We start from the raw sequence: 115,343 nt of genomic DNA, 5'->3' as shown, positions 1-115,343 counted from the left end.
TGTTAAGTTCTTCCATACGGCGTATGAGTGCTTTTCCCTGGTCGTGGAGACGTCCGGTGGCATCGGTGCCGTTGGCATATCTCCCCGGGCCGTAATGCGCAGGTCCTATGGCACGCAGCCCATTTTCGTAGGCGCGGTCCAGGTAGTCTATGCTGACAATAGAATCCGCACCTTCCAGGCTGAGGATATAACCGATTGGCTTTTTATCATTAGGTGTGCCATCGTTCCAAAGCTTAACATGTGCATCCAGGCCGGCGAGGTCTTTTATCATGATCATCTCCCCGGCAGCTTCCATGGCTTTGTACCAGGTCAGCTGTCCCTGCGTCTGTGCCCAGGCCTGCTCTGGCGAATGCCAGCCAGGCAATGGATTGTCTGGCGCTACATAACGCGCGATCTGAGTGGCCACTACGAGGCCAATGTTACCTTTCCTCAGTTCAGGAAAAGCTACTACTCCTTTTGCACGGTCAGGTTTATCGTTCAGACCTTCTTCTCTTTTACGTATAGCCGTTACCGGTTGACGCAGGTCCCTGTTCCATTCCATCGCATTCATGCTCAGGTCCAGGTGAGCATCTATTGTAAACATATCGCTGTATTTTTCTTCTTGACTAATCTACCGTTTACCCCGACACCCGCCTCCGTTAGGAAATACAATTGATGCGGATTTCCAGGCGAATAACCAGGGTAAACGGTAGTCTTATTACTAATACAATTCAAATAATGCTTCAATTTCCACCGGGATATTATCAGGCAGCGAACCAAAGCCCACTGCGGACCTTACCCCGATACCATTTTCTTCACCCCATACGGCAGCAAACAGTTCACTGCAACCATTGATGATATATGGATGACGTTCAAATTCTGGCGTACAGTTTACCATACCCAATACTTTGATTACACGTTTCACTTTATTGAGGCTTCCGATATGCGTTTTGATGGTAGACAGCATGGTGAGGCCTACCTGACGGGCAGCCAGCTTACCTTGCTCCATATCCAGTGCAGCACCGATACGGCCGATAATCAGAGATTTATCGTCTTGTACAGGGCCATGGCCGCTGAGATAAAGGTATTTACCATCTACCAGATAAGGCTTATACACGCCCAGTGGCGCTGGCGCCGGAGGCAATGATAATCCTAATGCTGCAAACCGCTCTTCTGCTTGATTGTGTTCCATAATTGCTTCTTTTACTATTTAGTTGTTTTAGTTTATTTTTTTAGAAAAAACAGTTCAGTATCAACACTCCCGCCAGGCCTGTTATCCCCACGATCGTTTCCATCACAGACCACGACAGCAAGGTGTTTTTAATACTGAGGTTAAAATATTCTTTAAACATCCAGAAGCCGGCATCGTTCACATGAGAGAACATCAGGCTGCCGGCGCCTATGGATAATACCATCAAATTAGGATTGGCTCCGGATTGTATCATCAATGGGCCTATCATGCCAGCAGCGGTGAGGCCGGCGATGGTAGCTGATCCTACACATGCCCTGATCAATGCCGCTGCCAGCCAGCCTAATACCAGTACTGGAATATGCCAGGACTGCATCGCTGTGGCTATGCTGTTGCTTACCCCACTATCTGCCAACACCTGCTTCAAAGCCCCCGAGCCGGCGATGATCAGTACGATCATGGCTATATCTTTTACTGCTTCCGCATAAGTGTTCATCACCTGTTTCATGGGCGTACCTTGCATCGTACCCAAGCTGAAGGCCGCTACTACTGCTGCAAGGAGCATCACTACGGGAGCATCTCCCAAAAACAATACCCAACGATTTCCCTGAAAGGCAGGCATATGGGTAGCCGCCGTAGTAGCCACCAGCAATATTACCGGGAGCAATGCGGTCAGGAAGCTGTTAAACTTACCTGGTAAGGGTTTTTCTTCATTACTGCTTTGCGCAAACAGTTTATTGGAATCCGAGGGCATATTGACTAGCAGCCGTGAAAATAGGGGTCCTGCCAATAATAAGGCAGGAATGGCCACTATCAGGCCGTAAAACAGCGTCAAACCCATATCCGCATGGAACTGTGTCACCAGGGCCGCCGGCGATGGATGCGGCGGCAGAAAACCATGTGTAATGGATAATGCCGCCAGCGTTGGTAAGCCGATATATACCGCCGGAAGTTTATATTGGTAGACGACTGAGAAGATCAATGGTACCATCAGAACGAAGCCAACACCATAATAAAGTGGTACTCCGATGATAAAACCAGCGATCATCAACGCCCATTGTACGTTCTTTGCACCCAGCAGTTGCATCAGCGTATTCGCAATTTGTCTCGCTGCACCGCTTTCCGCCACCAGTTTACCCAGCATAGCACCTAAAACAATGATGCCCAGCAGACCGCCAATGGTATCGCCTATTCCTTTTTGTAAAGAAGCAGGTATCTTCTCGGGGGAAATCCCCAGCGATAATCCAGCCAATATCGACACCAGCATGAAGGCAACAAAGGCATTCATCTTCCCCCAGGTCAACAGTAAAATGAGCACCGCCATACAGGCCGCAACAATTAAAAACGACATAGGTTATATGTAATCAGTTTACAATGATTTCATCCAACAGCATCATGCTATTACCGCCAGCACCGTATTCACCAACAGGGATAATTCCCTTGTTTACCGCCAGCACACGTATATAGCGCGCCTTCACCGGTTTCACTTGCAAACGCACGTTGTTGATACCATTTACCAAAAAAGTTTTTGTTTTTACCAGCGGCAGATAATGTACGCCGTCAATAGAATACTGGAACTCCAGTGAAGAAGGCGCCCACATCTTCTGCCAATGGTAATTCAACACATTGGTAGCCACCACCCTGATTGGTTGTGCACTGCCCAGATCGACGACCGCCTCCAGGTTCCTTTTGCTGAATCCAAGCCACTGTCCATCGTTGAAGCGATGCGTACCTGCAATACCATTCACCAGCGTAGATGCGTCAGCGTTATATTTGGTATTTGCCGGCTCTTTTAAGGTAATGGCTGCACCGGTAGATTTATTCAGCATCAGTGGCTTGCTGAACGCGCGGTATACCTGCTTACTACCTTCATACAAAGCAGCTCTTACGGTAGTAGTTTGAGTAACTGTGAAAGGCCCGTCGTATAGCTTACTGGCAGCAGTTGGTGCAGTGCCATCCATCGTATAGCGGATTTGCGCCTGCGCGGCATCAGCATGCAGGGATATATGCAAAGCGCCTTTGCTGACGCTATCTAATTTGTAATTGATTTCGTTATAGACATCCGAAGGATGGATATCATTAGCAGCCAGTAAGGACTGCTGCCCACGCAGGCGGGTAAGGAAACCATTATAGTCACGTACTGTCTGTGGCGACCATGCTCTTTCTGCCATCGCCAGCATACGTGGATAAATCATGTATTGTGCCTTTGCCGTGGTAGGCAGGTATTCGCTCCACATCTGCCCCTGTATGCCTGAGATATAAGGCAGCAAAGCTGTATCTCCTGCTGCATGCAGCGGATCATAGTGGTAAACTTCTTCCAAAGGGGTGTAACCGCCTGCGGCTACTGGTTCCTGTGGATATAAAGATTGATAATGATCGAAGTAGAGTTCATCTTCAGGCGTCATGATCACATGGTGCTGCTGTTTGGCGGCGGCCACCGCACCGTCTACACCACGCCAGCTCATCACCGTAGCACCCGGCGCCAGCCCGCCTTCCAGGATTTCGTCCCAGCCAATCACCTTGCGTCCTTTAGACTGAATATAATTGCTGATACGTTTTACGAAATAGCTCTGCAAAGCATGTTCGTCTTTCAGGTGTTCATCCTTCATTCTTTGCTGACAGGCCGGACATTTCTCCCAACGTACCTTTGGACACTCATCACCACCCAAATGAATATACGTAGATGGGAATAATGCCATTACCTCATCGAAAACATCCTGCAGGAAAGTGTAAGTGCTGTCGTTGCCAGCGCAGAATACATCATCGAAGACCCCCCAGAACTCAGCGGTTTTATATGGTCCTTTTGTACAGCCCAGTTCAGGATAAGCATTTAAGGCAGCGAGAGCGTGACCAGGCATTTCTATTTCAGGAATCACATTGATATGACGTGCAGCGGCATAGGCCACTACTTCTTTCACTTGTTCCTGCGTATAGTAACCGCCGTAGCGCTGGCCATCGAACTGATGCGGTAGTTCTTTTTTGTGGCCAATCATCGTCTGGTCGCGCCATGCTGCGATACTTTGTAGTTTAGGATATTTTTTTATTTCTATTCTCCAGCCCTGGTCATCGGTAAGATGCCAGTGAAAATTATTTATCTTATATAGTGCCAGCTGATCTATGAGCTGTTTAATAAAATCTATGGTAAAGAAATGTCGGCTCACGTCGAGGTGCATACCTCTGTAATGAAAGCGTGGATAGTCTGTGATATCGGCGCCTGGCACCAGCAACTTACCATTATCCTGTTGCCATAGCTGACGTAAGGTGGCAATACCATGTACGATACCATCCGTATCGTACGCGGTGATGCGCACTTCATTGCCATCGGTATGCAGGCGATAACCTTCTGCCGGCAGTTGTTGGGTGTTGTCTACGGTCAGGACTATACGTTTTTCTCCTTTTGATGTCAGAGAGAAGCCTGTCTTTTGCTGGATATAGGTATTCAGGAGTGCCGCAGCATCGGTAGTTTGCGCATCCGCCACCAGGGCGGTGTTACGGTCTACTACAAAGGAACTGCTGTTCCATTGCACCTGTACAGGCAAAGGAATCAGCGCTGCCGGAGCAGCCTGATTCCTTTGAGCGGTGGCGTAAAAGCCAATACCTGTCAGTAAAACTATTAAAACTGATTTTTTCATTATTGTTTATCCCACCACATTCTTGTTGTTAAAAGATCTGGTCCTTGGCGGGTAATAGCAGCTTTGTAGCTAACTGCATTATTACCCTGTTCTGCTGCTGAGTAAGGCAGGCGCCGTGGAATAGTACCGTTGGTAGCATTACTGCGGTAATTTACCGGAACAAGGTTAGGATATCCTGTACGACGCCAGTTAGCATAAGCTTCCTGTTCATCGAGGAGCAATGCCACCCAGAACTGGGAATGGATCTGATCCATCTGCTGGGCAAAAGAACCACCAGCATTAAAGGCATGTGCAGTCAGGTAAGCATCTATCTTGTCCTGGGTAATTAAGCCACCAGTGCCAAACAGTGCCATGTTACGCATAGCGGCAGTAACACCGTTTTTATAGTACTGAGCAGGGTCTCCGCTTACCCATCCACGTGCAGCAGCCTCGCTTAACAGCAGGTTTGTTTCTGCGTTTGTTAATAATAACAAAGGAGCGGCGTATTTCAAAATGGTATTCGGATTCGGCTCAGAATAAGTAACAAAATCCGCTGGTTTGTTGTCCAGGCCATTAGGCATACCTTTCTGAATAGTGGAGGTAGTATCAGGCGCGCCATTGTTCCAAACTACTGCCAGTACCGGGAGTCGTGGGTCGTTATTGCTTTTCAGGTAATCGATGAAAGTTCTGCTGAACTTAGACCATTCAATATTGTTGGCGCCTTTAGAACTGGTAGAATAATCTTGTCCGATCAGCTCCAGTGCCACTGGGTTCTGGTTGTAGGTCTGTGGGCCTGAAACATAGTTGATCACTGCATTATCCGCACCATCGAGGATAACCCCGCCTGTTGCTGCTTTCTGTACCCAGTCTTTCACCTGAATCTTGCCATCTGTTACTTTGGTCAGTCGCATGGCTACACGGAGCATCACAGAGTAACCGAATTTTTTCCATTTGGCGATATCACCGTTGAAGAGAAAATCGGCGCTGCCAAATGTAGGCTGAGCAGGATCGAAGGCTTTGATCGCTTCATCCAGTTCTTTTAAGAAATCTGCATAAATATCTGCCTGTGCATCATATTTAGGCATAAAGGAACCTTCGCGGCCTTTCATCGCATCGCTGTAAGGAACGTCGCCATAGAGGTCCGTAATACGCTGCATCAGTAATACTTTCCATATACGAGCTGCTGCGAGTTTGTTTACAGAGGTGGCTGCGATCTTCGGATCTTTGCAGGCATTGATAATTTCCTGAACGGTCAGGATGGAGTTGGGATAAACATAGCGGAAATAAAAACCCTGGTAGAAATCACTCACGCCATATTTATCCCCACTACCGGAAACGCCTATATCTTTTGCAACAGCATAGTGTTGGATATAGGTACCACAGTGCAGATAAGAGGTATAATAGTAAGCCCTGTCATAAACCAGGTTTCCTTTTAACAGACTTTGTGAGAAGAGATAATTAACGTTAGGATCAGTAGATGCATTCGGATTTTTGTTGAGATTCTCAAAGCCTTTATCGCAGGAAGCGAGTCCCAGCGCGGCTCCCAGCAATGCGATGTACTTATATCTGGCAAAAAGTTGCATGAGTATTTTTTTTAGAGATGATTAGAATTTAACATTCAGGTTAAGGCCATAGCTTCTTGTTGGCGGAACGCCAAACATTTCAAATCCTTGCGCACTGCTATTGGTGAATGTAGATTCAGGATCGATATTCGGTGCATTCTTGTAGAGGATGAACAGGTTTCTTGCAACAAATGATACGCTGGCATTTTGCACTTTAGCGAAAGACAGCAGCTGAGCAGGGATATTGTATGTCAGCACTACTTGTCTCAGCTTAATGAAGCTGGCATCATATACGAATTTCTCAGAGAGATTTTTATAGTTATCATAGTACTGTTGCAGACCGGTAGCATAGGTAAACGTTTTGGTAAATGGTTTACCATCCTGATCAACACCTGTAACTGTCAAACCGTTATCACGGCCAGGCAGGGTGAGTTTGGTCAGGCCAAAGCGTGTACCATAGAGGTTAGTAGCAGAATATACGTGGCCGCCAAATTTACCATCTACCAGGAAGCTCATGTCGAAGCGTTTGTAGTGGAAGGTGTTGGTGATACCACCGGTATATGGAGAGATACCTGTACCGAGGTCGGTGAGGGCCGACTGCATTTCATAACCGGTAGCGCTGTTATAGATGGTATTGCCTTGTGCGTCTTTCTTCGCTTTGTAGCCCATGATGGAGCTATATGGCTTACCTACTTCAGCGTAGAGGTATGCGTAGTTGTTTACGCTGGCATCCAGTACGAGGTTGTTGAGGCCGTTGAGGGCTTCTACACGGTTACGGTTATACGCAGCGTTGAAGCTTACATCCCAGGAGAAATTTTTATTGGCATAAGGCGTAGCGGTGATGAGGATTTCCAGGCCTTTGTTGCTCATGGCACCTACGTTGAGATAAGCGTAGTTATAGCCACTGGCAGGAGAAACAGCTACCTGCATGATATCGTTGGAAGTCTTGCGTTGGTAGAGCGTCAGGTCAAAACCCAGTCTGCTATTGAGGAAGCGGCCTTCCAGACCAATTTCCGCGGTAGTAGAGGTATAAGGTTTCAGGCCTGGGTTAGGAGCTTGCAGCATGCCGGAAGTAGTGCTATTACCTGTTTGCGTAGGTGTTTGCAGTGGCTGGTTCAGGTGACCGCCACCAGGCACCATGCTATATGTTTGGTTCAGCGCATAAGGTTGTGGTGCACCACCACCTACCTGTGCCCAGGAACTTCTGATTTTTGCATAGTTCACCCAGGTAGGCAGCTGTACTGCTTGTGACAACAGGAAGCTGGCACCTACAGAAGGATAGAAGATATTGTTGCTGTTCATCGCCAGTGTGGAAAACCAGTCGTTACGGCCGGTAGCACTGATATAGAGCAGGTCTTTGAAGTTAAGGTCCAACGAAGCAAATACGGAGTTGGTAGCCAGGTGTGCGTTGGTTACGGAGGTAGTCAGGCTCACCACATTACTTGGATCATAGAAGCCAGGCTGGAAGAATTTAGGGCCTTGCATAGCCGTGACATCGCTGGTGGACTTACGTCTGTTACCCCCTGCTAATGCGGTGAATGACAGGTCGCGGGCAATTTTGCCCTGGTAGTTGAAGGTCAGTTCAGCGTTGGTTTCTTTGATCACGCTGTTATGACCGATATAATAACCGTCAGGCATATACGCAGTTCCTGAAGGAACGATACCTACATAGTTGGTGTTGAGGTAATCATGCGTAACGCGGCCACGAACGAAGAAGTTGTCGAGGATATTATATTTCAGTCCGATGTTGCCGATAAAGCGGTTACGATCATCGTGGTTCTGGAATTTATTTACTGCGAAATACGGGTTGGTAGCGAATTCCGAAGGATTCCATTTCACCTCGTTTCCGTTGGCATCATAGCCAGGTTTGAGATTACGAATATCCACGCTGTTAGCGAGCATGTAGGTACCCCAGTTAGGGTTACCGGTAGCATCGCCGAGGCCGGCGCGGTTTTCAGATTTCTCAACGTTGTATTGTGCGTAACCTTCAGCGCTGAGGCGTTTGCTCAGGTTACTGTTTACGCCGAGTGTAAATATTTTTTTATTGAGATGCTGGTTAGGTACCAGGCCGTGGTTGTTCATATCGGAGAGCGAGGCACGGAAGCTGGTGTTTTCGTTGCCACCGGAGAAAGCTACGTTGTTGGTAAAGGTGTTACCTACTTTGTAGAAGTTCTTGATATTATTCTTTTGTGGAGAATAAGGGCGGGCAACGCCGTCGAATTGCATCACGTTGGAGCCATCCATTTTAGGACCCCAGGAAAGGCGGCCTGCGTTGATAGCATCTTGTGCGGTCTGTGGTTTGTTGCCGTTGGTACCAGCGCCGTATTCATACTGCCAGTCAGGTGTTACGGACGGTGTTTCCATGGTAAAGGTGCCATTGTAATCTACGCCGATACCTTTCTGTTTAACTCCTTTTTTAGTGGTGATGAGGATGACGCCATTGGATGCACGGGAGCCGTATAAAGCGGCTGCGGGGCCACCTTTAAGTACGGTAATGGTTTCGATATCGTCAGGGTTGATACCACCGATACCATCGCCACGGTCCTGATTGAGACCAATAGATCCATTGCCGCTGGAAGGGCTGCTGTTTGCGGTGTTATCAATGGGCATACCGTTGATAACGTACAGTGGTTGTGTTTCGCCTGAGAGGGAGCCAGTACCACGGATGCTTACGCGGCTGGAGCCACCGGGGCCAGATGCCAGAGAGGAAGCGTTGAGGCCTGCTACTTTACCAGTGAGAGCATCGCCGATGTTGTTGGCGCGTGCTTTGGTGAATTCGCTACCTTTTACTTCAGTGATGGCGAAGGCGGTTGCTTTCTTTTCTTTTTTGATACCGAGTGCCGTTACTACCAGTTCATTAAGTGCTTTGGAATTTTGTTCCAATTGAATCGCGATCTCTGATTGGTTGTTGGCGAGTGTCACTTCTTTTTTATCGTAGCCGATAAAGGTGACGAGGAGGCTGATGTTGGCAGCTGAGTAGTTGGTAGGGATGTTGATGGCAAATTTTCCATCAGCATCAGATACTGCGCCGATGCCTTTGGCATTGAGCAGGATGACGTTGGCGCCGATAATTTTCTGTCCGTCTGTGCCACTTACAGTGCCGGTGATGCGTGCCGGTTTTGTTTGAGCGAAGGCTGCGTTAAAGCCGATCAGGCAGAGGAAAAACAGGAATAGTTTCGGGAAAGTTGCCAGGTTTATGACATTTTTCATCTTGTGGTTTGGTTGATGTTCTTCAAATATTGCGGAAATACAGGTCTAAAAATAGGGATTCTTGCGAAATCTGCAAATATTTTGCAAAAAATATTGCAACATCTGCGCAAATATTTTTTCTAACCAAACCAATATCCTTATTAAATAATTGATAATTAATCATTAACTTAATTTCAATTATTGCAGCAAATCAATTTAGCATTAATAAAAATGCGAAAAATAACAGAGTAAGAATTATTTTTGTGGTAAGTATTATATTAGATGCAAATCTCATATTCCACGGAAATGGACTATAATACTTTCATCTAACATTTTGAACTGTCGAACCAAACTATGGATAGTGCAAATACCCACGAACAGCTACCTCCTGTTACCCTCACTAAAAAAGCGAGGAAGCAATTAATTATTCAACAGGTGAATATCCACACCCGTATTACGTATACCGAACTGGTAAACCTTATCAACGTATCTGAAGACACCATCCGCCGCGATGTAAATGAGCTGGCCGACGACGGTGAAGTGGTAAAGATCAAAGGCGGAGCAATGTCTATCGCCTATCATTATGGCCATGAATCCGAGACGTATGCACAGCAAAATAAACTGGTGATTGCGGAGAAAACTTTGCAATTACTGCGGGACGACATGATCGTCTTAATAGGAGGTGGTACCACCATCAGAGAGTTCATCAAAAAAATACCCAATAACCTCAAGGCTACCTTTATTACGGTCAATGTACTCAGTGCAGTGGAGCTACTAGATAAACCGATGATTAAAACCATCGTAATAGGTGGTCAGATTTCGGCATATAGCCAGATGACGGTGAGTGGGGAAGTATTCGAATATCTCTCTAATATAAAAGCAGATCTCTGTATAATAGGCACCAACGCCATAGACCCTGTCAACGGCCTCACAGATGCTGACTGGGAAACGATACAGGTGAAAAAAGCCATGATCAAAGCCGCTGATAAAGTTGCAATTCTTGCAATTTCTGAAAAGCTGAATAGCTCTATGAAGATGAAGATTGCCGACCTCTCTGATATTCATTATCTCATTACGGAGTTGCCAGCGGATAGTAAGGAGCTGCAAGCTTATAAAGCGAAAGAACTTACCATACTTTAAAGGGGGTTGGTGATGCACGCCACCCTGAGTGGTGCGCATCACCGATAACAAAAAAGGGATGCCGCAGCATCCCTTTTTTGTTATCGGACAATTATAAACGATTATGATTGACCGAAGCGAATATTTTCAGGATTCCAGTCGAGCCGCCTTCGGCAGCCCGATTGGAATCCTGGGGAATAGTAGTGCGCTAATAGCGCACTACTATTCCCCAGACCCTAGTTTTTTGTAGTATATGACGGTAGCCGTCAGGCCACCATGAGGTTTCAACGCAAAATCGGGAATCACCCCTACCTTCTGAAAACCAAACTTCTCATAGAGTTCCGCCCCCCCATCTTCTTCTGCCGTATCCAGGGTGAGCAACCACTTATCACGCTGCAAAGCCTGTTGCTCAGCAGCTTTCAACAGGGCACGCCCTATCCCCTGCCCACGATGGGTTACCCGCACCATCATCTTGGCGATCTCGGCACGGTGAGGCTGGTTAGGCGGACAATTCAACATTAACGTTACCGTACCTACGAGATAAGCGCCTTCAAATGCTCCCAGCACAAGACGCTCACCCGCAATAGCACTGTTAATAGCGGATTTCCAAAAAGAAGTGGCCACCTGCTCCTGCAACGGATGCATAAAACTTACTGAACCTCCATGTTCAACAGTTTCAATCAACAGGTCCGACAACGCAGTAATGATCTCTGGCTCGTATACCAACGGCGCTATATGGAATGAAGTAGTCATTGTCACGATAATTTTATCCAGTTCAAAAATCCCTGACAAGATAATAGATTCCACCGGCGTTTTCTATACAGTGCCGATTTTCTCAGGCTGCTGTTTTAATGCAGCTATTATTGTAATTTGGTAATCAAATTGTTTGACCAATTTCCTCACCATTAATTTTCTGCACATGAAAATTCCAGAAGGATACAACCAGGTAATGCCCTATCTTATACTCCCCGATGGAGAAAAATTCTTTGACTTCACCGCCAAAGTATTTGGAGCCACAGAAAAGCAACGCAGCTTCGTTGATGACGAGTTTAAACACGGCGAAATCATGATCGGCTCCTGCTGTATTATGTTTAGTGCCAACAATAGTAACTGGCCCCCACAACCTGCCGGCCTGTTTATTTATGTGGAAGATGCAGATGATACCTTTAAGAAAGCATTAGCAGCCGGCTGCGAAGCAGTAATGGAGGTGATGGACCAGCCCTACGGCCGCTCTGGTGGCGTCAAAGATCCATTTGGTAATACATGGTGGCTTTGCACCGACACCAGCAAATAGCAGGGTCCGCGCAGAACTTAGTATCTTTGCAGGGATTTTAAATTTCTGACCGGATACAAAAGGAGCATATCATGGATTTTAATGCATATGAGGCAGTGTTTCAGGAGATATTACATAACCCTTCCCCTGCTGCACCGTATAACAACCCCGATTATCTGAACTATACAAAACTGAACTGGTCCAGACAATCACGCTGGCTGAAAACCGGCAAACTCAACGAAGATCTCGCCACCGCTATAAAAAACATCAAAGAAGAACAACACTGGATCATTATCACCGAACCATGGTGCGGCGATGCATCACATAGTGTACCCTTCATTCAGATGCTAGCAACACTCAACCCGCTGATCAAAACTGATTACCAGCTGCGTGATTCGCCACCACATCTGATCCAGCAATACCTGACCAATGGCACCAGCAAATCTATTCCTAAACTCATCATGCGTGATAAACAAGGACACGATATTGCTGTATGGGGCCCAAGACCTGCAGAATGCCAAATCTTGTATGATCAGTTACATAAAGAGAAAGCAGATTTTGAAAGAACAAAGATTGCGTTGCAACAATGGTATAATGATGATAAAGGCGTGAGCTTGCAAAGAGAGTTGTTGTTGCTGATACAGCAATAAAGCGGAATAGATGCTGCCTCTACATGGTAGAGCGGCATCTATTACATTCAGGTTGTCTCAATATTTAGGCCACGACCATTTACATATTTTCTTATGAATTCAACAATTTGACAGGAAAATTCATGATCATTTTTCATAAGCTTATCGAACAATTCCTTATCATGCATTCCACCGTAACATGCGGGCAATTTTCTTCAATTTCAGCATGTAACACTCCTATATCAATACCCTAATAGGCTGCCAGCGCCTTCAGATAGTAAATAGCAACATAAAATAATACCGTTATTTTCCAATCAAAAAACTGATCTGGATAATCTTTACATAATATGGAATGCAGCTGCAAATTATGTGCAGCTTGGTTAAGATGAGTTCCATCCTCGATTAAAATGAAAGAAATATTCCTTTTTTGACTTTTAATTTTGTTCTTTAACGCTAAAGGTATGAACTGAAAAAAGACAGGACATAGGTGGCCCCTATTTTCCCAGAAATGTTCTACCTAACGGCTCCCCAACCGTTCCTTCAGCTGCTGCTCATACAAACTCCCCGGCAACACCGGCTTACCATGAGAAACGTATATCCCTTCGGGTAAGAGTGGCGACTTATCAAATGGTCGTGCATCCTGCCGGCGATCTCCTACACAGCCTATCACCCAATTCATACTACCCGGCGGCTGCTGATTTAAAAATGATTTTGCACTGGAATTCCAGGCTACCGCCCAGCCTATAGACCATCCATGACCAGAACCCATCTCTCCCCTGTTCATAAAATCAATGCCACCACCCGGCACCCGACAGTTATCCACCAGCAAGCCAGTGGCCCAACGTTGATGCGGCTGTATCCATCCGCCGCCCTCAAACAAACAATCCTTTATTACAATAGGGCCGGTTACCTTAGCGCCCGTAGCTATATAAAACACGTTCCTGCCACTCACATAACATCTGTTTACCAATATCTGCGAGCCATTGGTACTGAAATCCGCAGGCTTGGCAGCGCCAATAGTAGCGCTGTCGTGGTAGATACTGATACTATCCAGCGTTACACGGCGCCCCGCAATGGTGACACTATTAATGGTATTATACACCGTGATGTTTGTTGCCCATACATCACAAGCGCCGGCTACATAAAATGCCTGATGATGCCGCTCATTAATTGTACCTGTTTGCGTGGGCGACACGATGCTAAAGTTGCTGATACCACAGTTACGCAGCTCTCCCTGAATACTTATTTTTTGCACCGTGGTGCCTTGCGCTCCCGTGAAAGCTGCATCATAGCTGTCTGTCAGCGGAACATCCAAAAAGAGCGTATTGCCTTTTACAGCGCTGATTACTCTGTCGGTAGTAATATCTCCGCTGATCCATGTCTGTGGTTTCCCATCTCTCACCAGATCGTCCATGCCCATGAAATGCACCCATTCCGGGGTAACGGGCTTGGTTATACGAATAGTATCCCCCTTGCTGAAAGTCGCCGCATTATCCACATATACCTGCATGCTACCTGAAGGAACATATTTATCAGTAATCCTTACGGAAGTACCGGTCACGACTGTACGAATATTTCCACGGATAACCACCGCATTATGTGCTTCGCCGCTCAGCTGCAATGTTGTACCGTTTTCGCGGTTGCCACCTCCCGTGAGTACTACTCCGCTGGCTGCAATGCTAATCGTTTTACTACAAGTGTAATTTCCTGGACGCAACAGCACCGCTCCCCGGAAGCCCGCTACCAGCGGCATCGCGGATACCTGGTCTATGGCCGCCTGTATAGCAGCCGCATTATCGCCAGGTATAGGCTGTAACGTGATTTTTACCGGCACCTGCGGAATCGGTTGCCCACCACCACCATAACCTGCATAAGAAAAATCCATAATCTTATCCCCACGATCGGTGGTATTGTAGACCAGTTTCCCGTTTTTCCCAGGAGATACCCACTGTTGCGCATATACGTTGATAAAACCGGCCACCATAAAGGCCGACAAGATAATTTTTTTCATAACGCTGATTTATTGCAATCGAATGAAATAAATCTAATAACAGAAAATCATAATACCCGAATTCTTTTATCAAATCAGAATTTAGTATCAGCAACAGGTAAAAAAGAATAATCTGCCGGCAGGAAATCTCTACTATTTACAACCCTTTCGCCTATACGCTGTTATAACTGGTATAAACTATGCTATCCATTTTATGCCAGTAACCTTCCCATTATCGAAAACAAATCTTCCGCAATATGAATGAACAACAGATCACTAACTACGGTACATTAGTATTTACAAAGCTTCATCATTGGGTAACTGCCATGGTGGAGATGTTGCCAAATATGGTAGTAGCCATTATTGTATTCACGTTATTTTATTTACTGGCGCGGTTTGTAAGAGGCATTACCTATAAATTCTCTCATAGATTGTCCAGCGCGGTGGCTGTCAGCAACCTCATTGCCAGCATCATGTTCATCATCTTCCTGATGATGGGTTTATTTATCTCACTGAATATTCTTAATCTCGATAAAGCAGTTACTTCTTTACTGGCAGGCGCCGGTATTATAGGACTAGCACTGGGCTTCGCGTTCCAGGATCTTACAGCGAATTTTATTTCAGGTTTGTTTATCACGTTTAAGAAACCATTTGAAGTAGGACAGGTGATTGAAACCAATGGCTTCACCGGCACAGTGGAAGAGATAGAATTACGTTCTACCACAATGGTTACAGACGATGGGCTCCGTGTGATTATTCCTAATAAAGATGTTTTCCAGAAACCTATCATCAACCATTCACTTACGCCACTACGCAGGATAGTACTAACTTTCGGGATACCTGCCACCCAACAAACTGATCAAGTGGAAAGCATTATAGACAATATTGTAAGGGCATTACCTGGCGTTCATCCTGACAAGCCTAAAACAGTATGGTTTACTGGAATGGACGTGGCCACAGGAAAAATGTTGGTAGCAGTTACTTGTTGGGTAGATAGTCAGATACCTGAAGCGTATCCTAAAACGGTGCATGCTATTACGCAACAGGTCATCAGTTCACTGAAAGGGGCCAACCTGATGTAGTCAATAATTAAATCCATAGTATAATTTCGCCTGCTCTTTATAGAGCTGCCCGGCTTTGAGGAGCAAAGCCCGCTCCCACCAAAACTCGCCAGGACGGCCATCCTGCACCAGCAGTCGAAAGCGCTGGTCGGTGATACTGATGTGACTACAGAAATTATCGAACTCAGGATATGCGCTGAGTGAAATCTCACCAAGAATTTCGTGTATGGTTGTACGTAAGAGTACGCCAGTATCAAAATCAAAAATGGAGCCTTTGTACTCCCCCATACAGGAAGTCACAAAGTCGTTCCAGGTATGCATAAAGTAGGCAGGCGTATGAATGGCAGCAGCTTCGTGTCCTGCCGTCTTTAAAACTTCCTGGAAATAATTAATATAACTCTTACTCATACAGCTTCAAGGTAGAAATAAATCGGGTTATAACTAAACAGCAAAATCTAAGACTGGGCTGAAGCCTGCAATTTATAACAGTTGGCTGCATCAAAAAAATGAAATCGCAACCTTTTTTTGTCAGATTTAGCAAAGAAGAAAAATATTTTTTCTTTGCTGCTACAGTATCCCTATCGTTATGGGCAGGGCTGATGATAAGTTTACATCTGCCCTGCCAGGTATTTATTTTTATGTAGATGATGACCTGGTAAGGATTTCAGCAGATCAGATCAAACCTGCTTTTTTCAGCATTTCATAAACGATGGTGCCTTTACTTTTATCGATCACTTTTTTCTCGATATATTTTACCACCCATGGTAATTTCAAATCACGCAATTTTTTTCCATCCATCATCTTTGCAGAGGAGCTCAACAGTACCCTTATATCAAAGCAGGAGGCAAATACTTCAGGCACGCCACGATCTACATTAAGTAATCTATAAACGGCTTCCATAGCGGTTCTTACAGAATACTCCGTGGTAAAAACGGTATCTCTTTCTGTTTCCGCGAAGTTACCAATAAATGCCAGGTTCACACATCCTGCGGGCACTACGGCTGGTCTGTCGCCGGCGGCGCGTGGCATAAAGTACGACATCACATATGGCATCATACAAGGAATCGTATTGGCGGAATTAACAGCCATATTATGGATTTCTGTTTCCGGCACCCCCATGTGGTAGAGCCATTCTTCGCAGATTTCTATGCCTGAACAATCTTTCATGGTTTTCTTCACATAATTCCCTGGTCTGTCTGAAAAAAGGCCATAGATCCAGCCTACCAGCTGTTTATCTGTTTGCGCCTTGAAATGCGGCTGCCGGTTGAAGGTCCAGCTGAGCAACCAGTTTGAATCCTTCACAGACACGATTCCACCTGTTACTACTTTACCGGCAAAAGGATCACGCTTACAGATTTTTTCGATGTAGGGCGGGATCCTGTCGTCCAACGTGGTAACGGTAGCACTCACAAAATTTGTTTCAGCGATGTTGCCACAGAACTTCTCTGGCTTTCCGAAAGATTTATCTTGTGCGGCAAGATTTTTCCAGAGTGTCCAGCTACCACCAGGAGAAGGGTCCATCACAGCAGGGTTGTCCTGATCGCCATAAGTGGAGCTTTCCGTAATACTGCCGTTGGTAACAAACACCAGGTCTGTTTCAGCGAGGTTGGCTTCTTTCTTCTCTCCTGCCTGTTCATACAAAATTTTCTTCGCTACCTTTCTGCTACCTACTGTTTCTACGATCACGTTTTGGACCTGTGTTTCGTAGAGAAACTTCACACCTTTGCTTTTCAGGAATTCTATCAGCGGCAATACCAGGGACTCGTATTGGTTATACTTGGTAAATTTAAGCGCAGAAAGGTCTGGTAATCCTCCGATATGGTGGATGAAGCGATTGATATAACGACGCATTTCCATGGCGCTGTGCCACTCTTCAAAAGCGAACATAGTCCGCCAATACAGCCAGAAATTAGACTTAAAGAATTCTTCTGAAAATACTTCATTGATACGTTTATCGTTGAGCTGATCTTCAGCGATGAGGAATAGCTTGACAATTTCTTCAATGGCTTTGTTGCTGAGGGTAAACTTACCATCCGTATGGGCGCTTTCACCACGTTTCATGGTGGCGCGCATATGGGAGAAGTTAGGATCTTTTTTATTGAGCCAGTAGAACTCATCGAGTACGGAGGCGCCTTCTATTTCCAGGGAAGGTACGGAGCGGAAGCAATCCCAGAGGCATTCGAAGTGATTTTCCATTTCACGGCCGCCACGGATGATGAAGCCGTTAGTAGGCTGGAGTATCCCGTCCAGGCTACCTCCTGGCAGTTTCAGTTCTTCGAAGATGGTGATACGATCACCTTTCATTTGTCCGTCGCGGATAAGGAAAACGGCTGCTGCCATGGATGCCAGCCCACAGCCTATCAGCCAGGCAGATTTATTATCTACGTTGTCGGGTTTAACAGGTTTTGCAAAAGCCTCATAGTTTCCATTACTGTAATACATATCGTTTGTGTTTTTGATAGATTTATTATGCAGTAGGTTTCCGTATTGTTTCAAAAAAGGAAACAACGGGCATCATGGAAAGGTTCAGGCAATAAAAACAGTAAGAAAGCGTATGGGCTTATATTAGGAAGCGATCATATTTAATCTTCCGGCTCTGTATTGAAGTAAAATATAGGTAAAATACAGACAGATGGGGATACTCAGATGATTACCATCAATAATAAAAAATACCAGGCAAGCTAGGTTCAGCAAGAGAATAACAGCATATTTTATTTCCTGGAAAACTTGTCTGAACGAATACGATTTTGGGAGATAGAATAAAGCAGCAGGGAAGCGCAAACGATGCTGCTCTGTCAACAGAAAAATATTAATGGGCAATAACAGTAATACTACAGCGATCATGATAATAAATGCATCAGCGCTAGTACCGATATCCTCATAAGGAGAATAATCGCCTCGTTCACTTCTGATAACACCATAACAAATCATGGCAGGTATCAATGCTAACCATGCTAGGTTGGCATACAGCAATAATTTATTATGCTGCTTTGCCTGTAGATACTTAAGATCTGCAAAAGCACGAATTTGTTTTTTATAACAGAAGAAAAAAAGAGTTAGTGCAAAAACTATTAATCCACTACCCAAATCTTCCAACATGGCTTTACGCGTGCGCATAGCATCGGCTTGCAGCCAATAATCATGCGGCTCCAGGACTTCTACATCCATGCTTTGCATAGCCTCAAATTTCCTCATATCTGTGTAATAGTTCATAGGCGCAGCGATAGCGCAAAGAACAACACCTGCTAACAGGATGAAAGCAAACAGGATCACAGGAGGCCTGGAGAAAAATCGGATAATGCGGTTCATAGGATAGTTAGTGAGATATATCTTTTTCTGTTGCAGCATATCTAGTCAAATACCTAATACAGCAAATGAATATTATGGATGATGCAAACAGTAATATCAGCCCCAGTTGCAACATGGCATCACTAAATACACCGTTGGGAAGCGTTGCACAAAGTGCCAGCATTCCTATGCCTTTGATGGCACCAGCTCCGGATAAAAGCAAAAGGATAAAAATAATGTACCAGACGAAAGAGCGGGATTTAGTAGATGTAGACATAGCTGCTTTTCATTATTCTACCCTCCAGCAGGAAGCGCACTAAAAGCCGAGGATAAAGAAACATATACATACAATAAAAAGCCAATATACGCTACCAGCGCTGTGCTGCCTATTATCAGCGTCCACTTCATTATCTTTTTCATCTCTTTCGTTTAGCATAGATTCAAATAAAAACCAGCAAGTATAGCCAATTTCCGATCTTCTCAAATGTATAAAAAACAAGGAGAAAACTTTACATAAAAAGTTATCCTGTTAATCATCTTCTCAAGAAAAAATAAAAAAACAACTGCGCAATAACACTGCGCACTTGTAGTATCATCTTTGTACTGTCATCAAATAATAACCCAAAATAAAATATCATGACAACTATTAACGGTAAAGATTTATTAGCACTTGGATACATCGCTAACCCTGCAATAGGCGTAGCTTTACATATAGATACCACTTCACTGGATTATACCCGCGATGAACTGTTACGTCAGTACGCAGCCATATTAAAAGATCCATCCTCGTTTGGTGCGCATCCGGTGTTTGCTCCACTGGCAGCAGCATTGCAGCAGGAAGCTGAAAGAGCAGCTTCGAATGCTGTCATCCCATTGAAAGACCACCCTGCCGCCTATACGGTGTTTGGCCGTGATAACATTGCTGATGGCGCCCTTAAACAAATGAACATCGCAATGAAATTACCTGTAGCTGTAGCAGGAGCATTAATGCCTGATGCGCACCAGGGCTATGCCCTTCCTATTGGTGGCGTATTAGCCACCCGTGGTGTGGTGATCCCATATGGCGTAGGTAATGATATTGGATGCCGAATGGCCTTATCTGTACTGGATATTCCCGTAACACATTTCGAGAACAATCGTGACCTGTACCAGGCTATACTGATCAGCAACACACTTTTTGGCGCAGGTCCTGGCTTTAAAACCAACCAGCGTTCCGATCATGCGGTGCTGGAGGATAAACTGTTTACCGAAAACCAGATCATCAAAAATCTGAAAGATAAAGCCTGGGCGCAACTGGGAAGCTCTGGTGGCGGTAACCACTTTGTGGAATATGGCTTTATAGAATTCGTAGAAGATGACCTGCCATTAGGTATCCATAAAGGGAAATACCTGGCACTGTTGACACATTCCGGTTCCCGCGGTTTTGGAGGTATTTTGGCGGCACATTATACGCACCTGGCTAAAAGTATCTGTAAGCTGCCAGAAGAGGCTAAAAACCTCGCTTACCTTGATCTGAACAGCACCGAAGGAAACGATTACTGGCAAGCCATGCAGCTGGCTGGTGATTACGCAGCTGCCTGTCATGAAGTGATACATCAAAAAATAGCGGCGGCACTTGGCGCACAGGTACTGGCCAAAATTGAGAACCACCATAACTTCGCCTGGAAAGAACAGCTGAATGGTGAAGAAGTGATCGTACACCGTAAAGGCGCGACACCGGCAGGTGAAGGTGTAATGGGAATCATCCCTGGCTCTATGGCCACACCAGGATTCCTGGTACGCGGTAAAGGCGCTGCAGCATCCGTCAATTCTGCTTCTCATGGCGCCGGCCGACAAATGAGCCGTACCCAGGCCAACAAAACCATCTCCCACGAAGAGATGAAAGCCAAGCTGGCACTAGAAGGCGTAACATTAATCGGCGGCGGTACCGATGAAGCACCGTTTGCTTATAAAGATATCTTCACCGTCATGGAAGCGCAGCAAGCACTCGTAGATACCGTGGCGCAGTTTACTCCGAAAATGGTGCGTATGGCGGATGACGGTAGTGCGGAAGATTGATTTTTTGTGCGATTTCTTTCATGTAATTATTCACCCGGAACCGGTCGATGCCTTTGCATTGATCGGTTCCGGGTATAAACTGTGAAGACCATATGAACCATTTTCTTTTGTAGCTGTTAGGTGTGCAAACCAGATTTAAATCATTATGAAAATTATTCGCACGTTACTACCCCTCATTTGTAGCCTGTTATTATTGTATGCCTGTAAAAATGCAGGCGCTGGCGCTGGCCCTGACTACGTCCTTTATAATGCAGTGGTAGTGCCCATGACCGATTCCGGTACTACCTATCAGGCCATCGCTATTAAAGATGGAAAAATCCTGCAATTAGGCAGCAATGACAGTATCAGAAAGCTAACCCAAACCGGCACCAAAGAAATCGACTGTCAGGGCAAAACTATCATGCCCGGATTCATTGACGCTCATGCGCATATCGGTTTGAATGCGAGCCTTAGCTTTGCCGCCAAGCTGGAAGGCTCTCCCTATGGCGATGTTAATACCATCAAAGCCATACAGGACACCATGCGCGCCTATATCAGCCGCAACTATCATGACGACACCTCTTACATACTAGGAAATGGCTATGATGATGCCACGCTGGAAGGACATAAACAGCCTACCAAAGAAGACCTCGATGCTATTTCCACCACGCATCCTATCTATTTATTCCACTCCAGCGGCCATATGGGTGTTGCCAACAGCGCACTGCTGAAAGCCATGGGCATCACAGATACTACCAGCAATCCTCCCGGTGGTATCATCGTAAAGGAAAACGGTAAAGTAACCGGCCTGCTCATGGAAAATGCTAACATCAACGCATTGATGTTTATGATGCCTCATTTCGGCATCACCGCGGAAGAAATGATGAAAAGCCTCATCGCCTCAGAAAAACTTTGGTTCTCTTATGGCATTACCACCATCTGCGAAGGCCGCGCATCTCCTGAAACTATTGAACTTATCAAATCAGCCTGTGATAAAGACCTCGTGAAAGGCGATTATATCGTACTCCCCGACTTTGATCAAAATGAAAAATTGCTGGATTCACTGAAACAGTATTATGGAAATTATCAGCATCATTTCAAAATCGGCGCTGTCAAATTCACGTTCGATGGCTCCCCGCAAGGCCGCTCTGCAGCGCTGACCAAACCTTATCTGCATCATCCTATAGGCCAGGATGCGACTTACAAAGGAGAGCTAATCTACCCAAGAGATAAAGCAGGTCAATACCTCGCGGAAGTATTTTCAAAAGGTATGCAGGTACATATTCACTGCAATGGCGATGCAGCCATCGATGAAGGTCTGGAACTGCTAGACAGCTTATATAAACTGGGCAAGATTCCTAAAGGAGCTATTAACGTGATGGTACATACGCAGGTATGTCGTCCGGACCAGGTAGATAAACTCGCCGCGGCCAAATCTTATCTCATGCCTAGCTGGTTTCCTACGCATACTTATATCTGGGGCGATTGGCACCGCGACACTACCCTCGGCCTGGAGAGAGCCAGTCATATCAGCCCGCTGAAAGCAGGCTTAGATAAAAATATTCTTTTCACTATTCATACCGATGCACCGGTAACACCGCCAGATTTGCTCACTGCCGTATATGCAGCCGTGAACAGAAGAACGCTCTTCAGCAAAACAGTGCTGGGCCCTGAGCAGTGCATCTCTCCATGGGAAGCCATGAAAGCAATCACCGTCAATGGCGCTATCCAATGGGGAGAAGAGAAATCAGGCAAAGGAAAACTGGTGGCAGACGGCATCGCAGATATCGTGATTCTCTCCGACAACCCACTCACTGTCGCCAAAGAAACACTGAACAAAATCAAGGTATTATCTACTTATAAAAATGGTAAACCTGTGTATGGGGCAGATGCTTTTGTTAAAAAATAAGCAAGTTTTATAAATCATTGTTAGACTTTTGCGTTAGCATCTTCTAATGTAGATGCTAACGCAAAATATTTACCAGCCTACTTCTTCATATGAATATGCTGAATCAATGCCATCGTTCTATCTATAAAATGTTGGTGCAGTGTATCCGTCATTTTAGTTGTTAACTCAAAATTCAACTCCACTTCATAATGCCTGACCATTGTATAGGCCACGATTTTATTAAAGGTACATGCATTATATATCCAGGGCTTATATACAAATATGGAAATCTCCCGGTCCTGTATGCGTTGAATGGTATCCAGCAGCAGCGTCTTGCCCGACGCTATGATACCTTCTTTATGATTGCGATGATATCCCACAATATCCCCAGCGCCATCAAATGGTGGATCTACCACCCTACCATGCGAAATCGTTAATCTATCCACTGAATCTTCACGATGATGGCTCCAAATCCAGCCACTCTCCTGATCTATAGGCAAGCCTTTAGGCTGAAACCTATATTCCTGGTGATCACAGGGCTTACAGTCCGAATACCAGATCCATTCAAAGGCAGTATCATACCTTTCCGGAATGGCTAATTCCAAAGTACCCAAACTATCTTTTAACTGTAGTTCAACTTTTCTTGTATGAGGAGGAAGGGCAACCACTTTCCTTTGTGGCAGCGTATTACAGGCATATAGGGATAGCATGACCAGTGCCAGCAAAATATATTTCATAGACAGATAAAACGTGTTACAAATATTACTTATTGTTTTAAAAAGGAAAACGCCCATCCTTATTGAAAGAGACAGACGCTTCCTAACTTCCTACGATAAGAATATTTATTTACACTTATATTTCAGCCATATAACTTCTTCTTCCAGTTGCTCACAAGATATTAATTTCAGATGCCGCCCCGGCGCAGCAGTGAGCACTCCTGGTATATCAAAAATAGTGTTACCACCTGTAGTGCCATCCGCCACCGGCGCAATGAGTAAACTCAACTCATCGATAAGGCCCGCCTGTAGCATGGTCCCGTTTGTAGTACCGCCACCTTCTACCATTAATGTATCTATAGGAAAATGGTCTTGTAATTTCTTTAGACCCAAAGACAGGTCCAGCTTGTCTTTGCCAGCAAAAACATACGATATCCTTCGTTTCTGGAGATATAAGAGATACCCATCACTGACAGACTCACTCAGCAACTGGATAATATGATCTCCGCCAATATCATTGGTTTTCCATCCTAGCTTACCATGCGAATCCGCCGCTATAGCGAAGGAGCTGGCGCCAGGGTCGGCAATAAAGGTGATACGCTCTACCTTTTGCGTGGTTGCCTGCGGTACCGGCGTTTCAGCATTGGCAAACTCACTCATGGTGACACGGCCGCAAAGCCAGGCCTCTGGCTTGTAAGCGGCATGGCACTTTTCGTATAGCGAAGAAAAAGATTTGTTATATAAGGCCTCGCCCCAGTCGCTCACTTTAATCTTGCCATCTACGGAAGAGATCATATGACATATCACTTTCATAAAGTTGTAATGTTTTAATAGTATTACAAGTGAGGCGGGCATTTGTTTTCGCTGGTGATTTGTTCTGCTTAGGTCGCAATGCCGAAGGCATTGCGACCTAAGGATGGGGGCTCTCTCCCTGCCGTAGGCGGGGAGAGAACCCCCAAACCCCAGTGCTATAAAAACAAAAGGGTCTCCAAAAAATGGAAACCCCGATTCTAACCCTATGTCCACCGGACATGCTTACTTGTTGTATTTCTTTTCAAATGCTGTTGATGCATGATTGATTTGTCCTGCTATAGAATCAAACCCATTGTTGATCTTCGTCAGCGATGCCTGGATCTGCAACTGCACCGTAGCATCACCACTTTTTTCTTTGTTGCGCAGATCTATCAGGGTTTTATAATCATTATCTGCAATCTTTTTATAGGCCTTCAAACCATTTACCACCGCAGTTTTCAGTCCTTCGTCTTCTTTCAGGGCATCCATTTTATCTACCTCACCGATGGCTTTATCCAGCTTTTCTGTCCATGACTTACGCACCGTTTCCGCTTTCGTATAGTCTTGCCCAGCCATTGCTGTATTCATCTCATTCATGCTTTTTTCATTATCATTCACTACCGTCATCAGCTTGTTGTTGTACTCTACCGGGTTTTGGACAGCGCCGCAGCTGGCAAGACATACCGCCACTATCGCAGCAAATAAAAAGGCGGGAATAACTTTTACTCTTTTCATTTCTTTAGTTTTTCGTTTTGACATAGCAAAAGTACAGGCAGGGGCTCCCTGACGATATCCCTGAAATCAGCCATTTTTAATTCCTATTCTATAGTAATTTTGCAGTATTATATGATGAGCCGATTTTACCTAACCATATGCTTATGCTGCTTCCTGCTGCCATTAACGGCAGAACGGGCCGCAGCCCAGTACATAGCCGATTCCCTGCGGAATATTGCCTATAACCACCAGCTACCCCTGGAAAAACGTATAGACGCCATGGATAGACTGGGCCAGGTGGTGTTCTTTAACTCCAACCAGGACGATGGACTGGATATCCTCTATAAATCCATTGCCCTGGCCGCCCCCATGAAAGACGGCATGTACAGAGCCCATACCTACGGCATGCTGGCCGCCTCTTACTATATCATGGGCGACGAAGAAGCCACCAAACGTTGCATGGACAGCGCCAACTATTATATCAGGCGTTCTAACAGTATCATCACCAAAGGATACGTAATGTACATGAAAGGATGGCTGGAAACACGCGCCCGTAAAGAAACTGAAGCCATCAACACCCTCCAGAAAGCCCTGGACATCATGGAGTCGCAGCCCAACGGCCTCAAATATTGCCAGACCATCTACTCCGAACTGGCCGGCATCTACTTCAAATGGTACGACCTCGGCAACGTAGATAAATACACCCGCCTCTCCCTCAACGCTGCCATGAAGCTAGGCATGCTCGAAAAGCTGATCAGCGCCAGCCAGGAAAGAGGCGCCTACTTCCTGAACCTATACCGCACCGATAACAAGGAATACAGCAGCGCCCTCGACTCCGCATTGTATTACATGCGATATTCTCTCAACATCGCCCGCAGCAACAGACAAAGACTCATCACCCCCAGCGATATTCCCTTCTCGGCCATCGGCATTGCCAACATCTTCCAGGAAAATATGCCCAAAACACCGGCCAACCAGGATAGTATAGACTATTACAACAAAATAGCCCTGGAGGAAGGACGCCTGACCAAACAATACGCCGTTGAAGCAGGTGTATACAACACCCTCGCCAATGTGGCCTTCAGCAATGGCGATATCAGCAACGCCATAGACCTCTATACCAATGCGGTTGTAACCAGCCTGGCAGACCCGCTATACGATAAGTTCAACCTCTCACAGTCGTACCTCGGACTGGCAGAAGCCTACGAGAAAAGGAAAGATACCACCAGGGCTTTATCTAACTACAAACTATATATGAACACCTATAAAGAGCTGTTTGATATAGAAAAGATGAATAAAGCCAAGGACCTGGAAGCGCGCTATGAGATGGCAAAAAAAGAAAAGAACCTACTGGAAATAAAGCTGCTGGCCGAACAGCGCAACCGGGAACTGATACATGCCCGATTCCTCTCCGGCCAGAAAGACCAGGCCTTACTCGCCGCTCGTTATGCTGCCATAGTAAAAGACAATGCCCTGCTAGATGCCAAATATGCTGCAGAGATACAGCAGAAAGCCTTGTCTGCCGCCAATTTCAAGACCTCCAAGCGCGAACAGGAACTGAACGCCATGAGTGAGCGCTTCACCTATAACCGCAAGCTGAATAAGATTTATTCTGTACTTACCATTGCCTTGTTCCTCCTCGCGCTGATGCTCTACTACGCCTTCAAACAGCGCTCCAATGCCCTGAAGCAGAAGCAAAAGCTCCACGACCTGGAGCTGGACAAAATCAACCAGGAACACCGCATGACCGTACTCTCCGCCATGCTGGAAGGCCAGGAACAAGAGCGTACCCGCCTTGCCCGCGACCTGCACGATGGACTAGGCGGATTACTCTCCGGCGTCAAAATAGAGCTCTCGGCTATCAACGCGCCGGAATCGATATCTCCACAACAAACGGTGGTACATAAAACATTACTGCACCTGGACAGCGCCGTAGATGAACTGCGCCGCATTGCGCGCAGTATGATGCCGGAAGTATTGCTGAAATACGGTCTGGGTGAGGCTATCCGCGAATACTGCAATGGCCTGAAAAAATCAGGAGTACCTGTTTCTTGTCAGGTATACAACTATAAAAATGATATGAGCCATAGCCGTCAGGTAACGTTATATCGCATCATGCAGGAGCTGGTAAACAATGCAGTGAAGCATGCCGGCGCATCGGAAATACTGGTGCAGTTGCAACAACGGGATGATCGTATCTTCCTGATCGTTGAAGATGATGGCAAGGGATTTGATAAATCGCAGTTCCAGGCGCTGAAAGGTGCAGGACTGGCTAATATACAGTCGCGCGTAGAAATGCTGCATGGCATACTCGAAGTAGATTCTTCCGGCACAGGATCTACCTTTACCATTGAATGTGCTGTAAACTGATAAATGATTATGATAAAAGTAGTATTGATAGATGATCATCCGATAGTAATGGAAGGCTTAAAGAACCTCCTCTCCCGCCATGAGGACCTGGAAGTAGCGGGTTGTTTCAGCAATGGTAAGGCAGGACTGGAAGGCATTGCAGCATTACAGCCCGACGTGGTATTGCTGGACATTAATCTGCCGGATATCAGCGGTATTGATTTATGTCAGCAGGTAAGAAAGCAGGATAAAGACGTACGCATTATTGCGCTGAGTGTACATAATGAAAGACCTGTTATCAAGAATGTGCTCAACAGCGGCGCCAATGGTTATGTGTTGAAGAACTCTGTGGGCGACGAAATCATTACGGCTATTAATACCGCTTTAAGTGGCACCACCTATCTCTGTAATGCCGCCAGGGATATCGTGAGCCAGGTGCAGGAAGGAGAACTAACAGAGATACCAAAGATTACGCGACGCGAAAAAGAGATCATGGGTTTGGTGAGCAAAGGTCTTACTACCACGCAGATTGCGGAGCAGTTGTTTATTAGTCCGCATACGGTGGAAAGCCATCGTAAGAACCTGATTGAAAAGTTTGATGTAAGCACGATGACGGCGGTGATCAAGCTCGCAACGCAATATGGATTGATATAGCCAGGGATAAAATTAGCTGTTTCCAGGGATAAAAATCCCTTGTTGGCGGTTGTAGCTTTGTGATAACAAAACAAGATTATAACACGCTAAAAACAAACAGCAATGGATAAGAAAACACTCGCTATTATTTCCTATATCACAATCATTGGATGGGTAATTGCCTATTTTCAGTATAAAGATAAAGAACGTGACCCGTTTGTGATTTATCACCTGAAGCAATCACTGGGACTGGCTATCATAGGCCTGTTGCTGGGAGCGGCTACCAGTGTGGTGATCAGCATTATCCCTGCATTATCTGTAGTAGCCTATGCCAACTTTGCTGTAATGGTATTGTGGATACTGGGCATTATCAATGCCGCCAAAGAAGAGAAAAAACCTGTACCTGTGATTGGCGGAATGTTTGAAGATAAGTTTGCTTTCCTGAACGTTAATGCTTAACCCGTAGTCGACTTTCCAAATATGCAAAAGATAGGATCATTCTTCGTTATCATTGGCCTTTTGTCCATTGTAGCCGGTTTTTTTAACTACGTACCCAAAATACTGATCTGGATCTATAATTGGGGAGATGCGGTAGCCTGGGGCATCAAGATAGGACTGTTAGTATTCGGTTCTGCCTTGTACCTGCTAAGTGCAAAGACCAGGAACAGTTAAGTGATGTTACTAGCATATGTGATGATACGAGTAATTACCAGCTATATAATATAAAACGACATATCAGCACTATATCTCCGTTGGAAACCATGTTAGGGGCCTGCTTCGCAAGAGCTGGCCCTTATTAGTTGCCGAAGTACCAGGTGAAGCTACCCATCACAAAGCGCTGTATGGAGTTGGTACGGGAATCTTCGATATAGCCGATACCGGTAGTGCGGGTATTGGTATTGTATTTATTCAGGAGATCAAATACATGCAGGTTGACTTCTGCTTTGCCTTTGATGATCTTCTTACCCACAGACATATTGAGTATTTCCGGAGAAGCGTTTAATCCTGGCGGCAGGCCGAAGTTGATAATCTGTGTGTAGGTGGCATTGGCAGTAAAGCCTGATTTGGATTCGAACTGCACCAGGCCCTGGAAGTTCATAGACTTCATATTGGTGGTATTGTCTGTGCCGCCGTAGATGCTCTTGTTGATATTACCGCCAACGTTGGCGCCTATCTTCAGTGACTTAGCCGGCAGATAATTCAGCCGCAAGCTTCCATTGATAGTGGTGGCTTTGACGTTAGTTTCCACACCATTCAGTCGGATGGGCGTCTGGCTCCAGAGCATGTTGCTGCTGATACCTATGTTCAGCTTTTTGTTGAAGAGAAAGCGGGAGTAATCCAGATTGAAGTTGTATGTATTATATCCATCCATATTTATAGGATGAGAGTACTGGCGGCCGAGAGAGTCATAACTCATATCTGTCGTAATCTTGTTTTTGCCATTATACATCTCGAACCTGGCGAAGAGATTAGCCAGGCTTTTACGGAATAGATAATTATAGGAAAGCGTGTATTTGACGCCGGTTTCGTTTCGTAGATTTTTATTACTGGCAGTTACTTGTAGCGGGTTACTGTAATCAGTAACGGCTAGAAGCTGGCTAGCACTAAGCGGAGCGAAGGATGTCTGAATATCCAGTTTAAAGGCACTCTCTTTATTGGGCCTGAGATTGAAGCTAATAAACGGCAGGAAGTTAGCCATGTTATTGGTAGCAGTATCTTGTAAAGTATGGCCAGTGAGATGCCTGTAAATAAAGCCAGAACCGGCCGAGATGTCTGCATTTTTCAGCTTGAGTGCCGCAGATAAGTAGCTAATACTAGACACATCACGAGATACGATATCAGCACTTAATGAATCATTCAATTTCCAGGAATCACCGCCTGGTTCCAGGTTATCGAATGTATTAAAAGTCTGTGTTTCTTTGCCAATAGCACCTGTCTGGGAGTAACTCAGCGCGATTTTGGACGAAAGGTTTACGTTATATATGATTGCCCAATTGAAGGACCGTTCTTGTTGAGAAACTGGATTTCTCCTCCGGACGATGTCTTCCTTGGGAGGTAAGCTATCGCTTATGTTGGAGATAATATCGGAAAAATACTCGTTGTTATGATTTGCGTTTTTGCCTTCATAATTTAAGGCAAATATTAAAGATCCGCCCTTGCCAGGCAGATCTATGAAGAGATTATTTGTGATGGAGGCAGACCTTTCTTTTGGTCTATCATATTGGCTCGTGCGGCCTGAAGAAGTTATAGCACCCGCATTTAAATATTGGAACTGGTTAAGTTGGGAGGATGTACCATCAGCAGTGCTGAACCCTCCAAAAGTTCTGGATAAAATTGCTTTACTGATCCTATTGTCTGATTGTAAGTTTAAGGAGAATTTCTTATTATCAATCTTAGTACTATCACTAGATTGGCTGGTTAGCAACCCTGTTGGTAGCACCTGGTTTCGTAAGACGTCGCGTTGTTGTTGCTGGCTAGTCTGATTATATTTGATATTGATACCTAATTTATTGTTCTTATCCAAATTTCGGGAATAGTTGCCGTTAAACTCACCTTGCTTATTCTCCCCTGCTCCAGGCGTATTCCCATCAACAACCCCATTTGTATTATCATACTTTCCGGCCAGCATAAACTGTTCTTTTTCCTGAAATTTATTCGCTGAAAACTTCCCTGTTAATCGGCTATCTGTGCCAACACCGACCATGGCATCTCCTAAAATTTTCGATTTGGCCTCTGTTTTCAATGTAATATTCAGGATATTTTCTCTGGTACCATTGCCAGGCTTGACTGGCCCTACAGTTAACTGTTGCCGGGCCCTATCAATGATTTGAATTTTCTCTATATTTTTTGCCTGGATAGATTTGAGGAAAGGAATGATAGTAGTAGCATTATATTCATTTCCCTCCACCTGTATGTACTCAATCGGTTCTCCATTATAAACCATGGTTCCATTGGCAAAGCTGAGTCCAGGAATTAAGGAGAGCAACTCCAGTACATCCGCACTATAACGTTGTGGTATAGAATCCGCAGTAAACTCGGTGGTATCTTTGCGAAATCTTATGCCATTAAAATTAGCGGAAACCGTTACCTCTCTCAGGTTGACCAATTTCTTGGGGATTAATATGATAGTATTCGTATCTGAATAAGGGTTAATTCTATAATTAAAAAAGCCATAACCGGATGCAGAAATTACAACCATCAATGCGGAATCTCTGGTAATGGTCTCAAACCTCCCTGACGCATCTGTAGAAAGAATTGTATTTATTGTTTTTCCTCTTACACTGATATCTGCATAGGCAATAGGCGCATGTGTAGCAGAATCAACAACTTGTCTGGAAACTTTCACCTGGCCTAAAAGGTTGCCAGATATAGCTATTACTAATAGAATGGATAATAACGTCTTTAATTTCCAGTTAATCATTACACTAGCTTATTCCTCTCAATGTAAAGACTATCCATGCAATATAACTTCAGCATGTAGCAAGGGAAAAATCTAGCGCCATTTATGCTATCATCTAAGGCTATGATGATTATTACAGTTAAAAATAAAAAGAGCCCCCTGAAGGAGGCTCTCTAGACTTGTTGAGTACCCTGATCAAGAATAATTAGAGCAAAAGTCATTTTACTGAATAGAGCGTGTCATGATAGAACGGACACCCATATGCTGAAACGGAGTATAAACTAATAGCCTGTATTTTGTGTTAGTTTAACATTCCTGCTCAAATCCTGCGCTGGCAGCGGAAACAATGCCTTTTCAGGCTTCCAAACCCCACCTTTGGCAGGCGCTACTACAGTCATTACCTCATTTAGTTTGTTAAACCGTTTCAGATCAATGAACCTTGATCCAAATTCGGTAAAAAATTCTACCTGTCTTTCATGGAGTATCGCATCCAGGCATTGCTGCTGATTCAGACCAACTAAACTATCCAAACCGGCTCTGGTTCTAATGACATTTATGTCACTGATAGCATCAGTCAATTTACTCAACTGCGCCCGAGCTTCGGCTCTGCACAAATAGGCATCAGCTAAGCGAAAAATAGTTAACGCTTCCGAAGGAGATCCTTCAGGCTGAAAAACTTTATATTTAAATGGTATATAAAAAGTGTCATTTCCATTCGATATTGTATTAACCCAATTGGATCTACGCAAATCTTTTGGCTCAAATGCGGATAACAGATATTTTGAAATAGTGCAAGGATGGGCCGATGAATAAGTAGAATCTGGCCAACTATAAAACAATCCTTCTGCCGTTGTCACCGTAGAACTTACACTTTGCAGTTGCCAAATTGCCTCTTGATTATTTACAGAGAATGTATTATTAACATTACTCATTTGAAATAATGAGTTATTATTTATTATTGTTGTTGCCTGGGTTTCTGCCAAATCCCATTTACCAATCTGCAAATAAATTTTAGTCAATAACATACTCGCTGCATACTTATTAGGCCTATATCTATTTTGAGTTGTGGTTGCGAGTGATCCATCGAGAAATGTATCGGACAAATTATTTTGGGCATTTAGAAGATCATTCACTAAGCCTTGCAACAAAGTCGTTGCATCTATTCTGGGAATAGTATTATTAATTGTATAGTCGGTGGATGTTACAAAACAAGTATTTCCATAGAAGTTAACTAGATAATAATAAAAGAGTGCTCGCATGAAAGTTGCTTCTCCTAATAGTTCCTTTTTAACATTAGCACTTAATGACTTAGCAGTATTTATTTCAGAAATAATATCATTACAACGATAGATCCAGTAATAATAATTACTCCAGTACTCTCCACCATAAACTGTCGCGGAAAGGTTATTGATGAAATAGGAATTCATTGAGCTTGTGGCATCAAGCCGTAAATTCAGTTCATCCACATACAAGGATGGGTTTAAATTAAGCGATCGAAATCCGTTTGTTATATCACCATCACTTATTTGTGCATAAATACCTGTTGTTGCCATAATTGCCGTACCATCCGTACTAAATACATTCTCATTAGTAATCATTGTTACGGGAGGGTTTACGTTGACGAGGCCCTCACATGAAGCAAAAAAACAGGAGATGGCGATTAAGTATATTTTTCTGAATAAGCTCATAAGATCTGTTTTACTATAAGGTAAGCTGGGCACCAAAAACAATTGATAACAGATTAGGTGCATTCACTGAGTTGGGAATTTCAGGATCCAATCCTGTATATTTTGTTATTGTCCAAAGGTTCTGTCCCAATATATAAGCTCTCAAAGATTTTGGGTCTGATCCCTTATTTTCAGCAAAATGGAAAGTATAGGATAAGCTTGCATTTTTAAACCTCAAGAAATTAGCTGATCTATATACATAATTTGATGCTTGTACCCAATTGTAAGGATCACTAGTATTTACCCCATTATAGGTAACCATTTGCACTGGCGCAATATCCCCTTTCTCTCTCCAGCGACTTAATGCAGCAACTGTATTATTGATTTGGGTTCCTGGCAAAGTATATCCCACTACTGCATTATTCAACGAGGTTTGCTCTGTATATTGGAAGAAGAAATCGAGTTGAAAGTTTTTAAAGGTAAAAGTATTTTGTATTCCACCAAACAAAGTAGGGGCTGTATTAATCAGTTGGGTTTGATCCTGAACTTGTGGATTGGTTGTTATATTTCCATTCTTGTCATATACTTGGTATAGTCCCGTTTGTGGATTAACACCTGCAAACCTGTATACTTTTACTGATGTAATTGGCTGTCCTACTATAAATTGGTTTGCATATGATGAGTTTTCTATATTATCGAACTTCACTAATTTATTCCTTGCAACTGTAAAATTCAAACTAGTATTCCATCTGAAATTCCGTTGCCTGATGTTTACGCTTGTAATAGAGCCTTCAAAAGATGAATTCTGTACAAGTCCCGGAAAATTCCTCACGATACCTGAAAATCCAGCTGTGCTAGGCAAATTATAATTCGTCAATTGATTAGTTGTCCTATTTCTATTATAACTTAAATTAAAAAGCAATTGATTATTCAACAATCCCCATTCTAAACCAATAGACAATTTCTTTGTTTCTTCCCATTGCAAATAAGGGTTAGAAAGCTGACCTGTAAAATAAGATATTATACCTTGATAAAGGCTTCCAACCCCATATGGGGCGTATGAAGCCAGGTAAGTATAATCTCCAATTTGATCATTACCAGTAGTGCCATAACTTGCCCTTATTTTAGCATAATTAATAACGCCTATATTCTCCTTAAACCAATTTTCATCAGACAATAGCCAAGCGAATGCTGCAGATCCGAAACTATGATATCTATTATTTCTTCCAAATCTGGAACTACCATCTCTTCTTCCAGTTAAATTAAAAATATATCGATCTCTGAAAATATAATTCAAACGAGCGAATACAGCGGCATACTTGTACTGAGATACAGTATGGGATTGAATGTTTACGGTAGATGCTTGTGCAATATCATCCATAGCCATGTCACTTCCGAATCCATTTCCGACTTGCTTTAATCCATCTTTATTCATTTGCTGAATACTGGCTCCTAATAATGCTTCAAGTGCTCCGCCAAATATATTTTTGCTAAACTTAAGTTGCGGCTCAATGCTCCAATTATTTATCTGATTACTTGAAAAGGTAGCGGATCGAGGATTATACTGTGCAATAAATGGAGGAAAAGGAAGATTGGGAAGATAAGCTTTATCATTAGCTTGCATTACGTTGTATCCCATGGTAACTTTAAATGTGAAAAAACGAGCAAAATCATAATCCATATTTAAGCTGGATAAGAAATTGGATGTTTTCACTTTGTACACACTATAACTACCTAAAAGCGGATTATAGCCAAGTAAAGTTAAATTCCCATTAATATCTCCCCAACTAAGTGTTCCATCAGGATTTTTAAAGTTGGGGGCATTGGGTGGAGTAAGAATTGCCTGAGGAGTAAAATCAAATTGAGGAAGCTTATTATTGTCAAACAAATAAGAGATAGCAATAGTCGATCGAAATTTTGAATCTTTGGATGAATTACTAACTGTTAGGTGTCCGCTTGCCGTCCGATCAACATTTTCTCCTCCATAAGAAGATGGGAAAATACTATTTCGTGTGTTATAGTTTAAAGAAGCCAAAAAACTAGTATTTCCAGCACCTCCACTTAATGAAACCTCTGCTTTTGTGTAATTTTGAGATTTTCCGAGTAATTCTTTTTGCCAGTTGACAGATCTTGTGGTATCCCAAAGCATAAGATCAGGGGCATATTGAGGGCTACCAGGGTCGGCGCTAGGTTTTACTCCTTGATTAGCAAATGCTTCATTCCTAATAGTAAGATACTCCTCTGTATTCATTACCTTCATTCTTCTCGCCATTTTAGACCAGCCAGTCTGAAGGTTAACATTTGTTTTAAGTGCTCCAGGCTTCCCCTTTTTTGTTGTTATTAAAATTGCACCGTTAGCCGCTCTTGATCCATAAATAGCAGTGGCATCCGCGTCTTTAAGGATATCAATCCTTTCAATATCAGAAGGATTGATAAAGGAAAGCGGACTACCACTTTCACCAGGAGTAAACTGACCACCTGATCTCCCTAAAATTTCACCATTATTAGGCAACAATTGCGAGGTATAAGGAATGCCATCAATTACATAAAGTGGATCATTCATAGAAAGATTACTGAATAAACTGGTTGTTCCCTGTATATTTACACGAATACCAGAACCAGCGCTTCCTGTAGTAGGAGTAATCATTAATCCAGGCACCCTACCTTGCAATGCTAATAGGGGATTATTTACTGGTTGCTTTGCTATGTCAACTGCATTCACAGAAACAATATTTCCAGTATTATATTTCCTCGTGGTTCTTCCGTATGCGATAACAACAGTTTCATCCAACCTATTTTCACTTTTAACTAATCTGGCATTGATATACTTATTTGAAACGATTGAAATTTCTTTTTTGTCAAAGCCCAAATAGCTTAATACCAATATTCCATTTTGCTTTATATTACTCAGATGAAAAACGCCCAAACTATCCGTGGCCGTTCCTCTATTACTGCCTTTGAGAATAACACCGACACCAGCCAATCCTTGGCCATCCTCTCCGACAATCCGACCAGATATTTTGGGATATATAACTGAATCTGCCTTTTCTTTGACTGATATAGATTTGCAATTATCAGTTGCATTGCTCTTAAAATAGATAAAGGTCAGAAGGACAAATGCTGGTAACAATCGTTGCATATGGATTAATTTGATGCTTTGCAATTTTCATATAATTACTCCGAAATAACACTCAACACTAGACATCAGGATTTTAGCTATTACTTTCAATACTTGACTTGCTTTTTTTTTAACCGTGAATTAACATTTGCATAACGCAAATATATAATCACATTGCATCCAACTAAAACAATGACAATTGTAATTTTTACCAAATCACAAAGGATTTTCACTAAACTTTTTTTCGTAAAAGTGTAAAGCTGCAGTGTAATTGCAGAACCTATCAATAATTTGGTACAACAAACAGGAAAACAATAAAAACAGCAATAAATTATCAAGCATGAATGGAGAAGTAAGTTTCCCATCTTCAATACAGAATGACCAGTATACAGTTATTATTGAGCAATCAGGCAGGACATATAATACATCAGGGCACCTAATATCTGTAGGTAAAAAAAAACAATTCAGTGGCTGGGTAATATTATTAAGTTCAGTACAACATGAGGTCAGTGGATTTCTACCTTCTATATTGCCATTTTTACTTGAAAAAGAATGGGCATTTGAAATACCATTGTCGCCATTAACTTCCAAAAAATTTATCAATGGAGATTATGGGCTGGAAAGAATGGGTACAGTGGTAACTATATTTCCAGAAAATGACGAACAAGCTATAGAAATCATAAATTCAATACAAGGTCGAACTACATCATGTAACTACACAACAATTCCAAAAAGCATCCATATCATAAATAATATCTTTGTTAGGAAAGCAGAATTTAATGCAATCGAGGCTCAATCTCAAGATGGCACTCCCTTATGGCTTGTCATTAATATAGACAATTCAATCAGCCCGCAAAATCTCGAACATTATGATGGTGACACCAAAGATTGGCCATTCACAGGTTTTCTGAAAGAAAAGCCAGTTAGAATCAGTAATCCAAAAATCATAAAGGATAAAGTAATTGTGACCAAAAAAATCCGTGAGGCATTCAAAGGAAATGTATACAAAGGTCTATACTTTAAGAATCTATTTAAACCTATATGGTGCCTTATTAAAGAAGGAAAGTCGAATTACTTTGTTAATGCTCATAATAAAGATGCCAGAGACAACATAGAATGGCATTATAAAATCATTTCCAAACTAAAAACAGAAAAAATAACAAACATTCCATTTGATCTTATCCATGACAATGATGTTTCGTATATCATTACAAGTTACTTAAGAGGTGAGGAAATTAATTACACAATTACAAAGATCTATTCAATCAAATCCTGGGAAGAATTAACATCGGAAAATAAGAATAAGTTATTTAAGCTGTTGTTACAGTGCATTGATATTATTGCAACACTGCATCATCACAATATAATTCATAGAGATATTTCTTCTAACAATTTCTTAGTAAAGAAAGAAAATGTAAAAATAATCGATTTTAGTTTAAGTTATGATCAAACCGATCCAGATGGGTCTAAATCATCTTTCTGGGGCCGAACCATGGGCTTTAGTGAGAGAAATAAAACAGAGGCCCAACTGGAAACCCCAGATAAAGCAGAAGATATATATTCTTTGGGATGTCTGATGATCTATATCTTGACAGGAATTTATCCTTCTTTACTAACCGGAAATAACGACAGGCTACTTTCCGACCTCAGTCAACATATCAATAACCCCACCATCTTAAATATAATCAATAGATGTATTGGAGATAGTCATAATCGACCAACTATATTAGAAATAGCAGAAGAAATGAAAAAAATTTCTGTGAGCCTGCATGGTGATAGCAGAGGAAAACAGGAATTTTATGAAAAGGATAAAACTTTGGAAAACCTGGAGAAACTTATTCGCTTCTCTACATCACCTGACTACCTAGATGAAAAAGGTCGATGGACTTCAGTGTTCAACTCTACAGCATCAGGAGTAATAACCTCTAAAACAGATAGGCAAGTCTCACCTTGGTTACAAACTGGCATATCAGGCATTATGCTTTGTTTATCAGACAGCATAGTACAAGATACATTGCGAAGCAAATTGCAAAATGTAATGCAGGTAAACGCCGATGTCCTTTTTAATACGGTCGCATCCCATGAAAAAGTCCTTAAGGGTTTATTTACAGGTGTTTATGGAATCCCTACAGCTCTTTCATATGCGGTGAGCAACCATCTTTTAGATATTACACCGGAGAAAATAAATAGCATCTTTGATTCAATGATTGATTTAGAAAGGAAAAATTTAACACTGGCGGATGGACTTTCTGGACTAGGATTATCTATGTTGTTAAGTAACTCTTTTCTTCCTGGTTGTGTTCCTGACAAGTCGGCACAAAAAATAAATGCCGAAATATTATCTAACTGTGAAAAAATAAATAAATCACACAGAGACTTTTTTCTACATTTTAATGCTAATGATTTGGGCCAAGGAGGAATAGGAGTAATATTTTACTTATTGAAATATTCCAATACCTATAAAGATTCTTTTGTTCAATTATTCTGCCAAGAAAAGTTAGAATGGTTAAATAGCCATCCTATGCATTTTCCGGGAAACAGGTCGCTCACAAATGGGAATCTTGGCTTATCAATTCTATTTCTAAATGGATATAATATATTAAATGATAATCGGCACTTAAAAGCAGGAATAAAGATACTCAATGAAACGATAAATAATTTTTCAAAAAATGATTTAGGATACGCAAATGGAATAGCTGGTCTGGGCCATTGTTTACTGGATACATTTCATGCCACATCGGATGAAAAATGGTTTCAAATTGCAAAATCAATAAAATCATATTTTGACAAATTACTTATTCACCATCCTGACTCTTCAGCTTATTGGTATAGCGATATAGCTCAAAACGTTAGCTTTGATTTTTTCTATGGTATTGGAGGCATTATATCCTTCTATAACCGATTTAATAATATTCAACATTCAAAAGGATTTCATTTACTCCAATAAAACATAATTAAAAATATCCGGATATATTTCTTTGGGAATCGTCTCCCTCCCAGGAAATATAATAATAAGTGGAGATTATAACCATAAAGTTAGCTTTTGAATTAAAAAGCAAAAACAATTATGAAAAAAGCAAAAATCTTAGTAGCAGTAGCTGCATTAGTAGCAGTAGGCGCAGCAGCATTAGCTTCTACAGCTAAAATCAGACTGACTTTCTACAAAGCAGCTGCTTCTAATCAGCCTTGTAGCATTCCTACTACAGTAACTGGTACATTCGTGAACCAAGGTGCTGGTACTATTTCTGCAAGCACTCACGTGTCTTCTCTGCAGTTAACTACTACTTGCCCTACAGTTACTCTGTACAAAGGTCTCTAATATGAGAGATTGATAAGGCTTTATGCATTATCATAGTGGCTGTCCTATATAGGACAGCCATTCTATTTATATGTTTCTAATATTAGCTTTACAAAGCAACACAGAGTCGTATTAATTACAACGAGAAAAACATTATAATAAACAACCATACAGAAGTGTACAAGCATTGAGAAATAATATAAAGTTAAGTTCAATATTTGATTAACTAATGAATAACACGGAAAAAGTTAATATAACAACTGGGTATTTGTACTTTTATATCAGCTAATCCATGTTACTATAGATCATAAAACTAAATACAATATTGCGCAAAGAACCGCGGTGTCAATATTCAATTATTCCTCATTCCAAATTAAGAATATGCTTAATAAAAGGTCAATTATAGGTATTTCCTGTTTAGTAAGGTTTTTGTTATTTACATTAATAATCACTCTTCAATACAATTCGGCTACATCCCAAAAATTAATCATCGACACTTCTGCATATCACACCTGGTCTTTTATTGATGCACCACAATTTCCCCTTTCTTCAACAGGAAATTATATTACATACCGTTTAACAAAGGATGATGGTCGTTCTAGAACTAATTATATAGCATCTACCAACGATCAGTGGATGTATCAAATTAATGATGGATCAATACAATTTATCACTCATAACTCTACAGAATATGCCCTAATAAGAAGCAATGATTCTACCTACTTGTTAAATCTTAGCACTAAGGAAAAAAAAAATATCCCCTTATGTCAAAAAATTGATTTCAACGGATCCATCCTCCAATATAGAAAAACCGAAAATGCAACGTGCATCGCCTATACAGATACAGCATTCATTTTGCATATACTGTACTTGAGCAGTTTAAAATCAATCACAGTTGGAAAAGTAATCGACTTCAGGTTTTCAGAGGATGGAAAGATGCTATTAGTTATTTCACCTGAAAAAGAAAATGAACTGACGACCAATCAAATTGATGTATATAATGTAAATAGATACGAGAAGCTTTCCCAGCTAAAACTCGATGAAAAGGTCAGTCAATTAAATCCCATATCTAAAATTGCAAACAACTATTATTTAATGGCAAACAGCCAAAATGGAATTCAAACAAACAATATATTATATAAAATCCATCCCGGATCAAATTTAATTGCAAATATCTTCTCCTCTAAATTATTAGATTCACTGATGCCAGGCAGTAAAATGGAAGATTATTTTTTCAATGTCACATCAGATGACAGAAAAATCCTCTTTTACCTATCTCCTAACCAAACCACAAACACTTATGAAAGAGAAACTAACATATCTTTATCAATCCTAAGCTACCGGGACTCTCACATCTACGCAGACAAGCAAAAAGTTATTAATTATACAAGACTGTCTACATATGATTTACAAACTCATAGAATAGAAATTCTTGAAGATGACACTACCAGTGTTTTGGCAAATAAAAATGGGGATTGGATTGTGCTTGGCAGTCATCATAATATTAGAGACGTGAATCATACCCGATACTACGACGAACGGGATATTAAACGGTTTGGGTATAATTTAATAACAGGAAAAAAAATCCCCATTCAAATTTCTAACAATAAAGACTATGATCTATATGGACTCAGAGATGAATTATCTCCAAATTCAACGAAATACATAGTCTTTAGTTATGACGACAACACCTATTATATCCATGACCTACCTAGTGGAAAAGTTATAGATTTAAAATGCCCTAGTGACCTAAACAAGGCTGAAATGGAAAGTAATCATTCCTTTATACATAGAGTAGCAGGATGGTCAAAAGACAATGACACAGTATACTTATATGCAAGGAGAGATATTTGGATGGCAAGTACACAGGGGAAATTCCCTGGAAAGAATATTACGAATGGATTAGGCAATAAAAGTAATGTAAAATTCGATTTTCTTACCGAATCAAATATAATAGATCCCAGAAAGGATACAATATTACTAGCACTTAATATCAATACAAAGGAAAACGGATTTTATAAGTTACAATCCAACACTGACCCGTTGCTCCTTACAATGCAGCCTAAATTATTCTTTGCAGATCGAGCTAGTGCCCCATTGGCGGTTCGTGGCTCTCGCAGTCAAGTCAGGCCACAAAAAGCCTCTGAATCAAATTTGTATGCTGTTAGCTCAGAGTCTGCAAGCGAATCACTCAACTATTATATAACTCGCGATTTCGTACATTTCAAGCAAATCACATTTAACTATCCAGAAAGAAAATATAATTGGCTTACATCTCATCTTTACGAGTGGAATTTCGATAGTCAGAAAAAAATGCAAGGTGTACTGTATCTTCCTGAAAACTTTGATTCTGCAAAAAAATACCCAGTGATTGTTTATTGCTACGAGCAAATGTCTGATGGATTAAATGGATACATTCCCCCCACCGATCTTTTATCTGGATGTGCAATGAATATTCCATCATATGTAAGTAATGGATATATAGTCCTATGCCCAGATCTTTACCTTCCCAAAGGCAACACCTTTGTTGGTGCGGCATCCTCTATCAAATCATCAGTGGAAAAGCTTCGAACAATGACATACATAGATAGTATGAAGATCGGTATCCAAGGGTGCAGTTTTGGAGGTCTTATAACAGACTTTGTAATCACTCAAACAAATCTATTTAGAGCTGCTTGTGCCGCCTCAGGGGTTGCAAACCTAATCAGTGTAAGTAATGATTTTGATGGCAGAAATGTAAGCAACATCTCAATGTACGAAAATGGGCAAGTAAGGATGGGAATTTTATGGCAAAATCAACAAGGATATCTTAATAATACTGCTATATTACATGCAGACAAAGTGACTACTCCGTTATTGATAATGCATACCACTGGAGATAAGTCCTGTCCATTATATGATGCGATGCAATATTATAATGCATTAAAATACAATGAAAAAAAAGTATGGCTTTTGCAATACCACGGAAGCCACGGGGTTGATGGCGCGGATGCCACAGACTTTTCGAATAGGATGAAAGACTACTTTGATTATTTTTTAAAAGACAAAGGAAATCCTAAGTGGATAACTACTCAAGATTAAAAATAAATATTCGACACTAGATAATTCCTCCAATACGTCTAAACTTAATCTTTACTAATCTACTGCAGTTAATTTCACTGATAATATCCGCTTATTCCCATCATTTATGCGTACAACGTTTTTAATATTTGAATTTACTTATTCTTCCCATTCTTGATATTTTTTATAACCTCTGTAGTACTAGTTCGAACTACATTCTTTAAACAATTTCACCTACGTGCCCATTGCAGGGAATAATCTTAACTTGCTATCAGAAATCCAAATAAAAGCATTCCTCTGCGTTGAAAATTTTTATACTTATTTATAGCCTAAGTGATCAGATATTTTCTACATTATTCTCTGACACAGATACACAGCTTGTGGTGCGAATATTAATAAACAGATTCTATAAAATAATTCAATATGAGAAAAGCGAAAATTTTACTGCCTATAGCTTTCCTTTTAGCCGTAGCTGCAAGTGCTGCTGCTTCCAAAGCAAGATTAAGGTTTGTATTTTATAAAGCCACCTCCTCAACCGCAGTTTGCACTATTCCAACAACCTTAACAGGAACATTTGTAAATCAAGGTATTGGCACAATTACAGCTTCTAGCTATATAACAACAATTAATCAATTCACAACTTGTCCTCCTACAACAATGTTTAGAGGTCTATAAATTGCCAAATGAGATTAAGAAAACGTTTAATTTTTAGTGCAGCCTTAAATAGTATCGATACAGTTGACTTTGATAAACAATATATGCTTTACCAACAACTATAAGTATGGTAGAATAGACAAAGATATAATAAACAAATTCCCCCTAGTGAATTTTTCTTTCATATACTTTTTAATCAAATTTCATGCATAGGAAAAAAGCTAAAATATTATTCCTTTTTTTTGTCCTTTTACTAATAGGTGCCATATCATTGGCCAGGAAAGCTAAAATTCGTTTTGTATTCTACAAAGCTTTGAGTCCTTCAGGTTTTTGCAATATCCCAACCACAATGACAGGAGCATTTTTTAATGCCGGTTATGGTGTAATAGTTGCAGACACTCATATTACCAATCGCAGTTTAACTGCAAGCTGTGCAACTGTAACAATTTATAAATACCTTTGATAGAGACAATGTCATCAAATACTCAAAAAATATCTAAAAATTTTCCCACTAGATCAACTATCCTACCTCAATAAAAAATAAGTGCCTGCAGTTTGTCAACTTAAATTACCATTAGCATTGTTCACGCAGGTAAAATGAAAAAAAATTCACAAAAATCCTCAAAACACCCAACAAATCCTAGTGTCCTATTGCTCTTTAAAAAAATTGCTATTATCCTATCTAAAATTTACTAGTACCAAATCTAACGTAATGCAAAAAATAATTATTAGTTCACCCTTTCATAAAATATTCATCTGCTTTACTATTTTACAATCATTTACTTTTTCAACCAATGCTCAAAAAAAAATCGTTGATATCCATTCATACAACAATTGGCCCTCCATTGAACCTTCACAATATCCTTTATCTTCAAGTGGAAATTTTGTTCTTTACAATCTAACTAAAGGTTTATCAAGCACTAGTATAATAGCCTCCACTCATAATGATTGGACCTACTTAGTAGATAAAGGATCCATTCAATTTGTAACTTATCGCTCGAATGAATATGCAATAATTCAAAATAACGACTCCTCGTATCTCTTAAATCTAAATAATCACGAGAAAATTAACTTCTCCATTACAAAAAAAATAGAGTCTAACGGCGCTTTTTTAAATTACAGAAAAAATGACAATGCTAGTTGTTTAGCTTATACCGATAAATTTTCCAATCTTAAAATACTTGACCTTTCCAATATGAAATCATTTTCGATTGGAAAAGTGCTGGATTTCAGATTTACAGAAGATGGAAACTTTCTATTTGCACTCTTGCAAAATGATACGGTAGCGTCAAAATCGGCGCATTTGCAAGTAATTAACATAAATCAACTTGGTTCATCAATAAATATCTCACTTGATGAAAAAATACAGCAATTAAATTTAATTACTAAAACGGGGCAATTTTACTATTTATTTAACCCTTCCTCCAGTCAAGATAACAATGAGTTTTATCTATATAGAATAAATCCAAAATCAAAGTCAATAAAAAAAATATTTTCATCAGCACTACTTCGTGCACGTTACCCCGGAAACAACCTGGCAGATGACTATTACCAGATTACACCCGATAATAAAAAGATCTTGTTTCATTTAGCATCTTCCAAAAAAAGAATATTAATGACCAATAATAGCCCAGCTACAATCTGGAGTTATTTAGACAAGGATGCACCCTCCAATTTAAATAAAGACCAAACCTATTCTTACTTATCTATTTATGATCTTGAAAGCAATGCATTACAAATATTGGAAAATGACTCCACGATGCTGCTTGCTAATAGTACCGGTAATTGGATAATGTTTGGCACACATCCTGAAATTAGATCCAGTACTTATAATCAAGGTTATGATGGTCGGGATATTCGGAGATATGGTTATTCATTGATAGACGGGAAGCGCATTGATATCCCCATCTCCAGGAAGGGAAACTATGATTTATTTGGAATCAGAAATGAATTATCACCTAACTCAACTAAATCCATTTACTATAGCTATGATGCAAACACCTATTATGTCGTTGATTTTCCTACAGGAAGAGTCATTGATCTAAAATGTCCAAGTGATCTTGATTTGGCAGAAATGGAGCGAGAACATTCATTTATAAGTAGAGTAGCTGGTTGGTCCCCAGATAATGATACCGTTTACCTATACTCCAGGAGAGATATTTGGATGGCAAGCACAAAAGGAGAATTTCCTGGGGTCAATATTACCAATGGTTACGGGCAATTACATAATATAAAATTCAATTTCCTGAGCGAGTCGAAAATAATTGATCTGAAAAGGGATACGTTTTTAATTGCTTTTGATATAAATACCAAAGAGAACGGGTTCTACAAATTGCAGGCAAATAGTGCCCCTAGCTTACTTAGCATGCACTCCAAATTGTTCTATTCGGAAAGAACAATTCCTCAATTAGCAGTTCGAGGAGAGGCGCCCCAAATAAGACCCTCCAAAGCAATGAACTCAGATATGTATGTGGTTAGCGCGGAATCCGCCACCGAATCCAGGAATTATTTTGTCACACAGGATTTTATCAATTTTAAAAGGGTAACCGACAATCATCCTGAAAAGGATTACAATTGGCTGACCACCCAATTATTCGAGTGGAATATGACACCCGATAAAAAAATGCAGGGTGTACTATACCTGCCTGAGAATTTTGATGCTATTAAAAAATACCCTGTATTAGTTTATTGCTATGAACTGATGTCGGATGGATTAAATGGATATATTCCTCCTCAAGACCTGGTATCTGGATGTGTTATTAATATCCCCACCTATGTAAGTAATGGATACATTGTGTTCTGTCCTGACCTCTACATGCCCAAAGGAAACACATTAGCAGGGGCCGCACTATCCATTAAAACCGGTGTAGAAAAACTGCGATTCTTGAGCTATATTGATAGTACCAGGATTGGTATCCAAGGATGTAGTTTTGGAGGCCTGGTTACCGATTTTGTAGTAACACAAACTGAACTGTTTAAGGCTGCCTGCGCGGCTTCTGGTATAGCTAACCCAATCAGTGTCAGCAATGCAATGGATGGACGAGATGTTCCAAATATCGATTTCTTTATTGGCGGCCAGGTGAGAATGGGAAATCTATGGGAGAATAAACAAGGATACATAAATAATACTGCTATCCTCTATGCTGACAAGGTAACAACCCCTTTACTCCTGATGCATACAACTGGGGATCGGTCTTGTCCATTATACGATGCTGTGCAATATTTTAATGCCTTAAAATACAATAATAAAAAAGTCTGGATGTTGCAATATAATGGTAGCCATGGAATTTATGGCAGTGATGGGGAAGACTTTGCTACAAGAATGAGGGACTTCTTTGATTATTTCTTGAAAGATAAAGGTGAGCCTCGATGGATAACTGAGCCAATTTACAAATGATTCTTGCTAAGCGTCTATGCTACTCTATGTCGCCATGTGTGATCGAAAGTTGAAAAGCTAACCTCTAAATAAAAAGAATCAATAAAGGTCTCTCGTTTCAAATGGAAATAGTATCGCAGGAAATATTTCTACTTTGCATTAAGGTAAGATTACCCTTATTGGACAACTATTCGTTCCTGATATAATAAGGGTTTTAATACTTAAGGAGCATTATTGTCTCGATTGATCATTCATACCTCAATAGCAATATTAAAATCATGAAAATGGAAAAACCATATTTACATTCGATTTAATAATGACAGTCGGTCCTGAATTTTTGGACCAAAATCAAAAGTTCAAAGACTCTCCTATGCACCTGGAGTATTTTCAGATTGTACTGCCCACACATATTTGTCAGCCACATTTGTAACCTTGGGACTTGGATTATCGACAATCACAAATTCACAGATGCATCTGGAGTTATTCGATAATCAATCTTGACTGTTTTTAAGATAGTAATAAAGCTAACATACCATCCTAAGCTGTCCATCTAAAACTATTATACCATGAAAACAGGAAAAATTTTATTCTCTATAAGCATATTAGTTACTATTGCAGCAACTGTTTTAGCCTCTAAATCAAAAATCAAGCATACTTTCTATTTAATGACCACGAACAATGGCCCTTGTAGTTATCCTATTATAGTTACGGGAACACTTGAAAACCAAGGATTAGGTATACTTGCGACAAACTTTCCTATAACCAATGTTAAACTAACGACCTCTTGTCCTGGAGTAACTCTATATAGTGGTCTTTAGTCAAATTAAATAAATACTAGAACCTTTCGATTTTTTAACTTCCGATACTAAATTCAGTACCTAAACCACTAATAAATTTGCTATAATTCAGTTAAATGACAGGTGACTGGTTTATATGTCCTGGCACAACGAAGCAAATATTTTTTCTGCTGTTCAAATGGTAGAATTCAATGGCTCATTTCATGACTCCAGGATAAATGAGCATACTTCTTGTGTCGCCAAAACCTATAACAGATCAATTCTTCATTTGATGCATTTAAATAGCTTTCAACACTTGTTTATCGGGGAATCCTTGGATTTCAGGTTTTCAGATATAGAAAATTGCTATCTGTTTTATGAGTGTACGAAATGTTCCAAATATCGATATTTATGTTGGCGGTGAGGCGAGAATGGGAAATCTATGGGAGAATAAACAAGGGTATATAAATAACGCAGCTATCCTCTATACTGACAAGGTAACGCCCCTTCGCTTCGGATGCATACAACTGGGCATCGGTCTTGTCTTTTTACTATGCCGTGAACTATTTTTTAATGCTTAAAAATGCAATTGTAAAAAATTATGGATGCTACAGTATAATGAGAGTCACGGCATTTATGGCAATGATGGAAGGGACTTTTAGAAGAGAATGAAGGAGTATTTCGATTATTTATTAATATGGGCGAGAAAATCTGACTTGGCTTATGTGGCAATTTATACAATGAAAAATAATTTATTAGACATGCTTTCAATAAATATTATCAGTGTAAAACTAATTGCAGGATAACTTACTAAATTAGATAAAAAATCGGCCAATATTTCACACCACAGTCCAAATATATTTTGATGTAATTCCGTGGCGTATTCAAATCACGTACCTTCTCACATCTTTTGGGAGTACCTGTTTTTTTATTGTAAAATGAAGTAATTACATTCCCATTCTTGACTTTTCCTTAAAGTTATACACATATCTATGTTAAAATCAGCTATTCCTTGACCACAAATATCATATGAAAATCGAAATGATAATTTGAATTTATTTATTCACTCATAAAACTGATAATCATATGAAAAAAGCCAAAGTTTTACTTGCTATAGGTGTATTAGCATCTCTAACAGTTGTAGCATTCGCCTCAAAAGCAAAATTGCAACGCCGATTTTACTGTGCACCTAAACAGTTTTCTTTGTGTGCAGTACCTACTATTTTAACAGCCACATTTGTTGATCAAGGATTTGGTATAGCAAAAGATACAGCTTATTGTAGTGACATGAGCCTTCGAACAACCTGTCCTGGCATAACCCTATATCACGCACTTTGATTTGATCCGTCACAAAGAGCTTAAGAGATATTCCATTAAAAAATATATAGCTGCGCAAATATTTGGTACATTCTTTAGCCAGTAGTATATACAGTATATACTATCTAATGTAGATTATCCCTACAGTAGTCTCTCAGGCGTTATATTCAACAAATGGTAATGTTAATGGTAAATTTCATTATTAGTTGGCTGTCTTTAAATGATAAACATTTTTTATTTAGAAGTATTATAAATACGATCATTTAATGATCGGCAAAAGTGGATATATCTCCTCTATCAGCAATAAAACAAAAGGATTTATCATCGCAGACAATACACTTATCTTACACATACTTTCAACGCTTTTCCGCATTAAACTTTTATTTCAATCATATGAAAAAGGCAAGAATTCTATTAGCTATGTGCGTGCCACTAATTATAGGTGCCACAACTATGGCTTCAAAAGGAAAGATTCGACAGTTTTTTTACAAGGCAGCTTCGCCTAATGCCGCATGTAATATTCTCACTACTATTACTGGAACCTTTGTAGATGTTGGATTAGGTATAATTACAAGCTCAACTAACTTATCTGGTAATGCTACCACCAGTAGTTGCAGAGCAGTAGTCCTTTACAGATGGTTGTAGGCCTGAAGCCATACCTCTTATCAACTATTTCACTAGTAGTTATTCATTTCGCGGAAATTAGGATGAGTATGGGTTTAAATGCCCACTGTACAGAATTATTGTCAAATATGAAAGGACGTTCCCGGCCCCATCTGATTTAAAGATAATCCAGATCTTTTTCTTTGTGTCAATATCTCCCACTCAAAGAAATTAAAGATCAAGTGGAGATCAACAAACTAAAATTAGCTTTTGAATTAAAAGCAAAACAAATATGAGAAAAGCAAAAATACTTGCCGGTATCAGTTTGTTAGTTGGTGTAGCTGCAATGGCTACTGCTACTATATCAAAACAATCTTTTCACTTCTACTGTGCAGCTCAGCCCACAAATTGGTGCACCATTCCAACGAATATTACTGCATGGACACTCCCAAATTTGAGCCTTGTAACATATACGCATTGCACCACAATTTCGACTAATTTAAGTTGTCCGACAATAAGGTTGTATAAGGCACTTTAAAATATGGATCAAGATACGTAGCTACGAAAAATGAGCTAATCACTTATATCATCCTATTTTACATATATTCAATGTACAAATAATTTAAGTTAGTATCATTCAGATTAACCAATGTAATTCCAGATATAGTTCTTTGTGTCAATATCTCCCACTCAAAGAAAGTGAATATCAAGTGGAGATGATTACCTAAAGTTAGCTTTTGAACCAAAAGCATCCCTCATTATGAAGAAAGCCAAACTATTAGTTGCAATAGCAGCACTCTTGGCGGTAGGATCCGCCGCATTTGCAACCAAATCAAAAATCCTGGTTACCTTCTATAAGGCTGCTATACCAGGGGGAGCCTGTAGTGTTCCAACCACTATTGCTGGCACAACGATAAATAATGGAAGAGTTCTCACCATCATGCAAGTTACCATTATTCGCATCACCATTTCCTGCCCTACGCAAACTATTTACATCACATTATGATCCGCCACAGATTTATTGATCAGAAGTTTGTTAATGGCTGCCTCTTTTAGGGCAGCCATGCTATTCTCTAAAATCCCCTCCAGCTTAACAACTGCCTAACAACAACTAAGCATTCTCTTATTTACATTTGTTCCGGGTTTAACTATTACTGGGTTTCCCTCTTCAGGGATGATACCCATTATCTTATCATAGATTGGAAAGGACTGTAGCCAAATCAGTCCTTTTCTATTTTTAGCCGACCTGGTGAACTCTTTCTTAAAACATCCCCTCCAAACATAGTATAGCAGAGCATTTCAGCGACTACGCATTCACTACTGCGTTCTATCACTTTCTTCTTGAATAACGAATGCATAACAACTGCATAACGTTTACTTCGCTATTGTTCCACTAATTTGAAATGATAACAAATTTTCACGCCATCCTTTTCCAGGGATAGCAACATGATTTACGATGTAAGGCCGTGGTGTAAAAGCCGCGGCCTTTCTTTTTATGCATACGCCTATACCTTACGGGTTATTACCTCCTCGCATACACGATGCATTGCCCCATGCCTGGCTTCATTTTGAAAAAATTCGCCGGAATAACAACTGCCTAACATTTTGAATGGATGAGCTGCTGTATTTTTATTGCAGTTAACAAACGCCATCGAAGTGTCCCTGTCCAGGGATTTTGCTTGAATATGAAAAAGGATCTGCAGTGGTCCTTTTTCTTTTTTTATACCGACCTGATCATTTCACTTTACTTTTCCAATTATCACAATCAGTCTAAAATCTAGCACAGACAACAATCTTCATCATTATTCCTCATCCTGTTATTATTCAAAAAAACTGCGTGAATAACAACTGCCTAACAATTACTATCATTACCCAAATGTATATTTGCGTCCGAGTCAAATAAAACTTGGTTTCTTTTTATAAAGATGGACCATTATGCTCTACAATAAAATCAGTCTTATTAGTCGGCCTATGCCAACTTAGAGTTTTCTTCAGGCATTCGCTACTCACTTCTACTCTCAATCGTATCACTACCTTTTACTAACTATTACTTTCCTGTAAGGCACTTCCACAATAGTGGGCTCTAATCATTATACCTGTTGTTGTGAGATTCTACCTTAAACCTTCCATGTATTAAATCCATGGGTATCAAAAAAACGTTTGTATAGCTACTACCAACTATTCTACTTTCTTTCTTCAGCCCTTCCCCTTTGTCCATATTTACGGCAGTCTGTAAAGCTAGCAGGCGTTAATGTTCCAGCAATACTACCAGTTAAGTTGGTCAGGGACGGGCATGTCCAATTGTAAATCAATTTACTAATCTGGCAGAATAACAACTGCCTAACATTTCATATAAACGTGACGCCTTACATTTGAACTGGGTTAACCAGTATTGCCCACCATCTCTATGGAAAGGGCTCTAATAAAAAGGACTGTGACAGGTCCTTTTTTCTTTTTAGGGTATCCTGGTGTGCAACATCATTTTATCTACTTACTTCATGCTGGCTATCGCTAAGGGGCATACGCTATTTCAAATTTTCTTATCACTACATTTTTTTTCAATTCCTTCTCTGCCCATCTTTCCTTGTGATGAGTTTTACTATACTGGCTTACAACCACTTATAAAAAATTAACCAAACCCGCTCACATGGCCAATTGTAAGTTAAAATACAAATCTGACTGAATAACAAAAGGTTAACGCCGTACATGAAAAAGCTATCTTACTTTAGATGCGGGTTAACAAACTTAATTGCATTGGCCTCTTTGTCTAAAGATGGGCCTCTTTTTAAAATTTTAGTGTCACCGCCCCAAGGCCTTGACATACCGAAAGGTAGATAAAGATTTTTCTTGAGGGCATCTATGCCCAACTTTTGAGTATCAATTTTGCTCTACATTCCCCGCCCTCAAGGGAGAAGTCACCACCCTAATTTTTTCTCATCATTTCCTACTATCAACAGTTATTCATCCCACATTTGTCGCAGTACTACCACTAACGATATGCTTTGCTTTTTTTATAGTTCCAGTCCTGCAAGATTAGCAACTGAATAACGAGCGGCTAACAAATTTAATTGGCAAGGCCTCCTATATTTGTAAGGCAAGAGGTTTTTTTGAATCGTACATCTATCTACAAAGCAATAATGGTGGTGAGTATTCATCACCATTGTTGTTTTAAGGCACATTAACAATAAACATCACAGCACTATACTATCTGTAATCAACCACCATACAACATCAACCTATATATTCTACTTTTATTTATACCCCTTGAAAAACAACCTCAAATGATGAAGCTCAATTTTTTACGCCCCAGTATTTTACCGTTTCTATTTATACTTTTCTCTATTAGTGCGTGTGATACAGGCCATGGCGATTCAGCAACTCCGAGTCAGCCTCCACCGCCTGCCACAGGCATACTTAATGGAAGCGTAGCACCCTTGGAAGGAATAACCTCTGTGTCGTTAGATACGATCAATGGAGGCGAACGCTATAACAGGAAAGTTGGTACAGATGGGAAATTTCAATTCACAGATGTAATAGCAGGAGAGTATAATATCAGGATGAATACGACACCACTCTATACGCCCCCTTCTCCCCAAAGAGTAACAATTGCTGGTGGTCAGAATGTTACTCAGCAGTCGATTGTATTAAAATATAACGCATCACTGCAGACAGGAAAGATCGATTTTATTGTTAATGGATCACCTTATTCCATTTTCTACGATGCATTATTTTTAAGCTATCTGTCGCCAGCGTTCCGACTAACAGGCAGCACTTCCCCTCATCCAAATTATTATTACCTGGATATATCTCTTCCAAATGTAAGTGATACCGGTTCCTTTGACTTATATAACAGCCCCTACTATGTTTCTTTGTTTTATTACGCCTCCATCAACGCTAATGATGCGTGGTATTGGAGTTCACAAAGCGGCGGTAGCGGCACTGTTCACGTTACTGCTTTGAATACCACTACGAGAACAGTCTCTGGAACTGTTAGTGCCAGCCTGACACCACAAGGCGCCTCTCCAGGCACAAAAGAGTTCTACGCAACATTTACTAACATCCGCTATTAAGTCCTCTAACAGTAACCTGGAATAACACCTTTTAAACTTAAAGCAAACGAAATCATTTCTTCGGAAAATATACATTTTAGCGCCCGTACGTCACCAATGGCAGATTAACCAAAAATTAACTACTGCCTAACAAAAACTTTTGCGGCGCCAGCTATTTTTGCACTCACGATTATCGTTTGAATCGTTTAAAAATACAGCAGTGGTGGTAGATCAACAACGCCATTGCTGTAACTTTTTCTGCTCCCTCAGCTCATATATACCTCATCATTTCTCTGATTCCCTCAATTTTATCAAACAGCGTGCTCCCTCTTCCGGGGGTGGCACTCCCTTCATTTTTACAAGATAAGTTTAGAACAATTCCTACCTTGCAGGTTTCTCTAAAATGCTGATATTTATACTTCACCAGCATTTCATCCACGCGCAACATGAATACAACCTTACTCCCTCAACTCAGTGCATTATATACGCAGTTCCTCTCAGACGACTTCTACGTACAACGCCAGCAACAGCTATTCCTGGCGCCTATATTCAAAGATATCATCCGGGAAACACTGCATAACAAACCTATTACCAACCTGCATCTGAGCGGGCTTATTCAGATGTTCAAATCCGATTGCAGGCCAGGTACCTTCTCCAAATACCTGCAAGGCAATATTCCGGATATAGAGATAAGTCAGCCGCTGTTTAGTAAATACGCCAACGTAGGCTTACAAGGCTTGACCGGCTCCGGACTGCGTACCATCCAAGACCCTAGCGCAGAACAGCTGGCCATCATCAAAAAATTCCTACTGGACGCCTTCCAGGTAAATACAGTAGACAGCGCTGCTCAGCTTTGTCAGGAGTTCGACCGGATGGATATTCCCGAAGTTAAAAAAGGTGTGTATTCGCCCTGGTTATACTATATCAACCCAAAGCTTTTTCCTATCATCAACAACTCGCATGTTTCCTTCAAGCAATGGTTAAGCATCCCCGATGATTACCCTGCCTGTATCAGGGACTTTGGCGAGTTAAAAAATAAACTGAACATAGAAGATTTCGGCCTGCTGGATGCTTTTGCCTTCAGCTTCCTGCGTCTGAAAACCGCTACACCCGAAACTACCACACCCGATATCAGGCATATCGTATCCACGCATATTCCCAAAAACCAGATACTCTATGGCCCTCCGGGAACAGGCAAAACATACAACAGCATCTATCATGCCCTCTCCATACTCGAAAATACGCCCATAGAAACCGTGATGGATCAAGGATGGCAGCTGATCAAAGCCCGCTTTGATAACTATGTAAAAACAGGCCGTATTGTTTTTACTACCTTTCACCAGAGCATGAGCTATGAAGACTTCATCGAGGGCATCAAGCCGGTAACAGAAAAAGAAGGAGGCCCTATCCGTTACCAGGTAGAAGATGGTATCTTCAAACAATTGTGTACAGAAGCCGCCTTCTCCATTGCAGATAATATCACGACGCCAGCGCAACGCCATTTCCGGGCCTTTGAACATGCCTATAATGAATTCACCGCCTATGCAGAAGAACGCATGGCTGCAGGCGAGCAGGTGACGCTAAAAACGAAATACAACGAGGTACTCACCATCGTGAAGATATCAGAACAGGAAAATATCTGGATTAGACACCAGAACAGTAATAAGACCTACATCGTATCCAGAAACCGCCTGAGTAAACTGGATATGGCTTTTGATGATCTGGACCAGATCCCTAATATATCCAAGGCATTTACTGCAGAAATAGGCGGTCATAACTCTTCCGCCTACTGGGCCGTGCTCAAAAAGATCAAGGAGCTGAAGCCTGGTAGCAGCCAGCATCTGACCAAAGAAAAATATACCTACACCGCCAAACAGGAACTAATACAACAAACCGACCCTGCGGAATATTCCAAAGGCATGCCGCCACGTTATGTGATGATCATTGATGAAATCAACCGTGGTAACATGGCACAGATTTTCGGGGAGCTGATCACCTTACTGGAAGATGATAAAAGGCTGGGGCAATCCACTGCACTGACGGTAACCCTGCCCTATTCCAAAAAGCCTTTCGGCGTGCCACCCAACCTCTATGTGATCGGCACCATGAACACCGCCGATAGAAGCGTAGAAACGTTGGATACGGCCCTCAGAAGACGTTTTACCTTCGTGCCTTACCTCCCGGATGAAAAGGAGCTGGACATCAACATAGACGGCGTAGAGCTAAGCACCATGCTCACGGCTATCAACGACAGGCTGCGCGTACTGAAAGATAACGATCATACCATCGGCCATGCCTGGTTCTGGGAGGTGGATAACCTGGAAGGACTGAAAAAAGTTTTTGCCGGTAAAGTGCTGCCCTTACTGCAAGAGTTTTTCTTCAACGATTACCAGCAGCTGGGCCTGGTCCTGGGCAATAACTTCTTCCTGAAACAGCAACAGGTATCTGCACGCATCTTTGCGCGCTTCGACAGTGGCACCGAACTGGCGCAGGAATACAGTGAAGCCATGAGCTATGTGCTGAAGCCGGCGGAGTTATTGACTGTAGCCGATTTCCAATCTATCTACCAATAACGAAACCGCCTATATGAAACCCAAGCAGCGCATACTTGTATTTGAACATACGCAGCTCAACATCGGCGACCAGGGCTTCACCCGGCAGCACTGGGAGAAACTGGGCTGGTATAACAACCGCCATGAAGGCAAATACTTTACGCTTACGCCAAAAGGCATTAAGTTTCAGCAATATGTAGGCGTAATTCAGGTAGGCAACCTGGTGATTGAGATATTACCTAAAGTAAACAGGGATACCGGCGATGACAGCAAACGCCAATGGCAGCAGGTGCTAATAGATATGCTGCGGGTATGCCACCGCCTGAAGATTGATAGTCATGATAAAGCTGCCGTCAAAATAAAAAACAATAGCATACTGGATACTTACCTGGAGCTGTTTCTACAGGAATGCGAGGCCATTGCCAGGAAAGGACTGGTAAAGAAATACAGGACGGTTCAACAAAACTGTACCAGCTTAAAAGGCAAGCTGCTCTTCCCGAAACAGCTGCAAAAAAACCTGATACACCAGGAAAGATTTTTTACGCAGTACCAACATTTCGACAGGGATAATGTTTTCAATCAGATTTTACACCAGGCCTTGCTACTGATACCTGCATTAAGTGATCAGCGCATGCTGAAAGATCGTGTGGCGGATTTGTTGCTGCTGTTTCCGGAGTTGTCGCCGCTGAAGATTACCGCGGCTACATTCCAGCACCTGACGTATGACCGGAAAACCAGCGATTATAAGCCGGCCATGGAAATAGCCGCTATGTTGTTGCTCAATTATCGCCCGGATATATGCGGCGGCCATCATCATCTGCTGGCTATACTTTTTGATATGAATACGCTCTGGGAAGAATATATTTTCCGGCAGTTACAAAAGCATAAACCCGACGGCTATACGGTTATCAGCTATAGTTCCCGGAAATTCTGGGAGTCCGAAAAACATCCCGTTTCCCGGAAAATTGAACCCGATATTGTTATCACCGATGACCAGGACCGTTCCTTTATCCTGGATACCAAATGGAAGTTGATACCGGGTCATGGCCCTGCGGATGCAGACCTGAAGCAGATGTATGTATATAATGATTACTGGCAAAGCAAAATGGCGATTCTCATTTATCCGCAGCCGGACCATAGCGCTGGCATGGAGTATCATGCCGGCAGCTTCAGCGAGCAGGGTGGGCAGCCGGCCAGGCACGGTTGCAGCATACTGAAAGTATCTGTACTCAATGAATTTCATAAACTGGACAGGCAGCTGGGACAGTGGATACATGAACAATTGATGGCCGTACTTTGAATGCCTGCTGATCATTTGTCGAAAGGTTTCACTTTATAGTTTGGATAACTTAATTTGTTGCAGGAATGCATTTCCCTTTATTTATGAAAAAAATTCTCAGCATTATTTGCATACAAGTATTGGGGTTAGGCCTTGGCAACGTGTATGCCCAATCCGCGAAGATCGATAGCCTGATTGCTTCGTATGTGGATGTTCACCAGTTCAACGGCACCATATTGGTACAGCAGGGCCGCTATCATTATCAAAAATCTTATGGCTACCAGGATTACCAGCAGCGGCTTCCAATCAGCAGCGAGTCTGTTTTTCAGATTGCTTCGCTCACTAAAACTTTCACTTCCGCCATTATTCTAAAGTTGATAGAACAGGGCATGATTAACCTACAGGATCCGCTCTCCCACTATCTCCCTTATCCGGACAATGGCATTTTAATAAAACATCTATTAGCGCAATCTTCCGGCATCCCTGATGAGCTGGACATTCCGGCCATCAGGCAGAAATTTGACGACAAGGAAGATCTAAATGCCGCTTATATTGAATCAGCGATAGCAGCGGCAAAGCCGATGTTTGCGCCAGGGGAAAAATTCAATTATTCGAATTCGAATTATCTGTTGCTGGGTCAGGTGATAGAAAAAGTGACAGGACTAACATATGAGCAGGCGTTGAAAAAGTATATTACGCAGCCTTTGAAGATGCAGCATACAGGCCTGAATTTCCAGGCATTGAAAAGCAAAAACAAGACGGTGCCTTATGCTTATTTTTCTACCACCAAGCCACGGATTGCGTCGGTGGAAAACATTGCCTATACGAATGCTGCAGGCGGCATATACAGCACCATCGGCGACCTGTATAAATATTATGAAGGACTGAAAAACTATCAGCTGTTTTCCAGGGAGTTGTTTGCGCAGGCCACCAACGTCCAGGCGCAGGATACGGCGTCTGACCTTTACTATGGCTATGGATGGTTTATAGACAAGATGCAGGGTGAGACAGTGATTAACCATGGCGGCAATCTGGAAGGCGGCACCAGCAGCTTTTTTATGGTCCCGGGAAAAGATATCTGCATAATTGCGTTGAATAATATCACCTCTACTACCCTGGAGCGTATCAACAGCAACGTACTCGCGATCCTATGCAACAAGCCTTATCAGCTGGCGAAAAAGCCAGTAGCGATAGGCGTTGCGGATAGTGTTTTGCAACAATATGCAGGGAGATATATTTTTTCAGATGATTATAAAGTAAACATCTCACTTGCTGATCATGTACTGCAACTGAAAATAAACGACCAGCCCGCAATCCACTTGTATGCGATTACAACGAACTCCTTTTTGGTGGAAGATGATAATTTAAAATTACACTTTGAAAAAGGAGATGATGGCAAACTTAATCTGATGATCAGAGATGGATTGCATAACAGATCTGGGGAGAAGGAATAATGATTTTAACATCTGGCGGCACGGTAATAATGCCGCCAGATGTAAGATTAGCGATAAAAGTTACTCACTCTTTTATGATTTCTGTTTCAATGCAGATTTCCGATCCTTATACCTCAGCATTCTGGCTAAATTAAAGGAACCAGAAATAAATAATCTGAAAGTACCGTCATTCAAGGTATAATCAGACCCCACTCCAAAACCAGCTACAATGGCTGAATTTTTTTCAAAAATATTTTCTCCCTCTGCCATATTGATATAAGCCCCAATTTTATGAATGGACTTATCACTAAACTGGCGTTCAAAAACATAGTAAGGCACGCATGTAAATTGCAAGGTGGTAGTTCCATACCAAAAAGGAACAGCAGCTGGCATTATCGGAAAAGCGATACTAGTTCTCCAGGTAGTTAGCTTCGCAGGATATTCTATTTTACCAAGATCTTTGCTGTTAATTACTTTCCCGGTCACCAATGTTGAGTCTAATAATTGGTAATCATCGAGATCTTCAGCTGATTTGCCATATTCTATCGAACTTATCACCGTGGCACCCCAGAAGAGTCTTGAGGTAGGTCGGAAAAATATGCTCGCCTCGCCTTTAGCTCCAATCTTTCCCAATGGCTTTTTAGAAGATGTCTGACGCACTGTATCAATGATATTGGTGCGTTGATGAGAATAATAGACGCCGGCATAAAAAGTATGTAACAATCCAATATTTCCATCCACAGACGAGATATTCGCCATATTGTTGAATGCATCAATATTCCATCCTACTCCCAGGTCCAGCGTGTAGCCCAGGTCTGCTTTACCCGCATCAAAGATGTTAGAAGGGAAGTCGTTAAGTGTTCCAGAGATGGCAATACTTGTTCCTTCAGCTATTGTCAGAAATGCGGAATCAGTGGATAGCCAGTTGGTGGTATCTGTTGGATTTTTAGTTAAATGATTCAGCGATCTGGTTGAGTCTAATGCCCTCCCTCCTGCTTTAAATACACTATCAGTTTTGGGATGCTCAACATAATATTGCGTACCCAATCTCCTCCATGGCGCAGGAGCTTCATAGCTGAGCTTCATGGATTTATCCGCATAATTAAGCGGTAACGATAATTGTCCTGTTTTACGGAAATTAAAAACATCTTTGCCCTTGCTATCTGTTGCAATGGTTTGAGCGTTAGCAGTAAATGCCTGCAAGGAAATCAGGGTACCGATTCCCAGAATTTGCCATTTCATGGTGGTGTGATTACAGTGTGTGTTGTAATGTTGTGGTAAATGAAGATATGCTGGTATAGCAGCATACAGAACAGAAGTCACCCGTTGCCAGGTATTCTTGAATGGAGAAAATCAATTTTCCCGCGAAGAGTCAGTGCGCTTGAACATAATGAACCAGATTATAAGGTTTTGAACAATTCGGTTTTTGGGGGACTGGTTAAAATTAAAGATTTGCTTGCGTGTACACGTGGGCGTTATATCATAAAAAGTATGCCAATCACCTACTCGCTTATTCACACCCTGTGAATAACTATTCACCCAGTTATTATAATGCAATCCGGTGGCTCAGTTGTTGTTGAACAACTACCATAATCCCAACATACACTCCCCAAATTATGGCAGTAAATCTTCTGCCAAAATGGTGAAGCATTATCTACGTCCTCTGCTTCTGTCAAAAAGTCTACAATGGGTAGCAGTAACTTATAACTCAAATCAAAAATCACAACAGAGATTCCATCTATTTCACCTGTTTCTGGTACTCTATTTGCACTTATCCCGGCTGCTATACCATTGATAATATCAAATACCTCAATCTATACTAAACTATGATGAAGACATTTCTCAGTATCAGCCTGTTGACTACTGTAGCCACTACCTCATTTGCCCAAACATTTAAGCGCCAGCGTTTAGATAGTCTGTTAAACCTCCTGGAACAAAAAGATAAATACATGGGTAGTATAGCCGTATCACAGCACGGCCAGCTGCTTTATGCCAGGGCCATCGGCTATAGCGATATCGCCACCGGAAAGAAAGCAGATACCAACACCAAATACAGGATTGGTTCTATCTCTAAAATGTTTACGGCTTCTCTGATGATGCGGGCTGTCGAAGAAAAGAAAATAACGCTCACGCAAACACTGGATAAGTATTTCCCACAAGTGGAAAATGCCAGCAAGATCACCATCCGGGAGATGCTGACGCATCGTAGTGGCATTCATAACTTCACAAATGATTCCAGTTACCTTACGTACTATAGTCAGCCTAAAACAGAGAAAGAAATGCTGGCCATTATTGCAGCCACCAAAAGCGATTTTGAACCAGATACCAAAGCGGAGTATAGTAATTCCAATTATGTGCTACTAACATATATCCTCCAAAAGATTTATGGTAAGCCTTATGCCGAGTTACTGAAAACGAAGATCACGCAGCCGCTGGGCCTCACCAATACTTATTTTGGCGGGAAAATAAATCTCAGCGCCAACGAGTGCTACTCCTATACTGATACTACCGGCTGGGAGAAAGCCACGGAAACGGATCTGTCGATTCCGCAGGGCGCCGGCGCTATTGTGGCTACACCTACCGACCTGACCGTTTTCATCGAAAAGCTATTTACCGGAAAAATCGTGTCTAGCGCCACGTTGGATACCATGAAAGTAATCCGCGATAAATTCGGCATAGGAATGCTTAACTTCCCTTACTACGAAAAATGGAGCTACGGACATACAGGCGGTATCGACGGATTTCAGTCGATGGTTGTCTACTTCCCGGAGGAGCAACTTTGTGTGGCGATCACTGGTAACGGTATCGGCTATCCGAACAACAGCATATTGCTCTTTGCCCTGAGCTGTTATTTCGATCATGACTTCCCCCTGCCCGTACTCAGTAATATAAAGCTTAGCAATGAAGCGCTGGATCAATTTACTGGTACTTATGGTAATGCGCAGATACCTATAAAAATTAAAATTACCAGAACGGGTAATAAGTTAGTTTCCCAAGGTACGGGGCAGGCGCCATTAACAATGGAGACTATCACCGCCACCACTTTTTCATTTGATCCTGCAGGGATCATATTAGAGTTTGATGTAGCAAAGAAGCAGATGATTGTCAAACAAGGTGGTCATGAATTTCCATTTACAAAAGAATAAACACCATAAACTAATAATACTTTGGGACGGTCTCTATTGGATAGAGACCGTTTTTTATTGAGCCTGAAAGACTTATATTTTAGTTCAATTTTGGTCGATGTTTGTCTGCACTTTATAGGCGTTTCAGTTTGTTGCTTGCTATATCGCTGGATAGATTTGGAATTATTGAAGGAGCCAACCTGCTCTGCGACAGCATTCCACATTAAATATCCACATATGAAAAAAACAATGAAGACGCCTTTCCTGTTTGCCTGTCTTTTGCAAGCGGGATTATTAACCTCCTGTTACAAGCCACGTGTACTCACACCTTTCCCCCATGGCGACACTGGCACTGTAGTGACTACCACACGGTATTATGTAGACAATAACGGCGTCGATTCGCTTGATGGCAAGACGCCCGCCACTGCCTGGAAAACCCTGGCTAAAGTGAACGCCACTACGTTCCAGCCTGGCGACTCCATTCTCTTTAAAAGAGGTGGCAGCTGGACAGGTACGCTGGTCATCAAAAGTTCAGGCACCAGCAATGCCAGGATTACTTTCGGCGCATATAGCAGCGGCAATAATCCACAGATCATCGGTAACAATACCACCTTATCAGCAGTACTGATACAGGACGCGAAGTATCTTACTTTCGAAAATTTTGAAGTGAGCCATCCGCGGGCAGTACGTCCACCCGATATTTCTCTCTGTGGTATTTATGTAGCCCTGGCTACCAACGGCGTATATCCGGGCATCGCTATTAAAAACAACTATATTCATGATGTAGAGGGGATGCCTATTACCAACCGGCATATGCAGGGTGGCATCTTCGTGCGTTCTAATGCAGCACAGGCTTATTTTGATAGTCTGACTATTGAAGGCAACAACCTGGAACGTTGTTCCTCCAGGGGCATACTCATGGGCGATGGCAGCAACAAGGACACTGTTTTCTACAACAATAATATTGTCATCCGCCAGAATGTGGTGAACAATACCGCCCTGGAAGGAATCATCGTATATACCTGCAAAAATGTAGTGATAGAAAACAACCGGGTATTGAATGCCGGCGCCAACAACCTGGGCGTAAACATGAACATCGTGCTGGCGGGCTTATGGGGCCGGGGCAAGAATATGACCATACAGCATAACGAGGTGGCCTATACGCGATTAACCAATCCGGTTCCATATGCCTCTATGGATTCGGAAGCCTTTGATATAGACTTGAGCACGCCGGGTTATACGGTGATCCAGTACAATTACTCACATGATAATGAGGGCGGCTTCTTTTTGCATATGGGCGATCCCGGGCCGGACTTTACTTATGGCATTATAAGATATAATATCAGTCAGAATGACGGCAATGGCTTTCAGAACAGGGTCTTTGAGTTGCATGAGCATCCTAATGGGAAAGTAGTACCTATCTATATTTACAATAATACTATTTACAATGATATCAAGGTGGGCGTGCTGGACAGGGCTGGTGGCACAGGTGTTCATCCGGGATTGGAGTTCAGGAATAATATTTTCTATTCTCCCGCTTTCCAGTTTGATGATCAGGCCAATATTGTATACGATCATAATTTCTATTATCCTGGGCCAGCGGCTGCCAGCGATAGTAATGGCCATACGACGGACCCTATGTTGGTTGCTGCCGGAACTGGCGGCAGTGGCATGAATACCGTGAATGGTTATAAGCTGATGACTGGTTCTCCGGTTATTGGCGCGGGTATGGTGATCAGTAATAATGGCGGTAAAGATTTCTTCGGTCAGCTGGTGGCATTAACGCAGGCGCCGGCGATAGGAGCTGTTGAGAAATAGTTGATGTTAATGAAAAGGCCTGCACATGGTGGTGTGCAGGCACTTTTTGTTATTGTTACTGATCTATTTAATATCCAGTTTGTCCAGCACGCTGAACACGATCCTATCGCAACGAACCAGGTGGAATGGAAATACCACATCGTTCTGGTAGTACTTGGTGATATGTTCGCGGAGCATAAGTTTGGCTCGTATCTGCCGAACTTTTACGTTCACGCGGGAGATGTCGAGTGCTTTACTTGTTTCAGCAACATTGAGTTGTTCGATTTCGCGCAGCACGAAAACAGCACGGTATTTCTCCGGAATGTTGAGCAGTGCTTGCTCCAGGACTTTTCCTAATTCCTTGTTAATAACCGCATCCACAGGAGTTGCTTTACTTTTATCCTGACGTTCATCAACAATGGAAATATCCTCACTGGCTGTTTTCTTCCCTTTTTTCAGGTGCTGGTGGCACTCATTGATAAGGATTCTTTTGAGCCAGGTCCCAAAGGCGGCTTCCTGCCGGAATTGGTCCAGGTGCTGATAGGCATTGATGTAGGTGAGTTGCATTACATCTTCCACATCCATATCGTTGTTGAGGAAAGTCATGCCGAGCCGGAACAGGCTTGTATTGTGACGGCGCATCAGTGTTTCATAGAGCCGCTTTTCCCCTGCCAGCACCCTGGCGATGAGTTCATTGTCGGTTAGTGTTTCAATAGGCGTTAAAATCGTCATTCAATCAGGTATTAAATGGTTAAGTAGAAAATAAGTTACAAAAAGTTCTAAGATTTTGTAACCTTTTTTAAAACCCCTACTCTAATCAAATATAAGGAGCTTGTAAAAGCCTGAATACTAACCTGATGACCGAAAAGCACAAACGAGTAACATGAGCGAACAACAATCAATTAATCCGCCCGGCGCATCATTGCCTTCTTTGACGCATCAACGCGTACAGGAATTAAAAGAAACTACTAAGGGCCAGCGTATTACGCAGGAGCCATTGGCTACTTTACCCTTTTTAGTGAAGTCGCTGACCAAAGTTTTTGAAGGGAAGCTTAACTTATTTGAGAAGGCCCTTGCTGCTAAAACAGCTTGTCCCGAAGGCATCACTTCGGCCTCCCTCGTAGAAGAATACGAGTTTCTGGAATTTGTTCAGTATATCATGTTTGTAAAGTTTACGGAAGAGAAGCCTGCGAACAACCAGGCAGTTCACTACGGGCAGCTACGTGCCAGTTGAGCCCCAGGCTTATTGCCAGTTAAACAAAGAAACACACGACCTATATTGCGCGCATCTGATGATAACTGTAATTATAAACTTTGTTCGGGAAGGTAGGAGAATGCCACAGAGACGCCATCGTATCACCGGTAAATATTTATAATAGTAAACAGCAGGAAGAAAATTCTTCCGAAGCCATTTGTTATAGCCCATTACCGGAAATGTAGTTTTACAATTTTTTTTGCCAGAAACGGATGCTCAGTGATAAATTGAGCTACAGGGAGTTTAATTCCTATAACCATCACCGTTAGTTGGGGTAAACATTCCAGCATTTTTCATTAAAATTGCCGGAATCAAATCCCCTATGACCAGGAATATTTCTGCGATCATTATTTCGCCGCGGCAGGAGCTCAACATGCCCGACCTGCTGACTAAGCTAGAGAAGCGAGCCTCAAGTCCTATTGCGGACCAGCCTTTTGAGCAAGCCTTGTACCCAGTATTTGGCAATGCTTATATTGGCTATTATAACGACTGTCTTATTATTACTGATTTTGCCTGGCCAGAAGGTTGTATGTCAGCTGAGCTATCTGAAATAGAACGCATACTGTCAGCGGCATTCCCTGACGCCGAAATCTGTTCATTGTTGCTGTATCCACCTGTAAATTTATGGGGGTATTCCATTGTCAAAAATGGAGAGAAAATAAGGGCCAGAGCCGGAGCTGCTACAGTTGGAACTTTCCTGGAGATGGGTATTCCATTGGACGAAGAGCGCCCATTATTCGGTAACTGTACGGTCGACGGGGAAGGCAACAAGGTATATCTCAGGGATGGTATTTTTTATGAGGAAGACCATGTAGGCCATACGTTTGTAGCCGCAGTGGCGGAGCGGTATATTGGTGAACCACTGGACAATGAGGCATCGCCATTATATGCGACCCCGTTCAAAGGCTATCGTTACCTGCCGGAAAGGCCAGTTGCCAAACCCTGGTGGAAATTTTGGTAAATAATAACGAGGTGCTAACTCGCTTTTTTACTACCTATCAACCTGTACATGATAACTATAAGCACAACAATGCCGGTAACAATGAAACCTGCTTGCATGGGTGATAATTTTGAGGATGTTAGAAAAAATGTATTTTACTATTTCAACACTATAAATATAAGCTAATAATTCCACTATAATATTCTTCTTTCAGAACGCACAAAAGTCATACTGACAAATAAACGCAGTCAATAACGTTAATACATAAACGAAAATATATTCCATTTAAAAATCCCATATCATAAAATTTAGTATTGACATCTAAGCTTTCATATTGTCGATTTCACACTATGTAACAACTAGGCTTGGCCACGATTATAAAAATAGCTGCAAACCTTTTCCGAATAAAGGTTTGCAGCTATTGAATTTTTCTACTTGTTTACAAATTATTGCAGTGTTACATTCAGTGGTTGTTTGCCATCCCAGTTGAGCTGTTGTACAGCGCCATTTTTTTGTTTTATGTTGATGACATACGTTTTGCTTTTTCTTTCTACTACGATATCAAAGTCGTCATTAAGTGCGCGTATATGCCTGAGCGTCATTTTTTGCCATCCCTGTGGCAGGTAAGGCTGGCATTGAAACTGATGGAAGCCGGTTACGCGGATGCCAAAGAGTCCTTCGGTGATGATGCGGCAATACAGTCCACTTTCTGCGGCGAGGTGGCGTTGATCTCCTTCCGGCCATGCCTCAATAGCATAGGGTACGTGCTCTCCTAATAAACGCTTCTGTGAGTATTCTTGTAGATATTTGGTAGCGCTATCCGTAGCCCCTGCATAGAAGGTGCCTCTCAGTCCATAGAGCAGGGCTCTGTCCCAGAAAGTTTTGGAGCCGGCTTCTGTGAGCATACCGTTGGAGGTCCAGAGGTAAGGCGAGTACATGGCTTTGAGGGTTCCTTCTTTTCTGTCGAAGATACCCATGGTTAATGGAATGCCTATCCAGGCGCGTAATTTATCGTTGCCATCGAAATAGCGATAGGTCGTGTATCCTTGTACGTTAGCACCGAAATATTTATCGATATTTATTTTCAGCGCGGCGGCTTCCGCTGCCAGTTGCTTAGCAGTAGTGGCGTTACCTAAAGCGGCGGCCAGATCGGAGGCACTTACCAAAGCGCCATAGGCGAGAGTATTGGTGGAGAGGTTAATTTTCCCTGCTGGGAAACGGCCTTCCAGTTCATCTGCATCAGAAAGTATAACTCCTTCGCTGGTGGTTTTCTTGCGTAAAAACTCGAGGCACCATTCAATCAGTGGCCAGAGTTGCTGGGCAGTATATTTATCGCCATAGGCCAGTGCAAACCTGGAAGCGCCATAAGCGATCATGGCCTGATCTCCCCTGTCGCCGGCGCCTGCCCAGGTGCCGGTACCTTCTGCAATGATGGAGCTGGGAAGTGGCTTATATGCCGGGTTCATAAAAGAGGCAAACATGCGGAAGCTATTCAGCGCTGATTCGTTGCCTTCAATATTGCCGAGGAAGGGAAAGAAAGGGTTGGCGTATTCCGCCTGGTCATTGGCCCATATCGCCGCATAGTAGGCGCCGCCGCCAGGGCCGTGCATAAGGCCACCCTTTGTATCATAAATACTTTCTGTTACCCGCAATTTGGCGAAGGCAAACATCTTATTGATAACAGGATCTGGTGTCTCTAATACCAATTTTTCCGCAATACCATCCACTAATTCCAGTCGCTTATTATGTTCATAGGCAGCGGCATAGAAATAAGGCTGGTCGCAGGTTCTGCGGCCTGCGTATACGATGGCATATTTTAATACATCACCGGGTTTCATTTCGTAAGCGCCTGCACCATATACAGCAGTATGCAGCAGATAAACACCGTAAACACCTTTCTCTACCGGTGTGCTGTCTGTTCTGCTGGTATTCGGGATATTTACCTGGATGGTGGCATTTGTATGATTGCTGATGCTGCATTCTTCTATCAGCGCAGCTTTATCTACCGATGGAAAGAGATTTCGTTCAAAAGAGATATCTTTTCCAAGCGTGGCGCGCATCGTGAGTACGCCGTTGAAGCTGATAGCATCTACTGTTTCTACGGCAGCTTTCTGGTTGATGCTGATCACTGGCGTGTATTGTTCATCCACGGCCCATTTCAGACTGGCATGGGTATTATTGGGGATGGTGCGTAGCATGGGAAAGATGATACGCTTCTTAATGGAAGCCACCTGGGCAGACCCTGTACCATAGGTAATAATAGCAGATACCTGTTTACCGCTCATTTCTATCTGATCGGTATGGGCCGTATCTGTATGCTTAATTTTCCAGGTAATTTCCTCGTTGCCGCTGATCTTCCATCTGGTCTGCTGTGCAGCACAGTTGACGGAGAATATGCCGCCTAGCAGCACTAATAGTAGGTTCTTCATATATTGTTCGTGGTAATTTTTAATTGTTTCAGATGGCTGTTTGGTTTGGAATAGCGCTTGCTGGATCGTTGTCTGTGTGTGGCTTTAAGGCCAGTGTGCAACTGTTGGCTGATATTATCAGTACGTGCATATTATAGGATGCCCTCGGGCTCCCTGAAATTTTTCTCATAACGACGGTGAATAAACTTAGGGAACAAATGTAAGGAGCGCAGATCCAGTAATGATGAAAATTACATAAGTGGAGGATGAGGGGAAATTTCAGGGGTGTAAAGTATTTAAAATCAACGCCCCAAGATCTGCCGTACGTGCAGGTCTCGGGGCGTTTCCGCGACACCTCATGGCATAAAACCCTTACCTGCTGAGATTCAGTGTAGCAAGTATATACCAGGAGGGGCAGCAGTGGTGTAAGTTAATTATGGTTTGGGAAATGTTGGGTGGTTAATAATGGTATCCATATGAATCAGTAGAGAATCCTTTGAAATATTGACAGGAGATAAAACCATCCTTTTCATTGTTCTTAACAAAGAGCCGCCACTGAATGTAAGCGCCAAACCCAAACCTGCACCTATACGTTTATCTTCATTTTTTATGCTTAGCCCACCGTTTGCAGAGTTCTCATCAACAACGGCCTTAGTCCATCCTATCAGATATCCAAGGCAATCAGCAGTAAGAAATGGCGCTTGCGAGCGCAGCGGATCAGTAACCAGGGAATATGGATTACCAGCTTTATAGTTCATACTATCATATTTAATGACAGCATTGACATATGAGGCTCCTTCCGTACTCCAGTATTCATTGGAAGATTCCGCAATAGATAGCACACCCCAGAAAAGCTCTCCTTCATTGGGGAGCAAAACAGTGTTCTTATACTTCTGGCGAATAGCGGCAAGTTGGCTTTTAACCGACAGATAGTTGGCTTGTATACCTGCATTAGAGGCAATTGCTGTGTTAAATACGGTAGTAATCTCACCAACCATCCCTCTCTCCCTTGTTGAAACTTTGTCCACAATTGCTTGCTGATTTACCGACTCCGCCCACTTAGTTTTGATACTATTTTGACTAAAACTATTCAGCACCTGATCGGTATAAGCAAGGGTAGCCGCGTCTATAGTCAATTGTAGATTTTGATAAGCCGGATCTTTTAATACCAATGCTTTTGCGTCTTCAAATATAGAAGCGGTGCTAACATCATAAGGATTGCTGCCTGGTACTGTAATGGGGCCCACTGAATTGTCACCGACACGGCTGTTAGAGAGTACATTCTTGCGTGCTTCTTTCTCAGCCTTGTCCAATATGATGCTTAAACCAGTATTATGGAGTGCGCCAATCCTGTTCGTATTGTCTAATGCTGGTTGCTGTTTATCTTTCGAGGTCTCCGATTGCTTATTGCAGGCGTAGATAGCAGCTGAAAAGATCAGCGCTAACAAAAATAGTTTTTTCATATTTTACTTTTGGGTGTTTAGATCAATGATATCAATTGGAATGTTGTCTCTGCCGGGTTTAGACAGAAATAATGAGTATTATAAGGCAACAAAAAAGATACAAAATATAGGCTAGACCTCCGGAGTTAAGCATTACTGCAATAATAACGCTACTACCCTATTATTTTATAGTACAAATACGACATTCAAATACTTGATAATTTTATAAATAACTTTTATTCTCCCAACTCCTTACTAAACATATCATTAGGAATTGGGGCAAACAAAATTTCCTTAAATTGTGGTCATTAGTTTGAAAAACAGCCCGAGTTTGAAGAACAGTACAATTTAAAAATTACAGACATGGAAATGACAACCCACGAACACCACGGACATCAACACGGGCACCAACACGAACATCACGGTCACGCATCTACGGTAACAATGAAATTAGTATCCGATGCCACTAATTTTGCAGCCGGAGAAAAAGTAAGACTGGTGTTTCGCCCGGAAGACCAGCACCATCCAGGTCATCCTGTTAAATTAGGCGTACAGCACGAAGCTGAATTTCACCTGATCATCGTCAACAATCAGCTGAATTCATTTGAACACCTACATCCTGAATATGATGGCAACGGTAACTATTTCCTGGATGTAGTATTTCAGCAGTCAGGCCCATATATCCTGTTTGCCGACTTCCAGGCGGAAGGCTTTGCACCACAAACAGACAAGATTAACGTTATTGTAAAAGGTAATGTGCAGCAGCCAGCAGCCAACGCCGCTCAAAAGCTCACTGACAACACCGATGGGTTATCGCTTACGATTGAAGCTACCGCTCCGTTTGTAGCTGGAGCAGAAACTATGATTCCGCTTCGCGTTACAAAAGACGGTACAGCCATCGTAGCCGCAGATATCACTCCTTATCTCGGTGCAGTGGCACATATGATCCTGATTGGTCAGCAGGATAAGGAATTCCTGCATATACATCCTATGTCCGACAACAAGTTCCCGATCATAGGTCATACCGTATTTCCAAAGGCAGATACCTACCGTATGTGGGTACAGTTCCAGACACATGGCACCTTACATACCGCCAGTTTTACACTGGAGGTGAAAAGTGCCGGTGAAGCGGATATGTCACATCACCACCACGGCCACCATCACTAATGATGATGCACCGCTAGTAGTATGTCACTAAACGGCTAGTGTTCAATGTTGTATTGAACACTAGCCGTTTACTATTAAAAAGAGATGGACACGATTTTTTTATAACCTGGCAGTTTTCTTGACATTGATACTTTCGTCATCAATAGTCCGTTCACCGATTTGCTGCCGCCACATAGAATGATACAAACCTTTCTTCGCTATCAGCTCTTCATGAGGACCAGATTCTACTATCATACCTTTTTCTAGCACGAATATTTTATCTGCATGCATGACAGTACTTAGACGGTGTGCGATAAGGATGGTGATGTGTTTACGCGCGTCTGATATTTCACGTATAGTCTTGGTTATTTCACGCTCTGTAATAGAATCCAGGGAGGAAGTGGCCTCGTCAAAAATTAGTATTTCCGGCCTTCTTAGCAAGGCCCTTGCAATGGACAAGCGTTGTTTTTCACCTCCTGAAAGTTTCATGCCGCCTTCACCTATCTTGTTATCCAGTGGATGTGCATATCTGTCGAGTATTGTATGGCAGGCAGCTTTGTCAAGGGCTTCTAAACAGGCTTCATCCGAAGCTCCCGGAGCGGCAAACAGCAAGTTATCCCTTACGGTACCTGAAAATAATTGAATATCCTGACTTACCATGCCAATCTTTTTTCTGAATTCATCGAAGTGAATCTCTGATCCTTTTGCATGGTTGTATAATATCGTTCCACTGCCTGGTTGGTACAAGCCAATCAATAGTTTGACCATAGTGGTTTTTCCCGCACCTGAAGGCCCTACAAATGCAATTGTTTCTCCTGACTTCACCCGGAATGACACATTATCCAACGCAGCGTAATGACCCGATTTATGGCTGAAGCAAACCTTTTGGAATTCCAGTTGCTCCAGCTCACCAACGGTGACATGCTTGTCCTGCTTCGGCTCTGGAGGCGTATTCAGGATAGCTTGAAAATCGGCCAGCGATACCTGTACCTCTCGCCAGCAAACGATAACATTGGCGAGTTCTGTAAGCGGATTAAATAATGTGAAAGAAAATAAAAGGAAGGTAAAATATTTTCCCGCAGTTATTTCCTTATCGAAAATCATAATCAACATAATCATTACCATAAAGCTTCTGACCAGGTTAACAGTTGTACCTTGGATAAAGCTCATGCTTCTGAGGTATCGTACCTTGCGTAATTCAAGTTTTAGAATTTCTTTATTGGTATTATTCAATCGGGTTATCTCCTGGCTGGATAAGCCCAGTCCTTTTACCAACTCAATATTTCGTAATGACTCCGTTGCCGAACCAGCGAGATGCTTTACATTATTAATGATCAACCGTTGTACCCGCTTTATCTGAAAGCTGATCATCCAGCTAACGGCAGCAATCAATGGTAGTGCAACCAAATATATCAGTGTAACTTTTAAACTTATGGAAAAGGAATAGAATGTAACAAAAACCAGTCCTACTATGGCGATGAACGCCGTATTCATGAAGGAGGTGATAAATTTCTCCGTATCAGTTTTTACCTTTTGTAATATCCCTAATGTTTCTCCACTCCTGCGATCTTCAAAATCTCGGAAAGGCATCTCCAGTACGTGTTTCAACCCATCTGCATACATGCTGGCACTTGTCTTTTGTACGATCATACTGGTAATATAATCTTGCAGATTTTTTGCAATCCTGCTTACCATTGCTACGCCTATCCCTACTCCCAACCAGAATACCAACAACGAGATATAGTCGCTTCTTTTCATCACTTCATGCCTTTCAATTAATTGGTCTACAATTTTTCCGGTGATAATTGGTTCTATTAACATGAAGATCTGGTAAGTTGCGGCTAACATCAATGCCAATAAAGCTTTCCATTTATACGGGGCCAGGTACTTTAATAGTGTTTTCATGGGTTAATTTGGGTCTAAAAAAATGGCATAGTCGTTCTCTCTAAGATACCCAAATTTTGTAAATCAATGGCTAGAAAAATGCTTAGAATTAAACAAAATACTTTTTTTTAAAAAAATTTAAATGTTATTTTAGAGCATAGCAACTTCAGATGTAACCCGTGAACCCGACAATTTAAAACCCGAAATCACCTATATAATTTATGTATATCTATCTGACTTTTGATGATGGAATACAGCCTGGAACCGGAGATGTATTGCATGTGCTGAAAGAAGCCGGTATTCCGGCCACTTTTTTTTTAACTGGCATTCATACACAGTATCAATTTCAAAAAGATGAGCGCTGCTGCCTGAACATGCTTCATGATATTTACAAGAACCATGTTATAGGAAATCATAGCTATTCACACGCGAATGAATACTACAGTACTTACTACAGCAAAGGTCTTTTAATAGATAATGATGGCAACAGGAGAAGTATCACCGAGGATTTCGAGCAAAATGAAAAATTTTTACTCGGATTACTCTCACGCATATACGGTGACCAGGTTATGCAGAGAGGACTAAGAAGCGAGCAACAGGAGCTATTCCTGGCAAGGCTGCCTGGCAGGAATGTCTGGTATCATGCTCCAGAAACAGCACTCCATGGATGGGAAGGCGCTGCCATCGACAGAGCTGATGCATGGCAAGCGGCTACTGCCTTGTACAATAAAGGGAATAAAGTTTATGGCTGGCACAGCTCCTGGGAAATGCAATTTGATTTTTCCGCGCAAACAAGGCAGTACCATCAGCAGGCGATCATGGATGGAACCATGGATTATACTGCGCTGTGTAAAACAAATCCCAACTGGGATATGTATGCAACCGAAAATATCGGCAATGACCGTCTGCTATGGGATGCAGCCACTATGCTCGATAAAATCTCTCAACATCAGAATAAGGATAAAATGATATTACTTATGCACGACAGAGCTTTTCGGACTACAAAATTACCACAGCATTTCACAGACATAAATAGCAACCCCGCGGCAAAGGCCCTGCAGCAACTAATATGTCAACTAAAAGAACAGCAAGTTATTTTTGATACGCTGGATCATTACTAACTCACCACTATAAACTAATTCCGCTAATCCCATACATTTTTAAACCCTCAAAAACACATGTTTTGAATATCCAAATTACGCCGGCCCTGAAAGGCTTTAAATATGCAGTCACCACGGAGAATGTCGTATCTTTTTCTTTTGAATATTTTGCTATCTGCACTGGCGGACGCCAGCTATATGGTACGGTAAAAGGCAATACCCCCACCTACAATGAATGGACGGAAGTACCGCTGGGAGAGCCAGTCATGCATATAGGCATCAGCGATTTGCAGATTCAAAAACCTGAAGATACAACAGGAATTATCTCATTACGGGACAACGACCCACATCATATTGCTTATCCAATAGCCTTTCAGAAAATTATATCGCAGCTGGGATATGAAAATATTCATCTTGTTGACAATACGATTATAGTACACGCAGATAAGCTCCAGATCAGGCCAGAACAACTATTATCAGGACTAAGCTGGAATAAATATGAAAACGCTACCAGTAACCGCTATGAATGGACTTTTATAGAAGGGAATACCAAGTACGGGCTTATTATTCCGCGTACAGGTCTTTCACCGGAGTTTAGTGTGATCATCCCATTCCGGAATAGTATCCCATTACTCCATAAAGCAGTTAAGAGTGTATTAAAACAAACCTGGCAATCCTTTGAAATCATTCTTATCAATGATCATTCGGATGATGCAGATCTCTCCTTACTCAACAAAATCCTTGCCTATCCTGGTATTAAGCTGATCGACAATATATCCAATGTGGGTCAGTCAGTATCGATGAACATAGGCTTGCAGCATGCTTCCGGTAAATACATTTTTCAGCTTGATGCGGATGACTGGATCACAGAAGATGCCCTTGAAGTTGTATTTCAGTTTAATGAACAACAAGAATTTTCAGCCATCTATGGCAATCCATATATTGTAATGGATGAAAACATCGTTGTAAAAGACGGAGATGTTGTTAGCAATCCGGTAGATTTCTTTTCTTATGGTGGTATACAAGCACCAAGAATATATAAGACCACTGCGTTGAAAGCCGCTGGCGGATGGGCGGTAGACGATCCATATACCGGCAGGTATTATGAAGATCGCCTTATGCTTAGCAAAATTGCGGAAAAACATCCGGTGGGATTTTTAAATAAACAAATTTATTATGTATCTGTACATGGGAAATCACTCTCCCGCATAAGGCCCTTAGAAACCGCATCAGCAAAGCTTTCTATCCTGGTAAACGAAGCGAATAAAAGGAAAATGTATGTCCAGAAACAATTATCACCCTACAATATCTTAAAGGCAGCATTATTACCAAGACCTGTCACAGCCACCACTAAAAGCTGGAGTGTCATTATTCCTTTTTCCAGAAGCAAACAACATCTGCAACTTGCCCTACAATCATGGCAGGAAGCCATTGCAAAAAGTGAAACGCCTACCGAAGTGATTTGTGTCAATGATCATCCGGAAGAAAACCTGGACGAACTGCTGCACATATTCCCTTTTTTACGGATTTTCAATACGGGCGGTAATAAAGGGCCGGCATATACCCGAAATCTCGGTATCAGCAGCAGTCAGCATGATCTACTGTTTTTTTCTGATGAAGACCATATCGTACCACCAGATGTGCTGGCGCAACATGATACCTTGCATTGCCAGGATTCGCAACGTATAGTGGTGGGCAATGTTTGGGGACGCCGTGTAGCTTATAACCTGCACCCCGATCTGGAGCCGAATGTAAAGCATACTATATTACGTACACTTTGGTACCGCCAGGAATTTGAACAAGCAGCAACTGCTATCGCCGGTGGAAAAGATTATATGCTGTTAAATTCAACCGAAAATATCTTTGCATCTTGCTTTGATTATAGTTTCTCTGATCAATGGAAACGTGAATGGGGCGAGATCTACTGTAAACATGATTTTGAGCTGAAAGACTTCCATCACTCCTGGATACAATGTGCAACTGGGAATATGTCTATATCCAGAGAAAATATTATAAAAATTGGCTGTTTTAATGAATCGTTATCTTCTATGGAAGACTGGGAGTTTGGGATACGTGCACAGAAAGCTGGATATTCGATTATGGCTGCACCCTATGCGGAACCGTTCCATATCATTCATCCAAAAAACCCCAACCAGCGCAGCATGGATAACCATCATGCCACGCAGTATATCAAGTCAGTACATCCAGGTGTCATTGAAGCACTGGAGGGTTCTGTCTATCTCAAAAATATTGTGCCGTTAGCTTTTCCTAACAGTGCCCCAACTGCGGCTCCTCCAGTTACCAAAGCCGCATTGGCGCCACAAAATATTTATGCACTCACCTTCGATGACGGCCCTCATGAATATAGTACTCATGTACTGCTCGACCGGCTACAAGCACTTTCACTGAAAGGAACTTTCTTCGTTTTAGGAGCGAGGAGCTTGCGCAATAGTGCCTTATTGCAGCGCATTCTTCAGGAAGGACATGAGCTGGGAATACATAACTGGCACCATCGGGCATTGGACCAATACAGTTATGGTGAAATGCTGCGGGATATTCTTAAGAGCCGGGAGGTATTACAGCAGCTAACTGGAACCGCCATTCATCTGTTTCGCCCTCCTTATGGCCGCATTTCTTCACAGCTGGTAAATGCACTTCGGGAAAACCAGATCTTTACGGCAGGGTGGAATACCAATGCTATGGACTGGGCAAAAGGAGTAACAGCGCATCAAATTATTACCAATGTTGCCGTTGGTGGCATGTGCAATAAAGTATTGCTGTTCCATGATGGCACAGGCGAGCCTGATAGCCAATATAAAGCCTTGCAATGGTTACAGCAGGCGGCGCAAAATGGTCCATTACAATCCGTAACGCTAAGTGAATATTTCCAGATGAATGGATTACAAGAATTGCTTTCCGGGTTAAAATTTATTTAAAACGGTCATTTATATCAATGCCTTTTTTATACTCAATTCTAAAAGAGACATTTCACTTTCAGTAGCTTCCAATGGCCTGATATGCTCATAGAGAGAAATGGTGCGATTGGAGGCTACTCTTACATTATTGGTTACATTAGGGCTACGTGCATGAATCAGAAAAGGGTGCATCCATAATACATCTCCGGCATTTCCGGTGGCTTCCTCTACCGGAAAATCTGTAGAAGATTCTGCTACATCGCATAGGTCGCGGTAGGAAATACCTGCATCTCCTCTTTCATGAAGTATCCTTGCAATATGTTTATGAGAGCCTATTCTCAATGCAGTACCACCACCACCAGGCAGTATATCTGACAACATTTCCATTCCTGCCAGTCCTTGTTCTGGTGAGCTGAGATGATGTTGAAATTTTATACCGTCTACATGCCAGCCTTTAAGTGGCGGTTGCCATTGTTCGCCGGCGGGTCTTGGAAAACGCAGTGGCACCCAGCCAAAACTATCTCTGTTGGTATACCATTTACCTTCTCCTAACAGGTCATCTATTGCCTGTACATATCTTGTTGTAAAAAGATCGGATATGGGCCCGGATGTAAGGAGGTCTTGTATTTCCACTGCTGGGCGCGTCCAGGTGCTACGATCATGCTGATCTTCAGGTATAATATTCCATACTTCGTTTGCCAGCGCCGTAGCGGTAGTTTTTTCGAAGGCATTCCTGATGATAACATAACCCTTTTCAATAAAACACTTTACATCTTCTTCAGAAAGGACTTTCATTGGCTTGTTGTATACTGTGTTCATATTTAAGTTCTTTATTACCATTCAATAATTTCACCAGTAGTGTCCAGGAATTTCCCGGTATCTTCCAGGGTAAGTTTCTCTACCAGCTGTTTTATTTGCGCGGCGCCTGCAATAGTGGTTGTTGGAGCCTGTGGCCCACCTAGTCGGGTTTGCAGCCATCCAGGGTGGATCGCCGTCACTAAAATGCGTATTGGCTTCAACTCTATCGCGAGATTTTTTGCAATCATATTAGCAGCAGCCTTTGTGGCTCTGTAGATATATTTTCCACCGGTTACATTTTCAGTGATGCTTCCCATTTGACTGGAGATACAAATCACTTTGCTATCTGTTGCCAGTTGCAGGCTTTCGAGTAGCGCAGTAGTTACTTTCAGCCAGGCAAAAGCATTTGTATGCATGGCCCTTTCCCAGACCTGGTAAGTGATATCAGCAAGTTTGCTTTCTTTTATTACCCAGGCAGCATTATTGATTAACAGCTCTATTGGTTGTCCTTTTAATGATGCCGCTATATCAGTCAGCTGATTACTATCGGTAACATCCAAAGGGTATACATCAATTCCGGGATATGTTGATTTCAGTGCTGTTACCTGCAAAGGATCTCTGCAGGTAGCAATGACATGCCATCCTGCAGAGAAATATACCTCTATAAAGGCGTGGCCCAAACCTTGACCAGCGCCTGTAATAAATACTGTAGACATCTGATTATGCATTTACACTCCCAGGATTAATACACATCAGGCTGCGCCTCTTTACGACTGAATTTCTTCAATTTAACGACCTTATTAAAGAGGAATTTGCGGTAAGGTTTCATAAACAAACTTCTGTACGCAATAGGATATCCCCAGTCTTTTAAAGAAGCATCCCAGAATTCGGTGATAAGCACACATGGTTCACAGGCATGTGTATAGTGCCACCAGTGAGAAGGAATAAACAGAATCTCTCCTGCTTTCAATTCAATTTCATAAGGTGTTGCATTTTTGAAGCGCGGGAATTTGCTGAGGTCAATATTTTCAATTCCTTGTTCAAAAGGCATTTGGCTACAGAATACAGATTCTCTTTCATCAAACCAGGACAGAGGTTCTTCCATAAAGGTTTTAGGGTACAGGTATTTGGTATCCTTTGGATCATAAAGTATGAATCGTTTGCTACCGGTTATCTGCTGTGCAATTGCATGACGGCCGTTATGCCAGTGCATACCTCTGAAGAAGCTGATAAACATAGCGATACGGCGACGTTCGCGCCACAACCATGGCAGATGATCCAATCTATCAGAGTCTTTCAGGAAGTCAGGTGTCTGATAAATATTATAGAGTTCTGGTAAAAAATCGAGTGCAAGCTGACAGATAGAAAAACGTTGATTTTCTGTTTTATCTACACTACGACATAAAGATAAAGCCTTTGCAAGCTCCATTTTTTTGATCAGAAACTCATCTTCGATGGTAGGGCCATTTCCACCCCAGTCATAAACATTGATCTTTTTTTCACCAAGATTGCCGGAGAGATAGTCGAAATTCCATTTAAACTGTTCCAGCTCCTCGTTTACACCTGTTATCAGTACGGGTTTTCCGAGATCCAGGTACTTTTTCCTGAACTCCTCCTGGGTAGGACGGTGAATCCTGTCAATTGTCGGCTGTTTCATATCAGTGTTTTAAGTAAGAGAGAATAAATTTTTTAAATCTTGTTTTTATTTAAATCAGTAATGCAGATAGTGTAGCTTCCAATTCAGGACGAATCAAATATTCCGGCCATGGACGGGAATTACCTGTGTGCCAGAACAAACAGTTTTTACCCGCATGTTGTCCTGCATCCTGCATCATATAGCTAAATGCTTTTCGGGTATAAACGGGGTCGAGTTGCAATGCTTTTACTTCATCGAGGCTTTCTATTTGCAGTGGCTCCGTAATTTCTCCAAAAGCCTCTTTGAAAGCACAATGAAATTGTGGTGCATCAATGGGCATATTGTGATCAGTAGTATTTCCCCACTCAACGTTTGCAAGCTTTGCAGCTTCGTTTGCTTTATTAAAAAAGTGGTCGTCGGGCGCATCTTCATGAGCTAGTCCTACGATCACTAATTTCGATTTTATTCCCAGCAGCGAAAGTCCTGCCGCCATGCCAGCAGCGGTAGAAAAAGAAGCGCCGGCTACATAAATTTTTTCCAGTTCTTCTATTCCGTTACTTTTTATTTGCATCCACATTTCTTTTACTGCCGATGCTTGTGCGAGGGCAGCCTGAATATCGCCACCGCCAAAGCCTACAAACTGAGGCCGCCGGCCTTCACTGGTAAGCCGGGTCATCTCCCTTGTTACAGTAGGAGATTTGCTGTGTAACAACGTGCCTGCTGGTACCGGAATAATTTCTGTACCAGCAGCGGCTATAATTTCCAGGTTGAAACGACAGGTATAACTTACAACCTGTGGTTTAAGAATAGCACTTACCCGCAGACCATATTTCTTTGCGAAAAGACTAGCAGCAGCAACTGCGTTGGAGCCAACGCGGGCAGCCATCAGCAGAGTATCTGCACCATTTTCCAGGGCATGTGTAAACTGCCGGTTAAGGTTACGTACCTTACAGCCGCCAAATTCAGGCGTAAGCATATCATCACGCTTGACGAACAACTTCCCCAAACCCAGCATTGATGCCGTTTGCGGCAACTCTTCCATTGGCGACTCCTGGTTGAACAAACTAATATGCTTCATGAATACAGGTGCTGGTTTACTTCTTTTTAAAGAGATACAATTGAAAAGCTGCATGTCCAGAAGTGGTTAACATACTACGGTTAAGGGCAGTATATCCTTGTAACTCCATCCAGGCGCTGGTTAGCAGTATAGGCGTATGCCCCAGTACTATCATCAGGCCATTTGTTTTTAAGGTGCGGGATGCAGACAGAAATAGTTCCTTTGCCACGTCTGACGTAACAACATCCAGGTTCAGGTGCCTGCAGATCACGATATCCGCAGTATTATCCATACATGCCGGCGCTGAACTATCTCCTAAATGCACTTCATCGACTTTTCCCTTTGCTATTTCCACCATGGCAGGATTAATATCCTGGCCTACTGTTTTTATTCCAGGAGCTATTGTTTTGAGGTAAGCCAGGAAGGCACCGGTGGAGCAGGCTGGATCATAAACCGTCATCCCTGCCTGGAGCGATCCGTTTAGTAATGTATTCATGGCCTCACGAACTACCTGTTCATCACCATCCAACGTGGAAGGATTACCGGCACAATTCTCCCAATACTCCATTGGCTGGGCGGTTTCACCACCATTTACCAATCTTCGCAAAGGATAAGAAAGTTCATCCAGTGGCGACATATTACTGAAAACAGCGGCTATTTCTGCTGGCTGCATAATTTTATATTTCACCTCATACCCCTCCTGCAACATTTCGATACTGTGTAACGCACCTTTTATCATATGAGGTTCCACCAGGCAACATTTACGTAGTTGCTCACTTTCCATGTTTATCCTTGCAGGAGATTTCTGTCCAACCAAACTAATATCTCCTGTATTGATCAGGAAGATATCGAATGGCTTTTCAGAAAAGCCTACTACCAGGCGCTGTATAGCAGTGTGCTCGTTTACTGTAGTTTCATTTATTTCTTTCATGGTAGTGCTGTTTTCTCTGTTATGTCAATTAAATTGCTGAGTGTTGCTGCAAGTGATACGACATTGGGCATGGCAAACAATGCATGGTGTTCACCTTTTATGTAGCTTATTTCCAATGATGGTAATTGTTCTGACGACCATCCATTATTCACTCCAAGATCGGCATCCAGCTCCGGTGGCCGATCTTCAGCTTTCAGCAAGGTTACATTACCTGCATATGTATACATCGGTGATGCAATCGCCAGTAATTCATTTCTACGGATTTCTCTTTCCAGATCTCTTTGCATGTTTTCGTCCAGTACTACAGCAGGTCTGTTTTTAATAATGTTGTTCAGCAGGTCTACTCTGCCGGAAAGATTATAACTATCGATCAGTATTACATTATCAGGTATTGTTCCATGGTCAGACATAATTCTTGCGACTTCCAATGCTACTACTCCTCCAAATGACCAGCCTGCCAGTATTACAGCGCCATCATCTGTGTGAAGTCTTATCCATTCAGTATATAAGGCAGCCATTTCTTTCAGGGAAGAGAATCCTTCACGTTTATGAAAACGAGGATCATCTATCACAATAATTTTGCGACCAGGCATTAATGCGGGCAATTGGCCATAGGCGAGGGAGATACCTTCTACCGGATGTATTAACACCAGTGGGATTCCATCACCATCTCCGATGGTATGAATAAACTTATCGCCGCCACTGTTATCTTCAGAAAGGATGGCCTCTGCGAGCGCTGCTGGCGTACCATATTTAAACAATAAAGAAACCGGCACTTTTGCAGTATTTCCGAGTCGCTGTTGCAGCAGCATACAGAACCTCATCGCTGACAATGAATGTCCTCCGGCAGCAAAGAAATTCTGTTGTCTGTTAGCAGGAGGTGTTTTGAGAATTTCTGTCCATACCTCCCACACTATTTTCTCCCGGGGTGATAAATCCAATATTTCCTCGGAAGATAAATTACGCTGCTGCGGCATAGCTGCCAATAGCTTTTGCGTGTCAATTTTCCCATTGGCATTCAATGGAAAACTATCGGTAATGAATATACGATTAGGGCATGCCCATGCTGGCAAATGTTCTGATTGCCATGTTTTCAATTGTGCCAGTACAGCTTGTTCGTCCATATCCAATCCGTTGATCAATCTCACAAATGCTACCAGCGACATTTCCTCTTCCTTATCATCGCTCGCCATGGCTATGGCTTGCAGCACCAGTGGATGAGCTGCCAGTTGGTTTTCTACAACTGTCAACTCAACTCTGTAGCCGCGTATTTTTACCTGCCTGTCTTTGCGTCCGGCAAATTGTATTTTACCATCTTTACGCAAGATCCCCAGGTCGCCGGTACAGTACATTCTGGAGCCTGGATTACCGTAAGGGTCAGGTATAAATGAAGTGGCTGTTTTTACTGGGTCCTGGTAATACCCTTCGGCCAAAGGAACACCACCGATATATATCATCCCTGCAACCCCTGGGGTAACGGGGCGCAGGCCTTCATCGAGTAAGTAAACGCGACAGCCTTTCATTGGAGTGCCCAACGGCACTTTTGTTTCTTTAAGGTCTTCTACTGTACATAAGTGATCCAGCACGCTTACACTTGCTTCCGTTGGGCCATAGCCTTGCCATATGTTTGCAGCCGGCATTTTCGCCATCAGCCTTCCTACATAGGATGGATGTACTACTTCACCACCTGTGATCAGCAGTTTAATACCAGCATAAACATCATCACCGGCGGCCGTCAGTAATATTTCTCCGAAACTTGGAACAAGATGCAGGCTATCTATATCGTGCGTAGCGATGATCTCAGATATATTTACGGCATCCTTCATATCGGCATCATCCGCCAGGATCAATGTACCTCCCTGTTGCAGGGTAAATAAAATCTCCCATAGGCCAATATCAAAGCCCGGAGCGGCATTTGCCAGCATCCTTGGCGCAGGGATGTTATAGCTCTCTATGGTTGAGGTCACCCTGTTTGCCAGTCCTTGTACTGTCAGCAACACACGTTTAGGCATTCCCGTTGTACCAGACGTTAATAATATCGCGGCAATAGGTTGCATGGAACGTACGGGCGTTACTGTTATATTGTTGTTCTGGTAAATATCAATTTCCCATGACTGCCCTGCAAACTGAGCGCGGGCAACTTGTGCTGGCGTATAAGCCAATAAAGGATCTCCTGTATTTTGTAAAACGCCCGCGACCACCTCATCTGGCATAGCAGGGTTAATGATAACGGGTATCAACCCTGCTTCCCAGGCAGCTAATACCGTTACCACAAAAGCAATAGACCTTTCCGCGCAGATGGCTACTTTACCATCCTTTGCTTTGTTTGTTAGCTGGCTGGCAGTATTTAATACGGCAGTATGGAGCTGCGCCCAGGTCAGCTGTGAGGTTTTAGCAATCACCGCGGCCTCGCCACTTTTAGTTGATGCATGCCGCAAAACATCAGTTGTCAGCGCTGCACTATCCATAGCTATATTATCAAACGCTGCGTCCTGATTTGCCAGCGATGCATTTAGAGAGGGCAATATCAATGATGCGATCCTCCCTTCCGCATTATCTACTAATGCATCCATCAGGTAGAAGAAATCTTTTTCAAATAAATCAATCTCCTCTTTGCTGAAATGCCTGCTATCATAGTTGAAGTGGAATTCCATCGGAGGGCCGGGCAATACGATCAATCCAATAGGATATTCCGTTTTCTCATTGCAAAACCTATCTTTTACTTCAATATTCCCCACAGTACTACCGGGCAGGTGTTCATCCGGATAATTCTCAAAAGCTATTAGGTTATCAAATAATCTTTTGTCATTATTGGTTCGTCCTTCCCATTCACTCAGTATGGCGGCCAATGGTAAAAACGAGTGGTTATTGGCGCTGGCAAAACTTTCCTGGGTATGAAGTAAAAGTTCTGACAACTTTATTCTTGGAGAAAGATCGGTACGTAGTGGTATGGTATTGATAAACAATCCAACAATATGTTCTGCGTCTGCCAACAATGGTGGTCGTCCGGATACTGCGATACCGTGTATTACATCTTGCTTACCGGTACGAAGGCCAAGCAGCAAAGCCCAGGCAGCCTGTACATAGGCATTAACGGTAATGCCTGTATGTGCTGCTGCTTTTTTTAGCTGGTCAAGTTTTTGATCAGCTATAGTAATGCGGTCTGTTTCGAAATCACCTTCCAGATGAGCCGGATGCGGGGAGAATAAAGTTGCTTCTCCAAAACCTTTCAGGTTATTCCGCCAAAACTCACGGTCTTTTTCTTCTGCCGGATGTTGTTTAAGCCAGGCAATGTAATCGTGGTATTCCCTGGTGAAAGATTTCACAACAGGTTTACCATTCAGGTATGTTTCATAGAAGCGGAATACATCTCCCCATATTAATGCGAGGCACCAACCGTCGAGTAAAATATGATGGTGCGTCCATATTAACAGGTAGGTATCCTCACTCACCCGTGCCAGCATCAGGCGGAAAAGCCCGGCATCATCCATGTTGAACAGTTGTCTTCTATCTGTCGCTAAATATTCCTGCAATTTTGTTTCTACGGCGGCAGGCGTAGTGGCAATATCACGCCAGTCTTGTATTTCCAGCTGTCGCACTGGTTTATGACTTACATACTGCAGGGGCTCTTTAAGTCCTTCCCAAAGGAATCCTGAGCGGAGAATTTCATATTTCTCTACGGTATCGTTCCAGGCATTCGCAAGCCAGGTAGTGTTTACAGGTCCTTTTAGTTCTATGACGTTCTGGTTCAGATAAGCATCTGACTCAGGCCAGTAAACAGCACGGAGCAACAGGCCTTCCTGTATAGGTGATAGCGGATAAAGGTCTTCAGCTACAGGCAGAAAATCGCTGATACTTTTCATCTGTTGTACCCCTATGCCGGTAACAGGGAAATCGCTGGCATAGCGCAAGGCTGCATGTTCATCGAGGAATGCATTTAAGGTACTATCCTGGGATAACTGAGCAATTACTTTTTCCGGCCATGTCCCTAATTGCTGATCAAAGCGCCACTCCAGGGTCGTATGCCCTATTACCAATAACAGTTCATTTTCGGCGGCCGAGATATCTGCGGTAATGGCAGCTTCCAGGTCTATAGCGGTGCTTAGTACTTCATTATCGAATTTTTCACCTGCCACGACTATACGAAAACGTACGGCTGCATCATATTCTCTGGACTGTAACCTCCCTGCTCTTGCAGCAGCCAGGTTGGTTGCTATCTGTTGGGTATCCAGCAACATTTCTTTGGAAACAGTATAGGAGAAACTTGCTGCCAGCCTGCCAAATAATTTCTTCAGGCTAAATCCATGGCTGTTAATATAGGAGCGGCTTTCAGGCAGTAGTAGCTGAACGGCTCCTGCTGCTGAGGCAGTAGCAATAGCGTTGGCAGCAAATGCCATGAATGCCTCTATCCTACGCTCTCTTCTTAAAGTATTTCCATCGTTTAAGTGCAATTGCTCCATAGAAGATCTCGCACGGCCCATACGTTGCGCAGGAAGGATATTTACAGCAGGGATAGCAACAGCTGCAGAAGTTTGCCAGTCGCATAAGTCCTGCTGTTCCATAAACCATGGCTTCTCAGGATGATGAAGCAGCAGGTAAGGTAAATGCTGCAGGCTATATTTATCTGCGTTAATCGGGTTCAATGCCATTACCAGTACTGTTTCCTGATTGTTCCGGCAAAAGGCCGCTGCCACTGTGATGGCAGGATCAATTGTGATAGCATCGGTGAGCTGTTGGGCGATGGCAGTATAATCGACGCCTCCTTGCAATAGCTTCAGGGAGCTTTTATCCCGTGGCTTGTCTGACAGCAGGCGACTCAGGTGCAGCAATCCTTTTTCAATAGTAGGTACAACGTCATCGGTTATACGAAGTGCATACATTGGAGTCATGATAGCTCTTGCGGCAGGATTGGCTGCGGCTATTGCTGTAATCAGCGGTGAAGCGACATTTCTCTTCTCCGTCACTTCTGCTGCATTTGCAGCCAGTGCACTTAAAACTGGATAGTCGAAAATATCTTTCACTTCTATACTGAGTTCATTCTTTCTGGCTGCAATGACTACCCGAATTGCTAATATGCTATCTCCACCCAGTGAAAAGAAATTAGCGTGTCTGTTCTGCACATCAGTTTTTAGTAATTCGCTCCAAATAGCAGCCAATACCATTTCTTTCTTCGTTTGAAGCGGCTCGGCAGTAGTGGTATCCATGCTGCTAAAATCAGGTTTGGGCAAGGCCTTGCGGTCTAGTTTACCATTTCCTGTCAATGGGAATGCTGGTACCGTAAGTATTGCAGCTGGCAACATATAGGATGGCAATGTCGCCTTCAGGAAAGCCTGCAATCCAGTGATGTCAATGGTTTCATCACTTTTAGGCACCAGGTAGGCTAAGAGTTGTTGTGTATTGTTAACACCTGATGCTGCTAATACAATAGCATTAGCCACACCAGGGTAGCTACATATCTGGCTTTCGATCTCTCCTGTTTCTATTCTGAATCCTCTTATTTTCACCTGGTGATCTGATCTTCCCAAAAACGCTACTGCGCCATCTTCCTGCCAACGGGCGAGGTCACCGGTTTTATACATGCGGCTGCCCGGTATATTGGAGAATGGATCTGGAATAAACTTTTCGGCAGTAAGTGAAGGACGATACAGGTAACCATCGCCAACAGCTACGCCGCCAATATAAAGATTGCCGATAGTATTAATAGGAACGGGATTCAGCGATTCGTCCAGGATGTGGATCTGGACATTTTGTATGGGCTTACCAATAGGCACATAGGTGTATTGATCTGCAGGATCAAAGGCCCAGGCAGTAACGTCAATCGCTGCCTCCGTAGGTCCATAGAGGTTATACACAGGCACCTGCAGTATAGTATGGCAAGCCAATGCGGTCCTTTTACCCAATTCCTCGCCACTGCATACTATTGCGCGCAATGATGCTTTGCATGCTGTCACCTGTTCATATTCGAGGAATGCAGCGAGCATAGTGGGTATAAAATGTATGATGCTGATTTTTTCTCTGGTGATCAGATTTATCAGTGCCGCAGGATCTCCACGGTGGCCTTCCGGTGCAATTACAACAGCAGCACCGGTGAGCAGGGGTAAGAACTGTTCCCAAACAGAAACGTCAAAGCTAAAAGCTGTTTTATGACAAATAATATCCGCAGGCGTCACCGACAAATAGCGGGCTTTCCATTGTAACCTGTTTACAATAGACCTATGATTATTAAGTGTGGCTTTGGGTTTTCCGGTAGAACCACTTGTATAAATAATATAGGCTACATCTGTAACAACTCTGGTGATATCCTTTACAAACGTATAGGTTGTGTCAGGAACCAATACATCTACATTACAAAGGGTAACCGGCATGTCAGCAGCAAGGAGCTGGGGCACACTATCGTTGATCAGTAACAATTTAACCCTGCTATCCGTCACCTGAAATTTAAGTCTGTCCAACGGCTGACTTGGATCAAGTGGTAAGAAGATGGCGCCGCATCGCATGATTGCCAGTACTAACATCAACCTTTCCGCGCAAGGAGGAATGGCTACAGCTACCACATCATGCCGGCCTACCCCACGTTGTTGCAAGGCGGCGGCATAACGCATCGTTTGCTGCATAAAATCATGCCTGCTAATGCGGTTATCTTCATAAATACAAGCTATTGCTTCCTGGTCAAGAGCTTCATCAAAAATCAGATCATCTAACAGTTGATTACTGTTAAAAGGGTGGTCGGTATCATTGAATGAATTTATTTCATTTAATTCTTCCGGACTTAACCCAAGGAGGCCTAACAAATTATCAATCACGGTTTACTGTTTTTGGATTATACTGACAAATGTTTTTAACGTTCTTTCGAGCTGTAGTAACAGTCTTTTAGCGGTAGCGCGATGAATGGAGTTATCTTGAAAAAGCAGTTCAAACTCACACTCGTCACCTCCCAATGCTACCAGGGTGAAAGGAATTTCATTTCGCTCCCTGGAGCCTAATACTTTTAATCGACCAGCTTGTCCCAGTGCTGTTCCTGTGCGATCGCCGGGATAATTTTCAAATACTACCAGTGTTTCCAGTTTAGTGTCCCAACCATCCTGCCTAAGTGCGGTAAATAGTCTGCCTGTAGGCATGGTAATATCTTCGAGTATTTCACCAAAGCTGGAACGAACGGCATCCATCAGTGCTGACAGCGCGTCGGGTACTGTAACATAGAAAGGAAGGGTATTCATACAACATCCGGCGAGTGAGCTTACCTCTTGTATCTCCGGAGGTCTGATAGTTAGTACTACGCCAAACAGAATTTCCCGTTGCCGCAATTGGTAGACCATTACCAGCGACCATGCTGCCAGAATAATTTCAAACATACTTGCATGATGCTGTCTGGCGAGTTGGTTTAATGCTACAGTATCTTCGGTGCTGAGGCGGAGAAAATCACTGACATACTGTTTTTGATCAGTGACCACGGGCAATTTCATACTGTTTGGCAGCTTGAACTTTCTGTATTTTCCGAACCAGCGGCTTAGTATATCTTCCTGGCTTTGCTGGCACCACCAGTTGTTATACGTTGCTAGTACAGGAGCAGGGGCAGGCAATCTGCTATTGTCATTAAGCGCCTGATAGGATTTACCTACATCGCTAATTACCAGATTCAGGCTCCATCCGTCAAAAAACAAGTGGTGGTGCGACCAGAGTAGCCTTTGCCCATCTTTTGCACGCAAAAGATATAATCGTGACATATCTCCTGTCAGCAGATTAAACGGCTGATGAATATCATACTCTAATGTCTTGTTGCAAAGAGATTCAATATCAGTATCCAAAGCCGTTATTTCATTCCAACAGATTTCTTTACCATTTACAATTGTAAAAACAGGGTCGGGCGTTTGATCTATGTTTACGCTATATGCAAATACATCATGCATAGTAGCCGTATGTTGCCAGGCTTTTTTCAACAGCTGTGTATCGATATCTCCCTGTAACTCAAATAAAATCTGTGTATGGTACAAACCAGCATCAGGATACCTGAGGCAGGCACTTAATATAGATTCCTGGAATGTTGTAAGTGGAATATGCGATAAATAATTTCCGTCAACAACCGACCAAGACTGCGCTAAAGCTGTTGAAATAGCGGCAGCAGTGGTAGCAGGTAATGCGGCATCGCAGTCTACTACAACGATGGCATTATTTTCTTCCAGCAAAAACTCTATGGCGATAGTGTGAGAGGGGGTTGTATCAGCATCCAAAAAATCAATCATCCCCGCGCTATCAGCTTCGTTGTCGAAGCCCGTAACAATATTCAGCACATATTCGGCAGAAGAACCAATAACTGCCTCTTTCAATGCCGCTGTAGCAGCAGCCTGCCAGGCTGCCGTAGAGGGCTCGTTTACTGATACCGTCGCATGCTTGAATGTGGTCATCCAGCCCACCGTTTGTCCATAATCAGCTCCATCCTTCACATGATGTCGCCCATCCTGTTCCAGGGCGATAGAAATCGATTTTAATCCAAAATGTGTTGCCAACGCCTGCGCAGTAATACCCAACATTAAGCTGGTACGTTGTGCGCCAGCCTGTTTGATATTATCGTATACCCGTTGGGGTAATATTGTCTTATGGTGCATTCTTTCTCTGCCAATGGCATATTGAGTAATCACCTGTTCATTGTTTAATGACCATTGGGCATAGGATGCAGGGATAGCGGGCAAATGAGTCTTTTCGCCCTCCTGATAATACAATTGTAACTCACGAATCACCTGGTACCAAGAATGGATATCTATTGCGAGGTGATGTGCGCCTATCACGATGGTAGCAGGATTGTTCTGCAATCGTACCACTCCCACCATTTTGCCATTTTGGGGAGATATTTGTTCGGATATTGAATTTTTTGCTGCCTCCAAATCACTTGCTAGCGCAATTTCCGTAAGATGTGATGGTATGCCGGTTACCAAGCGCCAACCATTTCCGGTCTCTTTCAACAGCATTGAAAAAGCATCATGTCTGCTCAATAGCTGGTTCCAGGCATATAAAAGTCTTTCTTCTGCTACAGGTGAAGTAAACGTTAGCAGGACGGTTTGAACACCAGCTTTCGCTGGATTGGCAACAGTGCAAAGAAAATGCTGTGCGGCTTCACCTGGCACAAGAACTGTTCCAGGGGCAATAGCCGCCACCGTTTGTTGCTGCATTCTGGATTTGAGCACACTCGCCATTTGTCGAATGCTGGGATAACGGAAGAAATCTGCCAGGCTTATCACTATACCTGATTTCCTCGCCAGCGCAGTAATCTGTATGGCGTTCATAGAATCTCCACCTATCCTGAAAAAATTATCATCCGCTGAAATATGTGACTGTTTCAGTACAGCTGACCATAAGTCTTTCAATATCGCTTCTTCCTGATTTAATAGCTCGGCAGATGCCTTATTTTCTGATGATAATATTGCTGGTTCAGGTAATTGTTTAACGTCAATTTTTCCATTTATATTCAATGGAAACTCAGCTAACAATACATAGTATTTAGGCACTACTGCTGCCGGCAGTCCCTGCAAAGCAGCACCCTGCAATGATTCCAGCAGTGTGGTAAGCTCGGCGCCAGCTTCATACCTGATATATGCTACCAGTGCTTTCGTTTTGTTTGGCAAGCTTTTGTAAAATACCATTGCCCTTTGCACTCCTTTAACGGTAGAAAGGATATGTTCTATTTCTCCCAGTTCTATACGAACACCTGCAATCTTTACCTGCCGGTCATCTCGTCCTATATATTCTATGTCTCCATTCGCATGCATCTTAGCATGGTCTCCTGTCAAATAAATTCTTCCTCCTAACCCTGACCAGGGCCGGAATACCTTTGCTGTTTCAAAAGGTCTGCCGAGATAGCCCTCCGTGACAGCAAATCCATAGATACCGATCTGCCCGGCGACACCACGCACCACAGGGTTTAATGCATCATCCAGAATAACAACACCAGCGCCATTCACCGGACTACCAAGTGGCAATGCATGTGGCCATGGTGAAGGCTGATTACCTTTCCAGCTGAGCATAAAAATGGAGGCTTCCGTAGGACCATAACAATGCTGCAATGGAATATTCCTTTCTTCCAGTAAACGTTTCAATAACGCCGGAGGAACGGCTTCTCCTCCACAGAACACCATCCTAATCGATCTTCCTTCATTTGGACTCATCGCATTCAGTAAACTCTCTAAAATCCCCGGAATGAAGTGTACATGTGTTACCTGTTCCTTTTCTATCAACCGTACCATTTCTGGTAAATTCTGTACACCTACTGCTTCTGCCACCAGTAACCTGGCTTTGCATAACAAGGGGAAAAGCATCTCCCAGATAGAAATATCAAATCCCGTTGATGCTGTATGCAGGAAGACATCTTCCTGGGATAACCCAAATGTCTCCACTGACCAACCAAGTAAATATGCTATTCCTTTCCATCCACAGATGACAGGCTTGGGTTCTCCGGTGGAACCGGATGTAAAAGATATATAAGCTGTATTAACCTGTTGCGTCGATTTCAATGACCGTGTATCCATTGCCGTTATAACCACACTCCCTCTTTCCAGCATAACTTTTGCCGATGGTTGCGTTTGACGGATCATGGACTGCTGGCGGTCATGCGGTTGTTCAGGATTAATTAGCACCGGTACCGCACCTGCCTCCCATATGGCCATTAACACAGGCACATACCAGACAGTACGCGGAAGTATCACCGCAATACAATCGCCCGGCTCCACTCCTGCATTTGTAAATTCAGTTAAAAACTTATCCGTATGATTAATCAGCGCCAAGCCTGTAAACGAAACAGTTCCATTCTTCACCACAGCTATATCTCCCTGTTGCTTAAAAATATCTCGCAGCAGCGAAGGGATATGTTGATAATGAATGACTGCATCGTCTGGCTTATTTTCCAGCATCGCTGCCGCGCTATGATTAAATGGTATCAATGGCACTGCTGCCAGTAGTTCGGTAGGATGTTGTAGTAAGCCTACAATATAATTGCCAAGAGATGCTACCCAATGAGCCAGCAGTTGTTGGCTGTACAAACTTTCTCTTCCACGTAAATTGCAGGAAATATGGCCATCTTTACTAACCTTAACAGATATTTCCACATCAGCTCTTACTGTATTTACCTGTTGCACCAATGAATAGGCTGCACCACCATCAAAGCGTAATATTGGTTGTTGTTCAGTGTCATCCTGAAAGCTGAACAGTACTGGCATCATATGTTCTACGCCTTTATTGCGCAGCAGTGCGGCCAAGTGCATCGGATCAGCCGGAAGGTTATCCAGCAACCAGTCTAGCTGCTCTTTACTATGATCATATACCTTGTACAAAGTAGTTGTCGGGGTAATACTTGCAAATAAAGGAACTACCACGGTCGATAACCTGATACCGGCAATGTGCTGGCCAATACTGGTTGCAATGCTCATCGCTACTTGCGCCTTGGAGGTCATGCGATGCAACCAGGCAGTAGTCATAGCAGCAAACAGCGGGAAATGGCTTCTTCCATCAGATTGCAGACCAGAAAAATCCTTTATATTCAATCCGGTGTCAAAGTCTGCTGACACTGCATTTGCAAGGAATCTATCGCCGTGCCTGTCGCCAGGTAATGATGGAATATTTTCCAGTGCAGATAAATAATTTTCCCAGATATCCTTACTACTTGCTTCCGGAAGTAGTGGTGGATACTTTTCAATAAAAGGTATACATGGCTCATTACGGGAATAGGTATCTGCTAAAGCCGTCATAAAAGCTGCTATACCTTTACCATCTAGCAAACTATGATGGGCACGTAAGCGTATAGTAGTTAAATGTGGTTGTGAATTATCCAGACGAATATTTAAGAACGATCTATCTGTGTTGGTAATACCCAGTGCGCGATCTACGGCCTCTTTCAATGGACTATCCTGCCATTGGTAGCCAGCATCATTGGATACAAGTCTGGCTCTTAGCATAGGATGCGCAGCGAGTAAGGTCGTCATGGCTTTCTTAAAGCGATGTCCGCACAGTTGTTGATTTATTGTCCAGGCATCTTCTATCCAATAGGCGGCATCGCCGCTTAGCTGCTCATCAGCCAGTATGGCCCATTCCATCGGTGTCAGATCCCATGGATCAAGTGTAGTTGGCTTGGGGTGGTCTGTGACCGCAGCGCCATGAATTATTTGCGCGATGCTTTCTATGGACCTTGCCTGATAGATGTCCCGCACATGCACACGTTTATTCAGGCGGGAATCTGCCAAGCCGATCAAACGCAGTACAGCCAGCGAATGGCCTCCTTCAAGAAAAAAATCATCTTGTGGCTGCAGTGTTGTTCTGCCCAAGACTTCCATGATCAGCTGCCATGCAGGATCATTATGTTGGTGTATTTCCGTATGCGTAACCGTGAGTGCTTCCAATTCATTCAACAAGACCTTATAATCCACCTTACCTCTTTCTGTAAGCGGTAATGGCTGAAAGCGCATTACTGTTGGTTGTGCAATCGCCGGCAGCATCGCCAGGGCTGCTGCAACGCTTTGATCTTTATTCGATACTGCTTCATGTTGAATGAATACGCCCAGATGTTCCTGGTTATTACCATATGGCAAAGCCGCACATCTGGCTCCATGGAAAGCCTTGCTGAACACATTTTCAATTTCATCAATTGCAATACGCATTCCTCTTCGTTTCAGCTGCCTGTCGGCCCTGCCTGCGAATACAAGCTCACCTTTCTCATTGATAATAACGCGATCGCCTGTACGATACATACTGGCGCCAGGAACAGTACTAAAAGGATCAGGAATAAAATTAAAAGCAGTTTCCACAGGTCGTTGAAAATATCCATGCGCAAGGACTTCACCACCAATAAACAGATCTCCTGCAAAACCTTTAGGCATTGGTTGCAGGTCTTTATCCAACACATACATGGTCACTCCTTCCCTGGGGCTTCCCAACAATGGCAATCCCTCTTCAATGGGCGCATGTAGCGCTGCTGAAGTAACTACGATGGAAGCTTCTGCAGGCCCATATGTAGTTAGTAATCTTGCAGATGAATTCGATTGCTTAAGTTTATATAGCCATGCTTCAGCAGCAGCCTTGTTATATCCTTCCCCTCCAATCACGACCAGGCGCAAAGACACAGGCAGCTGATCATCATTAGCAGCAAGAGATACACCTGCCAGATTAAAAAAACCTGTAGGAAGATCGATGACGCTAACTTTATGTTGTTCACAAAAAGTAATAAAAGAGGTCACAGAAGCGGCCATCATCTGATCACGTAATACCAGCGCGGCACCTACTGCCAACGCGGGAAGTACTTCTTCCAGCATCGCATCAAATGATACTGCACAAAATTGCAACATGCGATCGGACGACTGTAAACTAAATGCTTTTATTGCCCAGCGCGCATGATCACTAATTTTAGTAAGCGGCAGCCAAATAGGCTTGGGCATTCCGGTGGTGCCGGAAGTAAACAGCATAATATTTCCAGGAGTGATATCCGGACGATTTTTTTGTTCGACCGGATTATTAATAAGATAATCTACCCTGGTTGTTTTTACAGTAAAATTTCGTGTTGTATTATCAGTCAAAACGTGCGTAATACTTCCTGACTGGATACATGCAGCGAGTATATTTTCATTGGCATCGGGATCAAGTAACGCAAATGGTTTACCAGTGCTTATCATGCCTACCAGCGCTGCAATAAATTCAAATGATCGTGGAATACATAATGCAATTACTTCTTTTCCAGTAAGTGGCAGTGCTAATGCCCATGCGGTAATAGCATCAGCCGAATGCTGCAGATCTGCGTAGGTATATTGACGTTGAGTTGCATCAATAACAGCTACAGCTGAAGGATTCCGATCCATCTGCTTACTTATCTCATGTATAACAGAAAATGAGCTTGTAACAGCAGTTGAATATAGTGGTGCATCTGCAAGCGCTATATTAGTCAATTTAATTTCACGATGTAATGCAACTACTTCCAGCATCTTCCAAACACTGTTTAACAAAGATGTTGCCGCAAGTGGTGCTATCTTATCCGGATCATAATCCATCATCATCTGCAACCCTTCTTTTACCGGCTGCACCAGCAGTGAGCAGGCAAGTCTGGATGGATAAGCATTCGGAATACCTAATTCTACCTGGACATTCTTCTGATTTATTATCAGCGCATCATGCCAGGCAAAAACTGCATCATATATATTATTAGGAGTGCCAGAATTCGAAGAACGACGTAATAATGATTGTAGTCTGTAGGGCAATAGTTCAGATAACTGTTGCTGTAATGAGTCTGCAAATTGTATAAATGATAAAGCAGGATTATATGATAACGTTAACGGTAGTACGTTAATAAAACATCCGGCAGTATGTGCTTCCGGTAATAAATCGTGCAAAGAAAAAGGTATACCAACAGTAGTTTCACAACGTCCTTCCAATCGAGACAACGCTATATAGAATGCGGCCATAATCAAAGCCTGTGGCGTTAGAGCAGCTTCCCTTGCGATATTTTCCAATTGATTCCATACCGTTATATTCAACATGGCATCGCAACGTTGTACACGTAAGGACTTATCGTTGGTAATCCGCGCAGGAGACTGCGCAACAGCAGTTGCCGGCATATGCTCATTTTGCTGGATTTCCAGCTGCTGAACGGAGGTCAGCAAACGATGTATTGCATCATGATAGTTACCAGCTGAAGGAGGAATATTACCTGTATAAAACGCTACGATATCATAGACCAGCAACTCAATACTTTTTCGGTCTGCGATGACGTGATGAAAACGAAGAATAAAAGAAATATGGTCTTCCTTTCTTTCTGTTATCAACAGGCTTACTTCATTCTTAACTGAAGGATCAATAGGAGCTCTTTCATCTGCTGCGAATAAAATATTCTCAGAAAAATGAGCAACAGGAAGAATAGTTTGTTTCCAGGCAAAACTTTCACTCATTGATTCTTTTATAGACACACGAAAGGTATCATGACGAAGGACTGCTCTTTTAAATGCCTGGTAAATTCGCTCTGGATCAGCATTTCGCTCTTCCCATCGCATCGGAACTTCTATGGTGTAAATTTCATGTGAACCATTCAGCGCGCAATCGAATAAGATAGCTTCCTGCATAGGCAACAGTTCACATGATGGCATCAATGAGGGAATTTCCATAACATATACAGGTTTGCAAACAAAGGCTATATGGATGAATCATATCATTCCACAACTAATAAATCGGGCTCACAACATATCCAGAATAACCGATATTTTTGAGATTAAAATTATTAAGGGTTTACGGCACAGGTCTTTATTTCTCCTCGCAAATTGGCACCTAACACTCCAATGTTTAATAGGTTAGATCGGGTAACTTGTCACTTTAACAATATTAAAAAATTAATTTTAAAAATCACAATTTTTTGATGAGATTTAATTTTTTTTAAACACTATCTTCCTCTCTCATTGTCAACCACTCACAATAGCCGCCTATGGAATCTTCTAACATATGGGATCAGCAATACAGTCAAGGATCCTGGGATGTATTGAAATCTGAAAAAGAAAATGCACGACAGGAAACAGCAAGACAATTAATCTACAAATATGCTTTTAATGGCACCCTACTTGAAGTAGGCTGTGGAGAAGGACTGCTGCAGCAACACTTAAACCCCGACGCCTATACGTTTTTTACCGGCGTCGACTTTTCAGCCATCGCTATTAACAGAGCAGCAGCTTTGAATGATCATAAAACTTCTTACATAGTAGCAGATATGGAAGTATATACGCCGCCTCATTTAATCGACCTGATTCTATTCAATGAATCTATTTACTACGCAAAAAATCCATTGGATCTGCTGCGTCGGTATATGCCCTTCCTTCGTGACAATGGCGTGATGATGACTTCTATCTTCAGTACTGGTAATAATCTGAAAATAATAAAACAGATTCATGAATCGTTTGACATAGTAGATGAAATAATCACCAGCAACGAACGTGGTAGCTGGTATTGCACTGTATTTAGCAAATAGCCATTTTAGGCGCCTCTGTTAACCATTTACCATTAACCCGTTATATCATGTTATTTAGAAATCCCAAACTGGTTCTTGCAAAAGAACTGTTCATGATTACAATCATTTCTACTTTCGGTAAAAAAAATAATACCGCCATTACCAGGAGATGCGATCACATCAGTAACATGCTGGGATTAGAATTTTCAGTAGCCGCAATTCAATTCAGGCTACCATGCCAATTCTCATTTACCAATATCTCTCTTCATAAAAAAAACAAAGCTGAAATTAATATCTATAAAGCTATACTCAAACTGAATTTGTTTGCTTTATTAAAAAAACAAAATCCCCTGAAAGCTTTCATCCTGAGTGATATTTCAGTAGATCTGGGAAAAGCTACAGCCGCTGAAGGCCTTAACAGCAGTAAAGCACATACAGGGCAGGCCTCAGCCCCGTTACCTAAAATCAGCTACCATCATTACCGCGCCTTATTCCGATATTTTCACCGGATCTTTAAAGTATTACCACCTTATCTGCAAATCAATAATTGCACTATCAATATTTGCGTTGCTAGAAAAAACATACAACTATCTTTTCCTTCCATCCAGTTAAACAATGACCAGTTCACTTGTTATATAAAAGCCGCATCAGCGATACAGCCATATCCGTTGAATGGCAGCATTGACAGAAAGGAAAAAGTATTAAGGATCAACCAGGATAAGCAGCAGCATGCTACTCCCATTCCATTACCCATCTACACGGATGAGGGCCTGCACAAATATGCATTATGCATTCCACATCAGGAGATGCATGTAGCGCTAAAGCAGGACAGCCTTCAAGTGCATGGTAATTTTATCAAACCTTATATCGTTGGGCAGCAAAACGAAATATCTCCCATCACTGGCATCAGTTTCAAGCTGGATTGTCTGCTTACACGGGGAGCCTTTACCGTGAGCCCCGCGTCTCATTTTTCCTTTGATTCAGTGCAGATACATTTTTCAGGTGAACATAACTTCGCTCAACATCTGTTGCAGTTATCTGCCAGGGCCAGCAACCTGGGCGGAGATCTATTAAGAAAATTTCCATTTTTACAGGAAAGTAAGCTGACAGCACTTCCTATCACAGGCACCATGAACGCCGCGGTGGAATTCACCATGAACCTGAACAACCCTTGGGTACATCATTTCCACCTGGACGTGAACACCGAAAAACTTTCCATAGCTGGTCCACTACCCGAATGGACGTATATTAATGCTCCCTTCATTCATTATATCCGTCAAAACGCCACCAGTCTAAAGGCGATTACTTTACATCCCGATGCCAGCAATTTTACTGCTTTGAAAATTCTTCCGGCAACGTTCATCCATACACTCATTTTGTCTGAAGACACTCATTTTCATTACCATCATGGGTTCGACAGTATTGCATTTGGATATGGCATCGTGCAAAACCTGCTGGCACGCAGGTTTGTCAGGGGCAGCAGCACCATTACCATGCAGCTTGTCCGGAATCTCTTCCTACATCATCGCAAATCAATTTTCAGAAAGCTGGAAGAAATCGCGCTCTCCATACTGCTGGAAAAAGTATTGCTGATTTCAAAAGAAAGGATACTGGAAATTTATCTGAATATTATTGAATTCGGCCCTGGGATATTCGGTATTCAGGAGGCTTGTGAATTTTATTTCTCAAAAAAACCAATGGATTTAACTATACAGGAAATGATCCTGCTTACCTATATCATTCCCCGACCAAAATTTTTCATAACTGCATATGAAGATGCGTCAGCACAGCTACAACAGAATCTTCATAAGCACATGCAGTATATGACAAATAAAATGCAACAATATGGAATCATATCTTCTGCTGAAGCAGCCATGGTTTCCAATAGTGTCAATATTCGCGGGAAAGAGATGTTGCTTGGATAACAAATAAAATTTAAACATCGAGTTATGTCAGGATCAATCACCAGTACGTTTTCATGCGGGCTTATAGGCGGCAATCATCTTACTGTTCAATGCGGTGACTATTTGCTCAGCCGCGGACATATCATTAAATGGGTGCTACCACGTGGAAAAATGCTTACGGAATGGGCACAACGTAATAACATAACCCAATACTTCACCCAGCAGGAAATTATAGACGCTGCTGATACGGTAGACTATATTTTCAGTGTTGTCAATGATCTTATTTTGAGTCCTGCATTACTCGCCATACCTGAAAAATTTGCCATCAACTACCACAATGCGCTGCTACCTAAATACGGCGGTGTTTTTGCTACTTCGTGGGCGATACTGAACGATGAAACCAGTCATGGTATTACCTGGCATATCGTAAGGCCGGCCATAGATACTGGCGAAATCCTTAACCAGCAACATATTCACATCTCCCCGACAGATACTGCGTATGCACTGAATCAACGATGCTATGAGGTTGCCTTGCAGGGGTTCAGGGAATCACTGGTGCCCGACCTGGAAAAAAATAATATCCAACCAATCGTTCAGGATGAATCACAAAGATCTTACTATACCCTTTACAGGAAACCTCCTTATGGCGGATTACTGCGATGGGACATGCCAGTAACATTTCTGTATAAACTTTATCGCGCACTTTCCAGAGGTAACATTGACAATTCTTTTGAGCACGCACGCATAGTATATAACGATAAAGTTTTTTCAGTGCATCATCTTCATCCATTAACTGCTGATCACCGTGCCTTGCCAGGAACCATTCTGAATATTGACGCTGATGGCATGACCGTTGCCGTACAGGATGCGGCACTGTCCATACAACAACTCCAGGGCCACGATGGTGAAATGCTTACAGCAGCGGCCTGGTGCAAGGCACATCAACTCGAGCGCGGAAACTTGTTGCCATTGATTTCATCAGCTATTGGAGATGCGTTGCAATCATCATGTGAATCTGTATCAAAAGATGAAAACTTTTGTATCGCACAATGGAAACAGGCATTTGCCATTAGCCAGCTCGAGTATGAACCCATTCAATCCCAGCCATCATCAGAGATTCCTATTACTAGTTTTGTGGATACAGCATTAGTGCCTGTGTTATTCATGCTTGCCGTATCTTCTCTTTATGGTAAAGAGATACCCGTACTATACGCTACCCAGACAATGCACAATCGCATAGTGGGCATGGAAACATTTTTCAACGCAGGCTTGCCAGTAGTTGTCCCCTGCTATGTTGCTACTTCCATCCATCAACAAGTGGATTTTTTAAAAAATGTCTGCCAAAAGGTCGAAAAAAGAGGAATTTATGGCGCCGATATTTTCGTAAGAAGAAAAATCAACAGGTCCAATCTGCCATTATCTATAACGATAAGCGATGAAGGATATAATACAACTGCTGCTATTGCCTGCGTAAACATCATCTATCATCCTGCAAATAATACATTTCGTATAGCGGCTAAACGCAATGCGCTGGAAGACCTTTTTAACTGTGATCAGGAAAATTTTGCGATAGCTGTCAGCCAGTTAGTCCATCAACTTTCCTTGTCGCTTACTTCGGATAAAAATGTTTAAATTTAAGTGTAAGCCCAGTTATATAACCATATCCAAGCTACCATGGGAATTTCACCGAAGATGCATCTAACTATCGCAACGTTATTTCTGTTACTGTTTTGTTGTCGGTTGTCAGTGGCGCAATCTCCATTACATAAGAGATTCGATTCAGTACAACAACACAGTGGAGGCGCTTTAGGTGTGTTTGCATGTCTGCTTGAAACGGGAGATACTATCAGTTTCAATGGCAACAAGCATTTCCCTATGCAAAGTGTTTATAAAGTCCCCATCAATATGGTGGTTTTGAAGGCGGTAGATTGCCGGGAGCTTAGTCTCAGCCAGCGGTACTCTCTTCAACCATTCCAGGTTTTTAAAAAAGGCCATAGCGAAATACGCAGGAAATATCCTAATGGCGGCATATCGCTGACATTATTGGATTTACTGCGATATAACGTAGTGGAAAGTGATGGTGTTGCCTGCGATATACTGTTAGACATCATGAAAGGTCCCTCCCACGTAGATTCGCTGATACATATGATGGGTATTAGCGCCATTGCTATTGCTACTACAGAAAAGGCACAACAGGAAAATGCTACACTACAGTACCAGAATTGGATATCACCTGCTGCTGCCGTTCAACTATTAGATACGCTTTTTAATGGTACATACCTGTCCGCCGCCAGCCGCAATTTGCTGCTACAACAGATGCGGCAGTCTACACCTTCGTTCGCCAGGATTAACCGTAAATTACCTGCAGGCACGCCTACAGCTCATAAGAGCGGTACTGCTGCCACCGGAAAAAATGGAATAACAGGCGCCACCAACGACATCGGTATACTTACGCTTCCAAATGGCAGGCATATAGCCATTGGCGTTTTTATTTCCGATTCGCGTGCAACGATGTTCCAACGTGAAGATGCCATCGGACAGGCAGCAAAAATTGTTTGGGATCACTGGTATCATCCAAGATAATGGCTACAGCGACGGTCCGGCCCAGTTAGTTTCTATCCATTCCAGGCAGGCTTTCAACTCTCCTATTACGCCATTGGTTTCCCAGCCAGCAGGGATTTCCTTAGCAGTAGGCAAAACAGAATATTGCTGGTGGATATTCTTCACCACATAATATTCTACAAATGGGTCAACGTGCTCGTCGTCTTTAATGTTAATGGCATTTGTCATGATGTAGGGTTTTTATTGGTTATTTTTTAGCGCATTCGTTTTTTCTCTTCTTTCATTCCACCTTCATTAGTTCCGGCAGATTTCAATTTTGTGTTACCAAAACGATAGTTAAAGGAAATTTTGAATTGCTGAGATTCCCATTTAATTCTATTTGTATAATATAGTCCGCCAAAATCCCTTGTCAGACTGAGGTCCAGGGTATTGAAAATATCAGAGACAGCAAACCTTAGGGTACCTGCGTTATGCAATATCTTCTTTTGTAAACCAACATCCACAGACCACTGAGGATCTACTATTGCAGGTACATCCAGGTATTTTGAATTATAGTAAAAAGAAAGCTCTGCACTCCAGCCATCAGGTATCATGAAAGTATTGCTACCTGTAAAACTCCAGGCATTCTGAGACATGTTTACCGGCGATGCACCGGCCATACCTTTCACCTCCTGATGGAATGCATTTAAGCCATAGTTAAAGTCCCACCATTTTTTAGGCGACAGCTGAAAAAATACCGCCAACGTATAATTCTTTTGGTGAGCGATATTGACATTTGTCTGGAATGTTCTGCCTCCCATAATACTATCGCGGTATCTTACAATATAATTTTTTGTGTCAGCATAGCTAAAACTGGTGGTCAGCATTTGCTTATAGTTATTCGATAACTTAAAGGTAGAAGTATACTCAGGCAAAAGGAAAGGATTACCTTTTGTAAAAGAATATTCATCCTGCACATATACAAATGGATTTAAATCCTGGTATGCCGGACGGTCGATACGTTTATTATACACGATGCTGGTAGCATTGTTCTTATTCCACTTATAAGTTATTACTGCATTAGGAAAATAGCTCATGTAGTTATTCTTAACTGCATCCAGTTCTTCTTTTATAAGATCTTTGAGAATACCGGAAGAAGTGGTATACTCTCCTCTAAGGCCCAGCTGCACTTCCCATGCCTTCCAATTCATATTATAATCGATATAGCCAGCTACTATTTTCTCGTTATAAATGAACTGGTTAGTTTTGCCCGTATCAGGTATATTGGAGTTATTCAATACATTATAAAACACAAAATCGTTATCAGATTTTGTATCAGTATATTTTAATCCGGTGGAAAACCTGCCCCCCAGCAGCTTCTGCGAATAGTCAGCCTTCAGGGACTTAACACTGATACCCGAAACAGACTTATTTGAATAGATATTACTTCTCAGAAAAACATCTTTACTATCATAGTAATAGTTAGGTTGATAACTATCAGCATGCAGATTAAAATCGAGGTAATTCGCATTAATCGTTAATTCACGGCTAAAAGAGTCGGCGTATCGGTAGCTGGCATTATAGTTCAGCATATTACTTTTACGGTATTGATCATTGCTGGCCTTCAGCACAGAATCTATATTTCCTGGTGTGTGATAGATGAGGGTGTTACTATTACTCATACCATCTTTGGTGGGAATACTACCATCTACCATTACCTGAAAATTGCTGGTAGGGGAAGCTGTAATGTTTACACCAGCTTTAAAAGTATGCCCAGTATTGTGCGACTTATTGGAAAAATACTGGTCGAAGTTGGTTAATAGGTTGTCAGGCGTAACCTGCTTGCGGAAATACTCTGTTTTATTGAGTGTTTGTCCATTCGCATAGTTGTAGTTTCCGAATAAGCTGATAGCCTTATTTCGGTAGTTTAGCCCGATGCCTCCATCATACTTTGGATAGTACCTGGATGTAGCAGCCGTGAGTGCCACATTGCCGTTAAATCCTTTTTTGTCATTTCTTTTTGTACGTATATTAATGACACCAGCCTGGCCGGCAGCATCATATCTGGCCGATGGATTAGTGATCACTTCAATTGCTTCAATATCTGAAGACTGCATATTCTTTAAGAGGTCAGCCAGTTCTTTCCCTCCCAGGTTTATTCGATTACCATCAAGATAAACGCTGAGTCCACGTTTTCCATTAATGAGAATATCATCATCACCTAATACGCGTACCCCCGGAGATTTTCGCAGTATTTCCAACGCATTTGTACCAGTAGCATTAATACTTGCAGCCACATTCAGAATGGTACGATCGGCTCTCATCTCTATAGAGGGCTTTCTGCTGGAAACGACCACTTCCTGTATCATATGCTCTTCCTGCTGCATTTGAATTTCAACTGAAATCAATTGTTCCGTGCCTACATTCACATTATTGCTGTAAGCCGTTTTGTAGCCCATAGATCGTGCAAGCAGATAGTAAACCCCTGGGGCTACTTTCTCTATTTGGAACTTTCCATTTTCGGCAGTTACAGCAGCTTTTACAAAAGAAGAATCATTGAGTCTGAAGAGTGCCACACTAATAAATGGCAATCCTGCTCCTTTCTCATTCTTGATGTATCCGGAAATATTAGCATTAGACTGTGCAAAAAGTGGTTGTAAAAATGATACGAGCATCATGGCAACAGTAGCCACAATGAATTTCGGTCCGGTTCTTAAGCTAGCATGCATATTGGCTCTAAATAAATATAGGTTGATATTGGTTAAACAATTTTTTGTGCAATAAAAAGATCTTCCAGGGGATTGATGCCAAACCTGGTATGCTTTTCATAAATATTGATCCGCTTTACATTAAAGCGCACTGCAGAAAGTTTTTGTACATAATCCTGCCCATAGATCCTCACATGATCTTCCTGTCCAAACAATTCCTTACGGCCTTCATCGCTTACTACAGCAAAGTCCTCCAACGTGCTAGCGCTATTTGCAGATATAGGCACTTGCAGCACCGCCTCTCCTCCAGGTTTAAGTACCCGATAAATCTGCTTCATGGCAGTACTATCGTCGGGGATATGTTCCAATACATGGTTACATATTACCAGGTCAAAATGATTCTCTGGAAAATCCAGCTCTAATACGTCCACATATCTGACATGGGCGGGATAGTTGTAGCCAAAAGTAAATTTATCGCCACAGATATAGCCATCCAGATCAGCGCTGAGAAATTCTCTACTCAGGTTCTTCTCAGGAGCGATATGCAATATTCTCTTCTTGTTATTCTTACTTAAATAATCACGTTCATATTGAAAGAAGGCATACAGTAAACGTTCCCTGTCAGAAGAACCACATTTATAACAGCGCGCCCGGCGGCGTTGGCCACCTACTACCTCCTTCTCAATTAATACTTTACTGTTGGACCCCATCAGGTCAAAGTTGCGGGAAGTATATCCACAAAAAGGGCATTTATATCTGAAACCTGTATTCCAGAATAATTTCATCTTTGTCTTAAAACTGCTATATGAAGGAAAAGCTAACATTGATCAGGGTTTTTGGTTATTATGACAATTGGATCAATAGGATATTCGGGGAACTATATTTTTTTAGACTGCGCTAAATGCAAATCATCAGTTACCAACTGCTCCAGGATATTTACACAGGTGGTGTTTTCATCGTATCGTAGAAAAATTTCACTCATGGCACAGCTATTTTTTTGATATTCTTTATTATTGGTTAATTCAAGGATCATTTTGCTGAGTGTAAGTGGCTGAGGTGATGTACACATCATTCCCAGTTTATGATATACCAACCGCGCTGCCATACCAGGTTGATCTGCACTATGTGGAATAGCTAATATTGGCTTTCCGGCAAATATTGCTTCTTTCACAGAATTACTACCACCATGCGTCACAACGATATCAGCGGCCTGCAATACACTACCTCTTTCTATCCAGGTAGCCACTATTACCCTATGCTCCTGTCCCTGCAATTGCGATTTTAGTTGGGCAGTAAGCTGTATATCCGCAGTAGCAATAACAGCACGAAACGACGGTAACAATTTTATGGCATCTGCGATGGCCACATATGCACCTTGCAGTAACTCTTTTCGTTGTTTGGCAACAGTACCAAGATTAACCCATATCAGGGGGCCGTTTCCGGCCGGCAATTCTATGTCAGTACTGCTTTCTGGCAAGTTGGTACATGGTCCGAGATAGGCAACATTCGCACGTAGTGAACGCTTCCTCGGAAAATCCATTTCTCTCGCATGTAGCACCAACTCAGGTACCGACTTAAAACGCAGATCATAACTTAATGGCCTGGTTGCCCATTCTCTTTTCAGGTCAAATCCTGACTGCTTTGCAACGTACAGGGTGAGTGTACGGTGCGAATATCCTTTAAGCCATTCGCTGACCTTACAGGGAAAACGGTAACCCAGATAATAGTTCCATTGTTGCCGCCACCATGCCACCGCTACTCTCCAGCTGCTCCCAAATGCCTTTGAAGGCACATAAGCGGACGTATAAGGCGGCGCCCATCGATCTCTGGACAGCAAAGGCTTTGTGCTTACTGCTGCGCCTTTAAAACCTGCGGCATGCAGTGCTGGCCAATACATCAGCATGAAAGGGTCCATTATCAGGTAGTCATGGTCTGAAGTATTCCTAAACAGCCTGGCGCCTGTTAATATTTCTGCTGCTTTTTGCCGGAAGTATGCACGACATTGCTTCCTACTCATTGAAACAGACGGCGCTCCCCCATTCATAAAAATTGGTAAGGCCATACACGGAAATCCCGCTGCAATAATTACATGCTGAATTTTGTCCGGACAATAAAATATTACACGATGGCCTGCCTGCTGCAATCGCAAAGCAACGCCAGACAATGCATAGAAATGACTAATATAATTATCAACTATAAAAGCAAAACTGAAATGCCGGGTATTCATGAACTACAGGTAATTTGATGCCATCTGACTAGTCTACAAGCCGCGCACTCACAATACAGGAAGACTGATTAACAAATCAATAAGCTGGCCAGATCATTAACGAAAGATAATAATTCTATTTCTAGCATCCAAACATAAAACCATCTAACAAAACAGTTATTAGAAAAACAGGAACACATTGATAGCCATGTACGCTATACTTATCATGTTAATCTGAACATTATCTGTAAAAATGCCTGTTAATGATTATACAAATGTTCTTTTGCTTCATTCCAATACATCCACCGGCTGGTAAATTATCTGCCAGCAAGCAATACTCACAAGCATTCTAAATCGAAATGATATATCATTATGAATTGAGTATCGAATTAGGATCAAAAACCAGCTTGATCTGTTTCATCAGATCCAGTTGCGATGCAGAGATTGCTTTCTCTAAATACGGTAACTGATATTTGCCAGTTCCATGCTCACCGGATAAGGTGCCTCCCAGTGCAATAGCGGCGTCAAAAATGCGACTGATAACATCATTCAGCAATATCTCCCATTGCTCTTCATCTGCAATATTTTCACGGAGAATATTAATATGAAAATTTCCATTACCAATATGACCAAACGCAGTATAATTGATATGATGAGCACCGGCAATGGCTTTGATGGCAGTATACATCTGATGAATACAAGACCTTGGCACTACGATATCAACGTCCCTGAATGTGGAACGATTAATAACAGCGTCGCCTATACGACTTCTCAACGACCAAAGACGACGGATTTCTGATTCAGATTGAGCCACCAGCATTTCTTCTGTTGTAAAGCTGCTGATAAGCCCGCTCAACATTTCCAGTTCCATCATCAGTAAATCCGTATTTTTTCCTTCCAGCTCAATCCATAACAGGCCGTCCAATGTACTGGCAGCAGGTAGTTTCGTTTGAAGGAAATCAGCAACCAACTCATATCCTGGCTTGTCAACAAACTCAATACTGGAAGCACTGAAATGATGCAGGAAAAGATGATGTACACAGTCAAACAATCGGTTAATATCATTAAATGGTATTAATACAAGTATTTCTTCTGTTGGAGGAACGAGCTTTAATACAACTTTCGTAATGATTCCCAAAGAACCTTCGCTACCGGCAAATAATTGTGTAAAGTTATAACCAGTAGCATTCTTCGTAATGTTTTTTCCTGTCCAGATAATATTTCCATTAGGCAATACTACTTCGAGGTTTAACACATAGTTCCTGGTGGGACCATATTTCAACGACTTAGGACTTCCACTTGCCACTGCTACATTACCACCTATAAAACAAGCAGCAGCACTGCTGATATTCTGTGGAAAGCAGAGCCCTTCCTCCAATACTGCTTCTTGTAATACTTTCGTGACCACGCCTGCTTCCACCACCGCAATCATATCAATCTTGTTGATTTCAATGATCCTGTTCAATCGTTCCAGTGACAAAATAATTCCCTTTGCCGGAGACAATGTGCCACCACTAACGCCGGTACCACCTCCTCTTACTGTTAGCGGCACACGGTTTTCATTACATAATGCCGCTATTGCAGATATTTCTTCCGTAGTAGCAGGAATCACTACCGCCGCCGGCATATGGAGCTTATTTAAGGTACATTCCAGGGCATAATGCTGCATGGCATCCAGGTCAGTAATGATATTACCTTCTCCTACAATGACACGCAGTTTATTCAATAGCATCAGCTGCTCATCCATAAAATCCCGGTTATCTGTTCATCAGTTCTAATTCCATCGCCTCAAATAAAGCAGTGATATTATCCAGGCCAAATCCTTCATAATTATTTACACGCTGTACTATTTCATAAAATAAAGTAGCACGGTCGCCAATAGGGCCTGTAAACACCTGGAACAACAAGGCGCCATCCAGTACGTCACACAGTACGCCACGTTCTCTGAGCGCTTCGATATCCAGATCAGGATATTTCTCGCCTAATTTGTCGTAATAGGAATCAGGTGTTTTAGTAAATTTCACACCATTGGCCTTTAACAAATCAACAGACTTAAAAATATTTCCAGACTCAAACGCGATATGTTGTATCCCTGCACCATAATTCTGGTCAATAAATAATTGTACCTGTGATTTTGTGGCCGCATCTGGTTCTACCAACACATTGTTCATTTGTTTATCTTCTGACTGCAAAACCTTTAGCAGCATACCAATCTTCTTTTCATCCGATACTTTTCTTTCATCAAATTTGGTGACTGTCTTCGACTGAAAAATATGATTGAAATATCCTTCCCAGAGGTTGATTTCATTTAATCTCAACGCACATGCAACATGGTCTATCTTTTCCAGTTGAGAGTCTTCCGTAGGGATATTCCAGTCCTTCTCCACATTTCTATAACCAGGCATAAAGTCGCCGATATAATTATCATAATTGATCAATACAATTTCATTATCATCAAACAACTTCAGGGAAGCCATTTCCACTTCGCCCTGATCATCAGATAATACATGCGGGGATTGCATAGGGATAGCGCCGTTTCGTAAGGCTTTATGAAATGCCAATGATACATCGTTTACCCTTACCGCCATTCTTTTAATCCCATTGCCATGCAGATCAACGAATGAAACTATTTTGTAGGAACTAGGTTGGGACGCAGAGGTAATAACAAGTTTGATATTGTTTTTAACAATATAATAAGAGCATCTGTCAGGCGTACCGGTTTCGGGGCCACAATAGGCCACCACTTTAAAACCCAGCGCTCTTACATGCCAGTAAACTACCATTTTTGCCATTCCTACATAATACTCAATGTAGTCGTATTCCATTTTCAGAAAATCTGATTCAATAATTACATTCTTGTTGTGCATAGTTATTGAGGTTTAATTTGAAAGCCTGTATTTAAAATAATCCACCAGTCTTCCGATACCGGTATGAATCTGTTCTGGGGAGAGGTTACTAAAAGCTATTCTGATTTCTTTATTTCCTCCATCAGCAAGGAAAAAGAAAGACATAGGGGTAAAAATTACTTTGAATGTGGCGGCACACTTTTCTACATCTGTTTTACATACAGCAAAAGGCACTTTGATAGTGGCAAAAAATCCACCATCAGGAACGTTCCAACTGATATTTTCTGCCCAACTATTTTCTTCAGTGTTTATATGACTACAAAGCGCGTTCAGTACCTGGTCTCTTTTCTGTTGCATAGAAGCGACCTTTTCCCGATTAATTTCTTTGAGCGAGCAATTATTTTTTATCAGAATTCCACCCAGGATTGCCTGTGTAAGCGTTGAAGTATTGACTGTGGTGTAGCCCTTTGTTTTGGCTAATAAATCATTCAATTTTACAGCAACGCCATTTCTGACAACGCTACGATCTGTGACCATGGCACTTAATCGTAGGGAAGGATACAGCGTTTTAGAAAATGATCGCATATAAATAACACGCTTATACTTGTCCAATGCCTTTATTGACGGCACAGGATCCCTTCCATATACGAATTCGCCATAGGCATTATCTTCCAGAATCAGGAAATCATAGGTTTCTGCCAGCTCTAATAACTTGTATCTGTTTGCAAGTGGCATAGATGTACCGGTAGGATTCTGGAAGTCGGGGATAACATATACCAGCTTAACTTTTTTTCCCTCTTTGCTATGCTCGATCAATTTCTCTTCAAGTACATGCAGTGAAATACCTTCTTCACTCACTGGGACAGGTGAAACCTGATAACCACCGATAATGGAGAAGTGCGTTAACCCAACATAGGTAGGGTCTTCCACTATGATTATATCCTTCTCCCGATCTACCAGGGTTGTAACAGCAAGCGTCATGGCTTCCTGGCTACCTACCGTAATAGTGATATCTTCAGGCGTTACATGAATGTTTTCATCAGTGCGGAGATAAGCTGAAATTTGTTCATTAATGATACCTTTGGCCCTGTTGTATTGCCCAAGATGCTGCATAATTTCATGCGGCTTTTTGTGGAGGGCAGCAGCCATAAAATCAACAAACGCCGCTATATACTCAGAAAAATTTTCTATCCCAAAATGACGTTCCTCTGGCCTTCCTGAAGCAAATGAAATTGCATCAGTATATTGAAGTTGTACTTCATTCAAAAAGCCCATTACATCATCTCCTATATTATCCAGGAAAGGGTTAATCTCATTTAATGTCTGCATAGGATCTATATAAATTGCGCTATTACTTTCGGGTCACATAAATCATTACTGCACAATGAGTTGTATCTATCCCAATTGCAATATTATTTAACAGTAAAAATTGGCAAATGAATCAGTAAGACTCGGATTAACATTATACCATAGTATGAATCTCGCCTGCCAGGGTATCAATCGCAAAAAGCTGTGAACTACAGGATCAAAAGAATATCTTTCATTGCACTCGTTAGGGAATCCAGGAACATTTTATTATATACCGGTTAACAGTTACTGGTAATCAACAAGAAAGAACATATCTAACACGTCACAACAGCTATACTAAAAACTAAAATAGTTGTTTTTTCATAAAAACAAAAATGATACAAAGAAAATTTCAAGATGTTTTCAATATACTTTATGAATGGTATTCGAAATAGTACGATTGACTTCATATCTGATCATCATTTCTATCCTTTTTTACTGTCCACAGCGTTTATGCATGGCAGTTATCCACCAAAAGCCTGTAGCAACAGCACTTTGATCCGCTATGTGCTATCAGTAGGCGTTATTGGTCAAAATGACATTTATTAAAATAAAACATAATTTATTTTAAGATAAAAAGCGAGCCATTATTTCTATGGTGAATAACACAATAAGGTCTATATAAAAAACTACTCTCCGTTTATCTACTATAAAAAGCAGCATTTCATTTCAAAACGTGGTCAATATTTGCAGGGTGATGAGCCGCATAATATTAATAGTCATTTGGACAATTATTAAATTACTGCCAAATAAACCATTTAACAGCATGAAGCCACTAAATGGTCAGATTATCTTTCAGCGTTCAGGTACCCCTTTTTGTAAAGGAAATAAATTCCTTTCAATATTAATAATAGTTTTTTCGTTTTCGGGGATGGACATTCGGGGTTAATACAGAGAAGTTAGCTATAATCAGTTTTTGAAGTTGTTGTGCAGATTATATCTCCGGGAAATAAAACAGCTGGATTAAATCTATTCTATTATTTAGATAAAAAAAAGATTTTGTAATACTGTATCCGGTTGAAAACGCCGCGTAGCAAAATTATCGGGTAAAGAAGTGATGCTAAAAATTTCCTATCTTAGTGCGACCCTACATAAGTAGCAATTATAACCCAAAATAGTTGTCACCCGAATGTTCAACACACTAACCAGTCTCCTGGGTACCACCATTGATGCAGCCAACATCATTGCGTTCCTGGAGCAGCAAGGATTTAAATATCCCAAAAAGCCGTTTATTTCTAACCGTAGCGCGGAAACATCCTATTGGCTGGAAAATAAAAAGCTGGGATTGGATTTACTATTTGATGCCCAACCATACCTGCCGGAATATCCGCTGGTACAGGGCGATAAAAAAGGCGTGTTTATACCACGCCTGGTATCCGCCAGGTGGTACAACAACAAATCAGCGGCTGTATTTCCCGGCCCGATTGATTTTAATGCCACATTCAGTGACCTGATTGCAGCCTTGGGCACGCCTTCCATTAAAAGCAGTGATATATCACCTATATGGCTCAACGAAGATGGCAGCGAAAGCTTTTACCGCTGGCGAGTGACACTGAATAAAGAAAAACGCATTAGCTGGGGACCGGAATTTACAGATGAACAACGCGTGAAAGATATAGTGCTGGCGCTGGATTACAGCAGTCCTCTTTTCCACCTGTACAACGAAATAAATTACGAGACGCTTACGCAATTTGAAAAAGAGCAAAGCTTTTCCAAAATCTCCACCCTTATGTTCCTGCAGTGGGCATTGGATAGAGAGCTGATTGCCGGCGATGGCTATACCTCCGTACTGGACTGGGTGCGCAGCATCAACAGGGGATATGTTACGAAACACAACTTTGCTGCTGAACAGGTATTCATCAACACGTACACGCTGAACCTAAGCGGACATGATGTACACTACCACCACGATCTCGCTTTTACATTTTTAAAAGATCCCGCGCAGCGGAATAATTACCTGGGAGCCGCTTCCATGACAACATTGAATGCGATCCCCTTCGACCGGGAACATTATGATATGGTAGTCCCCATACTGGACCGCCGCCTGAAAGAGTACCAGCAGCATAAATTTGCAAAGAGCAAAAAGCAGATATAAAGCAGTAAGCCCGTCGATCGACGGGCTTACTGCTTTATGTAAAACGGCGTCAAAACTTACCGGCAAATTCCTGCCATTTGCCGCCCATTTGTTTGGCATTCGCCTATATAGTGTTGACCGCTGGCATAGTTCGCGGTAGTTTTATGGAAAAGATTAACCATGACAGACGAACAACAGATATACGCAAAAACAGCTGCCATGAAATTGATGTTTCAGGAGCCCAGCCGCGAGTTATTTGAAACGCTGTTTACAAAAGACTGCGACTATGTTACTTTCATGGGGCAGCATTTTAAAGGAATAAATCAAAACCTCGCCGCACACCGCAAGCTGGCGAGCACCTGGCTTTTCAGAGGTGCCGAGTTAGTAAGTGAGATCAAACAAATTAAATTTATGAGTGAAGATGTAGCAGTTGTAATTACAGAAGGTGCGATTAAATTCAGGTGGCAAAAATCAGTAACGCAAAACAGGTTATCAATTAATACCAATGTATTTATAAAAACGGATGGAGAGTGGAAACTGGCATCCTTTCAGAATACCCGGCAGCAGCGGCCAGGATTGATGCAACGGTTGATGATGATAAGCTAATTACATTTAGGTTTAATTAGTAAAGTACCTCTAAAGTGTATCTGCCACCATATCAAAAGCCGTAAAGAACTGATACAGCTTGCTCTCCACTATAACTCTGGACTCTAACTGATACTCAACATCGAAGAGTAATGGTTCAAGGTATTTTTTACGGGAATAAATTATGGGAGGAAAGTTAACACCGAGGAATTCAAGATCTTTCCGTACCTGATCTTGGATAGCATTTTTCAGCAGCTTATTCGGGATAAAAAGATGATTTTCCCGGTCATACTCTAAATAGATTTTCGGATTATACTGAGGCAAATCGGGTTTAAGTAAACCCATGGGCATATTGCTTCTTTTTACTTTTTTATTAACGTCAGCGTCTACAATAAAAAAGTTGGCCCAGTCCCAGCCAAATTGATCTTTCAATGATGGATCATAATGATCAAGCTCACCACAGAAAGCATATTTAGGTGTTTTGGGAAAGGCACCCAACACCCAATATTCCGGGGCAAACCCTGAGTGGTCATGCAATAGTTTTTCTGTATAGGCACAAATTCCGGACTGTACCCAAATCAGATTTGCTACAATATCATAATAGTATTTCCCATTGGAAGAACTATAAATAGTATGCTTTTTATTTTTGGTTTTCAGGGTATCCAGCCACGCTTTGTATTGTGTAGCCAGTATCAAACTTTTATCAATCTTTCGCATGTATTGATCATTCAGTTTTCCAGGCCAGCTTTTCGGCCAGGGTCTTATAGCGTATTAGTTTTTCACGTGCTTCAGCAGTTTTCAACTTTCCATCCTCTTTAAACTTATCTATTTGATTTTTTAGCATCGACAGCTCCACAATAGCATTTGCACGCGTTTCTGTGTTAGTATCATCTATATCGAATACCTTTTTTAGAATCAAATCATAATCAAGATAACGGGGATCTACGAAATAATTATCTACATGGTTTTCCCCTTCATAATATTTATCACGATAGACATTCCAATTCTTATCAAACTTCAACTCTACAATCTCCCAGGGTTCAAAAGATGAAGCGATTATAGGGGAATGCGTAGAGAAAAAGAATTGACTGTTAGTAGTAAGGCTAATGTAATAATCAATAATTGTTCGCTGCAAATCAGGATACAACGACCTTTCAGGTTCATCATATAAAATCTGGCACTTATCAGGTTTCAGCAGGTATAGTGGTAACGCTGATAACATCACTTGTTTCGTTCCGGTACTTAGTAAACCATTAGGAACTTCCTTTCCATTAAAATCCTCTACTTTAAGAAAACCAATATCGTCTTTCCCATGAAATTCCAATATGGTTTTAACACGCAAACCAAAATTTTTCAATAATGGATCAAGACATTTATCTGCAATATCCTGTACTGGACTAGGCGCTTCTTTACGCCATTTTTCAAGGTTCTTTACCGCTTTCTGTATCTCTTTAATATTAGTTGTTCTTTCAGCAACATGAGATATTTCCTGCCTTATCTTTATTTCCTCTTCCTGATACTTCTGAATGTCACTAAGAATGATATTCCATGCATTTGCGGCTGAGTATGTAGAAAAATCAATAATATTTTTTGATTGAAGATTCTGCCTATCTGTTTGATCTACTTCCAATTTATAATCCAGATCCGCAGGGAAGTAGATAGAATGAGGTTTAAAAGCACTAAAATACTCTTTTGCCTTCATTGTTAATTCTGCAAACAACAACTCTTCTCTTTCTTGACTTAAATAGATATCGTAGTCATAAAGCTGATTATCATTATCATCATCATCATTATAACCTACACTCCTGACCACAATAATGTCCTCAAATTCAAACTCCAACCTAACATCAAATATTTCATCCAATTCTCCAAGTTCTTTAAACTTTTCGGCGTCATGTGATAATAAAGATATCAACTTCAGCAACGTCGTCTTTCCTGTACCACTTTGACCAATAATACACACCTTGTCCAAAGCCCTTCCTGCTTTGGGATGTCCTTTAGGATAAGTGAGATCAATATGTAAATCTTTAAAATGATGTAGATTAGGAATTGTAATGCTTCTTACTTTCATTACAGCAGGTTTATTCTGGAGTTTTAAATAAGATTTCTAAGATAAGAAAATGGATTATAAACAAAAAACCT

The 115,343-nt window shown here is 42.1% G+C and carries 76 protein-coding genes (1 of these 76 cut by a window edge); 38 read left to right on the top strand and 38 right to left on the bottom strand.

Annotated features, from left to right (window positions below):
* From ACE38W_RS02065 to ACE38W_RS02040, 6 genes are all read right to left on the bottom strand, one after another.
* On the bottom strand, positions 1-583 hold the 5' portion of the coding sequence (locus tag ACE38W_RS02065) for a dipeptidase (protein ID WP_375828564.1). The gene continues 488 nt to the left of window position 1, outside the view; the window shows 583 of its 1,071 coding nt (coding positions 1-583); its start codon is at positions 581-583; its stop codon lies off the left edge, out of view.
* 117 nt (positions 584-700) lie between these two features.
* The gene (locus ACE38W_RS02060; protein ID WP_375828563.1) at positions 701-1,171 is read right to left on the bottom strand and encodes a RidA family protein; all 471 of its coding nucleotides are present in this window, start codon (positions 1,169-1,171) and stop codon (positions 701-703) included.
* 40 nt (positions 1,172-1,211) lie between these two features.
* Positions 1,212-2,519, bottom strand: coding sequence for a gluconate:H+ symporter (locus ACE38W_RS02055; protein ID WP_375828562.1), 1,308 nt, complete (start codon positions 2,517-2,519; stop codon positions 1,212-1,214).
* 13 nt (positions 2,520-2,532) lie between these two features.
* Positions 2,533-4,800, bottom strand: coding sequence for a family 20 glycosylhydrolase (locus ACE38W_RS02050; protein ID WP_375828561.1), 2,268 nt, complete (start codon positions 4,798-4,800; stop codon positions 2,533-2,535).
* On the bottom strand, positions 4,800-6,362 hold the full coding sequence (locus ACE38W_RS02045; RefSeq protein ID WP_375828560.1) for a SusD/RagB family nutrient-binding outer membrane lipoprotein: 1,563 nt from the start codon (positions 6,360-6,362) through the stop codon (positions 4,800-4,802). The genes ACE38W_RS02050 and ACE38W_RS02045 overlap by 1 nt, the downstream gene beginning before the upstream one ends.
* Positions 6,363-6,383: 21 nt before the next feature.
* Positions 6,384-9,551: a SusC/RagA family TonB-linked outer membrane protein gene (locus ACE38W_RS02040; protein WP_375828559.1), complete on the bottom strand. Its 3,168-nt coding sequence runs from the start codon at positions 9,549-9,551 to the stop codon at positions 6,384-6,386.
* A gap of 333 nt (positions 9,552-9,884) precedes the next feature.
* Between ACE38W_RS02040 and ACE38W_RS02035 the strand changes: the two genes are divergently transcribed.
* On the top strand, positions 9,885-10,670 hold the full coding sequence (locus ACE38W_RS02035) for a DeoR/GlpR family DNA-binding transcription regulator (RefSeq protein ID WP_375828558.1): 786 nt from the start codon (positions 9,885-9,887) through the stop codon (positions 10,668-10,670).
* A gap of 201 nt (positions 10,671-10,871) precedes the next feature.
* On the opposite strand, the gene ACE38W_RS02030 is transcribed toward ACE38W_RS02035, so the two are convergent.
* Positions 10,872-11,402: a GNAT family N-acetyltransferase gene (locus ACE38W_RS02030; RefSeq protein ID WP_375828557.1), complete on the bottom strand. Its 531-nt coding sequence runs from the start codon at positions 11,400-11,402 to the stop codon at positions 10,872-10,874.
* Positions 11,403-11,568: 166 nt separating this feature from the next.
* Between ACE38W_RS02030 and ACE38W_RS02025 the strand changes: the two genes are divergently transcribed.
* Together ACE38W_RS02025 and ACE38W_RS02020 are read left to right on the top strand one after the other, a co-directional pair.
* Positions 11,569-11,943, top strand: coding sequence for a VOC family protein (locus ACE38W_RS02025; protein WP_375828556.1), 375 nt, complete (start codon positions 11,569-11,571; stop codon positions 11,941-11,943).
* Positions 11,944-12,014: 71 nt separating this feature from the next.
* Entirely contained in the window at positions 12,015-12,572 is a 558-nt protein-coding gene (locus tag ACE38W_RS02020; RefSeq protein ID WP_375828555.1) for a thioredoxin family protein, read from the top strand.
* A gap of 496 nt (positions 12,573-13,068) precedes the next feature.
* On the opposite strand, the gene ACE38W_RS02015 is transcribed toward ACE38W_RS02020, so the two are convergent.
* Positions 13,069-14,562: a hypothetical protein gene (locus tag ACE38W_RS02015; RefSeq protein ID WP_375828554.1), complete on the bottom strand. Its 1,494-nt coding sequence runs from the start codon at positions 14,560-14,562 to the stop codon at positions 13,069-13,071.
* 236 nt (positions 14,563-14,798) lie between these two features.
* Here ACE38W_RS02015 and ACE38W_RS02010 point away from each other — a divergent pair, with 236 nt between their 5' ends.
* Entirely contained in the window at positions 14,799-15,623 is an 825-nt protein-coding gene (locus ACE38W_RS02010) for a mechanosensitive ion channel family protein (RefSeq protein WP_375828553.1), read from the top strand.
* Here the strand turns inward: ACE38W_RS02010 and ACE38W_RS02005 are convergent, their stop codons facing one another.
* From ACE38W_RS02005 to ACE38W_RS01995, 3 genes are all read right to left on the bottom strand, one after another.
* A complete protein-coding gene (locus ACE38W_RS02005) occupies positions 15,624-16,010 on the bottom strand; it encodes a hypothetical protein (RefSeq protein ID WP_375828552.1) in 387 nt (128 codons plus the stop codon). It abuts the gene before it with no gap.
* A gap of 264 nt (positions 16,011-16,274) precedes the next feature.
* Positions 16,275-18,044: an oleate hydratase gene (locus tag ACE38W_RS02000; protein ID WP_375828551.1), complete on the bottom strand. Its 1,770-nt coding sequence runs from the start codon at positions 18,042-18,044 to the stop codon at positions 16,275-16,277.
* Between the two features lie 123 nt (positions 18,045-18,167).
* Positions 18,168-18,950: a hypothetical protein gene (locus tag ACE38W_RS01995; protein WP_375828550.1), complete on the bottom strand. Its 783-nt coding sequence runs from the start codon at positions 18,948-18,950 to the stop codon at positions 18,168-18,170.
* A 74-nt stretch (positions 18,951-19,024) separates the two neighbouring features.
* Between ACE38W_RS01995 and ACE38W_RS01990 the strand changes: the two genes are divergently transcribed.
* The 3 genes from ACE38W_RS01990 (at position 19,025) to ACE38W_RS01980 (ending at position 22,836) form a co-directional block, all read left to right on the top strand.
* Complete coding sequence (locus tag ACE38W_RS01990) at positions 19,025-19,210, top strand: hypothetical protein (protein WP_375828549.1); 186 nt, start codon at positions 19,025-19,027, stop codon at positions 19,208-19,210.
* 316 nt (positions 19,211-19,526) lie between these two features.
* Positions 19,527-20,948, top strand: a complete 1,422-nt coding sequence (locus tag ACE38W_RS01985) for an RtcB family protein (protein ID WP_375828548.1) — start codon at positions 19,527-19,529, stop codon at positions 20,946-20,948.
* A 145-nt stretch (positions 20,949-21,093) separates the two neighbouring features.
* A complete protein-coding gene (locus ACE38W_RS01980) occupies positions 21,094-22,836 on the top strand; it encodes an amidohydrolase (RefSeq protein ID WP_375828547.1) in 1,743 nt (580 codons plus the stop codon).
* Between the two features lie 77 nt (positions 22,837-22,913).
* Here the strand turns inward: ACE38W_RS01980 and ACE38W_RS01975 are convergent, their stop codons facing one another.
* The 3 genes from ACE38W_RS01975 to ACE38W_RS01965 form a co-directional block, all read right to left on the bottom strand.
* Positions 22,914-23,552: a hypothetical protein gene (locus ACE38W_RS01975; protein WP_375828546.1), complete on the bottom strand. Its 639-nt coding sequence runs from the start codon at positions 23,550-23,552 to the stop codon at positions 22,914-22,916.
* A 105-nt stretch (positions 23,553-23,657) separates the two neighbouring features.
* Positions 23,658-24,344 carry a dihydrofolate reductase family protein gene (locus tag ACE38W_RS01970; RefSeq protein ID WP_375828545.1) on the bottom strand — a complete coding sequence of 229 codons (687 nt, stop codon included), beginning with the start codon at positions 24,342-24,344 and terminating at the stop codon, positions 23,658-23,660.
* Positions 24,345-24,566: 222 nt separating this feature from the next.
* The gene (locus ACE38W_RS01965) at positions 24,567-25,058 is read right to left on the bottom strand and encodes a hypothetical protein (protein ID WP_375828544.1); all 492 of its coding nucleotides are present in this window, start codon (positions 25,056-25,058) and stop codon (positions 24,567-24,569) included.
* Positions 25,059-25,169: 111 nt separating this feature from the next.
* Between ACE38W_RS01965 and ACE38W_RS01960 the strand changes: the two genes are divergently transcribed.
* From ACE38W_RS01960 to ACE38W_RS01945, 4 genes are all read left to right on the top strand, one after another.
* Positions 25,170-27,407 (top strand): sensor histidine kinase, encoded by a 2,238-nt coding sequence (locus ACE38W_RS01960; RefSeq protein ID WP_375828543.1) that lies wholly within the window; start codon positions 25,170-25,172, stop codon positions 27,405-27,407.
* Between the two features lie 9 nt (positions 27,408-27,416).
* Positions 27,417-28,040 (top strand): response regulator, encoded by a 624-nt coding sequence (locus tag ACE38W_RS01955; RefSeq protein ID WP_375828542.1) that lies wholly within the window; start codon positions 27,417-27,419, stop codon positions 28,038-28,040.
* A gap of 102 nt (positions 28,041-28,142) precedes the next feature.
* On the top strand, positions 28,143-28,478 hold the full coding sequence (locus ACE38W_RS01950) for a DUF4870 domain-containing protein (protein WP_375828541.1): 336 nt from the start codon (positions 28,143-28,145) through the stop codon (positions 28,476-28,478).
* 21 nt (positions 28,479-28,499) lie between these two features.
* A complete protein-coding gene (locus tag ACE38W_RS01945; RefSeq protein WP_375828540.1) occupies positions 28,500-28,691 on the top strand; it encodes a hypothetical protein in 192 nt (63 codons plus the stop codon).
* Between the two features lie 124 nt (positions 28,692-28,815).
* On the opposite strand, the gene ACE38W_RS01940 is transcribed toward ACE38W_RS01945, so the two are convergent.
* The 3 genes from ACE38W_RS01940 to ACE38W_RS01930 all read right to left on the bottom strand — a co-directional run bounded on the left by ACE38W_RS01940 (position 28,816) and on the right by ACE38W_RS01930 (position 36,225).
* Positions 28,816-31,440, bottom strand: coding sequence for an outer membrane beta-barrel protein (locus tag ACE38W_RS01940; protein WP_375828539.1), 2,625 nt, complete (start codon positions 31,438-31,440; stop codon positions 28,816-28,818).
* Positions 31,441-31,700: 260 nt separating this feature from the next.
* Complete coding sequence (locus tag ACE38W_RS01935) at positions 31,701-33,017, bottom strand: RagB/SusD family nutrient uptake outer membrane protein (RefSeq protein ID WP_375828538.1); 1,317 nt, start codon at positions 33,015-33,017, stop codon at positions 31,701-31,703.
* A gap of 103 nt (positions 33,018-33,120) precedes the next feature.
* Positions 33,121-36,225, bottom strand: coding sequence for a SusC/RagA family TonB-linked outer membrane protein (locus ACE38W_RS01930; RefSeq protein WP_375828537.1), 3,105 nt, complete (start codon positions 36,223-36,225; stop codon positions 33,121-33,123).
* Positions 36,226-36,544: 319 nt separating this feature from the next.
* On the opposite strand from ACE38W_RS01930, the gene ACE38W_RS01925 reads away from it, so the two are divergent.
* The 14 genes from ACE38W_RS01925 to ACE38W_RS01860 all read left to right on the top strand — a co-directional run bounded on the left by ACE38W_RS01925 (position 36,545) and on the right by ACE38W_RS01860 (position 58,622).
* Positions 36,545-39,151 carry a protein kinase gene (locus ACE38W_RS01925; protein WP_375828536.1) on the top strand — a complete coding sequence of 869 codons (2,607 nt, stop codon included), beginning with the start codon at positions 36,545-36,547 and terminating at the stop codon, positions 39,149-39,151.
* Positions 39,152-39,271: 120 nt separating this feature from the next.
* Positions 39,272-39,523, top strand: a complete 252-nt coding sequence (locus ACE38W_RS01920; protein ID WP_375828535.1) for a hypothetical protein — start codon at positions 39,272-39,274, stop codon at positions 39,521-39,523.
* Between the two features lie 360 nt (positions 39,524-39,883).
* Complete coding sequence (locus ACE38W_RS01915; protein WP_375828534.1) at positions 39,884-42,583, top strand: prolyl oligopeptidase family serine peptidase; 2,700 nt, start codon at positions 39,884-39,886, stop codon at positions 42,581-42,583.
* Positions 42,584-42,985: 402 nt separating this feature from the next.
* Entirely contained in the window at positions 42,986-43,237 is a 252-nt protein-coding gene (locus ACE38W_RS01910; RefSeq protein WP_375828533.1) for a hypothetical protein, read from the top strand.
* Positions 43,238-43,421: 184 nt separating this feature from the next.
* The gene (locus ACE38W_RS01905) at positions 43,422-43,679 is read left to right on the top strand and encodes a hypothetical protein (protein WP_375828532.1); all 258 of its coding nucleotides are present in this window, start codon (positions 43,422-43,424) and stop codon (positions 43,677-43,679) included.
* Between the two features lie 249 nt (positions 43,680-43,928).
* Positions 43,929-46,613: an alpha/beta hydrolase family protein gene (locus tag ACE38W_RS01900; protein WP_375828531.1), complete on the top strand. Its 2,685-nt coding sequence runs from the start codon at positions 43,929-43,931 to the stop codon at positions 46,611-46,613.
* A gap of 545 nt (positions 46,614-47,158) precedes the next feature.
* Positions 47,159-47,410, top strand: a complete 252-nt coding sequence (locus tag ACE38W_RS01895) for a hypothetical protein (RefSeq protein WP_375828530.1) — start codon at positions 47,159-47,161, stop codon at positions 47,408-47,410.
* A gap of 335 nt (positions 47,411-47,745) precedes the next feature.
* Positions 47,746-47,949 (top strand): hypothetical protein, encoded by a 204-nt coding sequence (locus ACE38W_RS01890; RefSeq protein ID WP_375828529.1) that lies wholly within the window; start codon positions 47,746-47,748, stop codon positions 47,947-47,949.
* A 505-nt stretch (positions 47,950-48,454) separates the two neighbouring features.
* Positions 48,455-48,706: a hypothetical protein gene (locus tag ACE38W_RS01885; protein ID WP_375828528.1), complete on the top strand. Its 252-nt coding sequence runs from the start codon at positions 48,455-48,457 to the stop codon at positions 48,704-48,706.
* 1,342 nt (positions 48,707-50,048) lie between these two features.
* Positions 50,049-50,294 carry a hypothetical protein gene (locus ACE38W_RS01880; protein ID WP_375828527.1) on the top strand — a complete coding sequence of 82 codons (246 nt, stop codon included), beginning with the start codon at positions 50,049-50,051 and terminating at the stop codon, positions 50,292-50,294.
* Between the two features lie 2,275 nt (positions 50,295-52,569).
* Complete coding sequence (locus ACE38W_RS01875; protein ID WP_375828526.1) at positions 52,570-53,358, top strand: carboxypeptidase-like regulatory domain-containing protein; 789 nt, start codon at positions 52,570-52,572, stop codon at positions 53,356-53,358.
* A 425-nt stretch (positions 53,359-53,783) separates the two neighbouring features.
* Complete coding sequence (locus ACE38W_RS01870; protein ID WP_375828525.1) at positions 53,784-55,910, top strand: McrB family protein; 2,127 nt, start codon at positions 53,784-53,786, stop codon at positions 55,908-55,910.
* A gap of 13 nt (positions 55,911-55,923) precedes the next feature.
* Positions 55,924-57,189 (top strand): McrC family protein, encoded by a 1,266-nt coding sequence (locus tag ACE38W_RS01865; RefSeq protein ID WP_375828524.1) that lies wholly within the window; start codon positions 55,924-55,926, stop codon positions 57,187-57,189.
* A gap of 83 nt (positions 57,190-57,272) precedes the next feature.
* Positions 57,273-58,622 carry a serine hydrolase domain-containing protein gene (locus ACE38W_RS01860; protein ID WP_375828523.1) on the top strand — a complete coding sequence of 450 codons (1,350 nt, stop codon included), beginning with the start codon at positions 57,273-57,275 and terminating at the stop codon, positions 58,620-58,622.
* 72 nt (positions 58,623-58,694) lie between these two features.
* Here the strand turns inward: ACE38W_RS01860 and ACE38W_RS01855 are convergent, their stop codons facing one another.
* Complete coding sequence (locus ACE38W_RS01855; protein ID WP_375828522.1) at positions 58,695-59,843, bottom strand: hypothetical protein; 1,149 nt, start codon at positions 59,841-59,843, stop codon at positions 58,695-58,697.
* A gap of 584 nt (positions 59,844-60,427) precedes the next feature.
* Between ACE38W_RS01855 and ACE38W_RS01850 the strand changes: the two genes are divergently transcribed.
* Both ACE38W_RS01850 and ACE38W_RS01845 read left to right on the top strand, forming a co-directional pair.
* Complete coding sequence (locus tag ACE38W_RS01850) at positions 60,428-61,747, top strand: serine hydrolase domain-containing protein (protein WP_375828521.1); 1,320 nt, start codon at positions 60,428-60,430, stop codon at positions 61,745-61,747.
* A 216-nt stretch (positions 61,748-61,963) separates the two neighbouring features.
* A complete protein-coding gene (locus tag ACE38W_RS01845) occupies positions 61,964-63,544 on the top strand; it encodes a right-handed parallel beta-helix repeat-containing protein (protein ID WP_375828520.1) in 1,581 nt (526 codons plus the stop codon).
* 63 nt (positions 63,545-63,607) lie between these two features.
* Here the strand turns inward: ACE38W_RS01845 and ACE38W_RS01840 are convergent, their stop codons facing one another.
* A complete protein-coding gene (locus tag ACE38W_RS01840) occupies positions 63,608-64,255 on the bottom strand; it encodes a sigma-70 family RNA polymerase sigma factor (RefSeq protein WP_375828519.1) in 648 nt (215 codons plus the stop codon).
* Between the two features lie 151 nt (positions 64,256-64,406).
* Here ACE38W_RS01840 and ACE38W_RS01835 point away from each other — a divergent pair, with 151 nt between their 5' ends.
* A complete protein-coding gene (locus tag ACE38W_RS01835; protein WP_375828518.1) occupies positions 64,407-64,757 on the top strand; it encodes a hypothetical protein in 351 nt (116 codons plus the stop codon).
* A 343-nt stretch (positions 64,758-65,100) separates the two neighbouring features.
* Positions 65,101-65,739 carry a DUF6928 family protein gene (locus ACE38W_RS01830; RefSeq protein ID WP_375828517.1) on the top strand — a complete coding sequence of 213 codons (639 nt, stop codon included), beginning with the start codon at positions 65,101-65,103 and terminating at the stop codon, positions 65,737-65,739.
* A gap of 425 nt (positions 65,740-66,164) precedes the next feature.
* Here the strand turns inward: ACE38W_RS01830 and ACE38W_RS01825 are convergent, their stop codons facing one another.
* Together ACE38W_RS01825 and ACE38W_RS01820 are read right to left on the bottom strand one after the other, a co-directional pair.
* Positions 66,165-68,147 (bottom strand): hypothetical protein, encoded by a 1,983-nt coding sequence (locus tag ACE38W_RS01825; protein WP_375828516.1) that lies wholly within the window; start codon positions 68,145-68,147, stop codon positions 66,165-66,167.
* A gap of 413 nt (positions 68,148-68,560) precedes the next feature.
* Positions 68,561-69,589: a hypothetical protein gene (locus ACE38W_RS01820; RefSeq protein ID WP_375828515.1), complete on the bottom strand. Its 1,029-nt coding sequence runs from the start codon at positions 69,587-69,589 to the stop codon at positions 68,561-68,563.
* A gap of 342 nt (positions 69,590-69,931) precedes the next feature.
* Here ACE38W_RS01820 and ACE38W_RS01815 point away from each other — a divergent pair, with 342 nt between their 5' ends.
* Positions 69,932-70,735 (top strand): hypothetical protein, encoded by an 804-nt coding sequence (locus tag ACE38W_RS01815; protein WP_375828514.1) that lies wholly within the window; start codon positions 69,932-69,934, stop codon positions 70,733-70,735.
* Positions 70,736-70,834: 99 nt separating this feature from the next.
* On the opposite strand, the gene ACE38W_RS01810 is transcribed toward ACE38W_RS01815, so the two are convergent.
* Positions 70,835-72,619, bottom strand: coding sequence for an ABC transporter ATP-binding protein (locus ACE38W_RS01810; RefSeq protein ID WP_375828513.1), 1,785 nt, complete (start codon positions 72,617-72,619; stop codon positions 70,835-70,837).
* 200 nt (positions 72,620-72,819) lie between these two features.
* On the opposite strand from ACE38W_RS01810, the gene ACE38W_RS01805 reads away from it, so the two are divergent.
* Together ACE38W_RS01805 and ACE38W_RS01800 are read left to right on the top strand one after the other, a co-directional pair.
* Positions 72,820-73,719 carry a polysaccharide deacetylase family protein gene (locus tag ACE38W_RS01805; protein WP_375828512.1) on the top strand — a complete coding sequence of 300 codons (900 nt, stop codon included), beginning with the start codon at positions 72,820-72,822 and terminating at the stop codon, positions 73,717-73,719.
* 62 nt (positions 73,720-73,781) lie between these two features.
* The gene (locus ACE38W_RS01800) at positions 73,782-76,634 is read left to right on the top strand and encodes a glycosyltransferase (RefSeq protein ID WP_375828511.1); all 2,853 of its coding nucleotides are present in this window, start codon (positions 73,782-73,784) and stop codon (positions 76,632-76,634) included.
* 9 nt (positions 76,635-76,643) lie between these two features.
* Here the strand turns inward: ACE38W_RS01800 and ACE38W_RS01795 are convergent, their stop codons facing one another.
* From ACE38W_RS01795 to ACE38W_RS01765, 7 genes are read right to left on the bottom strand one after another with little or no spacing between them, the layout of a single operon-like run.
* Positions 76,644-77,432: a phytanoyl-CoA dioxygenase family protein gene (locus ACE38W_RS01795; RefSeq protein ID WP_375828510.1), complete on the bottom strand. Its 789-nt coding sequence runs from the start codon at positions 77,430-77,432 to the stop codon at positions 76,644-76,646.
* 14 nt (positions 77,433-77,446) lie between these two features.
* A complete protein-coding gene (locus ACE38W_RS01790) occupies positions 77,447-78,127 on the bottom strand; it encodes an SDR family oxidoreductase (protein WP_375828509.1) in 681 nt (226 codons plus the stop codon).
* A gap of 26 nt (positions 78,128-78,153) precedes the next feature.
* A complete protein-coding gene (locus ACE38W_RS01785; protein WP_375828508.1) occupies positions 78,154-79,068 on the bottom strand; it encodes a cupin-like domain-containing protein in 915 nt (304 codons plus the stop codon).
* 49 nt (positions 79,069-79,117) lie between these two features.
* Positions 79,118-80,125, bottom strand: a complete 1,008-nt coding sequence (locus ACE38W_RS01780) for a pyridoxal-phosphate dependent enzyme (protein ID WP_375828507.1) — start codon at positions 80,123-80,125, stop codon at positions 79,118-79,120.
* 16 nt (positions 80,126-80,141) lie between these two features.
* Positions 80,142-81,035 (bottom strand): class I SAM-dependent methyltransferase, encoded by an 894-nt coding sequence (locus tag ACE38W_RS01775; protein WP_375828506.1) that lies wholly within the window; start codon positions 81,033-81,035, stop codon positions 80,142-80,144.
* Positions 81,032-87,838 carry an amino acid adenylation domain-containing protein gene (locus ACE38W_RS01770; RefSeq protein WP_375828505.1) on the bottom strand — a complete coding sequence of 2,269 codons (6,807 nt, stop codon included), beginning with the start codon at positions 87,836-87,838 and terminating at the stop codon, positions 81,032-81,034. The genes ACE38W_RS01775 and ACE38W_RS01770 overlap by 4 nt, the downstream gene beginning before the upstream one ends.
* Before the next feature lie 3 nt (positions 87,839-87,841).
* Positions 87,842-96,160, bottom strand: a complete 8,319-nt coding sequence (locus tag ACE38W_RS01765; protein ID WP_375828504.1) for an AMP-binding protein — start codon at positions 96,158-96,160, stop codon at positions 87,842-87,844.
* Positions 96,161-96,474: 314 nt separating this feature from the next.
* Between ACE38W_RS01765 and ACE38W_RS01760 the strand changes: the two genes are divergently transcribed.
* From ACE38W_RS01760 to bla, 4 genes are all read left to right on the top strand, one after another.
* On the top strand, positions 96,475-97,011 hold the full coding sequence (locus ACE38W_RS01760) for a class I SAM-dependent methyltransferase (RefSeq protein WP_375828503.1): 537 nt from the start codon (positions 96,475-96,477) through the stop codon (positions 97,009-97,011).
* A 92-nt stretch (positions 97,012-97,103) separates the two neighbouring features.
* Positions 97,104-98,915 carry a biosynthetic peptidoglycan transglycosylase gene (locus ACE38W_RS01755; RefSeq protein WP_375828502.1) on the top strand — a complete coding sequence of 604 codons (1,812 nt, stop codon included), beginning with the start codon at positions 97,104-97,106 and terminating at the stop codon, positions 98,913-98,915.
* Positions 98,916-98,939: 24 nt separating this feature from the next.
* Positions 98,940-100,526 (top strand): formyltransferase family protein, encoded by a 1,587-nt coding sequence (locus ACE38W_RS01750; RefSeq protein WP_375828501.1) that lies wholly within the window; start codon positions 98,940-98,942, stop codon positions 100,524-100,526.
* Positions 100,527-100,586: 60 nt separating this feature from the next.
* The gene (gene bla, locus ACE38W_RS01745) at positions 100,587-101,477 is read left to right on the top strand and encodes a class A beta-lactamase (RefSeq protein ID WP_375828500.1); all 891 of its coding nucleotides are present in this window, start codon (positions 100,587-100,589) and stop codon (positions 101,475-101,477) included.
* Positions 101,478-101,480: 3 nt separating this feature from the next.
* Here the strand turns inward: bla and ACE38W_RS01740 are convergent, their stop codons facing one another.
* The 7 genes from ACE38W_RS01740 to ACE38W_RS01710 all read right to left on the bottom strand — a co-directional run bounded on the left by ACE38W_RS01740 (position 101,481) and on the right by ACE38W_RS01710 (position 110,524).
* Complete coding sequence (locus ACE38W_RS01740) at positions 101,481-101,684, bottom strand: MbtH family NRPS accessory protein (RefSeq protein WP_375828499.1); 204 nt, start codon at positions 101,682-101,684, stop codon at positions 101,481-101,483.
* Between the two features lie 26 nt (positions 101,685-101,710).
* A complete protein-coding gene (locus tag ACE38W_RS01735) occupies positions 101,711-104,164 on the bottom strand; it encodes an outer membrane beta-barrel protein (RefSeq protein WP_375828498.1) in 2,454 nt (817 codons plus the stop codon).
* Positions 104,165-104,196: 32 nt separating this feature from the next.
* The gene (locus tag ACE38W_RS01730) at positions 104,197-104,967 is read right to left on the bottom strand and encodes a class I SAM-dependent methyltransferase (protein ID WP_375828497.1); all 771 of its coding nucleotides are present in this window, start codon (positions 104,965-104,967) and stop codon (positions 104,197-104,199) included.
* A gap of 53 nt (positions 104,968-105,020) precedes the next feature.
* Entirely contained in the window at positions 105,021-106,370 is a 1,350-nt protein-coding gene (locus tag ACE38W_RS01725) for a glycosyltransferase (protein WP_375828496.1), read from the bottom strand.
* 349 nt (positions 106,371-106,719) lie between these two features.
* The gene (locus ACE38W_RS01720; RefSeq protein WP_375828495.1) at positions 106,720-108,096 is read right to left on the bottom strand and encodes an FAD-binding oxidoreductase; all 1,377 of its coding nucleotides are present in this window, start codon (positions 108,094-108,096) and stop codon (positions 106,720-106,722) included.
* A 10-nt stretch (positions 108,097-108,106) separates the two neighbouring features.
* Entirely contained in the window at positions 108,107-109,216 is a 1,110-nt protein-coding gene (hppD, locus tag ACE38W_RS01715; RefSeq protein ID WP_375828494.1) for a 4-hydroxyphenylpyruvate dioxygenase, read from the bottom strand.
* Positions 109,217-109,228: 12 nt separating this feature from the next.
* The gene (locus ACE38W_RS01710; RefSeq protein ID WP_375828493.1) at positions 109,229-110,524 is read right to left on the bottom strand and encodes a PLP-dependent aminotransferase family protein; all 1,296 of its coding nucleotides are present in this window, start codon (positions 110,522-110,524) and stop codon (positions 109,229-109,231) included.
* Between the two features lie 1,147 nt (positions 110,525-111,671).
* On the opposite strand from ACE38W_RS01710, the gene ACE38W_RS01705 reads away from it, so the two are divergent.
* Together ACE38W_RS01705 and ACE38W_RS01700 are read left to right on the top strand one after the other, a co-directional pair.
* A complete protein-coding gene (locus tag ACE38W_RS01705) occupies positions 111,672-112,637 on the top strand; it encodes a hypothetical protein (RefSeq protein WP_375828492.1) in 966 nt (321 codons plus the stop codon).
* A gap of 159 nt (positions 112,638-112,796) precedes the next feature.
* Positions 112,797-113,222 carry an SgcJ/EcaC family oxidoreductase gene (locus tag ACE38W_RS01700; protein WP_375828491.1) on the top strand — a complete coding sequence of 142 codons (426 nt, stop codon included), beginning with the start codon at positions 112,797-112,799 and terminating at the stop codon, positions 113,220-113,222.
* A gap of 30 nt (positions 113,223-113,252) precedes the next feature.
* Here ACE38W_RS01700 and ACE38W_RS01695 read toward each other — a convergent pair whose 3' ends face one another.
* Entirely contained in the window at positions 113,253-113,918 is a 666-nt protein-coding gene (locus tag ACE38W_RS01695) for a hypothetical protein (RefSeq protein ID WP_375828490.1), read from the bottom strand.
* A 7-nt stretch (positions 113,919-113,925) separates the two neighbouring features.
* Complete coding sequence (locus ACE38W_RS01690) at positions 113,926-115,272, bottom strand: AAA family ATPase (RefSeq protein ID WP_375828489.1); 1,347 nt, start codon at positions 115,270-115,272, stop codon at positions 113,926-113,928.
* Between the last annotated feature and the right edge of the window lie 71 nt (positions 115,273-115,343).

It is taken from the genome of Chitinophaga sp. Hz27 (genome assembly GCF_042263525.1).
Classification (GTDB): Bacteria; Bacteroidota; Bacteroidia; order Chitinophagales; family Chitinophagaceae; genus Chitinophaga.
Note: the sequence above shows the minus strand (reverse complement) of the source record. Positions and strands in the feature narration are given on the sequence as shown.

Coding starts and splice junctions, on each gene's coding strand:
- ACE38W_RS01935 (WP_375828538.1), bottom strand. CDS start 33,017: ATGATTACTAATGAGAATGTATTTAGTACGGATGGTACGGCAATTATG.
- ACE38W_RS02020 (WP_375828555.1), top strand. CDS start 12,015: ATGGATTTTAATGCATATGAGGCAGTGTTTCAGGAGATATTACATAAC.
- ACE38W_RS02030 (WP_375828557.1), bottom strand. CDS start 11,402: ATGACTACTTCATTCCATATAGCGCCGTTGGTATACGAGCCAGAGATC.
- ACE38W_RS01955 (WP_375828542.1), top strand. CDS start 27,417: ATGATAAAAGTAGTATTGATAGATGATCATCCGATAGTAATGGAAGGC.
- ACE38W_RS01925 (WP_375828536.1), top strand. CDS start 36,545: ATGAATGGAGAAGTAAGTTTCCCATCTTCAATACAGAATGACCAGTAT.
- ACE38W_RS02035 (WP_375828558.1), top strand. CDS start 9,885: ATGGATAGTGCAAATACCCACGAACAGCTACCTCCTGTTACCCTCACT.
- ACE38W_RS01735 (WP_375828498.1), bottom strand. CDS start 104,164: ATGCATGCTAGCTTAAGAACCGGACCGAAATTCATTGTGGCTACTGTT.
- ACE38W_RS01850 (WP_375828521.1), top strand. CDS start 60,428: ATGATGAAGACATTTCTCAGTATCAGCCTGTTGACTACTGTAGCCACT.
- ACE38W_RS01885 (WP_375828528.1), top strand. CDS start 48,455: ATGAAAAAAGCCAAAGTTTTACTTGCTATAGGTGTATTAGCATCTCTA.
- ACE38W_RS01870 (WP_375828525.1), top strand. CDS start 53,784: ATGAATACAACCTTACTCCCTCAACTCAGTGCATTATATACGCAGTTC.
- ACE38W_RS01700 (WP_375828491.1), top strand. CDS start 112,797: ATGACAGACGAACAACAGATATACGCAAAAACAGCTGCCATGAAATTG.
- ACE38W_RS01860 (WP_375828523.1), top strand. CDS start 57,273: ATGAAAAAAATTCTCAGCATTATTTGCATACAAGTATTGGGGTTAGGC.
- ACE38W_RS01720 (WP_375828495.1), bottom strand. CDS start 108,096: ATGGATGAGCAGCTGATGCTATTGAATAAACTGCGTGTCATTGTAGGA.
- ACE38W_RS01895 (WP_375828530.1), top strand. CDS start 47,159: ATGAAAACAGGAAAAATTTTATTCTCTATAAGCATATTAGTTACTATT.
- bla (WP_375828500.1), top strand. CDS start 100,587: ATGCATCTAACTATCGCAACGTTATTTCTGTTACTGTTTTGTTGTCGG.
- ACE38W_RS01820 (WP_375828515.1), bottom strand. CDS start 69,589: ATGAAAAAACTATTTTTGTTAGCGCTGATCTTTTCAGCTGCTATCTAC.
- ACE38W_RS01765 (WP_375828504.1), bottom strand. CDS start 96,160: ATGGAAATTCCCTCATTGATGCCATCATGTGAACTGTTGCCTATGCAG.
- ACE38W_RS02010 (WP_375828553.1), top strand. CDS start 14,799: ATGAATGAACAACAGATCACTAACTACGGTACATTAGTATTTACAAAG.
- ACE38W_RS02000 (WP_375828551.1), bottom strand. CDS start 18,044: ATGTATTACAGTAATGGAAACTATGAGGCTTTTGCAAAACCTGTTAAA.
- ACE38W_RS02040 (WP_375828559.1), bottom strand. CDS start 9,551: ATGAAAAATGTCATAAACCTGGCAACTTTCCCGAAACTATTCCTGTTT.
- ACE38W_RS01710 (WP_375828493.1), bottom strand. CDS start 110,524: ATGCAGACATTAAATGAGATTAACCCTTTCCTGGATAATATAGGAGAT.
- ACE38W_RS01855 (WP_375828522.1), bottom strand. CDS start 59,843: ATGAAATGGCAAATTCTGGGAATCGGTACCCTGATTTCCTTGCAGGCA.
- ACE38W_RS02055 (WP_375828562.1), bottom strand. CDS start 2,519: ATGTCGTTTTTAATTGTTGCGGCCTGTATGGCGGTGCTCATTTTACTG.
- ACE38W_RS01805 (WP_375828512.1), top strand. CDS start 72,820: ATGTATATCTATCTGACTTTTGATGATGGAATACAGCCTGGAACCGGA.
- ACE38W_RS01740 (WP_375828499.1), bottom strand. CDS start 101,684: ATGACAAATGCCATTAACATTAAAGACGACGAGCACGTTGACCCATTT.
- ACE38W_RS02005 (WP_375828552.1), bottom strand. CDS start 16,010: ATGAGTAAGAGTTATATTAATTATTTCCAGGAAGTTTTAAAGACGGCA.
- ACE38W_RS01725 (WP_375828496.1), bottom strand. CDS start 106,370: ATGAATACCCGGCATTTCAGTTTTGCTTTTATAGTTGATAATTATATT.
- ACE38W_RS01755 (WP_375828502.1), top strand. CDS start 97,104: ATGATTACAATCATTTCTACTTTCGGTAAAAAAAATAATACCGCCATT.
- ACE38W_RS01915 (WP_375828534.1), top strand. CDS start 39,884: ATGCTTAATAAAAGGTCAATTATAGGTATTTCCTGTTTAGTAAGGTTT.
- ACE38W_RS01780 (WP_375828507.1), bottom strand. CDS start 80,125: ATGAAGCATATTAGTTTGTTCAACCAGGAGTCGCCAATGGAAGAGTTG.
- ACE38W_RS01880 (WP_375828527.1), top strand. CDS start 50,049: ATGAAGAAAGCCAAACTATTAGTTGCAATAGCAGCACTCTTGGCGGTA.
- ACE38W_RS01840 (WP_375828519.1), bottom strand. CDS start 64,255: ATGACGATTTTAACGCCTATTGAAACACTAACCGACAATGAACTCATC.
- ACE38W_RS01960 (WP_375828543.1), top strand. CDS start 25,170: ATGATGAGCCGATTTTACCTAACCATATGCTTATGCTGCTTCCTGCTG.
- ACE38W_RS01825 (WP_375828516.1), bottom strand. CDS start 68,147: ATGAAGAACCTACTATTAGTGCTGCTAGGCGGCATATTCTCCGTCAAC.
- ACE38W_RS01890 (WP_375828529.1), top strand. CDS start 47,746: ATGAGTGTACGAAATGTTCCAAATATCGATATTTATGTTGGCGGTGAG.
- ACE38W_RS01980 (WP_375828547.1), top strand. CDS start 21,094: ATGAAAATTATTCGCACGTTACTACCCCTCATTTGTAGCCTGTTATTA.
- ACE38W_RS01830 (WP_375828517.1), top strand. CDS start 65,101: ATGACCAGGAATATTTCTGCGATCATTATTTCGCCGCGGCAGGAGCTC.
- ACE38W_RS01975 (WP_375828546.1), bottom strand. CDS start 23,552: ATGAAATATATTTTGCTGGCACTGGTCATGCTATCCCTATATGCCTGT.
- ACE38W_RS01910 (WP_375828533.1), top strand. CDS start 42,986: ATGAGAAAAGCGAAAATTTTACTGCCTATAGCTTTCCTTTTAGCCGTA.
- ACE38W_RS01730 (WP_375828497.1), bottom strand. CDS start 104,967: ATGTTAGCTTTTCCTTCATATAGCAGTTTTAAGACAAAGATGAAATTA.
- ACE38W_RS01995 (WP_375828550.1), bottom strand. CDS start 18,950: ATGCTGCAACAGAAAAAGATATATCTCACTAACTATCCTATGAACCGC.
- ACE38W_RS01965 (WP_375828544.1), bottom strand. CDS start 25,058: ATGAAAAGAGTAAAAGTTATTCCCGCCTTTTTATTTGCTGCGATAGTG.
- ACE38W_RS01695 (WP_375828490.1), bottom strand. CDS start 113,918: ATGCGAAAGATTGATAAAAGTTTGATACTGGCTACACAATACAAAGCG.
- ACE38W_RS01900 (WP_375828531.1), top strand. CDS start 43,929: ATGCAAAAAATAATTATTAGTTCACCCTTTCATAAAATATTCATCTGC.
- ACE38W_RS01760 (WP_375828503.1), top strand. CDS start 96,475: ATGGAATCTTCTAACATATGGGATCAGCAATACAGTCAAGGATCCTGG.
- ACE38W_RS01815 (WP_375828514.1), top strand. CDS start 69,932: ATGGAAATGACAACCCACGAACACCACGGACATCAACACGGGCACCAA.
- ACE38W_RS01810 (WP_375828513.1), bottom strand. CDS start 72,619: ATGAAAACACTATTAAAGTACCTGGCCCCGTATAAATGGAAAGCTTTA.
- ACE38W_RS02060 (WP_375828563.1), bottom strand. CDS start 1,171: ATGGAACACAATCAAGCAGAAGAGCGGTTTGCAGCATTAGGATTATCA.
- ACE38W_RS01875 (WP_375828526.1), top strand. CDS start 52,570: ATGATGAAGCTCAATTTTTTACGCCCCAGTATTTTACCGTTTCTATTT.
- ACE38W_RS01905 (WP_375828532.1), top strand. CDS start 43,422: ATGCATAGGAAAAAAGCTAAAATATTATTCCTTTTTTTTGTCCTTTTA.
- hppD (WP_375828494.1), bottom strand. CDS start 109,216: ATGCACAACAAGAATGTAATTATTGAATCAGATTTTCTGAAAATGGAA.
- ACE38W_RS01970 (WP_375828545.1), bottom strand. CDS start 24,344: ATGAAAGTGATATGTCATATGATCTCTTCCGTAGATGGCAAGATTAAA.
- ACE38W_RS01705 (WP_375828492.1), top strand. CDS start 111,672: ATGTTCAACACACTAACCAGTCTCCTGGGTACCACCATTGATGCAGCC.
- ACE38W_RS02050 (WP_375828561.1), bottom strand. CDS start 4,800: ATGAAAAAATCAGTTTTAATAGTTTTACTGACAGGTATTGGCTTTTAC.
- ACE38W_RS01990 (WP_375828549.1), top strand. CDS start 19,025: ATGGCATCACTAAATACACCGTTGGGAAGCGTTGCACAAAGTGCCAGC.
- ACE38W_RS01835 (WP_375828518.1), top strand. CDS start 64,407: ATGAGCGAACAACAATCAATTAATCCGCCCGGCGCATCATTGCCTTCT.
- ACE38W_RS01845 (WP_375828520.1), top strand. CDS start 61,964: ATGAAAAAAACAATGAAGACGCCTTTCCTGTTTGCCTGTCTTTTGCAA.
- ACE38W_RS02045 (WP_375828560.1), bottom strand. CDS start 6,362: ATGCAACTTTTTGCCAGATATAAGTACATCGCATTGCTGGGAGCCGCG.
- ACE38W_RS01985 (WP_375828548.1), top strand. CDS start 19,527: ATGACAACTATTAACGGTAAAGATTTATTAGCACTTGGATACATCGCT.
- ACE38W_RS01865 (WP_375828524.1), top strand. CDS start 55,924: ATGAAACCCAAGCAGCGCATACTTGTATTTGAACATACGCAGCTCAAC.
- ACE38W_RS01950 (WP_375828541.1), top strand. CDS start 28,143: ATGGATAAGAAAACACTCGCTATTATTTCCTATATCACAATCATTGGA.
- ACE38W_RS01930 (WP_375828537.1), bottom strand. CDS start 36,225: ATGCAACGATTGTTACCAGCATTTGTCCTTCTGACCTTTATCTATTTT.
- ACE38W_RS01690 (WP_375828489.1), bottom strand. CDS start 115,272: ATGAAAGTAAGAAGCATTACAATTCCTAATCTACATCATTTTAAAGAT.
- ACE38W_RS01785 (WP_375828508.1), bottom strand. CDS start 79,068: ATGAAACAGCCGACAATTGACAGGATTCACCGTCCTACCCAGGAGGAG.
- ACE38W_RS01795 (WP_375828510.1), bottom strand. CDS start 77,432: ATGAACACAGTATACAACAAGCCAATGAAAGTCCTTTCTGAAGAAGAT.
- ACE38W_RS01940 (WP_375828539.1), bottom strand. CDS start 31,440: ATGATTAACTGGAAATTAAAGACGTTATTATCCATTCTATTAGTAATA.
- ACE38W_RS01920 (WP_375828535.1), top strand. CDS start 39,272: ATGAAAAAAGCAAAAATCTTAGTAGCAGTAGCTGCATTAGTAGCAGTA.
- ACE38W_RS02025 (WP_375828556.1), top strand. CDS start 11,569: ATGAAAATTCCAGAAGGATACAACCAGGTAATGCCCTATCTTATACTC.
- ACE38W_RS02015 (WP_375828554.1), bottom strand. CDS start 14,562: ATGAAAAAAATTATCTTGTCGGCCTTTATGGTGGCCGGTTTTATCAAC.
- ACE38W_RS01750 (WP_375828501.1), top strand. CDS start 98,940: ATGTCAGGATCAATCACCAGTACGTTTTCATGCGGGCTTATAGGCGGC.
- ACE38W_RS01945 (WP_375828540.1), top strand. CDS start 28,500: ATGCAAAAGATAGGATCATTCTTCGTTATCATTGGCCTTTTGTCCATT.
- ACE38W_RS01775 (WP_375828506.1), bottom strand. CDS start 81,035: ATGAAAGAAATAAATGAAACTACAGTAAACGAGCACACTGCTATACAG.
- ACE38W_RS01790 (WP_375828509.1), bottom strand. CDS start 78,127: ATGTCTACAGTATTTATTACAGGCGCTGGTCAAGGTTTGGGCCACGCC.